Annotated in this window: 109 protein-coding genes, 1 tRNA gene and 3 pseudogenes (2 of these 113 only partly in view); 87 read left to right on the top strand and 26 right to left on the bottom strand. The window is 65.0% G+C overall.

The features are described from left to right. The 3 genes and pseudogenes from QX039_RS15770 to QX039_RS15760 all read right to left on the bottom strand — a co-directional run. Positions 1–10: the 5' portion of an Imm8 family immunity protein gene (locus QX039_RS15770; RefSeq protein ID WP_315737578.1), read on the bottom strand. It extends 380 nt beyond the left edge of the window; 10 of the gene's 390 nt are visible here — the first part of the coding sequence; its start codon is at positions 8–10; the stop codon falls past the left edge of the window. Positions 11–41: 31 nt separating this feature from the next. Then, positions 42–302: pseudogene (locus QX039_RS15765) on the bottom strand (M20/M25/M40 family metallo-hydrolase); the annotation flags it as partial. Positions 303–1,178: 876 nt separating this feature from the next. Continuing rightward, the gene (locus tag QX039_RS15760; protein WP_315771147.1) at positions 1,179–1,964 is read right to left on the bottom strand and encodes an SDR family oxidoreductase; all 786 of its coding nucleotides are present in this window, start codon (positions 1,962–1,964) and stop codon (positions 1,179–1,181) included. A gap of 146 nt (positions 1,965–2,110) precedes the next feature. Between QX039_RS15760 and QX039_RS15755 the strand changes: the two genes are divergently transcribed. Both QX039_RS15755 and QX039_RS15750 read left to right on the top strand, forming a co-directional pair. Beyond that, positions 2,111–2,818 (top strand): histidine phosphatase family protein, encoded by a 708-nt coding sequence (locus tag QX039_RS15755; RefSeq protein ID WP_315771148.1) that lies wholly within the window; start codon positions 2,111–2,113, stop codon positions 2,816–2,818. Between the two features lie 150 nt (positions 2,819–2,968). Then, complete coding sequence (locus QX039_RS15750) at positions 2,969–3,736, top strand: SDR family oxidoreductase (protein WP_315737581.1); 768 nt, start codon at positions 2,969–2,971, stop codon at positions 3,734–3,736. Between the two features lie 317 nt (positions 3,737–4,053). On the opposite strand, the gene QX039_RS15745 is transcribed toward QX039_RS15750, so the two are convergent. After that, complete coding sequence (locus QX039_RS15745; RefSeq protein ID WP_315771150.1) at positions 4,054–5,289, bottom strand: serine hydrolase domain-containing protein; 1,236 nt, start codon at positions 5,287–5,289, stop codon at positions 4,054–4,056. A 150-nt stretch (positions 5,290–5,439) separates the two neighbouring features. Here QX039_RS15745 and QX039_RS15740 point away from each other — a divergent pair. Then, a tRNA-Trp gene (locus QX039_RS15740) sits at positions 5,440–5,515 on the top strand. A gap of 89 nt (positions 5,516–5,604) precedes the next feature. On the opposite strand, the gene QX039_RS15735 is transcribed toward QX039_RS15740, so the two are convergent. Then, entirely contained in the window at positions 5,605–6,846 is a 1,242-nt protein-coding gene (locus QX039_RS15735) for an ABC transporter substrate-binding protein (protein WP_315771152.1), read from the bottom strand. Positions 6,847–7,271: 425 nt separating this feature from the next. Here QX039_RS15735 and secE point away from each other — a divergent pair, with 425 nt between their 5' ends. The 14 genes from secE to QX039_RS15665 all read left to right on the top strand — a co-directional run bounded on the left by secE (position 7,272) and on the right by QX039_RS15665 (position 29,470). Continuing rightward, positions 7,272–7,463: a preprotein translocase subunit SecE gene (secE, locus tag QX039_RS15730; protein ID WP_006611822.1), complete on the top strand. Its 192-nt coding sequence runs from the start codon at positions 7,272–7,274 to the stop codon at positions 7,461–7,463. Next, entirely contained in the window at positions 7,463–8,020 is a 558-nt protein-coding gene (gene nusG, locus QX039_RS15725; RefSeq protein WP_284423110.1) for a transcription termination/antitermination protein NusG, read from the top strand. The genes secE and nusG overlap by 1 nt, the downstream gene beginning before the upstream one ends. 311 nt (positions 8,021–8,331) lie before the next feature. After that, positions 8,332–8,760 carry a 50S ribosomal protein L11 gene (gene rplK / locus QX039_RS15720; RefSeq protein WP_012045056.1) on the top strand — a complete coding sequence of 143 codons (429 nt, stop codon included), beginning with the start codon at positions 8,332–8,334 and terminating at the stop codon, positions 8,758–8,760. Between the two features lie 6 nt (positions 8,761–8,766). Further along, positions 8,767–9,459: a 50S ribosomal protein L1 gene (rplA, locus tag QX039_RS15715; protein ID WP_315754183.1), complete on the top strand. Its 693-nt coding sequence runs from the start codon at positions 8,767–8,769 to the stop codon at positions 9,457–9,459. A gap of 79 nt (positions 9,460–9,538) precedes the next feature. Further along, the gene (locus QX039_RS15710; protein ID WP_315737586.1) at positions 9,539–10,489 is read left to right on the top strand and encodes a 2-hydroxyacid dehydrogenase; all 951 of its coding nucleotides are present in this window, start codon (positions 9,539–9,541) and stop codon (positions 10,487–10,489) included. Positions 10,490–10,705: 216 nt separating this feature from the next. Further along, positions 10,706–11,170, top strand: coding sequence for a (2Fe-2S)-binding protein (locus tag QX039_RS15705; protein ID WP_315737587.1), 465 nt, complete (start codon positions 10,706–10,708; stop codon positions 11,168–11,170). Between the two features lie 2 nt (positions 11,171–11,172). Next, positions 11,173–13,356: a xanthine dehydrogenase family protein molybdopterin-binding subunit gene (locus QX039_RS15700; protein ID WP_315771153.1), complete on the top strand. Its 2,184-nt coding sequence runs from the start codon at positions 11,173–11,175 to the stop codon at positions 13,354–13,356. After that, positions 13,353–14,000 carry an Isoquinoline 1-oxidoreductase subunit gene (locus QX039_RS15695; protein ID WP_315771154.1) on the top strand — a complete coding sequence of 216 codons (648 nt, stop codon included), beginning with the start codon at positions 13,353–13,355 and terminating at the stop codon, positions 13,998–14,000. The genes QX039_RS15700 and QX039_RS15695 overlap by 4 nt, the downstream gene beginning before the upstream one ends. Before the next feature lie 700 nt (positions 14,001–14,700). Beyond that, entirely contained in the window at positions 14,701–15,219 is a 519-nt protein-coding gene (gene rplJ / locus QX039_RS15690; protein WP_315737590.1) for a 50S ribosomal protein L10, read from the top strand. A gap of 60 nt (positions 15,220–15,279) precedes the next feature. Next, entirely contained in the window at positions 15,280–15,651 is a 372-nt protein-coding gene (gene rplL, locus QX039_RS15685; protein ID WP_315737591.1) for a 50S ribosomal protein L7/L12, read from the top strand. A gap of 543 nt (positions 15,652–16,194) precedes the next feature. Continuing rightward, positions 16,195–20,313 carry a DNA-directed RNA polymerase subunit beta gene (rpoB, locus tag QX039_RS15680; RefSeq protein ID WP_315737592.1) on the top strand — a complete coding sequence of 1,373 codons (4,119 nt, stop codon included), beginning with the start codon at positions 16,195–16,197 and terminating at the stop codon, positions 20,311–20,313. Positions 20,314–20,444: 131 nt separating this feature from the next. Next, positions 20,445–24,644: a DNA-directed RNA polymerase subunit beta' gene (rpoC, locus tag QX039_RS15675; RefSeq protein WP_315737593.1), complete on the top strand. Its 4,200-nt coding sequence runs from the start codon at positions 20,445–20,447 to the stop codon at positions 24,642–24,644. A 338-nt stretch (positions 24,645–24,982) separates the two neighbouring features. Then, entirely contained in the window at positions 24,983–27,046 is a 2,064-nt protein-coding gene (locus tag QX039_RS15670; RefSeq protein ID WP_315771155.1) for an FAD-dependent oxidoreductase, read from the top strand. An 87-nt stretch (positions 27,047–27,133) separates the two neighbouring features. After that, positions 27,134–29,470, top strand: coding sequence for an ABC transporter transmembrane domain-containing protein (locus QX039_RS15665; protein WP_315771156.1), 2,337 nt, complete (start codon positions 27,134–27,136; stop codon positions 29,468–29,470). On the opposite strand, the gene QX039_RS15660 is transcribed toward QX039_RS15665, so the two are convergent. Further along, positions 29,401–30,630, bottom strand: coding sequence for an NAD(P)/FAD-dependent oxidoreductase (locus QX039_RS15660; RefSeq protein WP_315771158.1), 1,230 nt, complete (start codon positions 30,628–30,630; stop codon positions 29,401–29,403). The two genes, QX039_RS15665 and QX039_RS15660, sit on opposite strands and share 70 nt — an antisense overlap. 647 nt (positions 30,631–31,277) lie before the next feature. Here QX039_RS15660 and rpsL point away from each other — a divergent pair. The 34 genes and pseudogenes from rpsL to QX039_RS15490 form a co-directional block, all read left to right on the top strand. After that, a complete protein-coding gene (gene rpsL, locus QX039_RS15655; RefSeq protein ID WP_006611834.1) occupies positions 31,278–31,649 on the top strand; it encodes a 30S ribosomal protein S12 in 372 nt (123 codons plus the stop codon). 30 nt (positions 31,650–31,679) lie between these two features. Beyond that, positions 31,680–32,150 carry a 30S ribosomal protein S7 gene (gene rpsG / locus QX039_RS15650; protein WP_006611835.1) on the top strand — a complete coding sequence of 157 codons (471 nt, stop codon included), beginning with the start codon at positions 31,680–31,682 and terminating at the stop codon, positions 32,148–32,150. A gap of 33 nt (positions 32,151–32,183) precedes the next feature. After that, entirely contained in the window at positions 32,184–34,256 is a 2,073-nt protein-coding gene (gene fusA, locus QX039_RS15645) for an elongation factor G (RefSeq protein WP_315737597.1), read from the top strand. A gap of 39 nt (positions 34,257–34,295) precedes the next feature. After that, complete coding sequence (gene tuf, locus QX039_RS15640; protein WP_006611837.1) at positions 34,296–35,486, top strand: elongation factor Tu; 1,191 nt, start codon at positions 34,296–34,298, stop codon at positions 35,484–35,486. Between the two features lie 91 nt (positions 35,487–35,577). Further along, positions 35,578–35,886 (top strand): 30S ribosomal protein S10, encoded by a 309-nt coding sequence (rpsJ, locus tag QX039_RS15635; RefSeq protein ID WP_002712302.1) that lies wholly within the window; start codon positions 35,578–35,580, stop codon positions 35,884–35,886. Between the two features lie 58 nt (positions 35,887–35,944). Beyond that, positions 35,945–36,664, top strand: a complete 720-nt coding sequence (gene rplC / locus QX039_RS15630; RefSeq protein ID WP_006611838.1) for a 50S ribosomal protein L3 — start codon at positions 35,945–35,947, stop codon at positions 36,662–36,664. Further along, a complete protein-coding gene (rplD, locus tag QX039_RS15625) occupies positions 36,665–37,285 on the top strand; it encodes a 50S ribosomal protein L4 (RefSeq protein ID WP_315737598.1) in 621 nt (206 codons plus the stop codon). Continuing rightward, positions 37,282–37,581: a 50S ribosomal protein L23 gene (locus tag QX039_RS15620; protein WP_315737599.1), complete on the top strand. Its 300-nt coding sequence runs from the start codon at positions 37,282–37,284 to the stop codon at positions 37,579–37,581. Before rplD ends, QX039_RS15620 begins: the two co-directional genes overlap by 4 nt. A 12-nt stretch (positions 37,582–37,593) precedes the next feature. Then, a complete protein-coding gene (rplB, locus tag QX039_RS15615) occupies positions 37,594–38,427 on the top strand; it encodes a 50S ribosomal protein L2 (RefSeq protein WP_006611841.1) in 834 nt (277 codons plus the stop codon). A gap of 12 nt (positions 38,428–38,439) precedes the next feature. Beyond that, positions 38,440–38,718, top strand: coding sequence for a 30S ribosomal protein S19 (gene rpsS, locus QX039_RS15610; protein WP_006611842.1), 279 nt, complete (start codon positions 38,440–38,442; stop codon positions 38,716–38,718). A gap of 10 nt (positions 38,719–38,728) precedes the next feature. Then, a complete protein-coding gene (rplV, locus tag QX039_RS15605) occupies positions 38,729–39,109 on the top strand; it encodes a 50S ribosomal protein L22 (RefSeq protein WP_315714562.1) in 381 nt (126 codons plus the stop codon). 21 nt (positions 39,110–39,130) lie between these two features. After that, positions 39,131–39,841: a 30S ribosomal protein S3 gene (gene rpsC / locus QX039_RS15600; protein WP_012045041.1), complete on the top strand. Its 711-nt coding sequence runs from the start codon at positions 39,131–39,133 to the stop codon at positions 39,839–39,841. A gap of 40 nt (positions 39,842–39,881) precedes the next feature. Beyond that, positions 39,882–40,295 carry a 50S ribosomal protein L16 gene (rplP, locus tag QX039_RS15595; RefSeq protein WP_315737600.1) on the top strand — a complete coding sequence of 138 codons (414 nt, stop codon included), beginning with the start codon at positions 39,882–39,884 and terminating at the stop codon, positions 40,293–40,295. Between the two features lie 5 nt (positions 40,296–40,300). After that, positions 40,301–40,507, top strand: coding sequence for a 50S ribosomal protein L29 (rpmC, locus tag QX039_RS15590; RefSeq protein WP_006611846.1), 207 nt, complete (start codon positions 40,301–40,303; stop codon positions 40,505–40,507). A 10-nt stretch (positions 40,508–40,517) separates the two neighbouring features. Beyond that, positions 40,518–40,766, top strand: a complete 249-nt coding sequence (rpsQ, locus tag QX039_RS15585) for a 30S ribosomal protein S17 (RefSeq protein ID WP_008963469.1) — start codon at positions 40,518–40,520, stop codon at positions 40,764–40,766. Positions 40,767–40,865: 99 nt separating this feature from the next. Then, entirely contained in the window at positions 40,866–41,234 is a 369-nt protein-coding gene (gene rplN, locus QX039_RS15580) for a 50S ribosomal protein L14 (RefSeq protein WP_006611848.1), read from the top strand. Then, the gene (gene rplX, locus QX039_RS15575; RefSeq protein ID WP_315737601.1) at positions 41,234–41,548 is read left to right on the top strand and encodes a 50S ribosomal protein L24; all 315 of its coding nucleotides are present in this window, start codon (positions 41,234–41,236) and stop codon (positions 41,546–41,548) included. The genes rplN and rplX overlap by 1 nt, the downstream gene beginning before the upstream one ends. Beyond that, positions 41,541–42,098 (top strand): 50S ribosomal protein L5, encoded by a 558-nt coding sequence (rplE, locus tag QX039_RS15570; RefSeq protein ID WP_315737602.1) that lies wholly within the window; start codon positions 41,541–41,543, stop codon positions 42,096–42,098. Before rplX ends, rplE begins: the two co-directional genes overlap by 8 nt. 43 nt (positions 42,099–42,141) lie before the next feature. Then, positions 42,142–42,447, top strand: a complete 306-nt coding sequence (rpsN, locus tag QX039_RS15565; protein ID WP_315737603.1) for a 30S ribosomal protein S14 — start codon at positions 42,142–42,144, stop codon at positions 42,445–42,447. A 13-nt stretch (positions 42,448–42,460) separates the two neighbouring features. Further along, on the top strand, positions 42,461–42,859 hold the full coding sequence (gene rpsH / locus QX039_RS15560; RefSeq protein ID WP_315714559.1) for a 30S ribosomal protein S8: 399 nt from the start codon (positions 42,461–42,463) through the stop codon (positions 42,857–42,859). A 13-nt stretch (positions 42,860–42,872) separates the two neighbouring features. Continuing rightward, positions 42,873–43,406 carry a 50S ribosomal protein L6 gene (gene rplF, locus QX039_RS15555; protein ID WP_172108074.1) on the top strand — a complete coding sequence of 178 codons (534 nt, stop codon included), beginning with the start codon at positions 42,873–42,875 and terminating at the stop codon, positions 43,404–43,406. An 11-nt stretch (positions 43,407–43,417) separates the two neighbouring features. Further along, entirely contained in the window at positions 43,418–43,780 is a 363-nt protein-coding gene (gene rplR, locus QX039_RS15550) for a 50S ribosomal protein L18 (protein WP_006611854.1), read from the top strand. A 48-nt stretch (positions 43,781–43,828) separates the two neighbouring features. Beyond that, a complete protein-coding gene (gene rpsE / locus QX039_RS15545) occupies positions 43,829–44,401 on the top strand; it encodes a 30S ribosomal protein S5 (protein ID WP_006611855.1) in 573 nt (190 codons plus the stop codon). 45 nt (positions 44,402–44,446) lie between these two features. Then, entirely contained in the window at positions 44,447–44,638 is a 192-nt protein-coding gene (rpmD, locus tag QX039_RS15540; RefSeq protein WP_006611856.1) for a 50S ribosomal protein L30, read from the top strand. Positions 44,639–44,649: 11 nt separating this feature from the next. Next, positions 44,650–45,135: a 50S ribosomal protein L15 gene (gene rplO / locus QX039_RS15535; RefSeq protein WP_315737604.1), complete on the top strand. Its 486-nt coding sequence runs from the start codon at positions 44,650–44,652 to the stop codon at positions 45,133–45,135. Between the two features lie 155 nt (positions 45,136–45,290). After that, on the top strand, positions 45,291–46,625 hold the full coding sequence (secY, locus tag QX039_RS15530) for a preprotein translocase subunit SecY (RefSeq protein ID WP_315714557.1): 1,335 nt from the start codon (positions 45,291–45,293) through the stop codon (positions 46,623–46,625). An 84-nt stretch (positions 46,626–46,709) separates the two neighbouring features. Further along, positions 46,710–47,591: an adenylate kinase gene (locus QX039_RS15525; protein ID WP_315737605.1), complete on the top strand. Its 882-nt coding sequence runs from the start codon at positions 46,710–46,712 to the stop codon at positions 47,589–47,591. Between the two features lie 196 nt (positions 47,592–47,787). Next, positions 47,788–48,156, top strand: coding sequence for a 30S ribosomal protein S13 (rpsM, locus tag QX039_RS15520; RefSeq protein ID WP_006611860.1), 369 nt, complete (start codon positions 47,788–47,790; stop codon positions 48,154–48,156). A gap of 128 nt (positions 48,157–48,284) precedes the next feature. Continuing rightward, positions 48,285–48,674: a 30S ribosomal protein S11 gene (gene rpsK, locus QX039_RS15515; RefSeq protein ID WP_012045029.1), complete on the top strand. Its 390-nt coding sequence runs from the start codon at positions 48,285–48,287 to the stop codon at positions 48,672–48,674. 112 nt (positions 48,675–48,786) lie between these two features. Continuing rightward, positions 48,787–49,818, top strand: coding sequence for a DNA-directed RNA polymerase subunit alpha (locus QX039_RS15510; RefSeq protein WP_315737606.1), 1,032 nt, complete (start codon positions 48,787–48,789; stop codon positions 49,816–49,818). A 160-nt stretch (positions 49,819–49,978) separates the two neighbouring features. Then, positions 49,979–50,392 (top strand): 50S ribosomal protein L17, encoded by a 414-nt coding sequence (gene rplQ / locus QX039_RS15505; RefSeq protein ID WP_006611863.1) that lies wholly within the window; start codon positions 49,979–49,981, stop codon positions 50,390–50,392. A gap of 239 nt (positions 50,393–50,631) precedes the next feature. After that, complete coding sequence (locus tag QX039_RS15500) at positions 50,632–51,426, top strand: SDR family oxidoreductase (protein WP_315737607.1); 795 nt, start codon at positions 50,632–50,634, stop codon at positions 51,424–51,426. Positions 51,427–51,433: 7 nt separating this feature from the next. Next, positions 51,434–51,730, top strand: a complete 297-nt coding sequence (locus QX039_RS15495) for a DUF1330 domain-containing protein (RefSeq protein ID WP_315737608.1) — start codon at positions 51,434–51,436, stop codon at positions 51,728–51,730. A 21-nt stretch (positions 51,731–51,751) separates the two neighbouring features. Further along, positions 51,752–52,438 (top strand): annotated as a pseudogene (locus QX039_RS15490) (chloride channel protein); the annotation flags it as partial. A 261-nt stretch (positions 52,439–52,699) separates the two neighbouring features. On the opposite strand, the gene QX039_RS15485 reads toward QX039_RS15490, so the two are convergent. Further along, a complete protein-coding gene (locus tag QX039_RS15485) occupies positions 52,700–54,163 on the bottom strand; it encodes a hypothetical protein (protein ID WP_315737609.1) in 1,464 nt (487 codons plus the stop codon). A gap of 362 nt (positions 54,164–54,525) precedes the next feature. Between QX039_RS15485 and QX039_RS15480 the strand changes: the two genes are divergently transcribed. Continuing rightward, the gene (locus QX039_RS15480) at positions 54,526–54,822 is read left to right on the top strand and encodes a hypothetical protein (RefSeq protein ID WP_315737610.1); all 297 of its coding nucleotides are present in this window, start codon (positions 54,526–54,528) and stop codon (positions 54,820–54,822) included. Positions 54,823–54,900: 78 nt separating this feature from the next. Here the strand turns inward: QX039_RS15480 and chrA are convergent, their stop codons facing one another. Further along, positions 54,901–56,130: a chromate efflux transporter gene (gene chrA / locus QX039_RS15475; protein ID WP_315737611.1), complete on the bottom strand. Its 1,230-nt coding sequence runs from the start codon at positions 56,128–56,130 to the stop codon at positions 54,901–54,903. 217 nt (positions 56,131–56,347) lie between these two features. Then, entirely contained in the window at positions 56,348–57,364 is a 1,017-nt protein-coding gene (locus tag QX039_RS15470) for a zinc-binding alcohol dehydrogenase family protein (protein ID WP_315737612.1), read from the bottom strand. Positions 57,365–57,481: 117 nt separating this feature from the next. Here QX039_RS15470 and QX039_RS15465 point away from each other — a divergent pair, with 117 nt between their 5' ends. The 4 genes from QX039_RS15465 (at position 57,482) to QX039_RS15450 (ending at position 62,206) form a co-directional block, all read left to right on the top strand. Next, entirely contained in the window at positions 57,482–57,859 is a 378-nt protein-coding gene (locus tag QX039_RS15465; protein ID WP_315737613.1) for a helix-turn-helix domain-containing protein, read from the top strand. Between the two features lie 59 nt (positions 57,860–57,918). After that, on the top strand, positions 57,919–59,313 hold the full coding sequence (locus QX039_RS15460; RefSeq protein ID WP_315737614.1) for a DegQ family serine endoprotease: 1,395 nt from the start codon (positions 57,919–57,921) through the stop codon (positions 59,311–59,313). Beyond that, positions 59,310–60,644, top strand: a complete 1,335-nt coding sequence (locus QX039_RS15455; protein WP_315737615.1) for a replication-associated recombination protein A — start codon at positions 59,310–59,312, stop codon at positions 60,642–60,644. The genes QX039_RS15460 and QX039_RS15455 overlap by 4 nt, the downstream gene beginning before the upstream one ends. 467 nt (positions 60,645–61,111) lie before the next feature. Beyond that, a complete protein-coding gene (locus tag QX039_RS15450; RefSeq protein ID WP_315737616.1) occupies positions 61,112–62,206 on the top strand; it encodes a hypothetical protein in 1,095 nt (364 codons plus the stop codon). A gap of 133 nt (positions 62,207–62,339) precedes the next feature. Here QX039_RS15450 and QX039_RS15445 read toward each other — a convergent pair whose 3' ends face one another. Next, complete coding sequence (locus tag QX039_RS15445) at positions 62,340–63,287, bottom strand: alpha/beta hydrolase (RefSeq protein WP_315771160.1); 948 nt, start codon at positions 63,285–63,287, stop codon at positions 62,340–62,342. Positions 63,288–63,393: 106 nt separating this feature from the next. On the opposite strand from QX039_RS15445, the gene QX039_RS15440 reads away from it, so the two are divergent. After that, positions 63,394–64,782 carry an RluA family pseudouridine synthase gene (locus QX039_RS15440; RefSeq protein ID WP_315737618.1) on the top strand — a complete coding sequence of 463 codons (1,389 nt, stop codon included), beginning with the start codon at positions 63,394–63,396 and terminating at the stop codon, positions 64,780–64,782. Between the two features lie 19 nt (positions 64,783–64,801). Here QX039_RS15440 and QX039_RS15435 read toward each other — a convergent pair whose 3' ends face one another. Beyond that, entirely contained in the window at positions 64,802–65,242 is a 441-nt protein-coding gene (locus tag QX039_RS15435; protein WP_315737619.1) for a hypothetical protein, read from the bottom strand. A gap of 89 nt (positions 65,243–65,331) precedes the next feature. Here QX039_RS15435 and QX039_RS15430 point away from each other — a divergent pair, with 89 nt between their 5' ends. The 4 genes from QX039_RS15430 to blaOXA all read left to right on the top strand — a co-directional run bounded on the left by QX039_RS15430 (position 65,332) and on the right by blaOXA (position 69,004). Further along, the gene (locus QX039_RS15430) at positions 65,332–66,117 is read left to right on the top strand and encodes an ATP12 family chaperone protein (RefSeq protein ID WP_315771162.1); all 786 of its coding nucleotides are present in this window, start codon (positions 65,332–65,334) and stop codon (positions 66,115–66,117) included. A 61-nt stretch (positions 66,118–66,178) separates the two neighbouring features. After that, positions 66,179–67,828: a flagellar hook-length control protein FliK gene (locus tag QX039_RS15425; protein ID WP_315771163.1), complete on the top strand. Its 1,650-nt coding sequence runs from the start codon at positions 66,179–66,181 to the stop codon at positions 67,826–67,828. Continuing rightward, a complete protein-coding gene (locus QX039_RS15420) occupies positions 67,825–68,106 on the top strand; it encodes an EscU/YscU/HrcU family type III secretion system export apparatus switch protein (RefSeq protein WP_315714536.1) in 282 nt (93 codons plus the stop codon). The genes QX039_RS15425 and QX039_RS15420 overlap by 4 nt, the downstream gene beginning before the upstream one ends. A 79-nt stretch (positions 68,107–68,185) precedes the next feature. Then, a complete protein-coding gene (gene blaOXA / locus QX039_RS15415) occupies positions 68,186–69,004 on the top strand; it encodes an OXA-1091 family oxacillin-hydrolyzing class D beta-lactamase (protein ID WP_315771164.1) in 819 nt (272 codons plus the stop codon). A gap of 158 nt (positions 69,005–69,162) precedes the next feature. Here blaOXA and QX039_RS15410 read toward each other — a convergent pair whose 3' ends face one another. From QX039_RS15410 to QX039_RS15390, 5 genes are all read right to left on the bottom strand, one after another. Then, positions 69,163–69,648, bottom strand: coding sequence for a hypothetical protein (locus QX039_RS15410; RefSeq protein ID WP_315771165.1), 486 nt, complete (start codon positions 69,646–69,648; stop codon positions 69,163–69,165). Between the two features lie 100 nt (positions 69,649–69,748). After that, positions 69,749–70,771 carry a dienelactone hydrolase family protein gene (locus tag QX039_RS15405; protein ID WP_316158620.1) on the bottom strand — a complete coding sequence of 341 codons (1,023 nt, stop codon included), beginning with the start codon at positions 70,769–70,771 and terminating at the stop codon, positions 69,749–69,751. Positions 70,772–70,982: 211 nt separating this feature from the next. After that, positions 70,983–71,822, bottom strand: coding sequence for a DUF3883 domain-containing protein (locus QX039_RS15400; protein ID WP_315771166.1), 840 nt, complete (start codon positions 71,820–71,822; stop codon positions 70,983–70,985). 853 nt (positions 71,823–72,675) lie between these two features. Beyond that, entirely contained in the window at positions 72,676–74,277 is a 1,602-nt protein-coding gene (locus tag QX039_RS15395; RefSeq protein WP_315771167.1) for an alkaline phosphatase D family protein, read from the bottom strand. Between the two features lie 42 nt (positions 74,278–74,319). Continuing rightward, on the bottom strand, positions 74,320–74,757 hold the full coding sequence (locus tag QX039_RS15390) for a DUF4260 domain-containing protein (protein ID WP_409998844.1): 438 nt from the start codon (positions 74,755–74,757) through the stop codon (positions 74,320–74,322). Positions 74,758–74,882: 125 nt separating this feature from the next. Here QX039_RS15390 and QX039_RS15385 point away from each other — a divergent pair, with 125 nt between their 5' ends. The 3 genes from QX039_RS15385 to QX039_RS15375 all read left to right on the top strand — a co-directional run bounded on the left by QX039_RS15385 (position 74,883) and on the right by QX039_RS15375 (position 77,921). Continuing rightward, positions 74,883–76,415 carry an acyl-CoA carboxylase subunit beta gene (locus tag QX039_RS15385; protein WP_315737628.1) on the top strand — a complete coding sequence of 511 codons (1,533 nt, stop codon included), beginning with the start codon at positions 74,883–74,885 and terminating at the stop codon, positions 76,413–76,415. Between the two features lie 230 nt (positions 76,416–76,645). Further along, the gene (locus QX039_RS15380) at positions 76,646–77,113 is read left to right on the top strand and encodes a hypothetical protein (protein WP_315737629.1); all 468 of its coding nucleotides are present in this window, start codon (positions 76,646–76,648) and stop codon (positions 77,111–77,113) included. 448 nt (positions 77,114–77,561) lie between these two features. Further along, positions 77,562–77,921 (top strand): twin-arginine translocation signal domain-containing protein, encoded by a 360-nt coding sequence (locus QX039_RS15375; RefSeq protein ID WP_315737630.1) that lies wholly within the window; start codon positions 77,562–77,564, stop codon positions 77,919–77,921. A gap of 62 nt (positions 77,922–77,983) precedes the next feature. On the opposite strand, the pseudogene QX039_RS15370 reads toward QX039_RS15375, so the two are convergent. After that, a pseudogene (locus QX039_RS15370) lies at positions 77,984–78,109 on the bottom strand (alpha/beta hydrolase); the annotation flags it as partial. 124 nt (positions 78,110–78,233) lie between these two features. Next, positions 78,234–78,932 (bottom strand): winged helix-turn-helix domain-containing protein, encoded by a 699-nt coding sequence (locus tag QX039_RS15365; protein WP_315737631.1) that lies wholly within the window; start codon positions 78,930–78,932, stop codon positions 78,234–78,236. A gap of 75 nt (positions 78,933–79,007) precedes the next feature. On the opposite strand from QX039_RS15365, the gene QX039_RS15360 reads away from it, so the two are divergent. After that, positions 79,008–79,322 (top strand): NIPSNAP family protein, encoded by a 315-nt coding sequence (locus QX039_RS15360; RefSeq protein ID WP_315737632.1) that lies wholly within the window; start codon positions 79,008–79,010, stop codon positions 79,320–79,322. Between the two features lie 48 nt (positions 79,323–79,370). After that, the gene (locus tag QX039_RS15355) at positions 79,371–80,189 is read left to right on the top strand and encodes an isocitrate lyase/phosphoenolpyruvate mutase family protein (protein WP_315737633.1); all 819 of its coding nucleotides are present in this window, start codon (positions 79,371–79,373) and stop codon (positions 80,187–80,189) included. Positions 80,190–80,292: 103 nt separating this feature from the next. Here QX039_RS15355 and QX039_RS15350 read toward each other — a convergent pair whose 3' ends face one another. Further along, positions 80,293–80,610: a hypothetical protein gene (locus QX039_RS15350; RefSeq protein WP_315714522.1), complete on the bottom strand. Its 318-nt coding sequence runs from the start codon at positions 80,608–80,610 to the stop codon at positions 80,293–80,295. Between the two features lie 172 nt (positions 80,611–80,782). Continuing rightward, positions 80,783–81,187 carry a hypothetical protein gene (locus tag QX039_RS15345; protein ID WP_315737634.1) on the bottom strand — a complete coding sequence of 135 codons (405 nt, stop codon included), beginning with the start codon at positions 81,185–81,187 and terminating at the stop codon, positions 80,783–80,785. Positions 81,188–81,342: 155 nt separating this feature from the next. On the opposite strand from QX039_RS15345, the gene QX039_RS15340 reads away from it, so the two are divergent. The 3 genes from QX039_RS15340 (at position 81,343) to QX039_RS15330 (ending at position 86,810) form a co-directional block, all read left to right on the top strand. Continuing rightward, entirely contained in the window at positions 81,343–81,987 is a 645-nt protein-coding gene (locus tag QX039_RS15340; RefSeq protein ID WP_315737635.1) for a trimeric intracellular cation channel family protein, read from the top strand. 317 nt (positions 81,988–82,304) lie between these two features. Beyond that, a complete protein-coding gene (locus tag QX039_RS15335) occupies positions 82,305–85,796 on the top strand; it encodes an indolepyruvate ferredoxin oxidoreductase family protein (protein ID WP_315771168.1) in 3,492 nt (1,163 codons plus the stop codon). A 534-nt stretch (positions 85,797–86,330) separates the two neighbouring features. Continuing rightward, a complete protein-coding gene (locus QX039_RS15330; protein WP_315771171.1) occupies positions 86,331–86,810 on the top strand; it encodes a hypothetical protein in 480 nt (159 codons plus the stop codon). 38 nt (positions 86,811–86,848) lie between these two features. Here the strand turns inward: QX039_RS15330 and QX039_RS15325 are convergent, their stop codons facing one another. Both QX039_RS15325 and QX039_RS15320 read right to left on the bottom strand, forming a co-directional pair. Continuing rightward, positions 86,849–87,826 carry a sensor histidine kinase gene (locus QX039_RS15325; RefSeq protein ID WP_315771200.1) on the bottom strand — a complete coding sequence of 326 codons (978 nt, stop codon included), beginning with the start codon at positions 87,824–87,826 and terminating at the stop codon, positions 86,849–86,851. 112 nt (positions 87,827–87,938) lie between these two features. After that, positions 87,939–88,991: an alpha/beta hydrolase gene (locus QX039_RS15320; protein WP_315771172.1), complete on the bottom strand. Its 1,053-nt coding sequence runs from the start codon at positions 88,989–88,991 to the stop codon at positions 87,939–87,941. A gap of 998 nt (positions 88,992–89,989) precedes the next feature. Here QX039_RS15320 and QX039_RS15315 point away from each other — a divergent pair. From QX039_RS15315 to QX039_RS15280, 8 genes are all read left to right on the top strand, one after another. Next, complete coding sequence (locus tag QX039_RS15315) at positions 89,990–91,138, top strand: thiolase domain-containing protein (protein ID WP_315771173.1); 1,149 nt, start codon at positions 89,990–89,992, stop codon at positions 91,136–91,138. Next, complete coding sequence (locus QX039_RS15310) at positions 91,138–91,527, top strand: Zn-ribbon domain-containing OB-fold protein (RefSeq protein WP_315771174.1); 390 nt, start codon at positions 91,138–91,140, stop codon at positions 91,525–91,527. Before QX039_RS15315 ends, QX039_RS15310 begins: the two co-directional genes overlap by 1 nt. Before the next feature lie 331 nt (positions 91,528–91,858). Further along, a complete protein-coding gene (locus QX039_RS15305) occupies positions 91,859–92,719 on the top strand; it encodes a MaoC family dehydratase (RefSeq protein WP_315771176.1) in 861 nt (286 codons plus the stop codon). Between the two features lie 140 nt (positions 92,720–92,859). Then, positions 92,860–93,738 carry an SDR family oxidoreductase gene (locus QX039_RS15300; protein ID WP_315771178.1) on the top strand — a complete coding sequence of 293 codons (879 nt, stop codon included), beginning with the start codon at positions 92,860–92,862 and terminating at the stop codon, positions 93,736–93,738. 76 nt (positions 93,739–93,814) lie between these two features. Continuing rightward, positions 93,815–94,768 carry a dihydrodipicolinate synthase family protein gene (locus tag QX039_RS15295; RefSeq protein ID WP_315771179.1) on the top strand — a complete coding sequence of 318 codons (954 nt, stop codon included), beginning with the start codon at positions 93,815–93,817 and terminating at the stop codon, positions 94,766–94,768. 2 nt (positions 94,769–94,770) lie between these two features. Continuing rightward, a complete protein-coding gene (locus QX039_RS15290) occupies positions 94,771–95,574 on the top strand; it encodes an NUDIX hydrolase (protein ID WP_315737645.1) in 804 nt (267 codons plus the stop codon). A 113-nt stretch (positions 95,575–95,687) separates the two neighbouring features. Then, positions 95,688–98,369 carry a PAS domain-containing protein gene (locus tag QX039_RS15285; protein WP_315737646.1) on the top strand — a complete coding sequence of 894 codons (2,682 nt, stop codon included), beginning with the start codon at positions 95,688–95,690 and terminating at the stop codon, positions 98,367–98,369. 145 nt (positions 98,370–98,514) lie between these two features. Then, on the top strand, positions 98,515–98,976 hold the full coding sequence (locus QX039_RS15280; protein WP_409998103.1) for a hypothetical protein: 462 nt from the start codon (positions 98,515–98,517) through the stop codon (positions 98,974–98,976). 16 nt (positions 98,977–98,992) lie between these two features. Here QX039_RS15280 and QX039_RS15275 read toward each other — a convergent pair whose 3' ends face one another. Continuing rightward, positions 98,993–99,376, bottom strand: coding sequence for a VOC family protein (locus QX039_RS15275; protein ID WP_315737647.1), 384 nt, complete (start codon positions 99,374–99,376; stop codon positions 98,993–98,995). Between the two features lie 222 nt (positions 99,377–99,598). On the opposite strand from QX039_RS15275, the gene QX039_RS15270 reads away from it, so the two are divergent. From QX039_RS15270 to QX039_RS15255, 4 genes are all read left to right on the top strand, one after another. Next, positions 99,599–100,303: a hypothetical protein gene (locus tag QX039_RS15270; protein ID WP_315771181.1), complete on the top strand. Its 705-nt coding sequence runs from the start codon at positions 99,599–99,601 to the stop codon at positions 100,301–100,303. 114 nt (positions 100,304–100,417) lie between these two features. Next, complete coding sequence (locus QX039_RS15265; protein ID WP_315771183.1) at positions 100,418–100,882, top strand: hypothetical protein; 465 nt, start codon at positions 100,418–100,420, stop codon at positions 100,880–100,882. Between the two features lie 204 nt (positions 100,883–101,086). Then, the gene (locus QX039_RS15260; protein ID WP_315771185.1) at positions 101,087–101,500 is read left to right on the top strand and encodes a DUF3775 domain-containing protein; all 414 of its coding nucleotides are present in this window, start codon (positions 101,087–101,089) and stop codon (positions 101,498–101,500) included. Positions 101,501–101,567: 67 nt separating this feature from the next. Continuing rightward, the gene (locus tag QX039_RS15255) at positions 101,568–102,014 is read left to right on the top strand and encodes a host attachment protein (RefSeq protein WP_315737651.1); all 447 of its coding nucleotides are present in this window, start codon (positions 101,568–101,570) and stop codon (positions 102,012–102,014) included. A 63-nt stretch (positions 102,015–102,077) separates the two neighbouring features. Here the strand turns inward: QX039_RS15255 and QX039_RS15250 are convergent, their stop codons facing one another. Together QX039_RS15250 and QX039_RS15245 are read right to left on the bottom strand one after the other, a co-directional pair. Continuing rightward, positions 102,078–102,272, bottom strand: coding sequence for a hypothetical protein (locus QX039_RS15250; RefSeq protein WP_315737652.1), 195 nt, complete (start codon positions 102,270–102,272; stop codon positions 102,078–102,080). Between the two features lie 163 nt (positions 102,273–102,435). Continuing rightward, positions 102,436–102,618, bottom strand: coding sequence for a hypothetical protein (locus QX039_RS15245; protein WP_315771202.1), 183 nt, complete (start codon positions 102,616–102,618; stop codon positions 102,436–102,438). Between the two features lie 472 nt (positions 102,619–103,090). Between QX039_RS15245 and QX039_RS33070 the strand changes: the two genes are divergently transcribed. Continuing rightward, positions 103,091–103,330 (top strand): hypothetical protein, encoded by a 240-nt coding sequence (locus QX039_RS33070; RefSeq protein WP_409997750.1) that lies wholly within the window; start codon positions 103,091–103,093, stop codon positions 103,328–103,330. Between the two features lie 205 nt (positions 103,331–103,535). Here the strand turns inward: QX039_RS33070 and QX039_RS15240 are convergent, their stop codons facing one another. Next, positions 103,536–104,723 carry an acyltransferase gene (locus QX039_RS15240; protein ID WP_315771186.1) on the bottom strand — a complete coding sequence of 396 codons (1,188 nt, stop codon included), beginning with the start codon at positions 104,721–104,723 and terminating at the stop codon, positions 103,536–103,538. A 582-nt stretch (positions 104,724–105,305) separates the two neighbouring features. On the opposite strand from QX039_RS15240, the gene QX039_RS15235 reads away from it, so the two are divergent. The 5 genes from QX039_RS15235 to QX039_RS15215 all read left to right on the top strand — a co-directional run. After that, complete coding sequence (locus tag QX039_RS15235; protein ID WP_315737654.1) at positions 105,306–105,701, top strand: hypothetical protein; 396 nt, start codon at positions 105,306–105,308, stop codon at positions 105,699–105,701. A gap of 224 nt (positions 105,702–105,925) precedes the next feature. Then, entirely contained in the window at positions 105,926–106,678 is a 753-nt protein-coding gene (locus tag QX039_RS15230) for a hypothetical protein (protein ID WP_315737655.1), read from the top strand. A gap of 7 nt (positions 106,679–106,685) precedes the next feature. Then, positions 106,686–110,309 (top strand): hypothetical protein, encoded by a 3,624-nt coding sequence (locus QX039_RS15225; RefSeq protein ID WP_315771188.1) that lies wholly within the window; start codon positions 106,686–106,688, stop codon positions 110,307–110,309. Then, complete coding sequence (locus tag QX039_RS15220) at positions 110,306–111,721, top strand: hypothetical protein (protein WP_315737657.1); 1,416 nt, start codon at positions 110,306–110,308, stop codon at positions 111,719–111,721. The genes QX039_RS15225 and QX039_RS15220 overlap by 4 nt, the downstream gene beginning before the upstream one ends. Before the next feature lie 14 nt (positions 111,722–111,735). Continuing rightward, a protein-coding gene (locus QX039_RS15215; RefSeq protein ID WP_315737658.1) for a LysM domain-containing protein crosses the window boundary here: on the top strand, positions 111,736–113,932 show its 5' end (the start). Its footprint extends 8,348 nt past the window's final position; 2,197 of the gene's 10,545 nt are visible here — the first part of the coding sequence; the start codon lies at positions 111,736–111,738; its stop codon lies beyond the right edge, outside the window.

The raw sequence follows: 113,932 nt of genomic DNA, 5'->3' as shown, positions 1-113,932 counted from the left end.
CAGCTCTCATCGTATTTGCTCGGTCGCGGCTGGCATCAGGGTCAGTGCCTTGCCAGTTTATCCAACCCATTCGGCTCGCTGCACCTTGCGATCAGCTTCTCGATCATGTCGGCACATTGCTCCAGCTCGGCCACCTCCATGAACTCGTCCGGCTTGTGCGCCTGGGCGATGGCGCCGGGGCCGATCACCACGGAGGGAATATCGGCCATCGCGACGAACAGCCCGGCCTCGATGCCGTAGGACACCTTGATGTGGCTGTTGCGGCCCGCCAGGGTCTTGGCGATCGTCACCAGCGGATGGTCTTGGCGCCGACAAAAAGAGTTTGCGAGCGCGATCAAGGCGATCGTCCCGTCCAGCGGCGAAGGCGAAAGATTCTTCTTTCGCGTTTTCGGAATTCGTGATTTGCTTATCCCATTCCGCCTCACCGGATGGGCGTTGCGCGCGATCGTCACGACAGGCGAGGCGGGGAGGCGATGGCCGCGGATTGCCGCAGCATGCTTATCTGATGTGCGGACCAACGGCAGTGTGCGGACGTGAAGTCGCGTGGTCCTGATACCCCGGTGCCGAGGTCAAGTTGACGCCAGCGCTCGCGAGTTGCGTCGATCACGGGGGCAATCAAGCCGGTCCCCGGGGAGAGCACGAAGTAAGCGTTAAGACCGTCGCGCAGGGAAGGCCGGGCGTTCTCGGCTGCACCTGTGGTACCTGCCGCCTGCATTTTTTTCGCAGGTGGGCCGCAGGCGTCAGCCGACGCCTGGCCTTCCCTGCGCCCTCGATGCGAGAGGGCGGTGAAATTCGGGATCACTCGGGCGCGAAGGCGTCGCGGGAAGAATTTTGCATGATTGCACGCGGTCATCATGATTGAACTCCGTCGCTGCGCTCGCAATGACGGCTGCAGAAAGGAACGTCGCCTGACGGACAGCCGGCAGCCACGTTGCTCGCGCGATTCCGCGGTATGGGTTCCCGCGTTCGCGGGAACGACAGCGGAGTGTGTTGCGCGCAGCTGTGCTGAACGGGCCGCAGTGGCGCGGCAACAACAGCTGTCGTCCCGGCGGACGCCGGGACCCATACCGCGTGATCTGGCGAGGGACGTCGCTGTCAGTTGCTGGCTTCATTCCGGCCAGGGGATATGGGTCCCGGCGTTCTCCGGGAGGACACCGGTGTTTGGCGCGGCAACCCGGCTAAATCGGTTTTCCCGCATATGGCATCGACGCCGTCAGGCCGCCATCGACCGGGAAGGCTTGGCCGTTGACGTAGGACGCCTCGTCGCTGGCGAGAAACAGGGCCATCGCCGCGATCTCGTGCGGCTGGCCGGCGCGCTTCAGCGGATTGAGCTGGCCGATCTTGCCTTCGGTGCCGCGCTCCTTGGCGCCGTCGAAGATCGGCTTGGTCATGCCGGTCTCGATCAGGCCGGGACAGACCGCGTTGATCCGCACGCCGGTGCCGGACAGCGAATAGGCGGTGGTCTGCACCAGGCTGATGACGCCGGCCTTGCTTGCGGCATAGGGATGGCCCGAGGCGCCCGACTTCAGGCCCGCAACGGAAGCCGTGCAGACGATGGCGCCGCGCTGCTGCCGCACCATGTGCGGCATCGCGTGTTTGACCGCGAGGAACGGGCCGATCAGGTTGATGCGCAGGATCTCCTGCCAGTGCTCGACGGTCTGCTCGGCGATCGGGATCAAGCCGCCGGAGATGCCGGCATTGGCCCAGATGACGTCGAGCTTGCCATAGGTCGCAACGGCGCGATCGATGAAGCCGCTGACGTCGGCCTCGGAGCCGGCGTCGGCGATCACGGCTTCTGCGATGCCGCCCTGCTGCTTGACGAGCTCGACGGTCTCCTTGACGCCTTCGCTGCGATCGACTGCGATCAGCCGCGCGCCTTCCCTGGTGAACATCAGCGATGCGGCGCGGCCGATGCCGCTGCCGGCGCCGGTGATGATGACGGATTTGCCTTCGAGGCGGCCCATGTTTCCTCCTGCTTCAATTGTAATCAGTTGCGTGCCGCGCAACGGAATTCAAACGCCGTTTCAAACGTGCTGAGATCGCCAAGCGGCTTGAGACGATCTAGGCCTTCACGTACAGCGAGAGACGAGCGGAGGGAAGGGTTTGAGCGATGTCGGCTGATGGAACGAAACCTTCTGTCGTCACCACGCGCTGGTGGTGGGTGCGTCACGCGCCGGTGCGCAGCGACGGCGGCAACATCTATGGCCAGTCCGACATCGCCTGCGATACCTCCGATCGCGAGGTGTTCGAGGCGGTCGCGAAAATCCTGCCGCGCAGCGCGGTGTGGTATGCGAGCAATCTGATGCGTACGCATCAGACTGCGGAGGCGATCTGGGCCGCCGGATTCCCGCGTCCCGCAGCGATGATCAGGGAGACCGCTTTTGCCGAGCAGCATCTCGGGCAATGGCAGGGCATGAACCGCGCCGCGTTCCTGGCGAGCCGGCCGGCGGGCAGCCACTGGTTCGCCGACATCGATGAGCCGGCGCCGGGCGGCGAGAGCTACATGGATCTGTACACCCGCGTGACAGCGGCGATTGCGCGCATCACGGTTTCGGAAGCCGGCCGCGACGTCATCGCCGTCGGCCATGGCGGCACCATCAAGGCGGCTGTTGGCCTGGCGCTCGGCGGCCTGGTCGAGAAGGGGCTGGCCTTCGACATCGACAATTGCTCGGTGACCCGGCTCGACCACATCGTGGCCGGCGAGACCAGCACATGGCGCCTGCCAATGGTCAATCAGCAGCCGTGGATCGCGGATGCAAGGCACAAGGCGATGCATCAGCCGGCTGGGCCGGAGCTGACGACGAGCAAGCTGGCGTGAGGCATCCCGTAGCCCGGATGAGCGCAGCGACATGCGGGTTCACCGGGACAGCACGTGAGACCCCGGATGTCGCTGCGCTCATCCGGGCTACGGGACTTACAATGAGCCGTCGGAGCCGACGACATTCCAACAAGCCAAGGAGGACTCCCAATGACCCTGTTCGACATGACCGGCAAGGTCGCCGTCATCACCGGATCCACGCGCGGCATCGGGCTCGCCATTGCCGAACGCATGGCCGAGCACGGCGCCAAGGTGGTGATCTCTTCGCGCAAGGCGGATGTCTGCGATGCTGTCGCCAAGGAGCTCAATGAGCGATTTGGAGCGGGTACCGCGGCCGCGGTCGCCGCCAACATCTCCAGCAAGGAGAACCTGCAGAACCTCGTCGACGAGGCCAACCGCATCTACGGCAGGATCGACGTGCTGGTCTGCAACGCGGCGTCGAACCCGTATTACGGGCCGCTCGCGGGCATCTCCGACGATCAATTCCGCAAGATCCTCGACAACAACATCGTCGCCAACAACTGGCTGATCAGCATGGTCGTGCCGCAGATGATCGCGCGCAAGGACGGCTCGATCATCATCGTCTCCTCGATCGGCGGCCTGAAGGGCTCGACCATCCTCGGTGCCTACGCGATCTCCAAGGCCGCCGACATGCAGCTCGCGCGCAACCTCGCCTGCGAATACGGCCCGCACAATGTGCGCGTGAACTGCATCGCGCCCGGCCTGATCAAGACCGATTTCGCCAAGGCGCTGTGGGACAATCCGGAGAACCTCAAGGCCTCGACCGCCCGCTCGCCGCTGCTCCGCATCGGCATCCCCGACGAGATCGCCGGCGCTGCGGTGTTCCTGGGCTCGGCCGCCGGCAACTTCATGACGGGACAGACCATGGTGATCGACGGCGGCGCGACGATCAGTTGAGGAGAGCTGTCAGTGGGGCCGGTGCCATGGCCTCATCCAACGGTGTCGTCCCCGCGAACGCGGGGACCCATAACCACCGGCCGGCATGAGGCCGGCAACTGGCAGTGACGTCCCTCGACAAATCACGCGGTATGGGTCCCGGCGTTCGCCGGGACGACAGCAGTGGTTGTCGCGCCATCCGGGCAAACGGGGCAGGCCCGCATTCGCCGCGAACACAGCGTTGTTGCCCGCATGAGCGAAGCGATATGCGGGGTCACATGACGAGAGCGGATATCCCGGATGTCGCTGCGCTCATCCGTGCTACGAAGCAGGCGCCCTCACTCCACGGCCGCATACACCACGTCGCGCACCAGCGTGCGCAGGTAGTCGCGTTGTCCGGGGGCCTGCGCCATGAACACGCAGAACAGCTCCTCCTTCGGATCGATCCAGAAGAACGTGCCGGCGATGCCGCTCCAGAAGAAGGTGCCGGGCGAGCCGGGGAATGGCGCGATGCCGGCCTCGCGGCGCACCGCGAAGCCGAGGCCGAAGCCGTGACCGGGCGACAGCAGGGTGCCGACCGTCTTCACGTGCGGCCCGAGATGGTCGGAGGCCATCAGCTCGAGCGTCTTGCGGCCGACCAGCCGGGTGCCGTCGAGGCTGCCCTTGCTGAGCAGCATCGCGCAGAAGCGGGCGTAGTCCATCGTGGTCGCCACCAGCCCGCCGCCGCCGGATTCCATCAGCGGCTGCTCGGTCATCTTGAACAGGTTGACCGCCTCGCCGGTCCACGGGTCCTTCGCGAACGGCTCGGCGAGCCGGTGCGCATTGGCCTCGCTCGTGAAGAAGTCGGTCTCATTCATGCCGAGCGGCTTGAGGATGCGCTCGGAGAGAAAGGCGCCGAGCGATGTGCCTGCGACGACCTCGATGATCCGTCCGAGGATGTCGGTCGAGCGGCTGTAGTTGAACTCGGCGCTGGGCTGGCAGATCAGCGGCAGGCCGGCGACGATGGCCGCGTGCTCGGCATTGGTGATCTTGCGGCTGCGCACCCGCGATTGCTGGTAGAGCTGGTGCACCGGCCCGGTGCCGGTGTGCTCATACGCCAGGCCCGAGGTGTGGCGCAGCAGGTCCTGGACCGTCATCGGCTGGGCGATCGGCACCAGCTCCAGCTTGCCGCAGGTCTCGACGCCCACTTTCTGCTCGCCGAATTCCGGGATGAACTTGGCGACCGGGTCGGACAGCAACAGCTCGCCGTCCTCGACCAGCATCATGATCCCGAGCGAGACGATCGGCTTGGTCATCGAGAAGATGCGGAAGATCGAATCCGGCCGCATCGGCGTGTCGGCGTCGGGCGCTTGCCGGCCGATGGCGTCGAACCAGCCGATCCGGCCGCGGCGGCCGACCAGCAGGGTGGCGCCGGGGATGGTTCCCTTGTCGGCCTCGCGCTTGAACGCATCCGAAGCTCGCTGCAGCCGCGCCTGGGACAGGCCCAGCGCCTCGGGGCGGTCATCCGGCAGCGGCGGCGTCAGCGAGCGGAGCGCGGAAAGGTGCGCGCTGGATGCGGCAGTCGGCGGGGTCATGGGCTCTCCCTGAAGTCCTGTTGTCGGTTTGCATCAAGTCTGGCGCGGAAGTTGTGGTCTGACCAGTCGATTTGCCCCATTGCACCCTTGCATTCGGGGGGAGGTCTATGCTTCAAAGCGCGCGAACCGGCGACACTGTCCCGGCTCGCTAGGAGTGTAGCTCAATTGGTAGAGCACCGGTCTCCAAAACCGGGGGTTGGGAGTTCGAGCCTCTCCACTCCTGCCAGCGAGATCAAGCACTTAAGGCAAAAGTCGACGAGACAGGTTAGGCCGGGGCCCGCAACGCGCGAGCCCCGAATGCATTTCAGCAACCCCTTATTGCTTCACATAAGGACAGTTGCCGTCCTTCATCGGCCGGAACACCTGGTCGCCGGGCACCTCGGCCAGCACCTTGTAATAGTCCCACGGGCCCTTCGACTCCTCGGGCTTCTTCACCTCGAACAGGAACATCGAGTGCACCATGCGGCCGTCCTCGCGGACGACGCCGTTGTCGGTGAAGGCGTCGCGCACCGGGGTCTCGCGCATCTTGGCGAGCACCGGCTTGGTGTCGCGACTGCCTGCTGCCTTGACCGCGTTGAGATAGTGCAGGGTCGCGCTGTAGGTCGCCGCCTGGTTCATGGTCGGCATCCGCTTCATGCGCTCGAAGAACTTCTTGCCGAACGCCCGGGTGCGGTCGTTGAGATCCCAGTAATACGCCTCGGTGATGATCAGGCCCTGGGCGAGCTTCAGGCCGAGGCTGTGGATGTCGGAGATGAACATCACGATGCCGGCGAGGTTCTGGCCGCCGGCGACGATGCCGAACTCGGCGGCCTGCTTGATGGTGTTGATGGTGTCGCCACCGCCATTGGCCATGCCGATGATCTTGGCCTTGGAGGCCTGCGCCTGAAGCAGGAAGGACGAGAAATCCTGGTTGTTGAGGGGATGGCGGGCGCTGCCGACCACCGTGCCGCCGGCCGCGCGCACGACGTCGCCGGTGTCGCGCTCGATCGAATGGCCGAACAGATAGTCGGCGGTGATGAAGAACCAGGTGTTGCCGCCGTTCTTGACGATGGCGCTGCCGACCGTGTGCGCGTTGCCGTAGGTGTCGTAGGTCCAGTGCACGGTGTAGGGCGAGCAGGACTTGCCGGTGATGTCGGAGCTCGCGGCATCCGTCACGATCATCAGCTTCTCGAACTGCTTCGACATCTCCATGCCGGCGAGCGCGGTCGCCGAGGTCGGCATGTCGATGACCATGTCGACGGCCTCGTTCTCGTACCATTTGCGCACGATCGCGGCGGCGATGTCGGCCTTGTTCTGCGGATCGGCGCTGATCACCTCGATCGGCTTGCCGAACATGCTGCCGCCGAACTCCTCGACCGCGAGCTTGGTGGCCTCGAGATTGCCCTGGCCGCCGATGTCCGAATAGACCGACGAGAAGTCGCTGAGCACGCCGATCTTGAGCGGGGCTTGGGCCTGGGCACAGGCAGGGACGGCGGTGAGGGCGAGAGCGGCAAGACCGAGAGCAGCAAGGCTGACGGCGGCAAGGCGCGTCCGTCCCTTGCGCGGGGCAAAGGTCATGGGTTTCCTCCGGATTGTTCTTGTGCGGACGAGAATGAGCGGGTGGCGCAGGCCCGGCAAGAGCAGGAGCCGCTCCACCGCGGGCATTTCGTCGCGGCAACTGCTCAACCTGCCGTGGTGCGGAAATGGCCTGCCGCGGCACGAAAAACCGCGTTGTTGCGAGCCTGGCGGGGGCCTGCCACGGGAATGACCGCCGAGGCCCGGCATGCCCATATCTTGACCTTTGACCGGCCGGACAGTAGATATCTTGGCAACCTGCAGCCGGCCCGCGATAAAAGCGGATATCCGGCGCGGCTTTTCACTCCCCGAACAAGCGAGCCCGTGGATTCGGCTCATCTCTCCGACAAGAGGGTGGGCCAAGGACGGCTGTTCGGTTTTCCCAGTCAACTCTTCAATCGTCCGATGACGGACGCGGACCCCTGACGATGGCTACCAGCCCGTTCAAATTCCTGCAGGAAGTGCGCTCGGAGACCGCCAAGGTCTCGTGGCCGAGCCGTCGCGAGGTCACCATCACCACGATCATGGTGTTCGTGATGGTGGCGCTGGCCTCGGTGTTCTTCTTCGCCGCCGATCAGATCATCCGTTATCTCATCACCCTCGTGCTGGGCATTCACTGATGGCAACCGCAACGCAAAGCTCCGACAAGCGCTGGTACATCGTCCACGCCTATTCGAACTTCGAGAAGAAGGTCGCGGAGTCGATCCGCGAGCAGGCCAAGCAGCGCAATCTCGAGGACCTGTTCGAGCAGGTGCTGGTGCCGATCGAGAAGGTCACCGAGGTGCGCCGCGGCCGCAAGATCGACGCTGAGCGCAAGTTCTTCCCCGGCTACGTGCTGGTGAAGATGAAGCTGACCGACGAGGCGTTCCACCTGATCAAGAACACGCCCAAGGTGACCGGCTTCCTCGGCGCCGAGAACAAGCCGATGCCGATCTCCGAAGGCGAGGCGATGCGCATCCTGAACCAGATGCAGGAAGGCGTGGAGCGGCCGAAATCCTCGGTGTCGTTCGAGATCGGCGAGAACGTCCGCGTCGCCGACGGCCCGTTCGCCTCGTTCTCTGGCGTGGTCGAGGAAATCGACGAGGCGCGCTCGCGGGTCAAGGTCGCGGTGTCGATCTTCGGCCGCGCCACCCCGGTCGAACTGGAATTCAACCAGGTCGAGAAGATCGTCGGTTAAGCCTCGTGGGGCGGTAGCCCGGATGAGCGCAGCGACATCCGGGTTCACACTGATGCCGGCGATGCCCCCCGGGGTCGCTGCGCTCGCCCGGGCTACGAAAGGGCTCAGCCCTTTCCTTTTCGTCTGATCTCGTGTATCGGGCGCCCTTCGCTCCCCAACCGGGGGGCGATTTCGTTCGTGGGAGGCGTGACCGGCTTTGCCAGCCGGATGAAGCGCGCCGGACCACGGTCCCAAACCTCGCCTGAGGGTTTTGTCGCCCGAAGGCGTTGCGTTCGCATCAGGCAGAATCGCGAACGCATTGGAGAGTCATAATGGCAAAGAAAGTAACCGGTTACCTGAAGCTTCAGGTCCCGGCCGGTGCGGCCAACCCGTCGCCGCCGATCGGCCCCGCGCTGGGTCAGCGCGGTCTCAACATCATGGAGTTCTGCAAGGCGTTCAACGCGCAGACCCAGAAGGAAGAGAAGAACACCCCGATCCCGGTGGTCATCACTATTTATGCGGACCGGTCCTTCACCTTCGAGATGAAGACCCCGCCGATGTCCTACTTCCTCAAGCAGGCTGCCAAGATCCAGTCCGGCTCGAAGGCGCCGGGCCGCGACAAGGCCGGCAAGGTGACCAAGGCGCAGGTGCGCGAGATCGCCGAGAAGAAGATGAAGGACCTGAATTGCGACTCGATCGAGTCGGCCATGAAGATGGTCGAGGGCTCTGCCCGCTCGATGGGTCTGGAAGTTGCGGGGTAAGGCGCCATGGCACTCGGAAAGCGTTTGAAGAAGGCCCGCGAGGGCATCGATCGCACCAAGCTCTACCCGCTTGCTGACGCGATCAAGATGATCAAGGAGCGGGCCGTCTCGAAGTTCGACGAGACCATCGAGGTCTCGATCAACCTCGGCGTCGATCCGCGCCACGCCGACCAGATGGTCCGCGGCGTCGTCATGCTGCCGAACGGCACCGGCCGCACGCTGCGCGTCGGCGTGTTCGCCCGCGGCGCCAAGGCCGAGGAAGCCAAGGCCGCCGGTGCCGACGTTGTCGGCGCGGAGGACCTGGTCGAGAAGGTGCAGAACGGCAACATCGACTTCGACCGCTGTATCGCCACCCCCGACATGATGCCGCTGGTCGGCCGTCTCGGTAAGGTGCTCGGTCCGCGCGGCATGATGCCGAACCCGAAGATCGGCACCGTGACCATGGACGTCGCCGGTGCCGTCAAGGGCGCCAAGGGCGGTTCGGTCGAGTTCCGCGTCGAGAAGGCCGGCATCATCCAGGCCGGCGTCGGCAAGGCCTCGTTCGCCGAGGACAAGCTGGTCGAGAACATCAAGGCGCTGGCGGATGCGGTCGTGAAGGCCAAGCCGGCGGGCGCCAAGGGCACCTACGTCCAGCGCGTCGCCGTCTCCTCGACGATGGGCCCGGGCGTCAAGGTCGAGCCGGGCACCGTGCTCGCCTGAGCGGCCAAGCATAGGTTAGATTGGGGAGGGCGGGATCGTTCATCGATCCCGCCCTTCGCATTTTGGAGTACCGGCCGACATGCCCGACAAGGTCCTGATCTATTCCCGCCTCCCGAAATCCTTGACCCAGCGCTTTGCCGATCGGTTCGATCTGCTCGACAGCGGCGGCAAGCCGGCGCACGAGGTGTTTCCGGCGGACGAGGTCGCGCGGATCCGGGCGCTGATCACGGCCGGCGGCACGCCGCTGGGGGCTGCCGACATGGACAGGCTGCCGGCGCTCGGGGCCATCGTCTGCTATGGCACCGGTTACGACGGCGTCGACCTGAAGGCGGCCGCGGCCCGTAACATCGCCGTCGGCCACAGCCCGGGCGCCAATGCCGCGGCGGTCGCAGACGTCGCTGTGATGTTGATGCTGGCGACCACGCGGCGGCTGACGGTGGCAGACGCCTATGTCCGCGACGGGGGCTGGGCGTCCGCAAAACCATCGCCGCTGATGAAGCCGCCGCCCGGTCTCGCCGGCTGCAAGGTCGGCGTCTACGGCATGGGCGAGATCGGCCGCAAGATCGCGAGCCGCGTAGCCGCCTTCGAGACTGAGGTCGGCTATTTCAACCGCACCCGCTATGACGATCTGCCGTATCAATATTTCCCGAGCCTCGATGCGCTCGCCGAATGGTGCACCGTGCTGATGATCGCCGTCCGTGCCAGCGCCGAGACCACCCACGTCGTCAACGCCGACCTCCTCAAGAAGCTCGGCACCGACGGCCACATCGTCAACATCTCGCGCGGCTCGGTCATCGACGAGCGGGCGCTGGTGGCGGCGCTCAAGGAGGGTACCGTTGCCGGTGCCGGCCTCGACGTGTTCGAGACGGAGCCGCATGCGCCGGATGAGCTGACCTCCCTGCCCAACGTGGTGGTGACGCCGCATATCGGCGGCAACACCAGGGAGTCGCACGTCGCGATGCAGGCCTGCGTGGTGGCGAATCTCACAGCGTTCTTCGCCGGCGAGATGATGCCTTATCAAGTCAAGTAGCTCGTAGCCCGGGCGAGCGGAACGACCCGGGACGGACCATCCCCCATGTCGCTTTCGCCTTTGCGGGCTGTGGCTGACGCTGATGCGGGCTGCTACGTCCAAAACGTTCCGCCCCGCGCAGAAATATTTTGACGCACTGCACATCTCTGTGAATTGCGAACCATTCTCGAATGCTTCTAACTCTTGCTGTTAGGACGACAGATAGAGCGAGGGGCCATGGCGGCGTTCACTTTGAAGATCAATGGGCGGGAGCATCAGGTTGATGTCGACCCCGGCACTCCGTTGCTCTGGGCCATTCGCGACAATGTTGGGCTGACCGGCACCAAATATGGCTGCGGCGTTGCGCAATGCGGGGCCTGCACAGTCTATCTCGACGGTCAGACGGTGCGCTCCTGCTCGTTGCCGGTGTCGGCAGTCGGGAAGAGCGAGGTGACGACGATCGAGGGGCTCTCCAGCAAAGAAGCGGTTGCCGTCCAGAGGGCATGGGCCGCGCACGATGTGCCACAATGTGGCTACTGCCAGTCGGGCCAGGTGATGAGCGCGGCCGCGCTGCTCAGCCTGACCCCGAAGCCCAGCGACCAGGACATCGATCTCGCAATGAACGGCAACATCTGCCGCTGCGCCAGCTATGTCCGCATCCGCGCCGCAATTCATTCGGCCGCCAAGACTCTGGAGGGCTGATCATGAACCTTCATGTGAAATCTGAAGCCGCTGCGACCTTGTCGCGCCGCTCGCTGTTGAAAGCCGGCGCTGGGTTCGTGCTCGCCACCTATGTCGCGCGCAACGGCGTCGCCTACGCGCAGGACGCTGCTGCGGCAAAATCCGTCAACATCGCGCCGAACACGTTTCTGGTGATCGGCCAGGACGACACCGTCACCGTTCTCTGCAAGCACATCGAGTTCGGACAGGGCCCGTTCACCGGCATGGCCACCCTGGTGGCTGAGGAGCTCGATGCCGATTGGTCGCAGATGCGCGCCGATCATGCGCCCTCGAATCCGGTGCTCTACAAGAATCTCTTGTTCGGGGTGCAGGGCACTGGCGGCTCGAGCGCGATCGCCAATTCCTACGAGCAGATGCGCAAGGTCGGCGCCGCCGCGCGCGCGATGCTGGTGGCTGCGGCTGCCGACGAATGGAAGGTGCCGGCCGAGGAGATCACGGTCGATAAAGGTATCGTTAGACATCCCTCCGGCAAGCAGAGCGGTTTCGGCGCGCTGGCCGCGAAGGCGATGCAACAGCCGGTGCCGGCGAACCCGCAGCTCAAGGATCCCTCCGCCTTCAAGCTGATCGGCAAGGAAGGCGCCGTGACCCGGCTCGACAGCGTGGCGAAGTCGAACGGCTCGGCCGAGTACACGCTCGACATCAAGGATCCGGGGACCTTGACCGTGCTGGTGGCGCGCTCGCCGCGGTTCGGCGGCAAGGTGGCCTCCTTCGACGCATCAGCAGCGAAGGCCGTGCCTGGCGTCGTCGACGTCAAGGAGGTGCCGAATGGCGTCGCCGTCTATGCGGAGGGCTTTTGGCCGGCCAAGACGGCACGCGACCTGCTCAAGATCACCTGGGACGACAGCAAGGCGGAGACGCGCGGCACGGCGCAATTGCTGGAGGAGTTTCGCGCACGTGCGAAGAAGCAGGGCGCGCTGGTCAAGCAGGAGGGCGATGTCGACGCCGAGATCGCCAAGGGCGGCAAGCTGATCGAGACCGAGTTCGTCTTCCCCTATCTGGCGCATGCGCCGATGGAGCCGATCAACGCCTTCCTGCATTGGAAGGGCGACACCGCGTCGGCGCGCTACGGCAGCCAGTTTCCGACGCCTGATCACGCCGTGATCGCGCAGGTGCTGGGGCTCGACATCGCCAAGGTCGATCTCAAGACGATTCTCGCCGGCGGCAGCTTCGGCCGGCGCGCGCAGCAGTCGACCCATGTCGCCATGGAGCTGGCGCAGGTCGCCAAGGCGATCGGGCCGGGACGTCCGGTCAAGCTGGTGTGGACCCGCGAGGACGACATGCGCGGCGGCTACTACCGGCCGTTCAGCCTGCATCGCATGCGCGGCGTCGTTCGCGACGGCAAGATCGTGGCGTGGTCGGATACGATCGTCGGGCAGTCGATCATGAAGGGCTCGCCGTTCGAGGCGATGACCATGAAGAACGGTCTCGATGCGACCGCCTATGAGGGCTCGAACGAGATCCCGTACCAGGTGCCGAACTTCCGCTGCGACCTGCACCAGGTCGATGTCGGCGTGCCCGTGCTGTGGTGGCGCTCCGTCGGCCACACCCATACCGGCTACGCTGTCGAGGCGTTCGTCGATCAGCTGCTCGAAGCCGTCGGCCAGGATCCGGTGGAGGGGCGACTGGCGATGATGGCCGACAAGCCGCGTCACGCCGGTGTGCTCCAGGCGGTCGCCGAGCTCGCGGACTGGAAGGGCGCCAAGCTCGAGGCGGGCCGCGCCCGCGGCGTTGCCGTGGTCGAGAGCTTCAACACCTACGTCGCCCAGGTGGTCGAGCTGTCGATGGGCGCCGACGGACCGGTCGTGCACAAGGTCTGGTGCGCTGTCGACTGCGGCGTCGCGGTCAATCCCGACATCATCCGCGCCCAGATGGAGGGCGGCATCGGCTTTGCGCTGGGCCACATCCTCTATGCGCAGCAGCCGCTCGACGAGGGACGTCCGGTGTCGGGCAATTTCGATACCTACCGCTCGCTGCGCATCCACGAGATGCCCGAGATCGAGGTCGCGATCGTGCCGTCGACAGAGAAGCCATCGGGGGTAGGCGAGCCCGGCGTCCCGCCGCTCGGACCGGCCGTCGCCAACGCCATGGCGAAGCTCGGCCTGCCGCGCCCCACGCAATTGCCGATCCGGCCGGGAGACACTGCATGAGACTGGTTAGAACGGGGGCGATGGCGTTGCTCGCCGGCTGCCTGGCTGCGGTTGCCGTCGCGGCCTATCCGGGGCTTCAGCGCGCCTATGCCGCGCCCGAGGCGACCCGCGTGGCCAATGGCCTGAAGCCGGCAGCGGACTTCGCGAAGATCAAGAACAAGGAGGAGCGCGCGGTGGCGCTGTTCGAGGAGGCCGGCAAGGTGCTGCAGTCGCCGCGCTGCATGAACTGCCATCCGGCCGGCGATCGTCCGACCCAGACCGACAAGATGATTCCGCACCAGCCGCTGGTGGTCCGCGGCGAGGCCGGCATGGGCGCGCCCGGCGGGCTCGCCTGCACGACCTGTCACCACGAAGCCAATTTCGACCCGGCGCGCGTGCCCGGCAATCCGAAGTGGCAGCTGGCGCCGATCGAGATGGCCTGGCAGGGCCGATCACTCGGCCAGATCTGCACCCAGATCAAGGACCCGAAGCTCAACGGCGGCAAGACCATGGCCCAGCTGATTCATCATATGGCTGAGGACGAACTGGTCGGCTGGGGCTGGAATCCGGGAGCAGGGCGGACGCCGGCGCCGGGGACTCAGAAGCAGTTCGGCGAGCTGATCAAGGCCTGGGCCGAGGCCGGGGCGTCCTGCCCGAAGGGGTAGACGGGTAGCCCGGAAGAGCGCCGCCGGAGCCACTCGGGCGAAGGCGGAAGCGATCTCCGGGGCCGGTTTCTCCGCGCGACGGTCTGGCGAGAGTCCCGCATCTCGCTTCCGCCTGCGCCCGTTGGGCGCTGGCTGACGCTCATGCGGGCTACGGGACTGGCCGACGTAACTGGTGCGATTTTTGCTCTTGGGGTCTTGGCAAGTCGCCATTCACCCGTTAAAGAACCGGCTTCCGGGCGGGTCGGCTTTTGCTGGCGCGCCCGTGTGCGCATTCCGAAAGCCTAGAGGATCAGCATTCCTTTTGAGGATATCCGTTTGGATGACCCGGAAGGAAGAAGGATCTTTCTGCTCTCGAATGCCGCAGGGGAGGTCGGTCCGCCGATCACCCCGATCCTGTCCGAGACTGCAGGCGCCGGCGCGGAATTCAATTTCCTCAATGGCTTAATCGTCCAGCCTGCATAGACGGGTGAAGACCGGATTTCGGCATGTCCACTGCCTCTGTCGTGGTGGCATGCAGGTTTGGTTCGAACCTCGACACTCCGTGGGCCGATAAAGCCTTGCGGAAGGGCAGGCTATTCATCGCCGTTTTGCCTTGCGTGTCCTCGGGTTCTTCCGTCCGGAGGTCAGGTTTGGTGGGGCGGCGGGTGCAACCCGGCGGTCCCGCTTTCGGGCGAAGGCCGCCAACCGGAGAGAGCTTGCTGTGGAACGAGCGGCAAAGAAAGAGGCGGTCGAGGAACTGCACGAGGTCTTCAAGACCACGGGCGTCGCGGTCGTCGCTCACTATTCCGGCCTCACCGTGGCCCAGATGCAGAAGCTGCGCATGCAGATGAAGCAGGCGGGCGCGTCGGTGAAGGTCTCGAAGAACCGTCTCGCCAAAATTGCTCTTGAAGGCACGGACGTCGTCGGCATCGGTCCCCTGTTGAAGGGGCCGACCGTGATCGCAACTTCGAACGATCCTGTCGCGGCGCCCAAGGTTGCCATGGAATTCGCCAAGGCGAACGAAAAGTTCGTCATCCTCGGCGGCTCCATGGGTAAAACCGTCCTGAATGTCGACAGCGTCAAGGCTCTCGCCTCGCTGCCGTCGCTGGACGAACTGCGCGGCAAGCTCGTCGGCCTGATCCAGGCACCGGCGACCAAGCTCGCCCAGCTCGCCAACGCACCCGCGGCCAAGGTCGCGCGCGTCATTCAGGCTCATGCCTCAAAGGGCGAAGCGGCCTGACGCCCTTCGCAAACACTCAAAACCTGGTTTCGAACCGAACCATCTTAAGGAAGTAGATCAATGGCTGACTTGCAGAAAATCGTCGACGACCTGTCCTCGCTCACCGTTCTCGAGGCCGCCGAGCTCGCCAAGCTCCTGGAAGAGAAGTGGGGCGTGTCCGCCGCTGCCGCCGTCGCGGTTGCTGGCCCGGCCGCTGCCGCTGCCGCTCCGGCGGAAGAGAAGACCGAGTTCACGGTTGTCCTGGCTTCGGCCGGCGACAAGAAGATCGAGGTCATCAAGGAAGTTCGCGCCATCACCGGCCTGGGCCTGAAGGAAGCCAAGGACCTGGTCGAGGGTGCCCCGAAGCCGGTCAAGGAAGGCGTCAACAAGGAAGAGGCCGAGAAGATCAAGGCTCAGCTCGAGAAGGCTGGCGCCAAGATCGACCTCAAGTAATCGCAAGATTGCAAGCGGAGCCTTCCGGCGGCCTAAGGCAGGTCCGAAGGTTTCGAGAGATTATGATGACCGGGCGGTAACATCGCCCGGTCATCATCGGGACAAAAGAGTTTTGCAGAGGTGTCGGGTCGGGCCGGGATACTGCAAAAGGCGTGCAACAGGATCGCCCGTTGCGGGCCGAACACGGAAAAGTGTGGAGATTTGGGGGCTTCCCCCTCGAATCTCGGCTATCGTCGGCCCATATTGGGTCGGCAGCACGAAAAGCCGGTTATCGGTGGAGTGGCGTCTCCGCCCTTAGACCGTTGGGAGATAGGCAATTTCGGGCTTTTGCAGTCCGTGACGAGATGGTTGTGACGAGCGGGTGCGCCCTCGCGCCTCGCGCGTCGTTTTGCGTTTTGCTGGTCTGAAGAACAGAGCTGGGACGTTTCCGTTCCGGCTTTGGGCCTCAGATCCTCGAAATGGATCGAAATTCAACCCGAAGGGGCGGTGGCAGCCGCTGTTTCGGAAGGTTCGCCCCTCCGGGCGACGAAATGAGAGGCCACGATGGCGCAGCAGACATTCACCGGTCGCAAACGCGTTCGCAAGTTCTTTGGACACATCAAGGAAGTCGCGGAGATGCCGAACCTCATCGAGGTTCAGAAGGCGTCCTACGACCAGTTCCTGATGGTGGACGAGCCCACGGGTGGGCGAGCGGATGAGGGCCTGCAGGCGGTGTTCCGCTCGGTGTTCCCGATCTCCGACTTTTCGGGCACCTCGATGCTGGAATTCGTCCGCTACGAGTTCGAGCCGCCGAAATACGACGTCGACGAGTGCCGCCAGCGCGGCATGACCTTCGCTGCGCCGCTCAAGGTGACCTTGCGCCTCATCGTGTTCGATATCGACGAGGAGACCGGTGCGAAGTCGGTGAAGGACATCAAGGAGCAGGACGTGTACATGGGCGACATTCCGCTCATGACCATGAACGGCACCTTCATCGTGAACGGCACCGAGCGCGTCATCGTCTCGCAGATGCACCGTTCGCCGGGCGTGTTCTTCGACCACGACAAGGGCAAGACCCATTCGTCGGGCAAGCTGCTGTTCGCTGCCCGCGTCATTCCGTATCGCGGCTCCTGGCTCGATATCGAGTTCGACGCCAAGGACATCGTGTTCGCGCGCATCGACCGTCGCCGCAAGCTGCCGGTGACGTCGCTGATGTTCGCGCTCGGCCTCGACGGCGAGCAGATCCTGTCGACCTTCTACAAGAAGCTGATCTACAAGCGCATCAAGGAAGGCTGGCGCGTTCCGTTCGACGCCAACCGGTTCCGCGGCTATTCGACCGTGAACGACCTGATCGACGCCGACACCGGCAAGGTCGTGCTCGAGGCCGGCAAGAAGCTCACCGTGCGCGCCGCCCGCCAGCTCCAGGAGAAGGGGCTGAAGGCGCTGCGCATGTCGGACGAGGAGCTGCTCGGCAACTACATCGCCGAGGATCTCGTCAATCCGAAGACGGGTGAGATCTACGCCGAGGCCGGCGAGGAGATCACCGACAAGCTGTTCAAGGTGCTGAACGAGCAGGGCTACAAGGACCTGCCGCTGCTCGACATCGACCACGTCAATGTCGGCCCCTACATCCGCAACACGCTGTCGGCCGACAAGAACATGACGCGTGAGGATGCGCTGTTCGACATCTACCGCGTGATGCGTCCGGGCGAGCCGCCGACGCTCGATTCGGCGCAGGCGATGTTCCAGTCGCTGTTCTTCGATGCCGAGCGTTACGACCTCTCCGCGGTCGGTCGCGTCAAGATGAACATGCGCCTCGAGCTCGATGCGCCCGACACCCAGCGCACGCTGCGTAAGGAAGACATCCTGTCGGTCATCAAGACCCTGGTCGACCTGCGTGACGGCAAGGGCGAGATCGACGACATCGACCATCTCGGCAACCGCCGCGTCCGCTCGGTCGGCGAGCTGATGGAGAATCAGTACCGCATCGGCCTGTTGCGCATGGAGCGCGCCATCAAGGAGCGCATGTCGAGCGTCGACATCGACACCGTGATGCCGCAGGACCTGATCAACGCGAAGCCCGCCGCCGCTGCCGTGCGCGAATTCTTCGGCTCGTCGCAGCTGTCGCAGTTCATGGACCAGACCAACCCGCTGTCGGAGATCACCCACAAGCGCCGCCTGTCGGCGCTTGGACCGGGCGGTCTGACGCGCGAGCGCGCCGGCTTCGAGGTGCGCGACGTGCATCCGACGCATTACGGCCGCATCTGCCCGATCGAGACGCCGGAAGGTCCGAACATCGGCCTGATCAACTCGCTGGCGACCTTCGCCCGCGTCAACAAGTATGGCTTCGTCGAGACGCCGTACCGCAAGGTCAAGGACGGCCGGGTCACCGACGAGGTGGTGTATCTGTCGGCCATGGAGGAGGGGCGCTACCGCGTCGCGCAGGCCAACGTGCCGCTCGATGCCAAGGGCCGCTTCACCGAGGACCTCGTGGTCTGCCGTCACGCCGGCGAAGTCGTGCCGATGACGCCCGACAAGGTCGACTACATGGACGTGTCGCCGAAGCAGCTCGTTTCGGTGGCCGCGGCGCTGATCCCGTTCCTCGAGAACGACGACGCCAACCGCGCGCTGATGGGCTCGAACATGCAGCGCCAGGCGGTGCCGCTGGTTCGCGCCGAGGCGCCGTTCGTCGGTACCGGAATGGAAGGCGTCGTTGCCCGTGACTCGGGCGCCGCGATCGCGGCGCGCCGCTCCGGCGTGATCGACCAGATCGACGCCACCCGCGTCGTCATCCGCGCCACGGAGGATCTCGATCCGACCAAGTCGGGCGTCGATATCTACCGGCTGATGAAGTATCAGCGCTCGAACCAGTCGACCTGCATCAACCAGCGTCCGCTGGTGAAGGTCGGCGACATCGTCAAGAAGGGCGACATCATCGCTGACGGTCCGTCGACCGATCTCGGTGAGCTCGCGCTCGGCCGCAACGTGCTCGTCGCGTTCATGCCGTGGAACGGCTACAACTTCGAGGACTCCATCCTGCTCTCCGAGCGGATCGTGAAGGAGGACGTCTTCACCTCGATCCACATCGAGGAATTCGAGGTGATGGCCCGCGACACCAAGCTGGGTCCGGAGGAAATCACGCGCGACATTCCGAACGTGTCGGAAGAGGCGCTGAAGAACCTCGACGAAGCCGGCATCGTCTATATCGGCGCGGAGGTGCGCGCCGGCGACATCCTGGTCGGCAAGATCACGCCGAAGGGCGAAAGCCCGATGACGCCGGAAGAGAAGCTGCTGCGCGCCATCTTCGGCGAGAAGGCCTCTGACGTGCGCGACACCTCGCTGCGGGTGCCGCCGGGCGTGCAGGGCACGATCGTCGAAGTCCGCGTGTTCAACCGGCACGGCGTCGACAAGGACGAGCGTGCGCTGGCGATCGAGCGGGAAGAGATCGAGCGTCTGGCCAAGGACCGCGACGACGAGCAGGCGATCCTGGACCGCAACGTCTACAGCCGTCTCGCCGACATGCTGGATGGCCGTCAGGGCATCTCCGGTCCGAAGGGCTTCAAGAAGGACACCAAGATCACGCGCGCGGTGCTCGACGAGTATCCGAAGTCGCAGTGGTGGCTGTTTGCCTCGCCGAACGACAAGCTGATGGCCGAGATCGAGGCCATGCGGAAGCAGTACGACGAGTCGAAGAAGGGGCTGGAACAGCGCTTCCTCGACAAGGTCGAGAAGCTGCAGCGTGGCGACGAGCTGCCGCCAGGCGTGATGAAGATGGTCAAGGTCTTCGTTGCGGTGAAGCGCAAGATCCAGCCGGGCGACAAGATGGCCGGCCGTCACGGCAACAAGGGCGTCGTCTCCAAGATCGTGCCGATCGAGGACATGCCGTTCCTCGAGGACGGCACGCATGCGGACATCGTGCTGAACCCGCTGGGCGTGCCCTCGCGCATGAACGTCGGACAGATCCTCGAGACGCATCTTGGCTGGGCCTGCGCCGGCCTCGGCAAGCGCATCGCCCAGACGGTCGATGCCTACCTGTCGAAGCAGGACGTGAAGCCGCTGAAGGAGACCTTGAAGCGGATCTACGGCGATGACGAGACCATCAAGTCGCTCAACGACAACGAGTTGATCGAGCTTGGTCACAATCTGAGCCGTGGCGTGCCGATCGCCACACCGGTGTTCGACGGCGCCAAGGAGGCCGACATCGAGGAGATGTTGAAGCTCGCCGGCCTCGACGCATCCGGTCAGTCGACGGTCTATGATGGCCGCACCGGCGATGCGTTCGATCGCAAGGTGACGGTCGGCTACATCTATATGCTGAAGCTGCACCATCTGGTCGACGACAAGATCCATGCGCGTTCGATCGGCCCGTACTCGCTGGTCACCCAGCAGCCGCTGGGCGGCAAGGCCCAGTTCGGCGGCCAGCGTTTCGGCGAAATGGAGGTGTGGGCGCTCGAAGCCTACGGCGCGGCCTACACGCTGCAGGAGATGCTGACGGTGAAGTCGGACGACGTCGCCGGCCGCACCAAGGTCTACGAGGCGATCGTGCGCGGCGACGACACGTTCGAGGCCGGTATTCCGGAATCGTTCAACGTGTTGGTCAAGGAAATGCGCTCGCTCGGCCTCAACGTCGACCTGCACAACTCCAAGCTCGGACCGGCGCCGACGTCGGAAGCCGCCGAGTAGTTCAAGAGGTCAGGCCCGGCCGTCTCGGACGGCCGGGTGCCGGCGCCTTCCCCCGCGGGTCAGGACAAGGCGCCCGTTGAGAGATTTTCGAATTTGCGGCCGACCCCCGATCGGCCCGCGAGGAGAATACGATGAACCAAGAAATTATGAATCTCTTCAATCCGACGACGCCGGCTCAGGTCTTCGACCAGATCCGGATCTCGATTGCGTCTCCGGAGAAGATTCTGTCCTGGTCCTACGGCGAGATCAAGAAGCCGGAAACGATCAACTACCGCACCTTCAAGCCCGAGCGCGACGGCCTGTTCTGCGCCCGCATCTTCGGGCCGATCAAGGACTACGAGTGCCTGTGCGGCAAGTACAAGCGGATGAAGTACAAGGGCATCATCTGCGAGAAGTGCTCGGTCGAGGTGACCTTGTCGCGCGTCCGGCGCGAGCGCATGGGCCATATCGAGCTCGCCGCTCCCGTCGCGCACATCTGGTTCCTGAAGTCGCTGCCGTCGCGCATCGGCCTCCTGCTCGACATGACGCTGAAGGATCTCGAGCGGATCCTGTACTTCGAATACTACGTCGTTCTCGAGCCGGGTCTGACCGCGCTCAAGGACCGTCAGCTCTTGTCCGAGGACGAGTATCTCAAGGCGCAGGACGAATACGGCCAGGACAGCTTCACCGCCATGATCGGCGCGGAGGCCATCCGTGAGCTCTTGCGCGGCCTCGAGCTCGAGAAGCTCGAGCAGACGCTGCGTGCGGAGATGCAGGAGACCGACTCCGACATCAAGCACAAGAAGCTCGCCAAGCGCCTGAAGATCGTCGAGGCCTTCCGCCACTCCGGCAACAAGCCGGAATGGATGATCATGACCGTGGTGCCGGTGATCCCGCCGGACCTGCGGCCGCTGGTGCCGCTCGACGGCGGCCGCTTCGCGACCTCCGACCTCAACGACCTCTACCGCCGCGTCATCAACCGCAACAACCGTTTGAAGCGGCTGATGGAGCTGCGCGCGCCGGACATCATCATCCGCAACGAGAAGCGCATGCTTCAGGAGGCGGTGGATGCGCTGTTCGACAACGGCCGCCGCGGCCGCGTCATCACCGGCGCCAACAAGCGTCCGTTGAAGTCGCTCGCCGACATGCTCAAGGGCAAGCAGGGCCGCTTCCGTCAGAACCTGCTCGGCAAGCGCGTCGACTATTCCGGTCGCTCGGTCATCGTGGTCGGTCCGGAGCTGCGCCTGCACCAGTGCGGCCTGCCGAAGAAGATGGCGCTCGAGCTGTTCAAGCCGTTCATCTATTCGCGGCTCGATGCCAAGGGCCTGTCGACGACGGTCAAGCAGGCCAAGAAGCTGGTCGAGAAGGAGCGCCCCGAGGTCTGGGACATCCTGGACGAGGTCATCCGCGAGCATCCGGTGCTGTTGAACCGCGCGCCGACGCTGCATCGCCTCGGCATCCAGGCGTTCGAGCCGGTGCTGATCGAAGGCAAGGCGATCCAGCTGCATCCGCTGGTCTGCTCCGCGTTCAACGCCGACTTCGACGGCGACCAGATGGCCGTCCACGTTCCGCTGTCGCTCGAAGCGCAGCTGGAAGCGCGCGTCCTGATGATGTCGACCAACAACATCCTGCATCCGGCCAATGGTCAGCCGATCATCGTGCCGTCGCAGGACATCGTGCTCGGTCTCTACTACGTCTCGATCATGCGCGAAGGCATGCCCGGCCAGGGCATGGCGTTCGGCAACATGGCCGAGCTCGAGCATGCGCTGCACGCCAAGGCCATCCATCTCCACAGCAAGATCAAGTATCGCTGGGAGGGCATGGACGAGACCGGCAAGGTCGCCAAGCGCTGGATCGAAACCACCGCGGGCCGCGTCATGCTCGGCAATCTCCTGCCGAAGCATCCGCGCGTCACGTTCGAGGTCATCAACAAGCTGATGACCAAGCGCGAAATCTCGGGCGTGATCGATCAGGTCTATCGTCACTGCGGCCAGAAGGAGACGGTGATCTTCTGCGATCGCATCATGGCGCTCGGCTTCTACAACGCCTTCAAGGCGGGCATCTCGTTCGGCAAGGACGACATGGTCGTGCCGGCGGGCAAGTGGAAGATCGTCGACACCACCCGTACGCTGGCGAAGGATTTCGAGCAGCAGTACAATGACGGTCTGATCACCCATGGCGAGAAGTACAACAAGGTCGTCGACGCCTGGTCGAAGGCCAGCGAAGAGATCGCCAAGGAGATGATGAAGGAAATCTCCGTCACCAAGAAGACGGCGACGGGGGCGGATGCCGACATCAACTCGATCTACATGATGTCTCATTCCGGTGCCCGCGGTTCGCCGGCCCAGATGCGTCAGCTCGCCGGCATGCGCGGCCTGATGGCCAAGCCGTCGGGTGAGATCATCGAGACGCCGATCATCTCGAACTTCAAGGAAGGTCTGTCGGTTCTCGAGTACTTCAACTCGACCCACGGCGCCCGCAAGGGCCTCGCGGACACCGCGTTGAAGACCGCGAACTCGGGCTACCTGACCCGTCGTCTGGTCGACGTCGCGCAGGACTGCATCATCACGCAGGACGATTGCGGCACCCATCTCGGCATCAAGATGCGCGCCATCGTCGATGCCGGCACGGTCGTGGCTTCGCTCGGCTCGCGCATCCTGGGCCGCGTGCCCTGCGATGACGTGCGTGATCCCGCGACCAACGCCGTGCTGGTCAAGGCCGGCACGCTGATGGAGGAGAGCCACATCGACGCCATCCAGCAGGCTGGCGTGCAGGAGGTGAAGATCCGCTCGGCGCTGACCTGCGAGCTCGTCAACGGCATCTGCAAGATGTGCTACGGCCGCGATCTGGCGCGCGGCACGCCGGTCAATCATGGCGAGGCTGTCGGCGTCATCGCCGCGCAGTCGATCGGTGAGCCCGGCACCCAGCTGACGATGCGCACCTTCCACATCGGTGGCGCGGCGCAGCTGAACGAGCAGTCCTTCGTGGAATCGAACTTCGAAGGCAAGGTGGTCATCAGGAACAAGTCGATCGCTCGCAACAGCGAGGGTCACCTGATCGCGATGGTCCGCAACATGGTCGTGACGATCGTCGACCCCGACGGCACCGAGCGTGCGACGCACCGTATCCAGTACGGCTCGCGCATGCACGTCGACGACGGCGACATGATCAAGCGCGGCCAGCGCATCGCCGAGTGGGATCCTTATACCCGCCCGATCCTCACGGAAGCGGAGGGCACGATCGGGTTCGAGGATCTGACCGAAGGTCTGTCGATCTCGGAAACGCTCGACGAATCCACCGGTATTGCCAAGCGCGTGGTCATCGACTGGCGTGGAACGCGCGGTGGCGCGGATCTGCGTCCGGCGATCGTGATCAAGGGCAAGGACGGCAAGGTGCTCAAGCTCGCCCGCGGCGGCGATGCCCGCTACATGCTGTCGGTCGACGCGATTCTTTCTGTCGACGTCGGTGCGACGGTGAAGCCAGGCGACATCCTGGCGCGTATCTCGACCGAAAGCGCCAAGACGCGCGACATCACCGGCGGTCTGCCGCGGGTGGCGGAGCTGTTCGAAGCGCGCAAGCCGAAGGATGCCGCGATCATCGCTGAGATCGCCGGCACCATCCGGTTCGGTCGCGACTACAAGAACAAGCGTCGCATCTCGATCGAGCCGGTCGACAAGACCGAGGAGCCGCGCGAGTACCTGATCCCGAAGGGCAAGCACATCCATCTGCAGGATGGCGACATCGTCGAGAAGGGCGACTTCATCGTCGAAGGCAACCCCGCGCCGCACGACATCCTGGCGATCAAGGGCATCGAGGAGCTCGCGGCCTATCTGGTCAACGAGATCCAGGAGGTCTACCGGCTGCAGGGCGTGCTCATCAACGACAAGCACATCGAGGTGATTGTCCGTCAGATGCTGCAGAAGGTGGAGATCGCCGACCAGGGCGACACCGACATGATCTCGGGCGAACAGGTCGACAAGATCGAGTTCGACCTGCTCAACGCGAAAGCCGTGGAGGAGGCGAAGAAGCCGGCCACAGGCACTCCGGTTCTGCTCGGCATCACCAAGGCGAGCCTGCAGACCCGGTCGTTCTTCTCGGCGGCCTCGTTCCAGGAGACCACCCGCGTCCTCACCGAGGCGGCGGTCAACGGCAAGATCGATCCGCTCGAGGGTCTCAAGGAGAACGTCATCGTCGGCCGTCTGATCCCGGCTGGCACCGGCGCCTCGATGGCCCGCATCCGCGAAGTCGCCTTGAAGCGCGACAAGCTGATTCTCGACGAGCGCGAGAAGCAGGCGGCGATCGTGCCGGCGCAGCCCGAGCCTCAGCCGCTCGCTCTGCCGCCGGCAGAGTAAACGGACGATTGCGGCAGACCCTGACGGTGTTGGGGTCTGCCGTGCGTTCATCACGCGTAGAAAAGGCCGGCGGTTGCCGGCCTTTTTTTGACATTTTCTTCTCCTGTTGCCGCGCTGCTGCCCCGTTGTTCATCTTCCCTTCAGGGACAGAGGTGCTCTTGGAAGCATCAGATCCGCTGAGCTGATTTCCGTCGACTCCCGTGGCGATGCGCCGATTTGCTCCGGCGCAAATCTTTTGCGGGCCGGGTACGCTATGGCCGATCGAGCCCCGAGGGTGGCAGGACCCCTGATATGGACGACCGGCAACGTCGCTGACAGCCGGAGATGGCGGAACTTAGATGCTTGACCTTGCGATTGTTGGTGGCGGTCCGGGTGGACTGATGAGCGCCTGGTACCTGAGGCGCAAACTCGGCGATCTCTGCAAGGTGACGATCTTCGAGGCATCCGACCGGCTCGGCGGCAAGATCGTGACGCGCAAGTTCGATACCGCACCGGCGATGTATGAGGCTGGTGTCGCAGAAATCTACGACTACTCGATGACCGGCCCTGATCCGCTGCGCGAGCTGATCCAGCATTTCGGTCTGCAGACGATTCCGATGGATGCGCTGCAGGTCCAGCTCGACGGCGAGCTGCTCGACGACGTGCCCGGGCTGCGCCGCAAGTACGGCCCGAAGACGGCCGCTGCCGTCGAGGCGTTCCGCAAGCGTTGTACGGAGGTAATGTCGCCGGTCGAATATTACGAAGGCGTCGGCGCCCACGATAACGAGCACCCCTGGGCCTACAAGACCTGCGAAGAGCTGCTCGACGAGGAGGTCGAGGATCCCACGGCCAAGCGCTTCTTCAAGGTGATGTCGCGCTCCGACCTCGCGACCGAGGCCCACAACACCAACGGCCTCAATGCGCTCAAGAACTTCGTGATGGATATCGACGACTATATCGGCCTGTACTCGATCCAGAACGGCAATGAGCAGCTGATCGAGTGCCTTCGCTCGGAGGTGGATGCCGATATCAAACTCAATCATCGCGTGCTCCGCATCGGCAAGACCGAGCAGGGCCGCTACCGGCTCAACATGATGAACGGCAAGGGGCCGGAGACGCGCGAGTTCGATCTCGTGTTGGTGTGTCTGCCGCATTCCTGGCTGTCGACGGTCGGCTGGGACGGCGAGAAGCTGCGCCAGTCCATGGTCAAGCACATCGCCTATTTCGATCGTCCCGCGCATTATCTGCGCGTCTCGATCCTGTTCGACGAGCCGTTCTGGGGCGAGAAGATCCCTGGCTCCTGGTTCATGTCGGAGGCGTTCGGCGGCTGCTGCATCTACAACGAGGGCTCGCGCCACGACGTCGGCAAGCACGGCGTGCTGAACTGGCTGATCGCGGGCTCGGATGCGCTCGCCTTCGCCAATCTGTCGGACCAGGAGCTGATCGATGCCGCGCTGAAGTCGCTCCCGGCGGCGCTCGGCGACGCGCGCGCGCACTTCATGGAAGGCAAGATCCATCGCTGGCTGTCATCGGTCAACGCGCTGCCCGGCGGTCTGCCGGTGCGCGACGTCATGACCAATCACCGGCCTGAGCCGAAGGAGCACCCCGGTATCGTCGTGGTCGGAGACTACCTGTTCGACTCGACCTTGAACGGGCTGCTCGATTCCTCAGATGCGGCCACCGACATCATCCTGACCGAGATGATGCGGCTGCGCCGCGCCCGCTCGCAGGCCGAGATGCCGCTGTCGGACAAGATCGACCGCGACTATTTCGACAATTATCGCGGGCAGGGGCCGTACAGCGAAGCGTGGTCGCAGTTCACCGATCCGGACTATCTGACCAGCCTGATCAAGATCGTCTGGAACCGGGCCGGCAAGGGCAAGGGCTACAAGCTCCTGGTCGCCGGCTCCGCGAGCGGCGAGCTGGTGGGAGCGCTCCGCGAGCGCGGCATCGATGCCTGGGGCATGGAGAACAACCGCTACATCCATGGCAAGACGCCGAAGGCGCTGAAGAAGTACAACAAGCTCGGCTCGATCACCGACATGCCGTTCAAGACCGGTGAGTTCGATTTCGTGTTCGAGACCAGCCTCTGCCACCTCGGTGACAAGCAGGTTGCGCGCGCGATCCGCGAGCTCAACCGCGTCGTCAAGACCGGCCTCGTGTTCGGCTCGATCACCTCGGACATGGCCCCGGCGCTGGTCGACCGCTACGACCTGCTGCGTGGGGTCAAGAAGCTCGGCACCTGGTGGGAGTGGTCGGAGCTGTTCTTCGGCAACGGGTTTGATCTGGCCATGCACCGCCGCGATTGCACCGACGAGGTGTGGGCTGCGACGCTCGCGGCCAACAAGGGGCCCGGTCAGTGGTACGCCGACGCCGACAGCCTGCGCTATTCGTTCTTCGACAAGGTCGAGGACGAAGATTGAGGACGCTGGCCGCGGCGCTGTGCAGATGTTAAAGGCCTGACGCGCAAGGCTGGCGCTCTCGTCGGCCGCGCTGCTTCGGTTGGTTGCATGGCGCCCAAGAAACCAGAGTCAGAGTCGAGACCGGCTTCCAAATCAGGCTCGAAACGAGGTTCGAAATCCAATTCGACCTCGGCGCCGCCCGGTCAGGCCGCGGACGATCGGATTGCCGGCGAGCGAATTGCGGCTGCCGCGGGCGCCGCAGCCGAGATCGCGAAGCGGCTTTCTGGAACCGCCGCGCCCCAAGCGCCGCAGGCACCCCAAGCGCCGGAAACACCGCTCGCCGCCAACGCGCCACTGGCAGCCGAAGCGCAGCACACATCTGAAGCGCCGCAGCCCTCCGAGCCGTCGCAGCCCTCCGAGCCGTCGCAGCCCTCCGAGCCGTCGCAGGCCGCCAAACCGCCGCAGGCATCCAAGCCGCCGCAGGCCACCAAGCCACCACAGGCAAGCAAGCCTGCGCCGCCGCCCTCCGACGAGGACGACGATGAGGACGGCGAGGACGAGGGCGACGATCTCGACGACGATGATGACGACGACGAGGATCTCGTCGTCTACACGGCCCGCGAGGCCGCCGGTGCGCTTGCGACCATCTACGGCTTCGTCTCGCCGCTGCTCGCCAGATACAAGAAGATGCTGGCTTTCGTGTCGATCGGCGTCCTGATCGAGACGCTGTTCAACGTCATCATGCCGCTCAGCCTCAAGTTCCTGATCGACGATGCGCTCGGCGAGGAGGATTTCGAGGCGCTCTATCGCATCCTCGGCGTGCTGGCCGTTGCGGGCATCTTCACCTCGATCGTTGCCGTGCTCTACGAGCGCTGGGATGCGCGTCTGGCGGCTTGCGTCATCTCGGATGTCCGCACCCGTCTGTTCGATCACGTGCAGAACCTGCCGGCCGCCTATTTCCAGCGCACCAAGCGCGGCGAGATCCTGTCGCGCTTCTCGGTCGACATGTCGGCGTTCGAGAACGTCGTGAAGAGTTTCGCCAACAGCGCTGTGCTGCCGTTCCTCGAGCTGATTGCGGGCATCATTCTGATGCTGTTCCTGAACTGGCAGCTCGCTGCGATCGCGCTGCTGGTGTTTCCGATCACCCTGATCGGCCCGCGCATCCTGACGCCGAAGGCGGTCCAGGCCAATTACGAGCAGAAGCTGAACGAGGCGTCGCTGCTCGGCGTGATCCAGGAGAACATCGCGGCGCAAGCCGTCATCAAGGCCTTCAGCCTGCACCGCAAGGTATTCGGCTGGTTCAGCTTCCGCAACGACGCGGCGCGGCGCAAGATGGCCGATGCGATGTTCCTGTCGACCATGGTCGAGCGCACGGTCACGATCTCCGTGCTGCTGCTGCATCTCGTCGTGCTCGCCCTCGGCGCCTATCTCGCGACCAAGGGCCAGATCACGATCGGCACCTTCGTCACCTTCGAGAGCGCGTTCTGGGAGGTGTCCTACAACATCGCCCATGTCATGCACTTCGTGCCGGTGTCGATTTCCTCGGCGGCCGCAATCCGGCACATGCAGGAGCTGCTGGACGAGCCGACCCGCGGCGCCGACCGGCCGGGCGCGCCGGATCTGCCCCGCATCAGCCACGACATCACCTTCGAGCGCGTGACCTTCCAGTACGAGGGCAGCCAGACGCCGGTGCTCGACAATCTCAGCCTCAAGCTCGACGTCGGCAAGCGGATCGCGATCGTCGGTCCGTCGGGCTCGGGCAAGAGCACGCTGCTCAACCTGATCCTGCGACTCTACGTGCCCAACGAAGGCCGCGTCACCATCGACGGCGTCGACATCCGCAGGGTCACGCGCGATTCGCTGCGCGGCAGCATGGCCGTGGTGTTCCAGGAGAACATGCTGTTCAACATGTCGCTGCGGGAGAACATCCGGCTCGGCAAGGAGGGCGCCACCGACGCCGAGGTGGAGGAGGCGGCCAAGAAGGCCGAGATCCACCGCTACATCATGAGCCTGCCGCAGAAATACGACACGCTCGTCGGCGAGCGCGGCGACACGCTGTCCGGCGGCCAGCGCCAGCGCATCGCAATCGCCCGCGCCATCATCCGCAATCCCTCCGTGCTGCTGCTCGACGAGGCGACCTCGGCGCTCGACCAGACCACGGAAGCCGCAATCAACCGCACCCTGCTCAAGGTCGCCAAGGGCCGCACCATGATCTGGTCGACCCACCGCCTGACCTCGGTGGTCGAGATGGACGAGATCATCGTCATCTCCGGCGGCCGGGCGATCGAGCGCGGTAGCCACGCCGAGCTCTTGGCCAAGAACGGTGTCTATCGCAAGTTGTGGGACGACCAGGGCCACCAGCCGAGTCGGGCCGATCAGGCCGACGACGACAGCGATGAAGACGATGATGATGATGATGACGATGACGATGATGACGACGAATAAGCGTTGAGCGGCGCAATGGTCTTCGTCAGCCGCTGCCGCGTGCCGCGGCCGAGCGAGACTGCAAAGCGTGCCCAGCGCTGCGCTTGCCAATAGGGTCTGGTCCCGATCGAGACGGATCTGAAATTCCAGGCCTTCTCGAGCGACCACGCATCGCAGGCCATCTTGACCGGGTCCGCATAGAAGGCCGCGATCTTGGCCTCGCCCATGCCGTCAGTCGCCAGCCAGCGCGGAATGTGGACGTTGCAGAGGCGCTCGACATCGGTGAACACCTTGTCGGAGCCGGTGCCGGTGACGGGGCAGGTGGTGCAGAAGGCGTCGCCGACGAGCACCACGCCGGGCATGCGATATCCGCTGTTGGTGATCAGATCGGCCGGCCGGACCTTCACCTCGCCGCTCACGGCGTACTCGCCAGTGATCCGCCGCAGGCCGGGCAGGGCGGTCGTCAGCGTTTCGACCGGGGCGCGCCGGATCGCCCGCAGCCAGGGATCATCCACCTCGCGATAGGCGAACAGGTTCGCCCGCATGCGCTCGCCGATCGGGAACAGGGTGATGTAGGGCACCCGCGCACTGGCCCGCTCCTGGAAGTAGGTCATGGCCGGGAACGGGAAGGCGGCGCGGCCGACCGGTGTCAGGTCGAAGCCGATCGAGACGGAATGGGCGGGGCTGGCGATCTTGCGGGTGATTCCCAGCATGTGCCGCAGCCCAACGTTCAGCCCGTTGGCGAGCACGACGAGGCGGGCCGAGATCGTGTGCCCGTTGGACAGCACGACCGACTGGCGATCCTCGCCTAGTGTGATCGCCACGGCCTTGGCGACGATTCGCGTCACAGGGCCACAGATCTCGTCACGCACGGCCGTCACCAGCGTATCGTACGGGATGCCATATTGCTGGACTGGCGCCCGTTCGAGCACGTAGCCGAATCGGGCGATCCAGTTCTCCGGGGCCAGGGTGGCTTGGGTTAACACCTTGTCGGCGATTCCGGTGCGACGGAACCGGTCGATCTGCCCGGCACCGGAGATCTTCTCGATTCGAAAGTCGGCCGGGTAGATCGCATGGGGATCGACCAGAATCGCCGGGATGCCCGCACGCCCGAGCATGGCGGCCGTGATCGCGCCGGCCAAGCCGCCGCCAATGATCGCAATATCGGTATATTCTGTCACCGGACGCCTCGTCGTGGCGCCATCCTTGTCGGCCAAAGCCGAAAAAAGCCTTATCTTCAATGTCTCTGAATATGTCCCGGGTTGGAGAGGTGACTGCGCAGGCGCGGGCAGGGCTCTGCGGTCTACAGATACCTTAGGACGCGGGGGCACCGTCGGAGCGGAAACTGCAGCGGCCAGAAGCGCTTCTTTGAGCGTCCTGCGGCGTCGTTTTGCTTGACTTGGATATTTACCGCTTATAAAAGGCCGGCACTCAACGACAGGCGGTGAGCTTCGCCAGCGTCGGTACGGATCACCCAGACCACCCAGAACAGGGTGGGACGGGCACCACCCTCGACGAATGCCGCTCAAACGCTGTCGATCATAGCTAGGCAATGCCAAAACGATATTAGATCTCTCGAGCTCGTTCTCCTGAGACCAATTTCGGATGCATGACCTCGGTAGGCCGCCCGCCAGCGCAAGCTGACTGGTGGTGATCGCGGTCCTCTGTGGCGTCAAGCGCTTTCCGTTCAGCGATGAACGGTTGGCGCGATTTCGTTTTGCGTGGGTTTTGATCGCGCGAACGGCCCGGTGAGGCGGGGAACCTCGAACAGAATTTGCGGAAGCCGGTCGCGGTCTCCGTGCGAACGTTGAGAAGGGTGAAGGCCAAGATGCCGACGATCAACCAGCTGATCGCAAATCCGCGCGAAGTGCAGAAGTCGCGCAAGAAGGTGCCGGCGCTGCAGCAGTCGCCGCAGAAGCGTGGCGTTTGCACGCGCGTCTACACCACGACCCCGAAGAAGCCGAACTCGGCGCTTCGTAAGGTCGCCAAGGTGCGCCTGACCAACGGCTTCGAGGTGATCGGCTACATCCCGGGTGAAGGCCATAACCTGCAGGAGCACTCGGTGGTCATGATCCGCGGCGGCCGCGTCAAGGACTTGCCGGGCGTGCGCTACCACATCCTCCGCGGCGTGCTGGATACCCAGGGCGTCAAGAACCGTAAGCAGCGCCGTTCGAAGTATGGCGCGAAGCGTCCGAAGTAAGACGTTCGAGAGAAGCGGGAACAAGATCACATGTCGCGTCGCCATTCAGCCGAAAAGCGTGAAGTGCTTCCGGATCCGAAGTTCGGGAACATCATTGTCACCAAGTTCATGAACTCGGTGATGTACGCCGGCAAGAAGTCGGTCGCCGAAGGTATCGTCTACGGCGCGTTCGGCATCATCGAGGCCAAGACCAAGCAGAGCCCGCTGACGGTGTTCGAGCAGGCCCTCGAAAACGTCATGCCGACCATCGAGGTCCGCTCCCGCCGCGTCGGCGGCGCGACCTACCAGGTGCCGGTCGAAGTTCGTTCGACCCGCCGGCAGGCGCTCGGCATCCGCTGGCTGATCTCGGCCGCGCGCGACCGCAACGAGAAGACGATGACCGAGCGGCTTTCGGCGGAGCTGCTCGATGCCTCCAATAACCGGGGCAACGCCGTGAAGAAGCGTGAAGACGTGCACCGGATGGCTGAAGCCAACCGCGCCTTCTCGCACTATCGCTGGTAACGGCGAAACCGACGGAAATCAGGGAACACACCCATGCCCCGCCAACACGCCATCGAAGACTATCGCAACTTCGGCATCATGGCGCATATCGACGCCGGTAAGACGACCACGACCGAGCGCATCCTCTATTACACCGGCAAGAGCCACAAGATCGGCGAAGTGCACGAAGGTGCTGCGACGATGGACTGGATGGAGCAGGAGCAGGAGCGTGGCATCACGATCACCTCCGCTGCGACCACCGCGTTCTGGAACGGCAAGCGCCTGAACATCATCGACACCCCCGGTCACGTCGACTTCACCATCGAGGTCGAGCGCAGCTTGCGCGTGCTCGACGGCGCCGTCTGCGTGCTCGACTCCAACCAGGGCGTCGAGCCGCAGACCGAGACCGTCTGGCGTCAGGGCGACAAGTACAAGGTGCCGCGCATCGTCTTCGCGAACAAGATGGACAAGACCGGCGCCGACTTCTTCAAGTGCCTGTCCGACATCGTCGATCGCCTGGGTGCGAAGCCGGTGGCTATTCAGCTGCCGATCGGCGCGGAGAACAACTTCAAGGGCTGCATCGATCTCGTGACGATGAAGGCGATCGTCTGGAACGACGAGGCGCTCGGCGCGAAGTTCGACTACGCCGAGATTCCGGCTGATCTCGCCGATCAGGCCAAGGAATATCGCGAGAAGCTGGTGGAAGCCGCCGTCGAGCTCGACGACGACGCCCTGGCTGCGTTCCTGGACGGCAACGAGCCGGACGAGGCGACCCTGAAGCGCCTGATCCGCAAGGCGGTGCTGACCGGCGCCTTCTATCCGGTGCTGTGCGGCTCGGCCTTCAAGAACAAGGGCGTGCAGCCCTTGCTCGACGCCGTCGTCGACTATCTGCCGTCGCCGCTCGACGTGCCCGCGATCAAGGGCACCGACGACAAGGGCAACGAGGTCGTGCGCAAGGCGGACGACAAGGAGCCGCTGGCGCTGCTGGCGTTCAAGATCATGGACGACCCGTTCGTCGGCACCATCACTTTCTGCCGCATCTATTCGGGCGTCCTGACCTCGGGCACCGGCGTCGTGAACTCGACCCGCGAGAAGAAGGAACGCATCGGCCGCATGCTGCTGATGCATGCGAACAACCGCGAGGACATCAAGGAAGCCTATGCCGGCGACATCGTCGCTCTTGCAGGCCTCAAGGAAGCCCGCACTGGTGACACGCTGTGCGATCCGTCCAACCAGGTGATCCTGGAAAAGATGGAGTTCCCGGAGCCGGTCATCGAGATCGCGATCGAGCCGAAGTCGAAGGCCGACCAGGAGAAGCTGGGCGTCGCGCTGGCGAAGCTGGCCGCGGAGGATCCGTCCTTCCGCGTGTCGACCGATCACGAGTCGGGCCAGACCATCCTGAAGGGGATGGGCGAGCTCCATCTCGACATCAAGGTCGACATCCTCAAGCGCACCTACAAGGTCGATGCGAACATCGGCGCGCCGCAGGTGGCGTTCCGTGAGCGCATCACCAAGCCGGCCAACGTGGACTACACCCACAAGAAGCAGACCGGCGGTACCGGCCAGTTCGCGGCCGTGAGCCTCGTGGTCGAGCCGAACGAGCCGGGCGGCGGCTATGTGTTCGAGTCCAAGATCGTCGGCGGTGCGGTTCCGAAGGAATACATCCCGGGCGTCGAGAAGGGCATCGAGAGCGTGCTCGGCGCGGGCGTCGTCGCCGGCTTCCCGGTGGTCGACGTCAAGGTGGCGCTGGTCGACGGCAAGTATCACGATGTCGACTCGTCGGCGCTGGCCTTCGAAATCGCCTCTCGTGCGGCTTTCCGCGAGGCGCTGCAGAAGGGCAAGTCGGTTCTGCTCGAGCCGATCATGAAGGTCGAGGTGGTGACCCCGGAAGACTACACCGGCTCGGTCATCGGCGACCTGAACTCGCGTCGTGGCCAGATCCAGGGCCAGGACATGCGCGGCAACGCCAACGTCATCAACGCGATGGTGCCGCTCATGAACATGTTCGGTTACGTGAACAACCTGCGCTCCATGAGCCAGGGTCGCGCGACCTTCACGATGCAGTTCTCGCACTACGCTGAAGCGCCGGCCAACGTGTCGGCCGAAGTCCAGAAGAAGTTTGCCTGATTGTCGCGAGCTCAAGTGAGCGACTGAACGGAGAGTCAAATGGCCAAAGCTAAGTTTGAACGTAACAAGCCCCACTGCAACATCGGCACCATCGGTCACGTCGACCACGGCAAGACCTCGCTGACGGCTGCAATCACCAAGATCCTGGCCGAGACGGGCGGTGCGACGTTCACTGCCTACGACCAGATCGACAAGGCCCCGGAAGAGAAGGCGCGCGGCATCACCATCTCGACCGCGCACGTCGAGTACGAGACCAAGAACCGCCACTACGCGCACGTCGATTGCCCCGGCCACGCCGACTACGTGAAGAACATGATCACCGGCGCCGCGCAGATGGACGGCGCGATCCTGGTCGTGTCGGCCGCTGACGGCCCGATGCCGCAGACCCGTGAGCACATCCTGCTCGCTCGCCAGGTGGGCGTGCCGGCGCTGGTCGTGTTCCTCAACAAGTGCGACATGGTCGACGATCCGGAGCTGCTGGAGCTCGTCGAGCTCGAGGTTCGCGAGCTCCTGTCGAAGTACGAATTCCCGGGCGACAAGATCCCGATCATCAAGGGCTCGGCGCTCGCCGCTCTCGAAGATTCGGACAAGAAGCTCGGCCACGACGCCATCCTCGAGCTGATGCGCAATGTCGACGAGTACATTCCGCAGCCGGAGCGTCCGATCGACCAGCCCTTCCTGATGCCGGTCGAAGACGTGTTCTCGATCTCGGGCCGCGGCACCGTGGTGACCGGCCGTGTCGAGCGCGGCATCATCAAGGTCGGTGAGGAAATCGAGATCGTCGGCATCCGCCCGACCCAGAAGACCACCGTCACCGGCGTCGAAATGTTCCGCAAGCTGCTCGATCAGGGCCAGGCCGGCGACAACATCGGCGCGCTGCTCCGCGGCACCAAGCGCGAGGACGTCGAGCGCGGCCAGGTGCTGTGCAAGCCGGGCTCGGTCAAGCCGCACACCAAGTTCAAGGCTGAGGCCTACATCCTCACCAAGGAAGAGGGCGGCCGTCACACGCCGTTCTTCACCAACTATCGTCCGCAGTTCTACTTCCGCACGACCGACGTGACCGGCGTCGTCCATCTGCCGGAAGGCACCGAGATGGTGATGCCGGGCGACAACATCGCGATGGAAGTGCACCTGATCGTGCCGATCGCGATGGAGGAGAAGCTGCGCTTCGCCATCCGCGAGGGCGGCCGTACCGTCGGCGCCGGCGTCGTCGCCTCGATCATCGAGTAACAACAGCGAATAGGGAATGGCGGGTGGCGAATGGAGATTATCCATTCGCCGTTCGCTACTCGCCACTCACTACTCACAGAAAGATACGGCAATGAACGGCCAAAATATCCGCATCCGTCTCAAGGCGTTTGACCATCGTATCCTCGATACGTCGACGCGCGAGATCGTCAACACGGCGAAACGGACCGGCGCGCAGGTTCGCGGACCCATTCCGCTGCCGACCCGCATCGAGAAGTTCACCGTGAACCGTTCGCCGCACGTCGACAAGAAGAGCCGCGAGCAGTTCGAGATGCGCACCCACAAGCGCCTGCTCGACATCGTCGATCCGACCCCGCAGACCGTCGATGCTTTGATGAAGCTCGATCTGGCCGCCGGTGTCGACGTCGAGATCAAGCTCTAAGTTTTTGGATTCACGTTCGCACCTCACGCGGACATAGAGAAGAACAGGAAGCACGCCGATGCGCTCCGGAGTGATCGCACAAAAGGTCGGGATGACGCGGGTCTTCACGGAGACCGGCGAACATATCCCCGTGACCGTGCTGAAGCTCGGCAATTGCCAGGTGGTCGGTCACCGCACCACCGAGAAGAACGGCTACGTCGCTCTGCAGCTCGGCAGCGGCAGCCGCAAGACGGTCTACATGCCGAAGGCCGAGCGCGGTCAGTTCGCGGTCGCCAAGGTCGAGCCGAAGCGCAAGCTCGCCGAATTCCGTGTCAGCGAGGACTCGCTGATTCCGGTCGGCGCCGAGATCCAGGCCGATCACTTCGTCGTCGGCCAGTTCGTCGACGTCACCGGCACCTCGGTCGGTAAGGGCTTCGCCGGCGGTATGAAGCGCTGGAACTTCGGCGGTCTGCGCGCCACGCACGGTGTCTCGATCTCGCACCGTTCGATCGGTTCGACCGGTGGCCGTCAGGACCCCGGCAAGACCTGGAAGAACAAGAAGATGCCCGGTCACATGGGTGTCGATCGCATCACCACGCTGAACCTGCGTGTGGTGCAGACGGATGTCGAGCGTGGCCTGATCCTGGTGGAAGGCGCGGTGCCCGGCTCCAAGGGTGGCTGGATCTCGGTGCGCGACGCCGTGAAGAAGCCGCTGCCGAAGGAAGCGCCGAAGCCCGGCAAGTTCAAGGTCGCGGGTGAGCAGGCTGCCGAAGCGCCGGCCGTGCAGGAGGGCGCATAAATGGAACTGAAAGTCACCACCCTCGAGGGCAAGGAAGCCGGCTCCGTCCAGCTCTCCGACGCCATCTTCGGTCTGGAGCCGCGCGTCGACATCATTCAGCGCTGCGTTCAGTGGCAGCTGAACAAGCGCCAGGCCGGCACCCACAAGGCCAAAGGCCGCGCCGAGATCTGGCGCACCGGCAAGAAGATGTACAAGCAGAAGGGCACCGGCGGTGCTCGTCACGGCTCGGCCCGCGTGCCGCAGTTCCGTGGCGGCGGCCGCGCCTTCGGTCCGGTCGTGCGCTCGCATGCGACCGACCTGCCGAAGAAGGTCCGTGCGCTGGCGCTGAAGCATGCGCTGTCGGCCAAGGCCAAGGACGGTGATCTTGTCGTGCTGGAGAACGCCACCCTCGAGGCGGCGAAGACCAAGGCGCTGATCGGTCACTTCTCCGGTCTCGGCCTGACCAACGCGCTGATCATCGACGGTGCTGAGCTGCACAACGGCTTTGCCGCTGCAGCCCGTAACATCCCGAACCTGGACGTGCTGCCGATCCAGGGCATCAACGTCTACGACATCCTGCGCCGTCAGAAGCTCGTGCTGACCAAGGCGGCGATCGATGCGCTGGAGGCGCGCTTCAAATGAAGACCATTGATCCGCGCCACTACGACATCATCATCGCGCCGGTCGTGACCGAGAAGGCGACGTTCGCCTCCGAGCACAACAAGGTTCTGTTCAAGGTGGCCGCCAAGGCGACCAAGCCTCAGATCAAGGAGGCGATCGAGAAGCTGTTCGACGTCAAGGTCAGGAGCGTCAACACGCTCGTCCGCAAGGGCAAGACCAAGGTGTTCCGCGGCAATTTCGGTTCGCAATCGGACAGCAAGCGCGCGATCGTGACCCTCGAAGAGGGCCACCGTATCGACGTGACCACCGGACTGTAAGGCTGAGCTGCCATGGCACTGAAGACATTCAATCCCACGACGCCGGGCCAGCGCCAGCTGGTGATGGTCGATCGTTCGGCCCTGTACAAGGGCAAGCCGGTCAAGGCGCTGACCGAAGGCAAGCAGTCGAGCGGCGGTCGCAACAACACCGGCCGCATCACGGTTCGCTTCCTCGGTGGCGGCCACAAGCAGTCGTATCGTACGGTCGACTTCAAGCGCGACAAGGTCGACGTTCCGGCCACCGTCGAGCGGCTGGAGTATGATCCGAACCGCACCGCCTTCATCGCCCTGGTCAAGTATCAGGACGGCGAGCTCGCCTACATCCTGGCGCCGCAACGCCTGGCGGTCGGCGACACCATCGTCGCCGGCAACTATGTCGACGTGAAGCCGGGCAACGTCATGCCGCTCGGCAACATGCCGGTCGGCACGATCGTGCACAACATCGAGGTCAAGATCGGGAAGGGCGGCCAGCTCGCGCGTTCGGCCGGCACGTATGCTCAGATCGTCGGCCGCGACCAGGACTACGTGATCGTCCGCCTGAACTCGGGCGAGCAACGCCTGGTGCACGGCCGTTGCCGCGGCACCATCGGTGCGGTGTCGAACCCGGACCACATGAACACCTCGATCGGCAAGGCCGGCCGCAAGCGTTGGATGGGTCGTCGCCCGCACAACCGCGGTGTCGCGATGAACCCGATCGACCATCCGCACGGCGGCGGCGAAGGCCGTACCTCGGGCGGTCGTCACCCGGTCACTCCGTGGGGCAAGCCTACCAAGGGCAAGAAGACCCGCACCAACAAGTCGACCGACAAATTCATTCTCTTGAGCCGCCACAAGCGGAAGAAGTAAGGAACGACGGACATGGTTCGTTCAGTCTGGAAAGGCCCGTTCGTCGAGGCGTCGCTGCTCAAGAAGGCAGATGCGGCGCGCGCGTCCGGCCGTCACGACGTCATCAAGATCTGGAGCCGCCGCTCGACCATCCTGCCGCAGTTTGTCGGCCTGACGTTCGGCGTCTACAACGGCCAGAAGCACGTGCCGGTGGCGATCAACGAAGAGATGGTCGGCCACAAGTTCGGCGAGTTCTCGCCGACCCGCACCTTCCACGGCCATTCGGGCGATAAGAAAGCCAAGAAGGCTTGAGGATTAAGCGATGAGCAAACCAAAGCGCGAACGGAGCCTCCCCGAAAACGAGGCCAAGGCTGTGGCCCGGATGCTTCGGGTGAGCCCGCAGAAGCTGAACCTGGTGGCGCAGATGATCCGCGGCCGCAAGGCGTCGGCAGCCCTCGCCGACCTGCAGTTCTCGCGCAAGCGGATTGCGGTCGACGTCAAGAAGTGCCTGGAATCGGCGATCGCCAATGCCGAGAACAATCACGAGCTCGAGGTCGACGATCTCGTCGTTTCGCAGGCTTTCGTCGGCAAGGGAATCGTGATGAAGCGTTTCTCGCCGCGCGGCCGTGGCCGTTCGGGCCGAGTTTTCAAACCGTTTTCGCAGCTGACGATCATTGTCCGTCAGGTCGAGGCGAGCGCTTAAAGCAGGCGCTGGGAGAATACGATGGGTCAAAAGATCAATCCGATCGGTCTGCGTCTCGGCATCAACCGGACCTGGGATTCGCGCTGGTTCGCTGGCAAGGCCGAGTACGGCAAGCTGCTGCATGAAGACGTCAAGATCCGCGAGATCCTGCACAAGGAGCTCAAGCAGGCGGCCGTCGCCCGCATCGTGATCGAGCGTCCGCACAAGAAGTGCCGCGTCACGATCCACTCGGCACGTCCGGGCGTCGTGATCGGCAAGAAGGGCGCCGACATCGACAAGCTGCGCAAGCGTGTCGCCGACATCACCTCGTCGGACGTCGTCATCAACATCGTCGAGATCCGCAAGCCCGAGCTCGATGCGACCCTGGTCGCCGAGTCGATCGCGCAGCAGCTCGAGCGCCGCGTGGCGTTCCGGCGCGCCATGAAGCGCGCCGTGCAGTCGGCGATGCGTCTCGGCGCCGAGGGCATCCGCATCAACTGCTCGGGTCGTCTGGGCGGTGCGGAAATCGCCCGCATGGAATGGTACCGCGAGGGCCGGGTGCCGCTGCACACGCTGCGCGCCGACATCGACTACGGTGTGGCCACCGCGTTCACCACTTTCGGCACCTGCGGCGTGAAGGTCTGGATCTTCAAGGGCGAGATCCTCGAGCACGATCCGATGGCACAGGACAAGCGGATGAACGAAGGCGGCGGCGAGAGCTCGCAGCCGCGGTCGCGCCGCGACGCGGCCTGATCGATCAGCCGCGACAAGACAGGTTTGAGGGCTCAAAGCCATGATGCAACCAAAGAAGACCAAGTTCCGAAAGGCGCATAAGGGCCGTATCCACGGCGTTGCGTCCTCGGGCGCGACGCTGGCCTTCGGCCAGTTCGGGCTGAAGGCGATGGAGCCGGACCGCGTCACCGCGCGCCAGATCGAGGCCGCCCGTCGTGCCTTGACCCGTCACATGAAGCGCGCCGGCCGCGTCTGGATCCGGGTGTTCCCGGATCTTCCGGTGTCGAAGAAGCCGGCCGAGGTCCGCATGGGCTCCGGCAAGGGCTCGCCGGAATTGTGGGTGGCCCGCGTCAAGCCGGGCCGGGTGATGTTCGAGATCGACGGCGTGAGCACCCAGATCGCGCGCGAGGCGCTGCTGCTGGCGGCCGCCAAGCTGCCGATCAAGACGCGCTTCGTCGAACGCATTGCGGAGTAATGGTCATGGCCGAGATGAAGATTGCCGACATTCGCGCGATGAGCCCCGATCAGATGGACGATGCGATCGTCAACCTGAAGAAGGAGCGTTTCAACCTGCGCTTCCAGCGTGCCACCGGCCAGCTCGAGAACACCGCTCGGCTGCGCGAGGCGCGTCGCGACATCGCCCGTATCAAGACCATCGCCGCGCAGCAGCGCGCCAAGACGAAGTAAGAGGCTCGACATGCCGAAACGGACCCTCCAGGGCGTTGTCGTCAGCGACAAGCAGGCCAAGACGGTGGTCGTGCGCGTCGACCGGCGCTTCACCCACCCGATCTACAAGAAGACCATCCGCCGCTCGAAGAACTACCACGCCCACGACGAGAACAACGAGTTCAAGCCGGGCGACATGGTGTGGATCGAGGAGAGCAAGCCGATCTCGAAGCTGAAGCGCTGGACCGTGGTCCGGGGCGAGCACAAGAAAACCGCCTGAGGCGCGAAGCGGCCCTCGTCGAAGAGGGCCCATTTCGCTTTCGGGATCAAACAAGGCGCAGCTTTCCTGCGCAGCAGATGAAGAGGACGAGGTGCATCAATGATTCAGATGCAGACCAACCTCGACGTGGCCGATAATTCCGGCGCACGCCGTGTCATGTGTATCAAGGTGCTGGGCGGCTCGAAGCGCCGCTATGCCACCGTCGGCGACATCATCGTGGTGTCGATCAAGGAAGCCATTCCGCGTGGCAAGGTGAAGAAGGGCGACGTCATGAAGGCCGTCGTGGTGCGCGTCCGCAAGGACATCCGCCGCGCCGACGGCTCGGTGATCCGCTTCGACCGCAACGCGGCCGTTCTGATCAACAACCAGTCGGAGCCGGTCGGCACCCGCATCTTCGGGCCGGTGCCGCGCGAGCTGCGCGCCAAGAACCACATGAAGATCATTTCGCTTGCGCCGGAGGTGCTGTGATGGCTGCCAAGATCCGCAAGGGCGACAAGGTGATCGTCCTGACCGGCCGCGACAAGGGTCGCACCGGCGAGGTGTTCGAGGTGCGTCCCGACGAGGGCACCGCGCTGGTGCGCGGTATCAACCTGGTGAAGCGTCACCAGAAGCAGACGCAGAACCAGGAGGGCGGCATCATCTCCAAGGAGGCGCCGATCAACCTGTCGAACGTCGCGTATGTCGGTAAGGACGGCAAGCCGACGCGCGTTGGATTCAAGATTCAGGCGGACGGCAAGAAGGTCCGCGTTGCCAAGAGCTCGGGAGTTGAGATCGATGGCTGAGACTGCTTACACCCCGCGCCTCCGCACGGAATATGATCGCCAGATCAAGAGCCAGCTGACCGAGAAGTTCGGCTACGCCAACGTCATGCAGGTGCCGCGGCTCGACAAGGTCGTGCTCAACATGGGCATCGGCGAGGCGGTCAACGACCGCAAGAAGGCGGAGACGGCGGCGGCCGACCTGTCGCTGATCGCCGGCCAGAAGGCGGTCGTGACCTATTCGCGCGTCGCCATCGCGACCTTCAAGCTGCGTGAGAACCAGCCGATCGGCTGCAAGGTCACGTTGCGCAAGACCAAGATGTACGAGTTCATCGACCGCCTGATCAACGTCGCGCTGCCGCGCGTCCGCGACTTCCGCGGTCTGAACCCGAAGAGCTTCGACGGCCGCGGCAACTACTCGCTCGGCATCAAGGAGCACATCATTTTCCCCGAGATCGACTTCGACAAGGCCGGGGAGAGCTGGGGCATGGACATCACGGTGTGCACCACCGCGACGACCGATGATGAGGCCCGTGCCCTTCTGACCGCATTCAATTTCCCGTTCCGGCAGTGAGACGCTGAACAGCTTCTCAAACGCGGATACCCAGGAGCCAAGCATGGCAAAGAAGAGTTCAATCGAGAAGAACAACCGGCGCAAGCGGATGACGAAGAACGCCGCCCCGAAGCGCGCCCGGTTGAAGGCGATCATCGCCGACAAGTCCAAGCCGATGGAGGAGCGCTTTGCCGCGACCCTGAAGCTGGCCGAGATGCCGCGCAATTCGTCGGCGACCCGCATCCGCAACCGGTGCGAGCTGACCGGCCGTCCGCGGTCGAACTATCGCAAGAACAAGCTGAGCCGCATCGCGCTGCGCGAGCTCGGGTCCAAGGGCCTGGTCCCGGGCCTCGTGAAGTCGAGCTGGTAAGGAGGGTCGCACCATGTCAACGCACGATCCCATCAGCGATCTGATCACCCGCATCCGCAACGCGCAGATGCGCTCGAAGTCGAAGGTCTCGACTCCCGGCTCCAAGATGCGCGCCAGCGTGCTCGAGGTGCTGAAGTCCGAAGGCTACATCCGTGGCTATGCCACGCTGGAGCATCCGTCGGGCCGCAGCGAGATCGAGATCGAGCTGAAATATTTCGACGGCGAGCCCGTGATCCGCGAGATCGAGCGCGTCTCCAAGCCCGGCCGCCGCGTTTACACCTCGGTGAAGAACCTGCCGCGCGTGAACAACGGGCTCGGAATTTCTGTTTTGTCGACACCGAAGGGAATCATGGCCGACCATAGCGCGCGTGACGCGAATGTCGGCGGTGAAGTTCTCTTCACGGTGTTCTAAGAAGGATTGAGCCATGTCACGTATTGGCAAGAAGCCTGTGGCGGTGCCGTCCGGTGTGACGGCCTCCGTCGATGGACAGACCGTCAAGATGAAGGGGCCGAAGGGCCAGCTTCAGTTCATCGTCCATGACGACGTGGACGTGAAGTTCGAGAACGGCCAGGTCAAGGTTGCCCCGCGCGCCGAGACCAAGCGCGCCCGTTCGCTGTACGGCACCGCTCGCGCCCAGATCGCGAATCTGGTCGAAGGCGTCACCAAGGGCTTCGAGAAGAAGCTCGAGATCACCGGTGTCGGCTACCGCGCCGCGATGCAGGGCAAGAACCTGCAGCTCGCGCTCGGCTACAGCCACGACGTCGTCTACCAGATCCCGGAAGGCATCACGATCGCGGTGCCGAAGCCCACCGAGATCACGGTCACGGGCATCGACCCGCAGCGCGTCGGCCAGGTGGCCGCCGAAATCCGCGCCTATCGGCCGCCGGAGCCCTACAAGGGCAAGGGCGTGAAGTACGCGGGTGAATTCATCTTCCGCAAGGAAGGCAAGAAGAAGTAACGGAGCCGGACATGTCGAGAGCCAAGGTTACGAATGCCCGGCGCAAGCAGCGTGTGAGGCTGTCGCTGCGCCGCTCCGCGGGCGGCCGTCCGCGTCTGTCGGTGTTCCGCTCGTCGAAGCACATCTACGCTCAGGTCATCGACGACCAGAAGGGCGAGACGCTCGCCTCTGCGTCGTCGATGGAGAAGGAGATGCGCTCGGCCGGCAACACCGGTGCCGACATCGACGCGGCGAAGGCGGTGGGCAAGCTGCTCGCCGAGCGCGCGGTGAAGGCGGGGATCAAGGAAGTCGTGTTCGATCGCGGCGGCTATCTCTATCACGGGCGCGTCAAGGCGCTGGCCGACGCGGCGCGCGAGAGCGGGCTGAGCTTCTAACATCAATGGATATGGGCGTCAGAGCCCCTCAGAAGATTGGATAGCACCATGGCAGGTGAACGGGAACGAGGCGGTCGCGATCGCAAGGAGCGCGAGGAGCGCGACAGCGAGTTCGTCGACAAGCTCGTCCACATCAACCGAGTCGCGAAGGTCGTGAAGGGCGGTAAGCGCTTCGGCTTTGCGGCGCTCGTCGTGATCGGCGATCAGAAGGGCCGGGTCGGGTTCGGCCACGGCAAGGCACGTGAGGTTCCGGAGGCGATCCGCAAGGCGACCGACTCCGCCAAGCGCAACCTGACCCGCGTCGCGCTGCGCGAGGGCCGCACCCTGCACCACGACATCTTCGGTCGTCACGGTGCGGGCCGCGTCTATCTGCGTGCGGCTCCGGCCGGTACCGGCATCATCGCCGGCGGCCCGATGCGCGCCGTGTTCGAGACGTTGGGCATCCAGGACGTGGTGGCGAAGTCGATCGGCTCGTCCAACCCGTACAACATGGTGCGCGCGACTTTCAACGCGCTGAAGCACCAGGATAGCCCGCGCTCGGTCGCCGCGCGCCGCAACATCAAGGTGTCGACTCTGCAGGCCCGCCGCGTCGGTGGCGATGCCGAGGCAGCAGCCGACTAACGCACGCGCGTCGTCCTGCGGATGGCGCAACTCGGAGTGAACACCATGGCTAGCGCCAAGACGATCAAGATCGAGCAGATCGGCAGCCCGATCCGCCGGCATCACTCGCAGCGCGAGACGCTGATCGGGTTGAAGCTCAACAAGATCGGCCGCGTGACCGAGCTGCCGGATACGCCGGCGGTCCGCGGCATGATCACCAAGGTTCATCATCTCGTCCGCATCGTCGACGAGAAGTAAGGAGAAGGGCGATGAAGCTCAGCGATATCGCCGACAACGCCGGCGCGCGCAAGAAGCGCATGCGCGTCGGCCGCGGCATCGGCTCCGGCAAGGGCAAGACCTCCGGCCGTGGCGGCAAGGGCCAGACCGCGCGCTCCGGCGTGCGCATCAAGGGCTTCGAAGGCGGTCAGATGCCGATGCATCGCCGTCTGCCGAAGCGCGGCTTCAACAACATCTTCGCGCTCGATTTCGTCGAGATCAATCTCGACCGGATCCAGCAGGCGATCGACGCCAAGAAGCTCGACGCCGGCAGCGTGATCAACGCCGAGGCGCTGGTGAAGTCGGGCGCGCTGCGGCGGCCGAAGGACGGCGTGCGTCTGCTCGGCCGTGGCGAGCTCACTGCGAAGATCAACATCGAGGTGCATGGCGCCTCGAAGTCGGCGATCGCGGCGGTCGAGAAGGCCGGCGGCACCGTCAAGCTCCTGGCGCCAGCCAAGGACGAAGGCGAGGCTGCGTAACATCTGCGTCATTGCCCTGCCTCCGGCGCATGCCGGATAGGGCAGGGCAATGGACAGAACGCGCCGCGCACCAGATAATATCCGGCGTCTGCCCGGCCCTGCGAGCCCTCGCGGGGCCCAATGCGGTGAAGAAGGGCGGCGGGAGAAAGCTAGACATGGCCTCAGCAGCGGAACAACTGGCGGCAAACCTCAATTTCGGCGCGCTCGCGAAGGCCGATGAGCTGAAGAAGCGCATCTGGTTCACCCTCGGTGCGCTGCTGGTCTACCGCCTCGGCACCTACATTCCGCTGCCAGGCATCGATCCGAACATCTGGGACTCGGTGTTCCGGACCCAGGCCGGCGGCATTCTCGGCATGTTCAACATGTTCGCCGGCGGCGGCATTCACCGCATGGCGATCTTTGCGCTGAACATCATGCCGTACATCTCGGCATCGATCATCATTCAGTTGCTCACCACCGTCTCGCCCCAGCTCGAAGCCCTCAAGAAAGAGGGTGAGGCTGGCCGCAAGATGCTGAATCAGTACACCCGCTATCTGACGGTGATTCTCGCCGCGGTGCAGTCGTACGGCATCGCCGTCGGCCTCGAAGGCGCGGGCAACGTCGTTGCCGATCCCGGCCTGTTCTTCCGCCTCTCCACCGCGATCACGCTGACCGGCGGCACCATGTTCCTGATGTGGCTGGGCGAGCAGATCACCTCGCGCGGCATCGGCAACGGCATCTCGCTGATCATCCTGTCCGGCATCGTGGCCGAGCTGCCCTCGGCGCTCGCCAACATGCTCGAGCTCGGACGTCAGGGCGCGCTGTCGACCGGCCTGATCCTGATTGTCATCGTGATGGCAGTTGCCGTGATCGCCTTCATCGTGTTCGTGGAGCGCGCCCAGCGCCGGCTCCTGATCCAGTATCCGAAGCGCCAGGTCGGCAACAAGATGTTCGAGGGCCAGTCCTCGCATCTGCCGCTCAAGCTGAACACCTCGGGCGTGATCCCGCCGATCTTCGCCTCGTCGCTGCTGCTGCTGCCGACCACGGTCGCCAATTTCAACGCCGGCAAGGGACCCGAGTGGTTCCAGTGGATCACGACGCAGCTCGGTCATGGCCGGCCGCTGTTCCTGGTGCTGTATCTGGCGCTGATCCTGTTCTTTGCCTTCTTCTACACCGCGATCGTGTTCAACCCGACCGAGACCGCGGACAACCTCAAGAAGCACGGCGGATTCATCCCCGGCATCAGGCCGGGCGAGCGCACCGCGGAATATATCGATTACGTGCTGTCGCGGATCACCGTGCTCGGCGCCATCTATCTGGCGATCGTGTGTCTGATCCCGGAAATTCTGATTTCCTACGCTTCCGTCCCGTTCTACTTTGGTGGCACTTCGCTTCTGATCGTGGTCAGCGTTACGATGGATACCGTGGCGCAGGTTCAGGGTTATCTGCTCGCCCATCAATATGAGGGGCTGATCAGGAAGTCGAAGCTGCGGGGGCGCCGCCGCGGATAGCGGCGGATCGCGGCCCGGGAACCACAAAGCCAAGAACAAGGTGTGCGGGAGGGTCGCTCACCGTGTGCCGGGGGGCGAAATTCGATGAGACTCATTCTTCTGGGACCGCCCGGCTCGGGCAAGGGAACGCAGGCGCAGCGCCTCGTGCAGCAGTATGGCATCGTCCAGCTGTCGACCGGTGACATGCTGCGCGCCGCGGTGGCGGCGCAGACGCCGATCGGGCTGAAGGCCAAGGACATCATGGCGGCGGGCGGTCTGGTCCCGGACGAGGTCGTGGTCGGCATCATCGCGGACCGGATCGAGCAGCCCGACGCGGCCAATGGTTTCATCCTCGATGGCTTCCCGCGCACGGTGCCGCAGGCCGAGGCGCTGGATGCGCTGTTGAAGCAGAAGCAGATGAAGCTCGATGCGGTGATCGAACTCCGCGTCAATGAAGGTGTGCTGCTTGAGCGCGTCGAGCGCCGGGCCGCCGAGACCCGCGCGCGCGGCGAAGCTGTTCGGGCCGATGACACGCCGGAGGTCCTCACCAAGCGCCTGGCCAGCTACCGCGACCAGACCGCACCCCTGATCCACTATTATTCCGACCATCGGATGCTGGCGACCGTCGACGGCATGATGCCGATCGAGCAGGTGACCGAGGAGATCGGTCGGATCCTGGCCGCCGTTGGCAAGACCGGCGGTAACCGGGCGGCCAAGAAGGCGAGCCCGGCCAAGCGCAGCGCCAAGGCACCGGGCAAGACGGGGCCGGCAAAATCGGCCAAGAAGGCTGCCAAAAAGGCTCCTAAGGCAGCCGCACCGACGAAAAAGGCAGTCAAGAAGTCCGCCAAGACCGCAAGAAAGGCAGTCAAGACGACGCCGAAGAAGGCCTCCAAGGCTTCGAAGAAGGCTGCCAGGCCCGCCGCCAAGGCCACCAGGGGAACCCGCAAAACCTCTGCAAAGGCTGCAAAAAAGCGTGCGGCGAGGTGATCGAATCTTGTAGGGGCGGTTGACGACCGCCGTGTGAATCCATTAATAAGCCCGCATCAAAGTCGGATGGTTTTCCCAGAGATGCCGGGCCCCACGAATCGAGGGGTGGGCGTCTTGTTCGCGTTTGCGGACACCTGCCCGAGATAGCGAGAATGAAGGCCGGTCCGTCCTGGGATCGGCGACAGGAGAGAAGTCCGTGGCCCGTATTGCCGGTGTCAACATCCCGACCAACAAGCGCGTCCTGATCGCGCTCCAGTACATCCATGGCATCGGCCCGAAGATCGCGGGTGAGATCGTGGAGAAGGTGAAGATCGCGGAAGATCGCCGCGTCAACCAGCTGAGCGACCAGGAAGTCCTGCAGATCCGCGAGATCATCGACCGTGACTACGTCGTCGAGGGTGACCTCCGTCGCGAGACCGGCATCAACATCAAGCGGCTGATGGACCTTGGCTGCTATCGCGGTCTGCGTCATCGCCGCGGCCTGCCGGTGCGTGGTCAGCGCACCCACACCAATGCGCGCACGCGCAAGGGGCCGGCCAAGGCGATCGCCGGCAAGAAGAAGTAATTGGCGAATTGCGAATGCGCGGATAGCGGGTAGGGGGAGCCCTTCTCGCTATTCGCTATTTACCATTCGCTCGTTTGGTGTAGCCGCTGGCATTACGGCGGCGTTGAGATCTCAAGAAAGGTACTTATATGGCCAAGGAAGCCACACGTGTCCGCCGTCGCGAGCGCAAGAACATCGCCTCCGGCGTCGCTCATGTGAATTCGTCGTTCAACAACACCACCATCACCATCACCGACGCACAGGGCAACACCATTGCTTGGTCGTCCGCCGGTACGATGGGTTTCAAGGGATCGCGCAAGTCGACCCCGTATGCCGCGCAGGTCGCGGCGGAGGACGTGTCCAAGAAGGCCCAGGAACATGGCATGCGCACCCTCGAGGTCGAGGTGGCCGGCCCTGGCTCTGGCCGCGAATCGGCGCTGCGCGCGCTGCAGGCTGCGGGCTTCACCGTCACCTCGATCCGCGACGTGACGACGATCCCGCACAATGGTTGCCGTCCGCGCAAGCGTCGGCGCGTCTAATCTGAAAGAGGCGGACAGCATGTCCGCCTCTTCGTGCTTTTGAGACATTTCGACTGCCGCGATCTGAAGCGCGGTTCTCCAACGCCAGTCAGTCAGATCCCATGACTGGCCCATGGGTGAAACAGTGACGATCCAGAAGAATTGGCAAGAATTGATTCGGCCGAACAAGCTCCAGGTCACGCCGGGCTCCGACGCGACCCGTTTCGCCACCGTGGTTGCCGAGCCGCTGGAGCGCGGTTTCGGTCAGACGCTCGGCAATGCGCTTCGCCGCATCCTGCTGTCGTCGCTGCAGGGCGCCGCTGTGCAGTCGGTGCACATCGACGGCGTGCTGCACGAGTTCTCCTCGATCGCCGGTGTCCGCGAGGACGTGACCGACATCGTGCTGAACATCAAGGACATCTCGATCAAGATGCAGGGCGAAGGCCCGAAGCGGATGGTCGTGAAGAAGCAGGGCCCGGGCGCGGTCACCGCCGGTGACATCCAGACCGTCGGCGACATCGTCGTTCTGAACCCCGACCTGCAGCTCTGCACCCTGGACGAGGGTGCCGAGATCCGCATGGAGTTCACGGTCGCGACCGGCAAGGGCTATGTCGCCGCCGATCGCAACCGCCCCGAGGACGCGCCGATCGGCCTGATCCCGGTCGACAGCCTGTTCTCTCCGGTCCGCAAGGTCTCCTACAAGGTCGAGAACACCCGCGAGGGCCAGATCCTCGACTACGACAAGCTGACCATGACGATCGAGACCAACGGCGCGATCACGCCGGAGGACGCGGTGGCTTATGCCGCCCGCATCCTGCAGGACCAGCTCAACGTCTTCGTCAACTTCGAAGAGCCGCGCAAGGAAGTCGCCCAGGAGATCATCCCGGACCTCGCCTTCAACCCGGCCTTCCTCAAGAAGGTGGACGAGCTCGAGCTGTCGGTGCGTTCGGCGAACTGCCTGAAGAACGACAACATCGTCTACATCGGCGACCTCGTGCAGAAGTCGGAAGCAGAGATGCTGCGCACCCCGAACTTCGGCCGCAAGTCGCTGAACGAGATCAAGGAAGTGCTGGCCCAGATGGGTCTGCATCTCGGCATGGAAGTGCCGGGCTGGCCGCCGGAGAACATCGACGAGCTGGCCAAGCGCTTCGAAGATCATTACTGAGCGAATAGGGAGTGGCGAATAGCGAGTAGGAAGTGGCGAATAGGAAGAACTATTCGCTACTCGCCATTCGCTACTCGCACTTCTGGGCGAACGCAGGCAGCCCACCTGAGCAACATGTCCGACGAACCGTCGCGGCAGATTGAAATGAAGGACTAAGACAATGCGTCACGGCAAGGTTCATCGGAAGCTCAACCGCACCGCCGAGCATCGCAAGGCGATGTTCGCCAACATGTGCGCCGCGCTGATCAAGCACGAGCAGATCGTCACCACGCTGCCGAAGGCCAAGGAGCTCAGGCCGATCGTCGAGAAGCTCGTCACGCTCGGCAAGAAGGGCGGCTTGGCGTTGCGCCGCCAGGCGATCGCGGAGATGCGCGATGTCGACCAGGTCAAGAAGCTGTTCGACGTCCTGGCGCCGCGCTACAAGGACCGCAACGGCGGCTACACCCGCATCATCAAGGCCGGCTTCCGCTACGGCGACAATGCCGCGATGGCCGTGATCGAGTTCGTCGACCGCGACGTCGATGCCAAGGGTCAAGATTCCGGCCCGGTGCAGGAGACCTCGGAAGCCGCGTAAGCGTCGTTCCGATCCGAGTTTCAAAACGGCGCCTTCGGGCGCCGTTTTTATTTTGAGGATCCGTAGCCCGGCTGAGCAAAGCGACATCCGGGGTTCGTCTGCACAGCTCGTGTGGCGCCGGATATCGCTGCGCTCATCCGGGCTACGATCGATCAGAAGGAATCAGCGCTGCATGTAGCGCGTTGCGTTGGCGCGACGACGCCCCACATCCGTTCCTTCGGCACAACGGAGAGCTGCTTATGCACATCGACCTTTCGGGAAAGACCGCCCTCGTCACCGGCTCCACTGCCGGGATCGGCTTTGCCATCGCCAAGGGGCTTGCCGCGTCCGGCGCGGAGGTCGTCATCAATGGTCGCAGCCAAGCCCGTGTCGATGAGGCGGTCGCCAAGCTCAAGCAGCTGGTCCCAGCAGCCAAGCTGCGCGGCGTCGCCGGCGATGTCGCTCAGATCCAAGGCTGCAACGCCATCGTCACGGCGCTTCCCGAGGTCGACATCCTCGTCAACAATGCCGGCATCTTCGAGCCCAAGGACTTCTTCGACATTCCCGACGAGGACTGGAGCCGCTTCTTCGAGGTCAACGTCATGTCCGGCGTGCGCTTGGCGCGCGCCTACATGCAGGGCATGCTGAAGCGCAACTGGGGTCGCATCATCTTCATCTCCTCGGAGTCGGCGGTGAACATCCCGACCGAGATGATCCATTACGGCATGACCAAGACCGCGCAGCTCGCGGTCTCCCGCGGCCTCGCCAAACTGACCCGCGGCACCGGCGTGACCGTCAATGCGGTGCTGCCGGGACCGACGATGTCGGAAGGCGTCGAGACCTTCGTCAAGGATCTCGCCCGCCAGAACGGGCAGTCGGAGGAGGAGGCGGCCTCGTCTTTCGTCAAGCAGCACCGGCCGGCCTCGCTGCTGCAGCGCTTCGCCGGCGTCGATGAGATCGCCAACATGGTCGTCTACGCCGCCTCGCCGCAGGCCTCCGCCACCAACGGCGCCGCGCTGCGCGCCGAAGGCGGTATCCTCGACACCATCGCCTGAGGCAGCCATGGCGGCTTACGTCATCTCCGAGGTCGAGGTGCGCGACATCGAGGCGATGGAGCGCAATCGCACCCGCGCGGCGGGCTCGATCGCGCAATACGGCGGGCGCTATCTGGTCCGGGGCGGGGCCGCCGAGACGGTCGAAGGCGGCCCGCCCGCCAAGACCCTCATCATCGTGGAGTTTCCGTCGATGGCGCGGCTGCGCGAATGGTATGCGTCGGCCGAATACGCCGAAGCCCTGGGCGAGCGCTGGAAGGCGCTGGACCGTCGGCTGATTTTCGTCGAGGGTGCTGCACCTGCGTAGAGAACGGACTCCGTTGCGCTCATGCTGACCATCACCCCCCGCCGCAAGCGTTGGCTCAAGCTGACCTCGGCGCGGTGGCAGCGGCGGGTGCTGTTCGTGGCCGGCGGCCTGGTGGTGGGCGCCGCGGCGGTGGCGCTGGCGGAGCTCGCCGACCTGGCCCAGCTCGCCTTCAATTGGCTGCTGTCGAAATCGCGCTACGCGTCCCTGGTGATGACGCCCGCCGGCTTCGCGCTGTCGGTCTATCTGACCCAGCGCTACTTCCCCAATGCGCAAGGCAGCGGCATTCCGCAGGCGATCGCCGCACGGCACCTGACGGATACAAGCGCGCAGCCCGCTGGTGTCGATCCGCATCGCCATCGGCAAGGTGCTTTTGACCTTGCTCGGACTGCTCTGTGGCGGCTCGGTCGGCCGCGAGGGTCCGACGGTGCAGGTCGGCGCCTCCATCATGTTCGCGCTGGGCCGGCTGTCGCCGCGCCGCCAGCCCGGCCTGATCCTGGCTGGCGCGCCGCCGCTGGGGTCGCGGCCGCCTTCAACATGCCGCTCGCCGGCATCGTGTTCGGCATCGAGGAGATGAGCCGCGCCTGCGAGACGCGGACCTCGAGTCTCGTCATCGCCACCGTGATCGCCGCGGGCCTGACCTCGCTGGCCTTGATGGGCAACTACGCCTATTTCGGCACGACGCCGCTCGCGCTCGGCAAGGGTATCGACCTCGCGTCTCATCTGCGAGGAGGGGCTCTACCACGCCCTCGCCAAGGGCTTCGTCGCCAGAGCTGAGACAAAGGCTGAGGCAGCGCAAGGACCGAAGCGGTTTGCCGCGCCGTCCTGACCTCGCGCTCATCCACAGTGTTCGGAGCGCGCCGATAACCGGCGTCGGTTCAATCGCTTGATGGCAGATCCTGGGATCTGCCATCAGTTCGAAATGACCGTCGGCGGCCCCGTTGCCGGCGCCGCCGCGCAAGGTTCGTCGCTCTACTTCCTGAACGGATCTGGCCGCATCAGGAGCCGGCCGGAGATCGAGTTCGGCACCTCGTAGGGTGAGCCGATCGACAGCACGTGGCTCAGCGCGATCAGCCGGTTCGGCAGCTTGGCCGGCGGCGGCGTCTGGAACGAATACGACGTCGGGTTGTGGCACAGGAAGCAATTCAGCACGTTCTTGATCGGCGTGTTGTCGGCGTTCTGCACGAAGGTCTCGGCGGTGGCGTTGGCGAGATTGACCGAGCCGACCGCGCTGGTCTGGTTGCTGTTCAGATTATACGAGTTGGGGAGCATCCAGACCGTGCCGTCGAGGGCGTAGTTCGCGAACGTCGATTGCGGGCCTTTCAGGCCGGAGAGAAAGCCCTGGGCTTGCGCCGTGATCGCGAAGATGTTGCCGACGCCATTGGGCTGGTTCTCGCCGCCGGTCTGATTCTCGAGCACGACGTTGCTCACCGGTGTGAGCTTCTGGGTCGCCGGATCGAGCCGCAGTTGCGGCCGGTTGGCGCCGGGCAGAGCCGGGATGTTGACCTGTGAGAACGGCGTGCGGCCCTTGTAGAGCGTGTAGCTCTTCGGATCCGAGCGGCTTGCCGATGGCGCAAAGGTGTTGTCCGGCGTCTGCGGCGAGTTGTTCTTCAGCTCGAACGTGCCCCACAGGAATTCGGGGTGGTTCTCGGTGTAGCCGACCACGTGGAGGCCGATCAGCGCCACGGTCACGGTGACGAATTTGCCGGGCACCGGGCGGATCGTGATCAGGCCGGGGGTAATGTTGTTCTCCAGCACCGGTACCTGCGCCTGGGTCGTATAGGCGCCCGCAGGCGGTGCCTGCCCGGGGTCGAGCCGCAGCCACGTCGCCTTGAACACCGCATCGCCAACGGCGAAGGAGGAATCCGCCGGCTGGCTCTGGTAGCCGCCGGTCGCGATCAGGTTCTTGCGCGCCGTGCTGAAATAGCTCTGGTTCATGTGAACCGAGGCGTAGACGGGATAGCCGTTCTGCGCGACCAGCATGTTGCCGTCGGCTTCGACGATGGCGCCGGCGCCTTCGGTGAAGCCGGCCGTGCCGTGGAAGACCTGGGCACGGGCCGCCAGCGTCAGCGGGCGCGGCCGTGGTGCGCCGGCATTCTCGGCGTTGCCGAGCAACTCGTCGGGCGTCGCCAAGGTCATGAACCGCGGGACGGCGGCGCCGGAGCCCGAATCCTTCACCAGCGCCGTCGCCCAGACGAACGCCTCCCACGACCATTGATGGAAATTGCAGTCCGGCGTCGGGATGGTCTTGGTGTCGGAGGTGGGGAAGGCGGCGTCCGGCTTGAGATAATTGCCCAGTCCCTCCGACCAGCCGAAGGCCGGGCAGTTCTTCGCCGGCGGTGGAGGGGCGGCGCTGGCCGGGCTGAAGGCGCCGGCAAGGCCGCTTGCGGTAATGGTCGTCGCGAAAGTGAGCATGAGCCACTGAATCGTCTTCATGGCCGGTCTCCATTGATGTGCGCGCTGGGATGGGCCGATGGTCTCGCCGCCATGCGTCGCAAATGATTGCTGAAAATGATTCATTCAAAAGTAGTGCGCGGCGAACATGCACCCAAAGGTGAGATTTGCAAGACCGGTAGCTCACGCAACCCGCGTTTTTTTTCGGAGGCGCCTCGCGGCGTGAAATGCGGCTCTGCCGGACCGTCGATGCGACGGCGTTCGTCTTCATCGGCCGAACGGGCTGCAGTGTGAGCGCGGGCACGGCCGACACCGCTGATCGTGCGCATCCTGGCGGCCGTTCGCTGGAGAATTGCGGACAATGAGGTCTTCACGCCAGTGGACGACAACCACAGGAGAGTGAAATGAAGGCCATCATGGCCGCTGCGCTGCTGCTCGTGCTGACATCGGGCGCAAGCCTTGCGGGCACGCCGCTGATCGATGCGCGTCAGCACAACCAGTCACATCGCGTCTACAGCGGCATCGCGAGCGGACGGCTGACCTATCCGGAGGCGCAGCAGCTCGTCCGCGGTCAGATCCACGTCCAGAAGCTGGAAAACAAGGCCAAGGTGGACGGCGTGGTGACGCCGTTCGAGCGTGCCCGCATCAACGTCGCGCAATCCGTGCAGGGCGCGCGCATATTCTGGAAGAAGCACAATTAGCCGCGCACGGCGGTTCGCTGGTGGCAAGGCGCCGCCGTGGCGGCGCTTTGCCACCATGTGATGCGACGGCGGCGCCGCTCACACCAGCGCGACCGTGACGCCGGCAGCGGCGCTGAACGCGACCACGACGAGCGGCGGCGCGCGCCATGCGACCAGCAGGACGAAGCCGATCAGGGCGATGCCAAAATCCGCGGCGTTGTGGATGGTGGTTGTCCAGACCGGGTCGTACAGGGCCGCTCCCAGCACACCGACCACCGCAGCGTTGACCCCCCGCATCATGGCCTGGGCGCCGGCGCGTTTGCGGAACGAGTCCCAGAACGGCAGCGCGGCGAGCAGGACAAGCATGCCCGGCAGGAAGATGCCCAGGAGACCAAGCGCAGCCCCGATGATCCCGTGCGGCTCGGGAGCCACCACGGTGCCGAGATAGGCCGCGAAGGTGAAGAGCGGGCCCGGGACGGCCTGCGCGGCGCCGTAGCCGGCGAGAAAGGCGTCGTCGCTCAGCCAGCCAGGTCCGACGAAGGCCTCGCGCAGCAGCGGCAGCACGACGTGCCCACCGCCGAACACGAGTGCGCCCGAGCGATAGAAGGCATCGAACAAGGCGACGCCGGTCGATCCCGTCACGCCGCGCAGCAGCGGAAGTCCCGCCAATAGGACGACGAACATGGCGAGCGCAACCAGCCCCACGGTCCGCGACACCGGGATCGCGACGTGTCCGGACGGCGCCGCCTCGCCGCGGCAGAGCCACAGACCGGCGAGTCCGCCGAGAACGATCGCTCCGATCTGGGCGAGCGAGGCGGTGCTGAATAGGATGATGAGGGTTGCGGCGACCGCGATCGAGGCGCGCGTCCGGTCGGGACAGAGCGTGCGCGCCATGCCCCAGACCGCCTGCGCGACGATGGCGACCGCGGTCAGCTTCAGTCCATGCAGCAGGCCGTCGCCGACCGGACCGCTCAATTGGCCGGCACCATAGGCGAACAGCACGAGAATCGCGGCCGATGGCAGGGTGAAGCCGGTCCAGGCGGCGAGCGCGCCGAGATAGCCGGCGCGCATCAGCCCGATGGAGAAGCCGACCTGGCTGCTGGCGGGGCCGGGCAGGAACTGGCACAGCCCGACCAGATCGGCATAGGCATGCTCGTCGATCCACTTCCGCCTGACGACGAACTCGTCGCGGAAATAGCCGATATGGGCGATCGGACCGCCGAAGCAGGTCAGGCCGAGCGTGAGGAAGATCCGCAGAACCTCGAGCGGAGATCCGGAGCGCCCGCCGTGATCGGCGGGCGGGTTGGTCGCGGACTTCAGGCTGCTCACGGCCGCTTATTCCAGTTGCAAGGAGGCTCTTCTCGGCTTTCGTTAAGGGGAAACGGGACGGTCGGCCAGTCTCAATCGCTCACGGCCGCTGATCGGACCGCGCGTCGGTTGCCGTCCATCTTATGCTTTCGATCGGCGGGATGGTGGGCACGGCGCCACCGCGATCTCGCGCGTGGAGAGACCGCGTGTGCGCCTTTGCCTACTGTTGGCCTGTTAGTTAGCTCCACCCCTCCAGCACGATCTTGCCGCGTGATTTGTTGCTCTCGATCAACGCATGCGCGCGCTTGAGGTTGGCGGCGTTGATGGTGCCGTAATTGTCGCCGAGGGTGGTGCGGATCACGCCCTTGTCGATCAGATCCGACACGTCGTTGAGCAGATTGTGCTGGGCGATCATGTCCGGGGTCGTGAACGAGGAGCGCGTGAACATCGATTCCCAGTGGATCGAGATCGCCTTGCCCTTGAAGGCGGCGAGCGAGAACTCGGCGGGATCGTCGATCAGGCCGAACTTGCCCTGCGGCGTCATGAAGTCGGCGATTGCCTTGTAGTGCTGGTCGCTGTGGGTGAGGCTCGCGATGAGCGCGACCGGCGGCAGCTTCAGCGCGTCGATCTGCTCTTTCATCGGCTTGCCATGATCGATCACGGCATGGGCGCCGAGCTTCAGGCACCAGTCGCGCGACTCCGGTCGCGTCGCCGTGGCGAGCACGGTCAGCCCGGTGAGCCGGCGCGCGAGCTGGATCAGGATCGAGCCGACGCCGCCGGCGGCGCCCGTGATCAGCAAAGTGCGGTCGTCGAGGCTCTTGCCGGGGATTGCGCCGAGCCGGTCGAACAAGAGCTCCCAGGCCGTGATCGAGGTCAGGGGCAGGGCGGCGGCTTCGGCGAACGACAGGCTCTTCGGCTTGCGGCCGACGATGCGCTCGTCGACCAGATGGAATTCGGCATTGGTGCCCTGGCGCAGGATCGAGCCGGCGTAGAACACCTCGTCACCGGGCTTGAACAGGCTCACGTCCGGGCCGATAGCCTCGACCACGCCAGCGGCGTCATAGCCCAGGATCTTGGTTTCGCCGGCGGGCGGTGCGGCGCGCTTGCGCACCTTGGTGTCGACCGGATTGACCGAGACCGCTTTCACGGCGACGCGGATGTCGCGTCCCTTCGGCTCGGGTTTGGCGGTCTCGAAATCGAACAGCGCGCGGTCCTCGGTGATGGGCAGCGACTGCTGGTATCCGACGGCCTTCATGAACAGCCTCCTGGTTGGCTTGGCAATAGGATCTGTTTGTCCTGCTGGCATCACTTCAGCAAGTACTGTAAAAATGGGGAACTAGTCCCCATTTGGATACTATTGGGCCAAAACGCGATGAAACGGAAGAATTTCACCCGCCGTCCCGGCTGCGCGGTCGAAGCCACGCTCGACCTGATCGACGGCAAGTGGAAGGGCGTGATCCTCTACCACCTGCAGGGTGGCAGCCAGCGCTTCGGCGAGCTGCGCCGGCTGATGCCCGGCATCACTCAGCGCATGTTGACCAAGCAGCTGCGGGCGCTCGAGGACGACGGGCTGGTCGTCCGCAAGGTCTATGCCGAGGTGCCGCCGCGCGTCGAATACAGCCTGTCCGAGGTCGGCGAGAGCCTGCGGCCGGTGATCGAGGTTCTCAGAAGCTGGGGCGAGCGGCACCAGGAACGGCTGTCCTGCGCACCCGTTGCGGAGACCATCAAAGCGCCGCATCAGACCGCCTGAGCTTGGCCGCACCCGCCGTTCCGCCTATATCGAAGTCCTCATTGTCCGGGATTCTTTGCATGACGTTGATTCGCACTTCCGTGGTCCTGCTGCTGTCCCTGCTGGCCGCGTCTTCCGTCGCGGCGCAGGACCGGCGCGTGCCGCAGTCCCAGGCCGAGCTGCGGCTGTCCTATGCGCCGATCGTGCAGCGCGTGCAGCCGGCGGTCGTCAACGTCTACGCCGCCAAGGTGGTGCAGAACCGCAATCCCTTCCTCGACGATCCGGTGTTCCGCCGCTTCTTCGGCCTGCAGGGCGGACCGCAGGAGCAGATGCAGCGCTCGCTCGGCTCGGGCGTGATGATCGATCAGTCGGGTCTCGTCGTCACCAACGTGCACGTCATCGAGGGCGCCGACGAGGTGAAGGTGTCGCTGGCCGACAAGCGCGAGTTCGAGGCCGAGATCGTGCTGAAGGACAGCCGCACCGATCTCGCCGTGCTGAAATTGAAGGGAACGCGCGAGTCGTTCGTCACGCTCGACCTCGCCAACTCCGACGATCTCCTGGTCGGTGACATCGTGCTGGCGATCGGCAATCCGTTCGGCGTCGGTCAGACCGTGACCCACGGCATCGTCTCGGCGCTGGCGCGCACCCAGGTCGGCATCACCGACTATCAGTTCTTCATCCAGACTGACGCCGCGATCAATCCCGGCAATTCCGGCGGTGCGCTGGTCGACATCAACGGCCGTCTGGTCGGCATCAACACCGCGATCTATTCCAAGTCCGGCGGCTCGCAGGGCATCGGCTTCGCGATCCCCGCCAACATGGTGCGCGTCGTCGTGGCCTCCGCCAAGAGCGGCGGCAAGGCGGTGAAGCGGCCGTGGCTCGGCGCGCGGCTGCAGGCGGTGACGCCGGAGATCGCGGAAAGCCTCGGCCTGCGCTCGCCGACCGGCGCGCTGGTGGCGTCGGTGGTGGCCAACAGCCCGGCGGCGAAGGCCGGCATCAAGTCGTCCGACCTGATCGTGTCGATCGACGGCCAGACCGTCGACGATCCCAACGCGTTCGACTATCGCTTCGCCACGCGTCCGCTCGGCGGCACCGCGCAGATCGAGGTGCAGCGCGGCGGCAAGCCGGTGAAGGTGGCGGTCGCGCTGGAAACGGCGCCCGATACCGGGCGCAACGAGATGGTCATCAACGGCCGCTCGCCGTTCCAGGGGGCCAAGGTCGCCAACATCTCGCCGGCGGTCGCCGACGAGCTGCATCTCGATGCCGACACCGAGGGCGTCGTCATTCTCGAGCCGGGTGACGGCACCACCGCGGCCAATGTCGGCTTCCAGAAGGGCGACGTCATCATGGCGGTCAACAATCAGAAGATCGCCAAGACTGCGGATCTCGACAAGGCGTCGCGCGAGGCCGCGCGCATCTGGCGCATCACCGTGCTGCGCGGCGGCCAGCAGATCAACGTCACGCTCGGCGGATGAGTCCGAAGCGCCCCCAGCAGGGAGGCCCGAGCCTCTTCGCCGCGGCGGGGATGGAGCACGATGCGCCGCGGCCGTTGCCGGAGCGCCTCAGGCCCCACAAGCTGTCTGATGTCGTCGGACAGGATCACATCCTGGGACCGGACGGCGCGCTGACGCGCATGCTGGAGACGCGCACGCTCGGCTCGCTGATCTTCTGGGGCCCGCCCGGCACCGGCAAGACCACGGTGGCGCGGCTCCTGGCTGACGCCACCGAGCTGCATTTCGAGCAGATCTCGGCGGTGTTCTCCGGTGTCGCCGACCTGAAGAAGGTGTTCGACGCGGCGCGCGCCCGCCGCGAGACCGGGCAGGGCACGCTTCTCTTCGTCGACGAGGTGCACAGGTTCAATCGCGCCCAGCAGGATTCCTTCCTGCCGGTGATGGAGGACGGCACCGTCGTGCTGGTCGGCGCCACCACGGAGAACCCGTCCTTCGAGCTCAATGCCGCTCTGTTGTCGCGTTCGCGCGTGCTGGTGTTCCACTCGCTCGACGCCGCTGCGATCGAGCGGCTCTACAGCAACGCCGAAGCGGTCGAGGGCCGCAAGCTGCCGCTCGACGACGAGGCGCGCGCCGTGCTGATCCGCATGGCCGACGGCGACGGCCGCGCCGCGCTGACGCTCGCCGAGGAAGTCTGGCGCTCGGCGCGCAAGGACGAGATCTTCAACGCGGTGCAACTGCAGGAGATCCTGCAGCGCCGCGCGCCGATCTACGACAAGTCGGCCGACGGCCACTACAACCTGATCTCGGCGCTGCATAAGGCGGTGCGCGGCTCCGATCCCGACGCGGCGCTGTACTATTTCGCACGCATGCTCGACGCCGGCGAGGACCCGCTGTTCCTGGCGCGCCGCATCGTGCGCATGGCGGTGGAGGACATCGGTCTGGCCGATCCGCAGGCGCTGGTCATCGCCAACGCCGCCAAGGACGCCTATGATTTCCTGGGCTCGCCCGAGGGCGAGCTCGCGATCGCGCAGGCCGTGATCTATGTCGCGACCGCGCCGAAATCCAACGCCGCCTACAAGGCCTTCGGCGCCGCCAAGCGGGTGGCGAAGGAGGGCGGCTCGCTGCTGCCGCCGAAGCACATCCTCAACGCGCCGACCAAGCTGATGCAGGGCGAAGGCTACGGCGCCGGCTACCAGTACGACCACGACGCGCCCGACGCGTTTTCGGGGCAGGACTACTTCCCCGACGCCCTCGGTCGCCAGCAGTTCTACGATCCCCCGGAGCGCGGCTTCGAGCGCGAGATCAGGAAGCGGCTCGATTACTGGGCGAAGCTGCGGAAGGAGCGGGGCGGTTGAATAGCGCCTCGTTCCAGAGGCGTTGATCGTTGCTCCGCCGGACTACGTTGATTTTACCGTCCAGCAAGAAAATCAGACTGGTACCGCGGCCCATCTTCTAGCTTCCGCCAACTTGCGCAGTGCAGCAAGCCTGCCGTTGGGTGCAGCGGTCGCGATGCGGCCTTCGGTTAAGCAGTCGGGATCGATCTCGGACTTCGCTTGACACCTTCATCGACTCTGGCGACTACTTTTGAAATCCCGAGACCGATTTTTGCGTCGCGCGTCCAGCTCATCTTTCTCGTTGGCCCAACAAGTGCGTTGTCGGTAAGTGTTGTGAAGGCGGGGCTGCAGTTCGACAGCAGCCCTAGTTGTTGTGAGACCCTGTCCGGTCGCAACTCATTTTCGGAGCTGGACAAAGCGATTCTTTAAGGGCAGCTTCCTCTCATTAGGAAAGCTTTTTTTACAATTCATACCCGCAGGAGCGAGCCATGATATTCAAGCTGGGAGCGGTCGCATCCACTGTAAGCCTTGTGATTTTCGGTGCTGGAAGTGCAGCGGCTGCGTCCTTGTCGGAGTGCAACGCAGCACTGATCGTCTCTACCTACAACAAAATAGATGCTTCCAAGTCCGATTGGCGAATGGCGACGTTCGTAGACAAGGAGGCTTATAACAAGATCAAGGAATCGGCCGGTGCATCTGCTGTCATATACGGAGTGCCGGTGGGCGCAAATTACGACCAGTTCCGTGAGAGTATCGACCGCTACAAGACAAGCACGACGGAGAGTTTTTCGCAGGAGCAATTCCACAACATCTCTTGGACAGGCCTCGGGGCCGAGGCGGCGGATGCTTACAAGGAATGTATCAGGCAGAAGAGTCGAGGCTTGTACATTGTTCCCGACAAGGCAACCGATTCCGACCTGTCGTTCCGTGTAGTTTACGGCGTGGTTGGCGGCAGTCCCAACCCGCTTCCTGTGAAATGGATGGGTGCCGCGGCGAAGGACGCCTCCCTGCCGGGAACGGTGAGTGCCGGTGAAAAAATTATCGTCATCGACAGACCGGCCAAGTCCTCCATGCTGGCGCTCAACGACGATGCAAACGCCGGTTTTTCCGATTCGCTGATTCTGACGCCTTTGCCGCCTCCGATTCCTCCGGAGCAAAAATTCGCCAACCGGTGTGTTATTACACAGACCGATGACCCCGGACCCGTGACTAGAGGCAATTCGTTCTCATGGACTTGCGACAGGTTGAGGGCTGGCACCTACGCAGTTTCGTTGAGCGTTGTGCCCAGTGCGGCACGACCGGTCCGCTTAAACTGGCATTCGCAGATCAAATTCATTGGAGACAAGGAGACCGAGGTCTTCGATCTTGCCAAGTCTTCTGGCGGCACCATCGATACTGTGAATGCCGGCATCGGAACAAGCTTCCAGAGCAACGGTAACAACATCACCGTTAAACAGTCGGGGGCGCTTCCTGTAATCAGCGTCTTCATAGATAATACCTGGTGGCACATGGACTTTGCCAACCAGTCCAACGACCCAATCAACATTCCAAAGAATGTCAGCATATCGGTGATCGGAAAATAGACGCAAGCGCTGCAGCGGAAATGCAGTCTCTCCAATTGCACGCGCAGCGCTAGGGCCGGAGGACGCGCCCGACGACCCGGCGCGTCCTAGGTTGAGAGAGCTGCCGTCGTTGCGGTGACAGCAGAACGTTAGTTTACTTCCCGCTCTGCACGAACTCCACGATCTCCCGCGTCAGCCGGTCGTCCTCGGTGTTGATGGAGTAGACCTCCGACATGTGACTATGCTGCGGCAGCATCACCGCGCGCGCACAGCCCGCAGGCCGTTTGCAGGCGGCCTGCTTCAAGAGGTCGAACTGCTCGACGAAGCGCGGCGGGTCGAGCTCGACGGAGGCGATCATAAGCGGCAGGCTCGAGGCCTGCAGGCCTGATAGCGACGAGCGCTCCTTGAAGCGCGAGGGATCGGTGCCGAAATAGGCCATCTCCTGGTCGCCGAGCGGCGTCGCGGTGAGGTCGTAGACGCCCGAGGCCATGATCGCGCCCGCAAGGCCGCCACCGGCGACCTTGTGGAATTCGGGATGCGCCACATAGGTCGCGACGTGCACCGCGCCGGCCGAATGGCCCATCAGATAGATGCGCGCGGGATCGCCGCCGTTCTCGGCGGCGTGGGCGGCCACCCATTGCACCGCGCTGGCGACGTCCTCGACGCCGGCGGGCCAGGGGAATTTCGGCGCCAGGCGGTAGGTGATGTTGATGCCGACGAAGCCGTGCTTGGTGGCCCATAGCATGATGTTGTCGTAGAACGGGCCGTCCGGCGTGGTGCGCTTGTTGCCGCCGATGAAGGCGCCGCCATGCACGAAGATCAGGATCGGGCGGGGCGCGGCGGCGCTGTCCGGCGTGAAGACGTCGAGCAGATTGCGCTCGGCCGTGCCGTATCTCACATCGCGCTGAACCTTGACGCCGATGTAGGGTTCCCTGGCCTGCAGCGGCGCGTAGATCGCGGCGGTCTTCGGCGGGTCGATGGCCCGGCCGATCTCGATCAGCTTCCAGGCAATGTCGTCGGGCATCGGGCTTTGTTGAGCTTGCGCGGCACCCAGCGTCAGCGCGGTCGCTACGATGGTCAGGGCCACTCTCGTCAGCGTCATTCAATTCGCTCCGATCACGTCCGATTTCGCGGGGCAACGCCTCGCCGGGCCGATTTATCCCGATTTCGCCGTGACTGGCAGTGGCTTTTGAGATACGCAACCTGCCATGAGCCGCCGCATCAAGCGAACCCAGAGCAAATCCGACCGTCCCGCCGACCGCCGCAAGGGCGAGCGGCCGAAGGCCGAGGCTGCGCGCAGCGCAGGCGCACCAGCCAAGCGCGAGCCATCCAAGCGTCCGGATGGCGAGCGGCCGCGGCGCGACCGTTTTGCCGGCGAGCGCGAGGCGGCACCGCGTAGCGAGTTTGGTCGGGGCAAGGGCGATCGCGTCCGCGCCCCGCGCGCCGAGCGCGAGGATCGTCGCGACGCGTTCGAGTCGCGCGAGCGGCCGCCGGCCAAGCGCGCCAGTGCCGGCAAGCCCGTGCGCTTTGGCGCCGAGCGGGCCGAGCGCAAGCCGGTCGCCGCACCGCCGCCGAAGAAGCCCGAGCCCGAGACGCCGGTGCTGCCGACCAAGGTGCAGACCGTCGTCGTCACCGCCGACGAGAACGGCATGCGCGTCGACCGCTTCCTCGAAGCGCGCTTCCCCGGCCTGTCGTTCTCCCACATCCAGCGCATCGTCCGCAAAGGCGAGCTGCGGGTGAACGGCAAGCGCGCTGATAGCAAGGATCGTCTGGAGGAAGGCCAGAGCGTGCGCATTCCGCCGCTCAAGCTCGATGCGCCCAGGGAGCGCGCCGGCCTCACCGAGGGCGAGCGCAAGACGCTCGAAAGCCTGAAGGCGATGACCTTGTATGAGGATGACGACGTGCTCGTCCTCAACAAGCCCGCGGGGCTTGCGGTGCAGGGCGGCTCCGGCATGACCCGCCACATCGACCAGATGCTGGAGGTGATGCGCGACGCCAAGGGTCAGAAGCCGCGGCTCGTGCACCGCATCGATCGCGAGACCTCCGGCTGCCTCCTGATCGCCAAGACCCGCTTCGCCGCCACGCATCTGACCGGCGCCTTCCGCAGCCGCTCAGCGCGCAAGATCTACTGGGCCCTAGTGGCCGGCGTGCCGAAGCCGAAGCAGGGCCGCATCTCGACCTATCTCGCCAAGGAGGAGAGCGAGGAGGATACCATCATGCGCGTCGCAGCGCATGGCGACGAGGGCGCCAGCCACGCGGTGACCTACTACGCCGTGGTCGAGGCCTCGGCCAACAAGCTCGCCTGGGTGTCCTTGAAGCCGGTCACGGGGCGCACCCATCAGTTGCGCGCGCACATGGCCCATATCGGCCACCCCATCGTCGGCGATCCCAAATATTTCAACATCGAGAACTGGGCGCTGCCCGGCGGCCTGCAGAACCGGCTGCATCTGCTGGCGCGCCGCATCGTCATCCCGCATCCGCGCGGCGGCGTCATCGACGCCACCGCGCCGCTGCCGCCGCACATGCTGCAGTCGTGGAATCTGCTCGGGCTCGAGCACGACCGCTTCGACCCGATCGAGAACGCGCCGGAGGAGTGAGCGGCATCTACGCAGCCGCTCAGTTCCGGAACTGCTCCAGGAACAGCCGCAGTGAATCGTGCGGCGTCTCGACGTCCAGGATGACCCAGCCGTCCGGTCCCTTGACGACGATGAAGTTGAGGGTGATGCGGCGACCCTGGTTGTCGAAGCTGGCGGCGACATAGGTCTTGTCGAACTGCTTGCGCAGGATCGAGATCGCGACCGGGCCGAGCTTCCAGCGCGGGCTCTGCACCAGGAAGTCGTAGGGCTCGCGCCGCGGGGCGGTCCAGGCTTTCGCCAGGCTCGGATCGAAGAACTGCCGGGCGACCTCGGCCGTCCGCGGCAGCCCGGCGGAGAGTTCCGGCACGCCTTGGCCGTAATGGGCATAGACATTGCGGACCAGCGATTCCGGGGTGCGGAAGCCGGCCGCGGCCGGGGCGGCGCTGCCGATCAGGACGAGGGCGGACAGCAGGGCACGCATCGGCAGCTCGCATTTCGGGCGGACAGGGCTTATCTAGCGCGAAAATGACGGATCCCTTGTGATCATCCCGCGAGAGGGCTGGAATTCTGATGCGTGAACTGTTTGACGACGTCGTCGGCCGGTCGCCGCTCGATCCGCAGGAATCGGCGCGCCAGGCGATGCGGACGCCGCTGCGCAAGCGCTTCTACAAGGAGGCCGGGACCGCCGCCGCCGCCGAGGGCGGCTTCAACGTGACCCTTGACGGTCGGCCGATCCGCACGCCGTCGGGGCGCGTTGTCATCGTTCCCGCCGGGGAGCTGGCGGAGGCAGTGGCCGCCGAGTGGCAGGCCCAGGGCGACAGCATCGATCCCGCCACGATGCCGCTGACGCGATTCGCCAACAGCGTCGTGCAGTCAGTGGTCGATCGCACCGACGACGTGCGCGAGGACATCGCCAAATATCTCCAGTCCGACCTGTTGTTCTACCGCGCCGGCCATCCCGAGGGGCTGGTCGCGCGCGAGGCCGAGCATTGGGACCCGGTGCTGGACTGGGCGCGCGACAGCCTCGGCGCGCATTTCATCCTGTCCGAGGGCATCGTGCACGTGACCCAGCCGGAGGCCGCAGTGCAGGCGGCGCGGGGCGCGCTGCCGACCGGCCCGTGGACGGTGGCGGCGACGCATGTCGTCACCACGCTGACCGGCTCGGCGCTGCTGGCGCTGGCGCTGGCGCATGGGGTGCGCGACCCCGGCCAGGTCTGGGCGGCGGCCCATGTCGACGAGGACTGGAACGTCGCGCAATGGGGGGCCGACGAGGAGGCGATGAGCCGCCGGGCCGCCAAGCAGATCGACTACGAGGCCGCCGTCCGCATCCTCCGGGCGGTCGACGCCGCGCTCTGAGGCCGGTTAACGCCGGGTTTAGGGGCACCCGCTAGGCTCTGCGCGTAACCCGAGTACGCGCATGGTCCAGAGTGTCACCCCGTCGCCTTCCGTGAGCGCCGTCCGCGGCGTCGGCAGCTCGCCGGCCGGAACCGCGCCGCAGGCCGCGACCACGCTACAGGCCGGTGCGCTGCTCAGCGCCAGGGTGCAGCAGGTGCTCGCCGAGAACCTGGTCCAGGTCGCGATCGGAAACCTGTCGATGGAGCTCGCCAGCGAGCTGCCGCTGCAGGCCGGCCAGACCGTGCAGGTCGCAGTGTCGCAGACCGCGCAGGGGCTGCAGCTCGCCATCGTCGGCCAGGGCGGCAGCGCTGCCACTGGCACCACCGGCACCCCGACGCCGGCCGCCACCGTCGTCGACGTCACCGGCCAGCTGGCACCGGCGCTGCCTCCGCCGCCGGATCCGCTGACCGGGCTGGAGCGGCTCGCATTGTCGATCGCCAGCGAGGAGGCGGCGACCCGCCAGGGCAGCCAGGGCCAATTGTTCGCCGATCTCCAGGCCGTCGCCGACGCGCCCAATCTTCCGCCGGCGTTGCGCGCGGCCGTGGCCCAGGTGCTGGCGCAGCAGACCCAGCTATCGCCGGCGCTGACCGCGGAGGATGTGCAGAGCGCCGTGCGGCTTTCCGGCCTGTTTCTGGAATCCTCGCTCGCCAATGGCACCGCCGGCGCCGGCACGCCCGACCTGAAGGCGGCGCTGATCGTGCTGCGCCAGACGCTGGCGACGGTGCTGCAGACTGTCGATCCCGGCATGGCGGCCTCGACGTCGGCGTCGCCGGGAGGCTCCTATGCCTCGGTGCTGTCCGAGGCCGGCCGCGCCGCCGCCGCGCAACAACAGAGCGCTGCACCCTCGCTGGTGCCCGACATCGAGATCGAGCTGCCGCCCCAGCCCTGGGCAACGGCAATGGGGCGGCCCGACACCGTGTCTGCCGGCTTCACCGGCTCGGCGCTGATCGAGACCCTGACGGGCGCCAAGGCGCAGTCGCTCACGCCCGGCACGGTGCTGGCCGTGCTGCAGGAAGCGCAGCAGCAGATTCCGCGTGCCGCCGGCCTCGTTCCCGGACGCAACGCCAATGGCCGCGCCGAAATGGTCGTGCGCACCAACACGCCGCCGCCGCCGTTCCGCGGGGCTGCGCCGATGCCGCAGGCCGTGGCGACGGCGACGCTCGGCCCGGACACGCCGCTGCCGGCGATCGCGCACCGCCTGCTCGACGAGACCGACCAGGCGCTGTCGCGCCAGACCCTGCTGCAGGTCGCCTCGCTGCCGGATCGCCCGGACGCCTCGACCGCGCGCACCGATCCGGCGCTGCCGCGCTGGAATTTCGAGATTCCCTTCGCCACCCCGCAAGGGACCGCGATGGCACAGTTCGAGATCTCGCGTGACGGCGGCACGCAGTCGCCGGACGCGGCCAAGCGCGTCTGGCGGGCGCGCTTCTCGCTCGACGTCGAGCCGGCCGGCCCGGTGCATGCCATGATCAGCTTCAGCGCCGAGCGCACCTCCGTGCGGATGTGGGCCGAGCGTCCGGTCACCGCCGCGCGGTTGCGCGCCGGTCTCTCCGAACTCAGCCAGGCCCTCAGCCGCGCGGAGCTGTCGCCGGGCGATCTCGTGGTGCAGGACGGCGCGCCGCCGGCCGTGATGCCGCCCAAGGCCGGCCATTTCCTGGATCGCGCGCTATGAGCATCGAGGTGAAGGCCGCCAACAAGACCCAGCTCGCCGTCGCCTTGCACTATGACAAGGGCCAGGGCGCGCCGCGCGTCGTCGCCAAGGGCAAGGGCACGATAGGCGCCAAGATCATCGAGGTCGCCAAGGCGCACGACATCCCGATCGAGGAGAACGAGGTGCTCGCCGGCGCGCTCTCCAATGTCGAGCTCGGCGACGAGATCCCGGAGGAGCTCTACAAGGCCGTCGCCGAGGTGCTGGTGTTCGTGCTCAATCTGTCGCGTCCGATGCGCTAGCGCCGCATTTGTGATCTCCGTCATGCGTCGGTCGTCACCGCCGTGTGGTAGGGAGGGCGAACGACGACGGAGACTTGCGATGTCCATGATGAGCCGCCGCCATGCGCTTGCCCTGATGGCCGGCGCCAGCCTGTTGCCCGCGCGCTCGCTCGCGCATGTCGCCCCGCCGCGCAACGAGGTCCGTGGCGATCTCGTCAAGCGCTTCACCGACGAGGGCACCAAGGGCACGTTCCTGGCCTACAAGGTCGAGGAGTATCTCATCATCGCCAGCGACACCGATCGCTCCGGCGAGGCGAAGCTGCCGGCCTCGACCTTCAAGATCGCCAATTCGTTGATCGCGCTGGAGACCGGCGTCGTCGAGGATCCCGACAAGGACGTGTTCAAATGGGATGGCGTCACGAGATCGATCGAGGCCTGGAACAAGGATCACACCTTGCGCAGCGCGATCGCGGTCTCCGCGGTCCCAGTCTATCAGGAGATCGCGCGCCGGATCGGTCCTGAGCGCATGCAGAAATATCTCGAGGAGCTCGACTACGGCAATCACGATATCGGCGGCGGCATCGACCAGTTCTGGCTGACAGGCGCGCTTCGCATCGATCCGGTGGAGCAGGTCGATTTCATCGATCGCCTCAGGCGCGGCGCGCTGCCGGTGTCGAAGCGCAGCCAGGATCTGACCCGCGACATCATCCCGACCACCAAGGTCGGCGAGGCCGTGATCCATTTCAAGTCGGGGCTGCTGGGGAAGGAGCAGGGCGCGCTCGGCTGGATGGTTGGCTGGGTCGACAAGGGTGACCAGCCCACCGTGTTCGCGCTCAACATGGATTGCCCCGAGGAGCGCCATGTTGCGGACCGCATGACGCTCGCGCAGGCCTGCCTGAAGGACATCGGCGCGCTGTAGGTGATTGACAGTAGGGTGGGCAAAGGCGCGAGGCACATTCTTAGTCGTAGATGACGCCGTCGCGCGCCGTGCCCACCGTCTTGCCCGGCGCGGTGGGCACGGTGCTCGGAGCGACGCAAGCGTCGCTCCTGCGCGCCTTTGCCCACCCTACATTCTCGTCACCGCCGCGACAGCTCCAAATTGACGCCGGTGATCTCCGTGCCCGCCGGCCGGATCGACACCGTCTGCCGGCGTCCCTGCGTCGTCAGCGACAGCCCGGCCGAAAACGTCTGGCCGCGCGCCTGCGCCTCGATGCGGTTGCCGACCGCGCGGCCCTCGATGGTGCCGGAGGCATTGTGGCTTGCCTCGCTCCATTGCCCCGAGATCTCGCCGCCGCGATAGGCGACGTCGCTGGAGAGATCGATGTTGTAGCTGTCGCTGGCGCAGCGGATGTTGAGCCGCAGTTGCTCGCCGGCGCCGCCGACGTCATAGGCCGCGCGGCAGCGCAGCCGCTCCTGGTTGCCGTCGGACATGCTGAGTACGCCGCCGCCGCTCCAGGAGCCTTCCAGCCCGCGGAACGGAGAGGCCGGCGCGGCATGGGCGGCGCCAGCCAGAGCAAGGGCAGTCAGCAAAGTGGGGATCGCAAGGCGAGAGGCGCGCATCATCGGGCTCCGTTTCATCGTCGAAAAGTGAGCGACAACGCAGGAACACCCGATGCGTTCGATCTGTCACCTCAAGAATTGATCCAAATCGTTCTATTTTTGCTCACGACAGTTTGAACAGCGTGCGCAGGAAGTCCGTTACCGCCTGGCGCGCGGCCTCGGCGGTGGCGGGATTGCCGCCGACATGCGGATCGAGCTCGACGCAGGCGTCCTGATAGGTGAAGGGCTGCTGCGTCTCGGCATTGATCAGCATCCCGCCGTCGCTCTCCTTGATGCGGCAGTTGCGCACGGTCTGCGCCTTCGGCGCGACGGCGAGCATGTTGGCGCCGAGCAGGCCGAGGTCGAAGCCGTGTGGCGAGTCTGGATATTCGGTCAGCGCAACGTCGCGGCCCGCTGCCTTCAGCCGCTCGACATAGGCCTTGCAGGTCCGCACCGGATTGTAGTCGTCCGGTCCGCCGTGAAAGATCCGGATCGGCCGCGCCACCACATCGGTCTCACCGACATAGGTCGTCGAGCAGTCCGGATAGAACGGGATGTAGGCGGCAAATTGCAGCCCGGAATTGTTCCAGCGCTTGTGGAAACGCTCCAGGCTCGCATACAGCGCCGCCTGACCGCCGCGCGAAAATCCCATCAGCACGATGCGCTCGGGATCGACGCGCGGATGCTTCGCCAGCACGTCGAGCGAGCGATAGATGTCCATGATCAAATTGAGCCGGCCGAGCTGCGCCTGGTTGGTGCTGGTGGCGGTGATGCCGCGTCCGGTGAAGCCGTCGATCGCGAAGGTCGAGATCCCCATCGCATTGAAGGTGCGGCTCCACGCCGCGATGTTGCCGCCGACGCCGCCCGATCCATGCATCAGCACCACGACCGGCAGCCGGCCGCTGCCTTGCGCGACGCGCAGCTCGCCCACGACCGTGACCGGCTTGCCATTGTCGTCGCCGGACAGGAACTGCCGGTCGGACAATGTGAGCGAGGGGATCGGATACATCTCGATCCGGGCAGGCGTGTCCTTGGGGATGCCTTGGGCATGGGCGCGGCTGCAGAGGCTGAGACCGGCCGCGGTCAGCAGGATCGTGACGACGGTCGCTGCCGTCAGCCGCAGCGACCGTCGAGCGGCTCGAGGCAATGCGTCGGTAAGTCTGAAACGAGCGGGCGCATCAAGCGCCGACGGCGCGGCACTATTATGTCGCTCCATGACCGTCCTCCTGGCTCGCCGCTTGTTGCGGCTTGGCAACCAAGTAGAACGAGGGATCACGGAGCTGTCAAACGGCGTCATGACCTGCGAAGAGCGAGACTGGTGGACAACGCAGCGTGTGGTGCGCTGCGGGATTTGATCGCTACAGAAAGCTAGCCTGATAGCTCGTCGCCATCAACGAGACATGCGCTTCGAGGGGAGGTCGCAACTCGAAGGCTCGCGGATCTCGGGCGAAATTCCATAGTCGCACCAGGAGCCAGTCGTCGCGATACGCTTCGGCAATCGCGAGCTCATTTCGAGTGATGTGAAATGGCGTGCGTTCCCAGCCGTTCGTCGTCTTAACCTCGATGAGCCGTTCTCGACCGTCGGGTTCGAAGCTCCTGATGTCATAGCCCGCGCCGTCGCCATCGACGTCGGAAACCCATCGAATTTGGCGCGCGAGATCGGTCCGGCCTGCGGCCAGCAGAGTTGAGCGCTCATGGGCCAGAACGCGTTCTTCACCGGCGCGGCCGAGCGCGCGATTGCGCGCGTCCCGTGCCCCCACATCGTATTTTCTGGCAATCACCACCATCTGTTCGAGCTCTTCAGGGGGAGGCGCGTTGCTGTGTGTTGGAGGCGGTCCGATCCACAGTGGCGGAGGCTCCCCATAGCCTGATCCTAATGAGATCGCTGCCGCCCGCGTCGTTCGTGCGAGCCATTCCGGGTTGCGGTCCAGCCAGCGAGCTACGGCAACTTCGAGTGAGGACTGAAAATTGAAGGCGGGCCTGTAGCCAGCGATCCATTCTTCGCCGAGCCCCTTGAGTACGGCACTGATATTTCGATTCTTGTACTCGATCGAACCGTGTGTTCGGCCGGTCGATGCCTGCACGGCACGGTTACGTTCGGCTTTGTTGTACGGTCTCCCCGCGACATCATCCGCGAGCATCGCGAAATAATCGGCGACAATGGCGTCGTTCTGCTCATCGGTCCAGGCGCCAGCCATAGATGCCCTTCGGCAGGATGTGAGGAGCCGCCTGCCTCACACGCAACCATAGCTTAAGGTGCCCGAGCTGGCCAGCAGGCTCAGCTTTGCTGGCGAATTCGATTATGGCGTGGAGAGGCGTCGTCATAGTTGTCCAGAAAGCGATGGACAGAAAGGAGGCCTCTGCCCGACGGGCAATCCTCGCATATCATCCATGCCCGAACTGCCCGTCGTGCCAGTTTGTCGCGGACTGATCACTTGCACCGTCGGGCAAATCACCTCCACATTTCCGCGCATCCCGGCCCGCCAAGAGGGACGTTTCGCGATCGTCACGAACGTCGGGCCGGGGATGCGGTGGGCGTGTCGGTCTGCAGCCTGGTCTCACGATCGGGCCGACGAACGGAGCGATGCGACGGCGAAATCGTGTGGTCCTGGCCTCCCGGTGCTGAGGCCAAGTCGGTGGGGATGATCCGCTGGCGACGGGGGCAATCAAGCCGGTCCCCGGGGAGATCACGTATAACCCGTTCAAACCATCGCGCAGGGAGGGCCGGGAAGTCCCAGCCGAACCTGTGGTTCCTGCCCCGTGCATTTTCTCTGCACGGGGGCCATGGGGGCGGCAGGCTCCCGGCCTTCCTTGCGCCTCTTCTTCCACGGAAGGGGACGAACTCAAGCAAAGCCCGGGCGCACTCCGCCGCGGGGATCGCGACGTCATGCCTCGAAGCGGCGACTTCAAGCGAAATCTCTCCGGGTGCGATCACGCCAAGCACGGTGCGTCCCAGTCATGACCTCGACCCTACGCGGCAGGACGACCGGCTGTTGTCAGCGAGCAGATCGCCACACGACGTGGCGGCGGCCTTGCCGCGCGCGCGTCGCCTCAGGCGTCGGCCAGTCCCGGCCTGCCGGCCAGGGTGACGAAGGATTTCGCGGTCGACACGGTGCCGTCAGCTACGCTGATGCGGTCGACGACGCGGTAGTCGGCCTGCCAGCGGGCCGGCGTCACGACATGCCTGATGTAGCCGCGCTGGTTGCTGAAGAACTTCAGATGCGGATTGTTGGCGAACAATGTCGGCTCGTTGTCGTAGCGCGCAAAGCCGTCGCCGTCCGACGAGATCGACGTCGCCAGGAATTCGACGCCGACGCATTGCGAGGCCGGATCGCGCCAATCCTGCTTCAGCTCGAGCGCGACGCCCTTGTGCAGGTCGCCGGTCAGCACGACGGTGTTGGTGATGCCGGCCTCGCGCAGCATCTGCATGACGCGGTCGCGCGCGGCGCTGGCGCCGTCCCATTTGTCGAGGCTGCGCAGCGGCACGTCCGACGACGGCAGCCACGGAAACGAGCGCCAGTCGAGCGGGGCGAACATCACCTGCTGTGCCAGCACCTGCCAGGTTGCGCGGCTGCCGCGCAGACCCTCGGCGAACCACCGCTCCTGCTGCGCGCCCATCATGGTGCGGCTCGGCTCGTCGGCCTCGGGGCAGGCCTTGATGCCGTCGCCGCAGGGCTGCTTCGAGCGGTATTGCCTGGTGTCGAGCACGGCGATGTCGGCGAGCCTGCCAAAGGCGAGGTGGCGAAAAGCGAGGATGTCGGGTCCGCGCGGCAACTGCGCGCGGCGCACCGGCATGTGCTCGTACCAGGCCTGGAAGGCGGCGGCACGCCGGAACAGGAACGCCTCCGGCGGCGTGTCGCGCTTGTCGCGATCGCCGGCCCAATTGTCCATCACCTCGTGATCGTCGAAGCTCGGCAGGAACGGGCAGGCGGCGTGCGCGGCCTGCAGGTCGGGATCGGTCTTGTAGAGCGCATAGCGCTGCCGGTACTCCGGCAGCGTGTAGCAGGTGGCGAAATGCTTCGGCATGGTGCGCGGCAGCGCCACGCCCTTGGACTCGGCGGCGTACGCATTCTCGTAGATGTAGTCGCCATAGTGGAAGACGAAGTCGAGATGGTCCTGCGCGATCGCACGCCACGCCGTGTAGAAGCCGCGGTCCCATTCCTGGCAGCCGGCGGAAGCGAACCGCATCTGCGCGACGTCGGCGCCGGCGGCGGGAAAGGTCCTCGCACGCCCGATCGGGCTCTCCGCCTCCGGCAGGCGGAAGCGATAGAAATAGTCGCGGGCCGGAGCGAGGCCCTCGATCTCGACATGGACGGAGTGCGCCAGCTCGATGCGGGCGACCGCAATGCCGGATTGCACGATGGTCGTCATCGCCGGATCGGTCGCGACCTCCCAGCTCACCTCGCGCGGCAGCGCGATCATGCCGCCACGCGGCTGCAGCGGCTCGGGCGCGAGCCGGGTCCAGATCACGAAGCCGTCGGGGCTGGGATCGCCGGAGGCGACGCCGAGCGTGAACGGGTTGGATTTCAGCGGCGGAGCCTGGGCGAGCGCCGTGCGCGCCAGCGGCGTGCCGAGCGTCACCAGCCCGGCCTGCAGTGCGCCGCGCAGCAGGCTGCGCCGGTCCAGGCCGGCCATGTCTCGGAATCGGATCATGCCGGCATCCTACCCGTCGCGGCAGGTCCCTGCATCCGGCGTTCAGCCTCGCGGCGCGGCAGGCCCGATCCGGCCGAGATGGGTGAAGCCGAAGCCGTCGGTGTATTTCAGGCCGTAGCCGACCAGCCGGTCGACGCCGATATGGGCGAGCCAGATGGTGGCGAGCTGGGTCGCCAGCGGCACGCCGAGCGCCAGTCCGACCGCGAGCAGGGCGGCCGGCAGCAGCGTGGCATGCGCGGCGTTGTACACGGCCGCTCCGATCCGGGGGCCGCCGAGATAGCCGGCAAAGCTGAGGTCGGGCCCCAGGAAGAGGGCCGCAAACAGCCACCACGAGTCCCCTCGATGGGCGTAGAAGGCGATTGCCGCGGCCGCCAGCACCAGCCCTTCGAGCCGCAACAGCAGGCGGACGCCGCCCCGCACGGCGCCCCGGGCTGCGTCATCGGCCGGATCGGCAAGGCTTGGTCGAGCGGCCATATCCATGATTCTGCTTCCAATTCCGAACTGTGGGAGGAGGGGCGACCCGTCCGAAAGCCGCTTTTCGCCTCCGAAATAGCCGTGTTAGAAGGCCGCCAACACTCACGAGATCGGGAACGGGCGGGACGCGCATGAAGGACATCCTGGACACCTTGGAGACGCGGCGCGCCGGCGCGCGGCTCGGCGGCGGCGAGAAGCGCATCGAGGCGCAGCATGCCCGCGGCAAGCTGACGGCCCGCGAGCGGATCGAGCTGCTGCTCGACAAGGGCAGCTTCGAGGAGTTCGACATGTTCGTCGAGCACCGCTCGACCGAGTTCGGGATGGAGAAGACCAAGGTCCCGGGCGACGGCGTCGTCACCGGCTGGGGCACTGTCAACGGCCGCAAGACCTTCGTGTTCGCCAAGGACTTCACCGTGTTCGGCGGCTCGCTGTCCGAGACCCACGCGCTGAAGATCACCAAGCTGCAGGACATGGCGATGAAGGCGCGTGCGCCCATCATCGGCCTCTATGACGCCGGCGGCGCCCGCATCCAGGAGGGCGTCGCGGCGCTCGCGGGCTATTCCTATGTGTTCCGCCGCAACGTGCTGGCCTCCGGCGTGATCCCGCAGATCTCCGTCATCATGGGCCCGTGCGCCGGCGGCGACGTCTATTCGCCGGCCATGACCGACTTCATCTTCATGGTGAAGAACACGAGCTACATGTTCGTGACCGGCCCAGATGTCGTGAAGACCGTCACCAACGAGGTCGTGACCGCGGAAGAGCTCGGCGGCGCCTCGGTGCACGCGACGCGCTCCTCAATCGCCGACGGCGCGTTCGATAACGACGTCGAGACCCTGTTGCAGATGCGCCGGCTGATCGACTTCCTGCCGTCGAACAACAGCGACGGCGTGCCGGAATGGCCGAGCTTCGACGACATCGAGCGCGTCGACATGTCGCTCGACACGCTGATCCCGGACAATCCGAACAAGCCCTACGACATGAAGGAGCTGATCCTGAAGGTCGTCGACGAGGGAGACTTCTTCGAGATCGCGGAAGGCTTCGCCAAGAACATCGTCACCGGCTTCGGCCGCATCGCCGGCCGCACCGTCGGCTTCGTTGCCAACCAGCCGATGGTGCTGGCGGGCGTGCTCGACAGCGATGCCTCGCGCAAGGCCGCGCGCTTCGTCCGCTTCTGCGACGCCTTCAACATCCCGATCGTCACCTTCGTCGACGTGCCGGGCTTCCTGCCGGGCACCGCGCAGGAATATGGCGGGCTGATCAAGCACGGCGCCAAGCTGTTGTTCGCGTATTCGCAGTGCACGGTGCCGCTGGTCACGATCATCACCCGCAAGGCCTATGGCGGCGCCTTCGACGTCATGGCCTCCAAGGAGATCGGCGCCGATATGAACTACGCCTGGCCGACGGCGCAGATCGCGGTCATGGGCGCCAAGGGCGCGGTCGAGATCATCTTCCGCGCCGACATGGCGGATCCGGAGAAGATCGCCGCGCGCACCAAGGAATACGAGGACCGCTTCCTGTCGCCGTTCATCGCCGCCGAGCGCGGCTACATCGACGACGTCATCATGCCGCACTCCACCCGCCGCCGCATCGCGCGTGCACTCGCCATGCTCCGCGACAAGAAGATGGAAATGCCGGCGAAGAAGCACGACAATCTGCCGCTCTGAGGGGGAGTGAAGAAGTGGGAGGGCAGCGCACCGGCGTGTCGCCTTCGTATTTGACGAAGTCCGGCGACCGCAGCGCGCTGCCGCCGGAGCGGCGCGGCAATCTGCGCCGTTTCCGCCCCTGGCGTTAAGCCTGTGTCTTAACTAACCTTTAACGATGGGTTTGCGGGAACTGGGCCGCTGGCCTAGCATTTATCGATCGCTGGTGGGTCAGAAGAGTAGGGTCGCGTATCATGGCTGTCGGAACATCGGCATATCGGAATTCCAGAGTTCTGGTCGTCTGCGCGGCAGCCGCCGCGCTGATGTTCTCCTCCGAGGCCGCGTCGGCCCAGTCCGGCGCCGCGGTGGCTGCGCCCGTCGCCGCCGGTCAGGCGGGGCCGAGCCAGGTCGTCCCGCCGGCGCTTGGCGCGCGGCCCTTTGTCCGTCAGCACCACCGCGGCTATCGTTCCTATCTGCCGGCCGCCGGCGCTTTCGCCTATGGCGGCCCTGGCGAGCCCGTGCCGCAGCAGATCCCCGAGCACACATCGGCGGACGTGCGCTACACTTATACGTATGACGTCCCGTGGGACTGGGTTCACCGCTATCCGCCGAATGTCGTGCCGTCCGATCGCCCCTATGTGTCGAGCTGTCCGATGCAGACCGTGACGGTACCGGGCCGCCGCGGCGGCGATCACTCCGTCACGATCACGCGCTGCTACTGACGTTTTGAGCCAGCTCAATGCGATCCGTGTGAACGGGCGCTAGATTTCGTTGAATACCGACCGGCTTCGCTCGCGCGAGGTCGCGAGGTGACGAGGCCCGGACTCCTAGGCACTCCGGGCCTCGTTGATTTTGATAGTCTCCCGTCATCGCGCGGCGATGATCGAGACGACGGCGAGGTCGCGTTTTTGATCCTGCTCCGTGACGACACCAACACGGACCGGAGGAAACTCGATGCCGTCAGCCATCTTCGTCGTACGTGACGCGGACGCGTGAGAGCTTCGTGCTGGCGCAGGCGGTCGAGGAGTGATCGGCCGGCGGCGCGTACCAGGATCGGCGAAGGTGGCAGAGCCATGGTGGTGTCGCGGGCATGCGCCAGTTCAGCTCACGTTCAGGTGATCGGCCGTATACTCACTACATGCTCTGGCTCGTGGATCATGGAGGCGTGCGATGGAACGACGGAATTTCCTCAAGCTGGCATTCGGGTTCGGCTGCGCGGCGGCGGCCGGCGCCGTGCTCCGCACCACCGATGCGGTCGCTGCGCCGCTCTCGCCGTTGCCGCTGAACGAAGCGGCGCCTTCAGCAAGGGATCAGCACGTCGAGCGCGCGGTCGGTTCGCAGGATGAGGCCGATCGGCTCGCGCCGGAGCAGGTTCGCTGGGGGCATCACGGTCATCATCACGGACACCATGGTCACGGCCATCATTGGGGCTGGCGCCGGCGGCATTGGGGTTGGCGGCGCCGTCATTGGGGCTGGCATCACCATCATCGGCACTGGCGCCGCCGTTGGCACCGTCGTCACCACTGGTGATGTCGGCACAGCTGCCTCACGACAAGCGCTGCTTCCGTCGCGAGTGGGGCCTCCGGCGCGTTCTGCTCGCCGTCATTGAACAGAGGCAGCAGGCTGACCGGGTACGGGGTAGGGAAGCCTTCGAGATTGATGCCGTAGGGCTCGCGCGGCGTCGTCCTCTGCGATGCGGTGCTCGCTTTCGCGGCGATTGTCGCGCCCGGCGAAACGGGACATGGAGATTCCAGGAAAGACGGGAATGAGATGGTCGTTCCGTGCCCCGTGTTGGTTTTGGCCGCAAGGCAGGAAGGCGCTGCGATAAAGAGCGCGTGATCGTCAGTCTTCGGCCGGACCGAACAGCGCCGCGAAATGCTTTTCGCCGGCGCGGCTGAAATTCACCACGCGGCTGCCTGGGGTGGCATCGCGCGCCGCCCATTTCAGCTCGGTGAAGCGCTTCATCAACGCTGCGCCAAGCGTGCCCGCGAGATGATGCCGCCGCGCGCTCCAATCGAGACAGGCCTTGCAGACGGGCCGGCGGGGATGCGCCAGCATTTCCGGCGAGATCCGCAGATGCTGCGCCAGGAAGTGTTCGCCGTCCTCGGTCAGCACGATCTCCTGCTTGCGCCGGCGCACCAGCTTCTGCCTCGTCATGCTGTCGAGCATCTGCACGCCGAGATCGCCGGCGAGGTGGTCGTAGCAGATGCGCGCGCGCCGCAGCTCCGGCTCCTTTGGTCCGGTGCGCACCCGCATGTGGCCGGCGCGCGCGGCGAGGCCGGCCAGCTTCTCCAGCACGTCGGCGACGTCGGGATCGGCGAGCCGGTAGTAGCGGTGACGACCCTGCTTCTCCGGCTCGATCAGGCCGCCGCCTTCGAGCTTGGCAAGATGCGAGCTCGCCGTCTGCGGCGTCACGCCGGCCTCCTGGGCGAGCTCGGTCGCGGTCAGCGCACGGCCCGAGAGCAGCGCAGTCAGCATGTTGGCGCGGGCGGGATCGCCGACCAGCGCCGCCACCATCGCAATGTCCGGACCTGATTTCATACTTCGATGCTAGACGAAGCATTCTCGTCGGGCAAGCGGATAGTGTCGATGATACAGAACTCACCGGAGGTTGTCATGACCATCACCGTCTTCATCCGCTATCGCATCGATCCGTTCAAGCGCGACGTGTTCGAGGCCTACGCCAAGCGCTGGCTGTCGATCATTCCTCGCTGTGGCGGCGACCTGATCGGCTATTTCATGCCTCACGAAGGCACCAACGACATCGCCTACGGCCTGATTTCATTCGACAGTCTCGCGGCTTACGAGCGCTATCGCGCGACCTTGCGCGGCGATGCCGAGGGCCGGGCGAACTTCGCGCAGGCCGAGGAGCACAAGCTCATTCTGGGCGAAGAGCGAACATTCTTGCGCAATGTCGTGGCGGCGCAATGATCGCGGCTCTATGCTGCCACACAACGCGACGATGCATGGGAGGATGACATGACGGCGACCAACACGGCGGACAAGCGCGCAGCCTTTCGCAAGTTGCACGAGGCCGGCTGCTTCGTGCTGCCGAACCCGTTCGACGTCGGCACGGCGAAGATGCTGCAGCATCTCGGCTTCAACGCGATCGCCTCCACCAGCGCCGGCTTCGCGTGGTCGATTGGCAAGGCGGACACCAAGGTCGAACTGGATGAGGTGCTCGCCCATTTGAAATCGCTCAGCGCCGCCATCGACATTCCCGTGAATGCCGATTTCGAGGGCGGCTTCGCCGATGCGCCGGAGGGTGTGGCGGCCAACGTCACGCGCGCGGTCGCGACCGGCGTGGCCGGTCTGTCGATCGAGGATTCCACGGGCGACAGGGATGATCCGCTCTATGAGCGCGCGCTCGCTATCGCGCGTATCCGCGCGGCCCGGCAGGCCATCGATGCGACCGGCGCCGACGTGCTGTTGACCGGCCGCTGCGAGGCGTTTCTCTGGGGCAAGCCCGACCTCAAGCTCGTGACCGACCGCCTCGCAGCCTATGCCGAAGCGGGCGCGGATTGTCTCTACGCGCCCGGGATCAAGACGATCGAGGAGATCACTGCGGTCGTGAAAGCCGTGGCGCCCAAGCCGGTCAACCTTCTGATCGGCGCTTCTGGCCTGTCGTTGGGGCAAGCCACCGAGCTCGGCGTGCGCCGCATCAGCGTCGGCGGTTCGCTGGCCCGGATGGCCTGGGCCGGCTTCATCCGGGCGGCCAAGGAGATGGCTGAGCAGGGCACCTTCACCGAACTGGCCAACGGCTATCCCGGCGGCGAGCTGAACAGGATCTTCGGTTGAGATCGGGCTGCGCGCCCGGCCTCCCGCAGATCCCGATCTCATCCGCCTGTAGAAAAGCCGCGGACTCTGCCGCGGCTTTTCAGTCTGAGTTCGCGGAAATCGCTTAGTAGCGATCCGTCCCGATGCCGACGCTCACGCCCGGAGCGCGGAAGCCGATGCCGCCGCGGTCTTCATAGCCGCGCCGCTCGATGTAGCGCTCGCGCGGAGCGTACGCGTAGGAATCGCGATCTTCGCCTTGAATGATGACGCGGCGTTCACTGCGCTCGCGCCAACAGCGGCCTTCCTCGTTACAGACCATCCGGACGTTCTGGATGTCGCGTTGCGGGACCGCCGAGGCTGCGGGAGAGATCGGTGCCGCCGAAGCGGCGGTCACGGCCAGCGTGCTTGCCGCGGCTGCGATAGCTATGGAGAGAGCTTTCATTACGTATCTCCTGGGTGAGAGTGTCAATGAGCCAATCGGTTCGCGCTGCTATGGTTCCACGGCGGCCCTCGCACACTTCGCGTAATTTGTTGGAGGACTCGCCAAAAAAGCGGCGGCGGATGATTGCTCACCCGCCGCCCAGGAGTGAGACCGCTGATTGCCGTCCGCGAGACTACTTGACGGCGTTGGGCTTGTCGCTCGGGGCCGCCGGCGGCGGTGTGGTGCGATCTCCCGCGGCGCCGGTCGTCACGCCGGTCGAGGTGTTATCTTTGGTGGTCGAGGCCGATTGCGAAGCCGGTGTGGTGCTCGTCTGGTCGTTGCGCATCGACATGTTGTTCAGGCCGTAGAACACCGCGCCGAGCAGGATCGCGATGCCCAGGGCATAGGCCGCGATGCGGCCCGTCGAGCTGGGGGCGTTCGTCGGCTCGAGATCGGGCTGCAGCCGGTTGTCCACTGGCGGCGTGCGCTCATAATCTGTTCCCGTCATTCCAGCCCCAGTGATGTCGGGACGTGTGGACATGTCGGGACGGTTCATGCCGTCGGGATAACGTTCGTTGGGAAGCCGTTCGTTGGCCATCTCATCCTCCTGGTGATTGTCACCTGACAACCAGGGCGGCTCCGGGCCGTTCCGCGAAACCTGCGCGAATCCCAATTTGTATCGTTGCACGGCGCGCTAAGGTTCCTCGCGAGCATTGCGATTCTCGTTCTATTGGAACTTCTGGAGCTCACCTCATGTGGAACCTGCCGCCCGGTGACAGCGTGTTGCATCTGTTGACCTGGGTGGCGCTGGCGGCGCAGGCGATGACGGCTGCGCTGGCGGCGGGACGCCGCAGCATGGACTGGATGGGCGTCTGCTTGTTGGGGGCGATCACCGCGCTCGGCGGCGGCACCTTGCGCGACGTATTGCTCGGCCATTATCCGCTCGCCTGGGTCGAGCGCCCGTCTTTGCTGCTGCTGACCGTGCTGGCGCCGTTCGTGACGATCGCGATGGCGCGCCTGGTTCACAGGCTGACCATGGCGTTCCTCGTTCTCGATGCGGTCGGCCTCGTCGTGTTCACGATGACGGGCTGCGACATCGCCTGGCAGATGAACGTGCCGATCGGCATCGTCATCGTCGCTGGGATGATCACGGGCTGCGCCGGCGGCGTGCTGCGCGACATCCTGTGCAATGACGTGCCATTGCTGTTTCGCGCCGAGCTCTACGCCAGCGTGTCCCTCGTCACGGGCCTGGTCTATGCGACCGGCTTGTCGCTCGGCATCGCCAGCGGATGGTGGACGGCGCTGACCTTCGCGCTCGGACTGTCGTTCCGGCTGCTCGCGATCCGCTACAAATGGAACATGCCGCGCTTCGTATTTGCGGGCGACGATCGGGGATGAACGGCGGCGGTCTTGTCGCATCGCACAATTCGTCTGGTGCCGGAATCGCGCCGGCCACAACGCTTCAGTAACCGTCCGCCGAGCCGCCAAAGCCATGGCACGCATCATCCCATTTCGCGGCGGCGGGGGTTTTCGACACAAACCGCAAAAGCCGCGGCCGGCTCCCGCCACGAAATTGCGATTTCGGTTGGCTGCCCTGCGCAAACGAGATTTGTGATGCGCATTCTTCAAAAGCAGACATAAATGATTGGCAGAACGCGCGCTTCCGCCGGCCGGCGGCAGCCGCGCACCCCGACAAGGCACGGCAAGAGGGCGGAATGGGACTCAACGAGAGCGAGATCAATCTCGACCAGAAATACACCGCAAGCTCCGGCCACATCTTCCTGACCGGCATCCAGGCGCTGGTGCGGCTGCCGATGGCCCAGATCCGGCGCGACCGCGCCGCCGGCCTCAACACCGCCGGTTTCATCTCCGGCTATCGCGGCTCGCCGCTCGGCGGCTACGACCAGCAGCTGTTCTCCGCCCGCAAGCATCTCGAGCAGTACAACATCAAGTTCCAGCCCGGCGTGAACGAGGACCTCGCGGCGACCGCGATCTGGGGTTCGCAGCAGCTCGCACTGTCGCCCGGCGGCAGGTATGACGGCGTCGTCGGCATCTGGTACGGCAAGGGCCCCGGCGTCGACCGCTGCGGCGACGTGTTTCGCCACGGCAATGCGGCCGGCTCCGCCAAGAACGGCGGCGTGCTCTGTCTCGCCGGCGACGACCACGGCGCCAAATCCTCGACCGTGCCGCATCAGTCCGACCATGCCTTCATCTCGGCGCTGATGCCCTATCTCTACCCGTCCTCGATCCACGAGATGATCGAGATGGGCCTGCTCGGCATTGCGATGTCGCGCTATTCCGGCTGCTGGGTCGGCATGAAGGTGATCACCGAGACGGTGGAGACCACCGCCGAGATCAACCTCAACGACGAGATGACGCCGTTCGTCATCCCCGCCGATTTCGAGATGCCGCCGGGCGGCCTCAATCTGCGCTGGCCGGATGACCGCTTCGAGCAGGACCGGCGGCTGCAGGACTACAAGGGCTTTGCCGCGATCGCCTTTGCCCGCGCCAACAAGGTCAACCGCATCACGATGGACTCACCGAACGCCCGCTACGGCATCATGGCGTCGGGCAAGAGCTACGAGGACATCCGCCAGGCGCTACGCGAGCTCGGGATCACCGAGGAGGTCGCCGCCAGGATCGGGCTTCGCCTCTACAAGATCGGCATGCCCTGGCCACTGGAGCCGGAAGGCGTGCGGCAGTTCGCGGTCGGCCTCGAGGAGATCTTCATCATCGAGGAGCGTCGCGAGATCGTCGAGAACCAGGTCAAGCAGGAGCTGTTCAACTGGCGCGACGACGTCCGCCCGCGCATCGTCGGCAAGATGGACGACCACGACAAGCGCTTCCTGCCGTTTGCCACCGAGCTCTCCGTCGCCTCGCTCGCGACATCGCTCACCGAGCGTCTTCTCCGCCTCGACCTCAACCCCGAGATCAAGGCGATGCTGCGCGCCAAGGCCGACTGGTTCAACGGCCGCGACGCCTCGCAGATGCAGCTGATCTCGCCGGTGGCGCGCACGCCGTATTTCTGCTCGGGCTGCCCGCACAACACCTCGACCAAGGTGCCCGAGGGCAGCCGCGCGCTCGCCGGCATCGGCTGCCACTTCATGTCGTTGTGGATGAACCGCAACACCGAGACCTTCACCCATATGGGCGGCGAGGGCGTGCCATGGGTCGGCATCGCACCGTTCACCGACGAGAAGCACATCTTCGCCAATCTCGGCGACGGTACCTATTTCCACTCCGGCAGCCTCGCGATCCGCCAGTCGATCGCCTCCAAGGCCAACATCACCTACAAGATCCTCTACAACGACGCGGTCGCGATGACCGGCGGCCAGCGCCATGACGGCGATTTGTCGCCGCAGCAGATCACCTTCCAGCTCCATGCCGAGGGCATCCGCGAGATCTATCTGGTCTCGGAAAATCCCGACGCCTATCCGGCCGACAGCATCGCGCCCGGCGTCAAGCTGGCGCATCGCGACGAGCTCGAGAACGTCATGAAGACGCTGCGCGAGACCAAGGGCGCCTCGGCGATCGTGTTCGTGCAGACCTGCGCCGCCGAGAAGCGCCGCCGCCGCAAACGTGGCACGATGGAGGACCCGCAGCGCCGCGTGTTCATCAATCCGGCCGTCTGCGAAGGCTGCGGCGACTGCTCGGTGCAGTCGAACTGCATCTCGGTCGAGCCGCTGGAGACTGAGCTCGGGCGCAAGCGCGTCATCAACCAGTCCTCCTGCAACAAGGACTATTCCTGCGTGAAGGGCTTCTGCCCGTCCTTCGTCACGATCGACGGCGGCAAGCCGCGCAGCCGCGCCCCAGCCGAACTCGGCGACATCGGCGTGATGCCGGAGCCCCTGACCAAGCCGTCGCTGGAGCGGCCCTACAACGTCGCGGTCGGCGGCGTCGGCGGCACCGGCGTGCTGACGATCGGCGCGCTGCTCGGCATGGCCGCCCATATCGAGGGCAAGGCCTCGATGATCCTCGACATGTCCGGCCTCGCGCAGAAGGGCGGCGCGGTGCTCAGCCATGTGCGCCTGTCGGAGAACACCGCCGATGTGACCTGCTCGCGTATCGTCACCGGCACCGCCGATCTCGTCATCGCCGCCGACGAGGTGGTGGCGGGCGCCAAGGAGACGATCACGCTGTGCGACAGCGCGCGCACCCATGGCGTCATCAACAGCCATCTGATTCCGACCGCCGATTTCGTGCTCAACCGCGACTTCAACTTCCAGAACCGCAAGGTGACGGGCCTGCTGGAAACGGCGCTGCACAAGGACTCGAGCTTCCTCGATTTCACCAAGCCGGCCGAGGCGCTGCTTGGCGACAGCATCGCCACCAACATGATGATGATGGGGTATGCCTACCAGAAGGGCCTGCTGCCGCTGTCGGCCGAGGCGATCGAGAAGGCGATCGCGATCAACGGCGTCGCGGTCAAGATGAACACCGAGGCGTTCCGGCTCGGCCGCCTCGCGGTGGTCAACCCGGAGCGGCTCGCCGACATGATGACCGGCAAGGACGAGGCGGTGCCGCCGAAATCGCTCGAGGCGATGACGCTCGACGAGATCATCGCCCATCGCATGACCTATCTCACGGCCTACCAGAACGGCCGGCTCGCCAAGCGCTACCGCAAGCTGGTCGATCAGGTGCGCGAGGCCGCCGACAAGGGCGGCTACGGCGAGGCGCTGCCGCGCGCGGTCGCGATCAACTACGCCAAGCTGCTGGCCTACAAGGACGAGTACGAGGTGGCGCGGCTGTTCTCGGACGGCACCTTCCAGAGGCAGCTCCACGACGCCTTCGAGGGCGACTACAAGATCTCCTTCAACCTCGCGCCGCCGATCCTCAATTCCGGCCTCGATCCCCAGGGGCGGCCGAAGAAGCGCAGCTTCGGCCCGGGCATGATGAAGCTGTTCCGGCTGCTGGCGAAGCTCAAGGGCCTGCGCGGCACGCCGCTCGACATCTTCGGCTATGCGGCCGAGCGCCGGATGGAGCGCGACCTGATCGCGGGCTATGAGAAGGACGTCGCGACGGTGCTGAACTTGTTGTCGCCGGCCAATGCCGAGATCGCCGTCGAGCTGCTGTCGCTGCCCGACAAGATCCGCGGCTACGGCCCCGTCAAGGAGAAGGCGGTGAACGACGCGAAAGTGCGTTATGCGCAACTCGCCGCCGACCTCGCCAGCCCGCCGCCGGCGCCACGGCAGATGGCGGCGGAGTAGGCACTCCAGGCGACGTGCCGTAGGGTGGGCAAAGGCGCGCGAGCGCCGTGCCCACCATCATGCGATCTGTATACCTCTCGTCATTCCGGGGCGCTCGTGCGCGCCTGCGCGAGCCGGGAATCCATAACCACAGACGGGATCATTGCGCGAGATTTTCGCTTTCGTCGTCGCAGCGGCCCGTCGTGGCTCTGGAACCCGCGCTCAGCTCTCACGTCAAATGGCTCCGCTATTTTGTCGAGCGGTCTGCCCCGGAATGACGCCTGGGAGTGTGTCGTGCGCTCACACCACCGTCATTGCGAGCGTAGCGAAGCAATCTAGCGTCCTTGCCCAACTCTGGATGACTCCCGTTCACCCACTCGTGCGGATGTCGCATAAATCTGCCGTATTCACTACATGTTGCTATATGCATGGAGGCGTCGATAGGGGTGATCCATGCGAGTTCTGGTTTTCTTGTTCGCGGCTATCGCGGCGATATCGACCTCGAGCCACGCCGAGGTCATGTCCTGGCGTGGCGTGGGGCCGGTCGACCTGGGCATGACCGTTGCCGAGGCCGAGCGTGCGTTGAACGCAAAGCTTGGTCCGATGGAGCCGCCGTACACGAAGGAGTGCTATGTCGCCAGTCGCGCCGACGGCAAGGACGAAGCGCTGTCCTACGTGATCGTCGATGGCAGGATTGCCGCGATCTACCTCTTTCTCGACGATGGGCGCCGACCAGATCCGAAGATCGTCGACGCGAACGGAGTTGGAGTGGGGTCGACGGAGGCCGACATCGCGGGTGCCTATGGAGCGACGGAGCGGACATTCGCGCCATACGAGAGCGAGGAGACCGAGGAAGACAAGGCCGAGCGGCTGAAGCAGGGTGTCACGGAGCCGCCACCCGCACCCAATCATTGGGTGATCGCCAAGAGCCCGGATGCCAAGAGAGCGATCATTTTCGAGACCCGGGATGATAAGGTGATCTACTGGAGGACGGGAATCTTGCCGGCGGTCATGTCCTGGGAGGATTGCATATAGTGCCCACGTGAACGAAGCGACACGGGCGGCCAGGGGCGTCAGTTCGCCATCCGCTCCCGGCTCATGCGGAGCGTCACGACCAGGCCTTCGTCTGACCAGTCGAACGCGATGTTGCCGCCGAGCTGGGCGTTCACACTGCGGTGGATCAATTTGCTGCCGAAGCCTTCGGTCGTGGCGGCCGACTTCGGCGGTCCGCCGCGTTCGGTCCACGTCATCACGACCTCGTCGTCATGAGCCGTGCAGGAGACGTCCAGTGTGCCGCTCGTGACCGACAGCGAGCCGTATTTCGCCGAGTTGGTTGCGAGCTCGTGGATGACCAGAGCCAATGTCGTGCTCGAGCGTTCTCCGACATTCATCTTCGGCACCGAAATACGAATGCGGACGCTGGCGCCCTTCTCGTCGTAGGGAGCAAGCAACACGGAGACGAGATCGCCGAGCAGGGCCGCTTCGTTCGTCCCCCCGGGCCGTGGACGTATCAGGTCCTGGGCACGTCCGAGCGCAATCAGCCGGCTGGCCAGCTCGTGGGCCATGTCCTCCTTCGTCGCCGCCGTGCGCGACGTCATCTGCGTCAGCGCGGTCGCGATCGTCAGCAGGTTCTTGACCCGATGGCTCATCTCGCCCGCCAGCAGCTCGTTGGCTTCTTCGGCCTGCTTGCGCTGGGTCACGTCGAGAAAGATGCCGAACATCAGCCGATCGGCGATGTCGGCGTCGTCGCCTTGGCCGCGGGCGGAAATCCAGCGGATCTCGCCGTCAGCGAGAATGCGAAAATCGATCTCATACGGGCCGACGATCGCCCGCGTCGCTGAAAACGCCGATCTCACCCGTTCCAGGTCGGCCGGGTGAATGTTCCGGGACAGCACCTCGAATGTGATCCTGGTGTGGGTCTTGGAAACCTCCCACAGCTCATAGGCGCGCTCGTCCATCGTGATGGCGTCGGTGTCGACGTTCCATGACCACAAGGCGACGCCGGCCGCCTTGGTTGCGGCGCGCAGATGCTTTTCCTGCCAGATCGGCATGCGGGCTTCCTCGGCAGGCATCGTATCGGCAGGCATCGTATCCCCTCATCGCTGCTCCGCCCGGTTTGACCTCGCGTGTCCCGCATCGGCAGCCATGTCTGCGTTCCGCCGTTCAGGCAGCCGCGGCGACTTCGTCGATCGAGGACATGACCGCGTCGGTCGCCGTCTGATGCACCATGTGCCCAGCGCCGCGCACGCGGCGGAAGGTGCTCTGGCGGACGTCGTGATGAAGCCGTCTGGACTGCGCGTCGATGTCGATCAGGCGATCCTGATCGCCGGCAACGATCACGACCGGCATCTTCAGCTCACCGTACGCTCTCCTGAAGCGGAAAGCATCGGGAATCATCAGCGCGGCCTCCGCGGCGGAGGCGCGGATCTGCGACGGGCGAACCGCCATTTCCTTGGGGAAGCCGGCAAACTTCGCCGGAACCGATCGTGGGCCGAACAGCTTGGCCATCAGCAGCGGCCACATCATCCGGCTGATCAGAGGGGAGATGGTGTAGCGCAGGATATCGCCCAGCAAGGGAATGGCCGGAGCCGATCCGGCCACCACGTCGGACCGGAAGGTCGGATAGTAATAGCCGGAGGCGAGCACCATGCCCTTGACCATGGCCGGATGTTCGAGGGCGAGCGCGACGGCAACGGATGCGCCCCAGGAATGACCCAGGACGAAGGCCTCCGATACGCCCAGGCGATCGAGCGCGCTCTTGATCAGCCCGGCCTGCGCCATCGGCGTCCACACGACGTTGCGCGGCCGGTCGCTGTGGCCGAAGCCCGGCCGGTCAAACGCAATGACACGGTAGTTCTGCGCCGCCAGATCGATCAGGCCGCTGGAGGCGAAGTCCTGGATCATGCTGCCGTTGCCGTGCAGCAGCACCAGCGGCACGCCGGTGCCGCGCTCGACATAGTGCAGCCGGACGCCGTCGACGTCCATGAACTGGCCGGCAGGAGGATTGGCCCGCTCGGCAGACTTGGCGAGGCGGCGATTGATCAGTGCTGTGACGGCCAGAACGGCCGTGGCCGCCGCTGCCGCTAGAAGAAATGGATGAGTCTTCGCCAGCGACCGGCTGCGACGCGCCAGCGGCTGGAGGGAGGGTGTCGAGTTGGTCAGGCGGCTGGGCGTCGACGCCGCGAGCGCGCGCGCTGTGGTCCGGGCTGCGGTCATCATCTGCCCTCATGGAAAGGCGTGCACGACACCCGGAGGATCCGAGAAATGATGCAGCGCAGGAGCAACGGCCGGTCACGCGGTTCGTTCCGTTGTGCCGTCCTGGCGCGCATGGCCGGGGTGTAGGTCGACCTCCGAGCGGTCCGGCCGAGCTCGACCAGCGCACTCGGTCCGGCTTCTGCACCCGCCGGCTCGAGGCAGGACCCCCCCAGATGTGCCTTGCGCAAACGGCCCGTCGGGCAGAATCTGCTTTACGAAATTCAGAAATCGTGTTTTGATGCGCGCATCCCGCCTCACTCGGATGGGGCGTTGCGCGCGATCGTCACGACACGCGAGGCGGGGAGCGATGGCCGCGCTTGTGCCGCAGCGTGTCTTCGGACGCGCCGACGAACGGCATGGCGCGGACGTGAAGTCGCAGCGTGCTGACACCCCGATGCTGGTGTCCCGCGCAATGCGCAAGCATTGTCGCGAATGGTGGCCAACAAGCCCGGCGCACCAGGCAGACTGCGTATAAGCGTTAAGACCGTCGCGCAGGGAAGGCCGGGCGTTTTCCGGCTGCACCTGTGGTACCTGCCGCCTGCATTTTTTTCGCAGGCGGGCCGCAGGCGTCAGCCGACGCCTGGCCTTCCCTGCGCCCTCCGACGTGATGAGGGTGAGCGAGACCAGCATCACCCGGGCAGTGTCTGCCGCGGGAATGCGATGTCGTGCGTAGTTCGATATGGGCACGATCGCGCGTCATCACCGCTGTCGTCCCGGGCTTGACCCGGGACCCATATCCACAGGGAGAAGTTGTCGCGCACGCTGGTCGACCATCGTCCTTACCAACATTGGCCGGTGGGTATGTGTCCCGAGTCAAGCCCGGGACGACAGCGGAGTGAAGGGCAAGACCACGGCTCATCTCCACCTCGCGGAATATTTTCCGCGCTTGCCAAGCCTCATCCAACGGTCCAAAAAATCTTCAACCATTCGGGACGAAACGACAGGAAGCGGAGACGGAATTGACCATCAAGGGCAAGGCCTACATTGCCGGGATCTATGAGCATCCCACCCGGCATGCACCCGACAAGTCCACGGCGCAGCTGCATGCCGAGGTCGCCAAGGGCGCGCTCGAGGATGCCGGGCTCAGCGTGCGGGACGTCGACGGCTATTTCTGCGGCGGCGATGCGCCCGGCGGCGCCTGGCCGATGGTCGACTATCTCGGGCTGAAGGTGCGCCACATCGATTCCACCGAGACCGGCGGCTGTTCCTATCTGATCCACGTCGGCCACGCTGCGGAAGCGATCGCGGCCGGCAAATGCTCGATCGCGCTGATCACCTTGGCCGGCAAGCCGCGCACCGGCCCGATGCCGCCGCGCGCCGCCGGCGCAGAGGCCGACTTCGAGATGGCCTATGGCGCCACCACGCACAACGCCTATGGCATGTGCGCAATGCGCCACATGCACGACTACGGCACCACGTCGGAGCAGCTTGCCTGGATCAAGGTCGCAGCCTCGCATCACGCGCAGTACAATCCGCACGCGATGCTGAAGGAGGTGGTGACCGTCGAGGACGTCATCAACTCGCCGATGATCTCCGATCCCTTGCATCGCATGGATTGCTGCGTGGTCACCGACGGGGGCGGCGCGCTGATCGTGACCACGCCGGAGATCGCCAGGAGCCTGAAGAAGCCGCTGGTGCGGCTGATCGGCCATGGCGAGGCGATGAAGGGGCCGCGCGGCGGCAAGGATCTCGACCTCACTTATTCCGCCGGCGTGTGGTCCGGCCCGCGTGCCTTCGCGGAAGCGGGGATCACGCCCAAGGACATCAAATACGCCTCGATCTATGACAGCTTCACCATCACCGTGCTGATGCAGCTCGAGGATCTCGGCTTCTGCAAGAAGGGCGAGGGCGGCAAGTTCGTCGCCGACGGCAACCTCATCTTCGGCGTCGGCAAGCTGCCATTCAACACCGATGGCGGCGGCCTGTGCAGCAACCATCCCGTCAACCGCGGCGGCATGACCAAGGTGATCGAGGCCGTGCGCCAATTGCGCGGCGAGGCCCATCCCAAGGTCCAGGTGCAAAACTGCGATCTCGCCATCGCCCATGGCACCGGCGGCCTGCTCGGCTTGCGCCACGCCGCCTCGACCTGCATTCTGGAGCGCGTGTGATGTCTGATCAGAAGAAGCTGCCGGCCCCCGTCACCAATCCCGAGACCAAGGCGTTCTGGGATGCCGCCGCCGAGGGCAGGTTCATGTTCAAGCGCTGCACCGCCTGCGGCGAGGCGCATTACTTTCCGCGCTCGATCTGCCCGTTCTGCTTCTCCGACCAGACGGTGTGGGAGCAGAGCGCGGGCGAGGGGGAGATCTACACGTTCTCGATCATGCGGAAGTCGCCGACTGGTCCCTACGCGATCGGCTACGTCACCTTGAAGGAGGGCCCGTCGCTGCAGACCAATTTCGTCGATTGCGATTTCGACGCCTTGAAGATCGGCCAGAAGGTGAAGGTGGTGTTCAAGCCGACCGACGGCGCGCCATTGCCGTTCTTCACGCCGGTGTAGTTGAGGAGCAACAATGCCGGTGGACGTCATTGCGAGCGAAGCGAAGCAATCCAGGGCTATTTCCAAGACTCTGGATTGCTTCGTCGCTGCGCTCCTCGCAATGACGACCGAGTGAGTGTGGGGCTGACGTCGGCGGAGCCCTCTCCCGCCCTTGCGAAGCTCCGCTTCGCTTGGGGGAGAGGGCGCAGCAATGGGCGCCGCGCAACGACAAGCGCGTAGGGTGGGCAAAGGCGCGGAGCGCCGTGCCCACCGTTGCCAGACGAAAAGGCGGTGGGCACGCTTCGCTTTGCCCACCCTACAAGGAACGCGTTTCGGGGAGGACACCAACAACATGCCGATCAACTACGATGAGCTGATGGCGATGAAGGCGATCGGGCAGCCCTATGCCTATAGCGATCGCGAGGTGATGCTGTACGCCTATGGCATCGGCATGGGCGCCGATCCGATGGACGAGAGGGAGCTCGCCTTCGTCAACGAGGCCACCGCCGAGCCGCGGCCGTTGAAGGTGGTGCCGACCTTTGCCTCCGTCGCCGCCTGGGGTTCGGGCCCTGGCGACATGAAGCTCAACCGGGTGCTGGTTGTGGACGGCGAGCGCGACATCACCTTTCACCAGCCGCTGGCGACGGCCGCGAAGATCACGGCGGACTCCTCCGTGCTCGCGGTGTCCGACAAGGGCAAGGACAAGGGCGCCGTCATTCGCCATCAGACGATCCTGCGCGACGAGAGCGGCGCGCCGTTGGCGACCCTGGTCGCCTCCCGTTTCGCCCGGGGCGACGGCGGCTTCGGCGGCCCGTCCGGCGGGATCCCCGAGCCGCATCCGGTGCCGTCGCGCGCGCCCGATCGCAGCGTCGACATTTCCACGCGGCCGGACCAGGCGCTGATCTACCGCCTGTGCGGCGACCGCAATCCGCTGCATTCGGACCCCGAATTCGCGCGTCGCGCCGGTTTCCCGCGCCCGATCCTGCACGGCATGTGCACCTACGGTCTCACCTGCCGCGCCGTACTGCAGACCTATGCCGACTACGACGCCTCGGCGTTCCAGCAGCACGCCGCGCGGTTCTCCTCGCCGGTGTTTCCCGGCGAGACCGTGACGGTCGATCTCTGGAAGGACGGCGACGTGATCTCGTTCGAGGCGCGGGTCACCGCGCGCAACGTCACCGTGATCAAGAACGGCAAGACGGTGCTGGGTTGATACTTGCCATGTGAGACACGTCTGTTCGTTGTCGTCATGCCCGGGCTTGACCCGGGCATCCATCCGCTTCCGAAGATGGATGGCCGGGTCAAGCCCGGCCATGACGAACAAGAGCAAAGAAGACAGCGGAGGAGGCACACATGGGACTGCTCGACGGCAAGGTGGCGCTGATCACCGGCGCAGGTGGCGGTCTCGGCGAGGCCTACGCAAGACTGTTCGCGCGCGAGGGCGCGGCGGTCGTCGTCAACGACCTTGGTGGGCCGCGCGACGGCTCCGGTTCGGACCTGTCGATGGCCGAGCAGGTGGTCGCGGCGATCGAGGCCGAGGGCGGGCGCGCGGTCGCCAACGGCGCCGACATCTCGACCATGGCCGGTGGGCAGTCGGTGTTCGACGACGCCATCCGCCATTTCGGCCGCGCCGACATCCTCATCAACAATGCCGGCATCCTGCGCGACCAGACCTTCGCCAAGTCGAGCGAGGCCGACTGGGACAAGGTGATCCAGGTGCACCTCAAGGGCACCTTCTGCTGCAGCTTGCCGGTGTTCCGCTGGATGCGCGACAACGGCGGCGGCGTCATCGTCAACACCTCCTCGACCTCGGGCCTGATCGGCAATTTCGGCCAGTCCAACTACGGCGCCGCCAAGGGCGGTATCTGGGGCCTGTCCAACGTGCTCGCGATCGAGGGCCGCAAGTACAACATCCGGGTGTGGACACTCGCGCCGGGCGCGCTGACCCGCATGACCGCGGACCTGCCGCGCTACAAGGAGAACCCGGACGCGGCGTTGACACCCGAGGGCATCGCGCCGGCGGTGCTCTACATGGTCAGCGGTCTGTCCGGCGACCAGACCGGCAAGGTGCTCGGCGTCTCCGCCGCGCGCGGCGTCCGTGAGATGCGGATGATGGAGATGGAGGGCTGGAAGCCACCGTCCTCGGCCTGGAACGCCCAGGACATCGCCGCGCACGCAGAGGAGATATTCTTTTCGGAGGCCGATATAGCCAAGTCCGCACGGCGGTTTTGATGTATTCAGGTCGTCATTTCGGACATGCCGCCTCGGCGCATCCCGAAATGACGCCAGAGAGATTGGAGACCAGACGATGAAGCTCACCGCCGCCGCCAAAGGCACCTTCGCGATTGCGCCGACGCCTTTCCATGATGACGGCCGCATCGACGAGGCCTCGATCGACCGTCTGGTCGATTTCTATGCCGCGGCCGGCTGTGACGGCATCACCGTGCTGGGCATCATGGGCGAGGCGCCGAAACTGGATGCGGCTGAATCCGCCGAGGTCGCGATCCGCTTCATCAAGCGCGCGAGAAACATGCAGATCATCGTCGGAGTCTCGTCGCCGGGCTTTGCCACCATGCGCGCGCTGGCCCGCGCCACCATGGATGCTGGCGCCGCTGGCGTGATGATCGCGCCGCCGCCGTCGCTCCGCACCGACGATCAGATCACGGGCTATTTCAAGCAGGCGCAGGAAGCCATCGGCGAGGACATTCCCTGGGTGCTGCAGGATTACCCGCTGACGCTGAGCGTCCAGTTCACGCCGGCTGTGATCCGCAAGATCGTCATGGACAGCCCCTCCTGCGTGATGCTCAAGCATGAGGACTGGCCGGGCCTGGAGAAGATCTCGACGCTGCGCGCGTTCCAGAAGGATGGCTCGCTGCGGCCGCTGTCGATCCTGTGCGGCAATGGCGGCCTGTTCCTCGACTTCGAGATGGAGCGCGGCGCCGACGGCGCCATGACCGGCTATGCCTTCCCGGAAATGCTGGTCGATGTCGTCAAGCTGTCGCAGGCCGGAAAACGCGATGCCGCGCATGACCTGTTCGACGCGCATCTGCCGCTCGTGCGCTACGAGCAGCAGCCGGGGGCGGGGCTTGCCGTGCGCAAATACGTGCTGCAGAAGCGCGGCGCGATCGCCTCCAGCGCGCAGCGCAAGCCGGCCTCCGGCATCACGGCCGCGGCCAAGGCCGAGGTCGACTATCTCTTGTCGCGCGTGGCGCGCTATGATGCCCGCGCCAACCTGCAACCTCGTGCCACCGCCGCGGAGTGACTATGGCTGACGCCGCCGCCGTCCGTCCCGCCTCGACCGTGCTGCTGCTGCGCGACAGCGCAGCCGCACGCGAGATCGAGGTGTTCATGATGGTGCGTCACCATCAGATTGAGTTCAACTCGGGCGCCCTGGTGTTTCCTGGCGGCAGCGTCGACAGAGGCGATCAGGAGATCGCCGGCAGGCCGGAGCTCTATGCCGGCGATGAGGGCCTGGAGGCCGAGGCGCTCGGCTTCCGCATCGCCGGGGTGCGCGAAACGTTCGAGGAGAGCGGCATCCTGCTGGCGCGGCCGGGCCGATCGGACGCGCTGATCGATGCCGCTGCCGCCCGCGAGATCGAGGCTGCGCATCGTCTGGCGCTGTGCGAGGGCAAGATCAGCTTTTTCCAGGTCCTCGAAGCTCACGGCCTCGTGCTCGCGCTCGATGCGCTCGTTCCCTACGCCCATTGGATCACGCCCGAAGGCATGCCCAAGCGCTTCGACACCTGGTTCTTTCTGGCGGCGGCGCCGCCGGACCAGCTCGGCGCCCATGACGGCCGGGAATCGACCGACTCCGTCTGGGTCTCGCCGCGCGAGGCGCTGGCCGGCGGCGAGGATGGCCGCTTCAAGCTGCCGTTCCCGACCACGCGCAACCTGATCCGGCTCGGCAAGCAGCCCGCGGTGGCCGACGCCCTGGCGGCGGCGCGGAACATGGACGTCGTCACCGTGATGCCGGTCATGACCAAGACCGCCGAGGGCGGTCGCCAGCTGCGCATTCCGCGCGAGGCGGGCTATGATGGCGAGGTGTTCGAGTTCGGTGCGGCCGGTTAACCGCACGGGCTATTTTTCGTCCGGCGGATGATGCGCGGACGAGAATTGTTCTCTATATGTTCATTTGGCCGCCCGGCGGCTCGTATATAGTGCGGTTCCGACCATCGGATCCCATGAGTAGATTACCGGACCTCGACACGGCCTGCAGCAGCCTCCGATCGATGACGATCGGGCGGATGATCTTTGGCAGCTTTTTGCTGCTGCTTGCCGTGATCACCGCGACCAGCATGGCGAGCGTGATCGCCATCCGCCACATCGATTCGACCTTTGCCGAGTTGCAGCGGCTGCAGGGCGTCGGCGATCTCGCCGAGGAGATCGACCAGCGCATGAACGAGCTGCGGCTCGCGGCGCGCGATTTCGTCACCGACCCCGGCTCCCGCTCCGACCGTGCCATGGAGGCGGCGACCGAGCTCAGCGCGCTCCTGAAGAAGACGCGCCTGCAGCTGGCACCGGAGCAGCAGGCGACCATCGATGGCGTTGCCCAGCGGCTCGCCAATTACCGCGAAGGCATCGACCGCATCAGCGCGCTGATCGCCCGGCGTGCCGAGCTGCTGTCGGGTTTGCCGGCGGCGCGCGAGAGCTTCGAAGACGCCATCGCCGGCCTGACGGATCGCGCCACGGCGCGAGCCTTGTTCCAAGTGCAGAACCAGGTCGGCGCGGCGCTGCTGGCGCGGGACCCGGCTGGCGCCGAGCAGGCCGCCCGCAGCATGCGCGCAATGCCGATCGAGGACAGCGCCCTGCGCGCGGCAGCGGACCGCTACGCCGAGGCGATCATCGCCATTGCCGGCACCGAGGACGAGATCGCACGCCTCGACAAGGAGGTGCTGGGCATCGAGGGGCGGCTGATCGGCCGGGTCACGGAGCTGCTGCGCGCCTTGAGTGCCAGCCAGGGCAAGGTGCTGTCGCGCGACTTCGCCCGCACGCTGGCGGAGACGAAATGGCAGAGCATCATCTTCGGCACGGCGGGCGTTCTGATCGGCATCTTTGCTGCCTCGTTCGTGGTGCGCCGCACGGTGAAGCCGCTGGCCTCGATCGCACGCTCGATCCGGGCGCTGGCGGCGGGCGAAAAAGCGGCGTCGATCCCGCAGACCGACGTTCAGAACGAGATCGGCGACATCGCGCGGGCGGCAGAAGTCTTTCGGCAGACTTTGCAGGATGCCGACGCGGCGCGCGAGGCGGCCGTCCGCGCGCTGGCCGAGCAGCGGCTGGCCGAGGAGAGCTATCGCAAGCTGTTCGAAGCTTCGATCGACGGCATCTATGTCACCACACCGAGTGGTCTCGTGCTCAATGCCAATCCGGCGCTCGCGCGCATCATGGGCTACGAATCCGCGAGCGAGCTGATCCAGAGCGTCAACGACATCGCGGATACGATCTATGTCCATCCCCTGGCGCGCGAACGCTATCAGCGGCTGATGCGGCGCGACGGCATGGTGCGCGAGTTCGAATACCAGGTGCGCCGGCGCACCGGTGAGATCCGCTGGCTTTCGGACAGCGCCACGGTGGTGCGGGATGAGAACGGCGAGGTAATTCGCTACGAAGGCGTGGTTCGCGATATCACGGATCAGAAGCGTGCCGAGGACGCGATCGCGGAAGGCCGGCGATTGCTGCAGCAGGTCATCGACACCGTGCCGGCGGTGATCAACGTCAAGGATAGCGAGCTACGCTATGTCCTGATGAACCGCTACATGGCCGGCATCTTCAACGTCGAGCCCGAGGATGCGCTCGGCCGCACCACCGGCGAGCTGATGTCGCGCTACGGTGCGAACAAGACCGACTCGAACGACAAGCGCGTGCTGGCGACGAAGGCCGGCCTCGGGTTCTACGAGGAGGAATACCTCGATTCTTGCAACGTCATGCGGCAATGGCTGGTCAACAAGCTGCCGCTTCTCGACGCCGACGGCGAGGTCGACAAGATCGTCACGGTGGCGCTCGACATTGGAGAGCGCAAGAAGAGCGAATTGGAGATGCGCAAGGCCAAGGAGGCCGCCGAGACGGCGCTCCGGAACCTGCGCGAGACCCAGGCCTCGCTGATCGAAGCCGAGAAGCTCGCGGCGCTCGGGCGCATGGTCGCCGGCGTTGCCCATGAGGTCAACAACCCCGTCGGCATCAGCCTCACGGTCGCCTCCGCGCTCGAGCGCAAGACCGAGCGCTTCAGCGAGGCGGTCACGCGGGGCGAACTGCGGCGGTCGAGCCTCAACGAGTTCATCGAGATGAGCCGCAGTGCGGCTGGGCAGCTCGTCGCAAATCTCAATCGCGCGGCCGAGCTGATCCAGTCGTTCAAGCAGGTCGCAGCGGACCGCAACTACTCCGACAAGCGCACCTTCGATCTCGCCGACCTCACCGAGCAGGTGGTGATGAGTCTGCGCCCGGGCGTGCGCAGACAGAACCTGACGGTGAATGTGGATTGCCAGCCCGATCTGGTGATGAACAGCTACCCCGGGCCTTATGGGCAGGTTCTGACCAATCTCTTCCTCAATGCGGTCGCGCACGCGTTTCCGGATGGCAGGAGCGGTGTGATCGAAATCAGGGCGCGGGAGTCCGGGCGCGACAATGTCGAGATCATCTTTTCCGACAATGGCTGCGGCATGTCGCTCGACGTCCGCCGCCGCGCCTTCGATCCTTTTTTCACGACGCGCCGCGACCAGGGCGGCACCGGCCTCGGCCTGCACATCGTCTACAGCATCGTGACCAACCGGCTCGGCGGCCGGCTTGATCTCGACTCCGAGCCGGGCGCCGGCACGCGCGTCCAGATCATTCTGCCGCGGGTCGCGCCTCTCGAGCAGGCGGCGGAGTAGGGAGATCCGCAATGCGCGGGGATGCCGCGCCGCTGCGTAAAACTCCGGATTGACTCTCACGAAGCCGAGATCGAATCGAAATCTGGCCCAGTTGATGCATCATTATCCGTGCACCCTGGGGTGGTGCAGGAGCCAGATGGACCAGATGGAAATGAGCAAATGGATCGTGTCCCGCGGCCATGAGCCGCATCGAGCTGATCGTGCCGACATCAGCAACACGGGTTCGAGGCGACCGGCGGTCGCTCCATGGAAGCCGCCTATCCAGGTCGGCGGTGCGGCGCTGCTGATCGCACTCGCCGCGCCACCGTCACTGGCGCGCGATCGCGGCCAGTATGCGAACTCGTCGCCGGAGATCAAGGCATGGTTCGACGGCCTGCGCAGCGGCAAGGGCCCGTGCTGCTCGGATGCCGACGGCAGCGCCGTCAGCGATGTCGACTGGGAGAGCAGGGGCGGTCACTACCGCGTCCGCATCGAGGGGGAATGGCTCGACGTTCCCGACGAGGCGGTCATCACCGAGCCCAACCGCGTCGGGCGCACCATGGTGTGGCCGATGCGCGGCTATCAGGGCCTCTCGATCCGCTGCTTCATGCCGGGCAGCATGACGTAGCCGAGCGGGGCGGCGCTCAGACGTATTTCTTGTCGCGCTCCAGGAGCTCGATGGAAATGCCCTGGGGCCCGCGGATGAAGCAGATGCGAACACCGGGGCGGATCGTGGTCGGCTCGGTCGTGAAGGTGACGCCCTTGGCCTTGAGCTCGGCGGCCGCGGCGTCAATGTCCTTCACGGTGAGGCCGAAATGATCGAGGCCCTGGTGCGGGGGCACCGGCGGCTCGTTCACTCCGTCGCCCGGCTCGACCTTGGCGATGAACACGCTGGCGCCGCCGAGCTTGACGTCGATGCGGCCGGGATTGCGGACGATCTCGCCGCCGAGAATGTCGTGAAGCCAGTTGGCGGTGGCTTCCGGGTCAGGGCTGCGCAGATGGATATGGTCCCACGTGACATTCAACATCGTCGAGATCTTTCGAAAGAGTGAACCGCTTGCGGCGCGGCGGCGTTCCTTGAGGCGTCGGCAGCGGAGCGGATGTTTACCGGCCCGTCGCCGGCCGCGCCAGCCCGGCTGCCCGACCGGTATCCGGGCCTGCCCTCCAATTGTCGGCTTTGCATGCAACCCTATCGATGTTTGCCGATTGAAGCTTCCAGATGCCCCCGCCGGGCAGCCGATGGTGCAGACATGAGCGCGGGTCTCTCTCGTTTGCTGGGACGCAAGCCCGATGCCGCGGCGTCGCTGGCCATGCGCCGAAGCGGCGGAGCGTCCATCCCTTTGGGAGCCGCCGTGTCGGGGTTGGCGATCCTCGCGCTGATCATGTTCGGCGCAGTCGGGTGGCTGATCATGTCGGTCGAAGAGGAGGAGATGGCCGACCTCCGCCTTGCGCAAGTCACATCGGCCTCCCCGAGCGGCCGGTATGAAGGAGATGAAGACGGGACGGAGCCATCGCATGGGCTCTCGTCCGTGGCGCCCAGTCTGGGGTCCAATGCGCACCCCGATTCGTCCCCGGTGGTCGGCTCCGGCCGGAACGTCATGGACGCGCATGCCAGTCTGTCGCCGACGATGCTGCCTGTGTCATCCGCTGCGCTCGACCCGGCCGCTCTGTCCGGCCTGCGGATCAGTTCCCAGTCCTGGCGGCGCGGCGGGCTTGGATCGAAGGCGCTGGTGACCTTCACGCTACGGAATGCCAACAGTTTCGCAGTCAAGGACGTCGAAATCAGCTGCGCCTTCAGCCGGCGCGACGGCAGTCACGTCACCGACCGCCGACGGATCGTGCCCGGCCAAGTCGGGTCGCGCAGCCGCAAGACCTTCGCGGCGGTCCACGTCGGATTCGTCAACGTTAACGTCAGCGCGGCCAAATGCGCGCTGGTTGCAGCGACCAAAATCTAATTATGTCGCGCTAGTCTCCCACGGTCTTTGAACCCGAGCGTTCGACGCGGGAACATACTGTCATGATCCTCCGTTAGGTGGATGTCGGCGCAGGTGCCGACGGAGCGGTAAATTATGCCCATTCTCCGTTACTTTCTTTTCGTCGGTGGAACTCTGCTGGCGCTGCTCGTCCTGGCGGATGCCGTGCTTCCCAGCGTGCCATTGCCTGCAAGCCTGTCGTCTGCGTCGGATCTTCCCCCGGTGCGCATTCAGTCGACGCGAAAGTGGCCGGAGCGGATCGTGATGGACACCTCGATCGCCACGCCAGCTCCGGTGAAGCTCGCGAAGGCAGAGCAGCCTCCGGCAGAACCTCCGGCAGAAGTGGCCAAGAACGGTCTCCGCGACGCCTTCGCGCAGATGAGCGCCGTCGAAGCCAACCCGCAGGTTGCGGCCGTGAAGGCCGCCGAGAAGCCTCGCGCGACGCGGATTGCCGACACGAGCAAGGCGAAGAAGCGAAAGGTCGCAAGAGCTCATCTGGGCAGACCGATGATCCTGGTCGCGCAGCAGCCGCATGTCGGCCCTTTCGCTTGGACCTGGTAGTATCGATTGCCCGCAGTCCCTGGTCGATCCAAGCAGTCCCGGTGCAATCGCGCGCCGGGGGCGGTCGAACTGACGTGGGCTGCTGCGCCGTTTTTCACGCCGCCGCGCTGCCTTGATCTTGCGCAAAGTGCGCTCCTTCCGGAACGCCTAGCGTCCCTTGCATGGGACCTGGGAGCGTTTGCCCGGGGACCCAGGAGACGCTGAATGACGACTACCACGCCCACCCTCTCGATCTCGCCGGAGAAGGTCGCCTTCGTCGTGACCAAGATCCACAAGCATGAAATGGAAGCGGCCGAACCCGAATTGCTGGCAGATTTGGCGGATGACGACGCGGCGCCCGGTACCGGTGGGCGAGGTTTGAACACGGACAGGTCGGAGCTCGTCAGCTTCATCAGGGGCCTCAATGTCGACGAACAGATCGATCTGGTCGCGCTGATGTGGTTGGGCCGGGGTGACGGCTCGCTGGACAATTGGGATGAGCTTCGTGCGCAGGCCGCTCAGGCGCACAACAATCGCACCGCGACGTACCTGATCGAAACTCCGATGCTTGGCGACTATCTGGAGGAGGCTCTCTCGGAGTTCGGCCTTTCCTTGGAAGACTTCGAAGAAGGCATATAGCTGGGCGGCGTCTCCCGATGGATTCCCAGCACGTTCTTCGTTGCAATTCGGATGATGGAGTAATCTCATGGACAAGCTGAAGGTCGGAACCGGTGATTGGATCGTCGTGTGCGACGGCCGCAAGGCACTGATCCTCGAGAACGTCGGTGACAGCATGTTTCCGAACCTGCACACCAAAGAGGTCCGTGAGCAGGAGAACGACCGCACGAGCGCTCAGGGCACTGATGCGCCCGGCTCGGTGCAGCAGTCATTTGGCAATGCTCGGAGTTCGGTGGATCAGACGGATTGGCATGATCAGGCTGAGCGCGCCTTTCTCAAGCAGCTTGCTGATCGCCTGCATCAGGCTGTCCTGTCGGGCGAAACCAAAGCCGTCACGATGGTGGCGTCGCCGCGCGCGCTCGGGATCATCCGCGCCGACTATTCCGACGCGGTACGAAAGGTGCTGCATGGCGAGGTCCACAAGGATCTGGTCAAGCTTCCGGTCTACGAAATCGAGAAGCAGCTGCTCGCCTGAGGCCGGCTTTCTCATACCAATGAGCGCCCGGAGGCCCCGTTCGCGGTTTCGACCGCGACGGGATCAATGTGTGCTTTCATGCGACGGTGTCGATTCCGGCGCAGCAGGCACCAGACTTGTGTCCAGGTGCGCGGCTCCTTTTTCGACGATCTCGTAGCCGCAATCATCCAGCCAGGCGATCAGGCGATCGGCCATGGCGTAATCCCAGGTCGGGTAGGAGCGTGCGATCACCTGGCGTGGCGTGAGCTTGCGAGACATTGGTGATCCTTCCCTGATCTCATGGTGCTCGATGAGACGTCGAGCGTCTGGTCTTGTCATCTTGAACCCCAGAACGCGATGCGCGGTTCCTGCGGCGCCCGAGCGCTGCCGCTTGAGGAGCGCTGATCATTCACAGCGCCTCGGCGAAACGGGGCAGAATTCATCAAACGCTGATCACGTGTGGCTGCGCGTCGTCGGTCACGGGAGCCGCGGTGCGCTCCGGCTTCTTCTCCACGATCTCGTACCCACAATGATCGAGCCATGCGATCAACCGGTCGGCCATGGCATAGTCCCAGCTGGGATAGGATCTGGCAATGACTTCGCGGACTGAAAGCTTTCGTGCCATCATGTCGATCTATCGCTCCCTGCATTCGCCACGGGCTCGTCCGGCGCGCATCCGGACGATCCAAGGCTGACCGGCAGTTCGTGCCGCCGGCTCCTGATGTTGTTCGGCTCGTCACGTTTCTGAGCGCGCGCGCCCCAACGCCTTGCTGGCTCACCACGATCAAATTGGCGTGGAGAGGTGATTTTTCCGCTTACCGCTCGCCCAGGCTGCGCAATCATCGCCCAACATGGTGAAAACCTTCTCGCTACGATGGTTTCCCATTTCCGTGCACGGATATGGCGCGGTCGTGCGCGTAGTAGGGCTAGAGTGTGGTGGCGGCGCGATGTTTCGTCACAGGCTGGCGGCGACCATCTCCGACGAGATCTCAGCGCGAGCAGGCTGCGATCAACGGGGGAACGGTTTGATACGTTCATGGTTTCCGCTGGGGCGCGGTCGCAGGGGCTCGTCGCCTCGGAGTCAATGGAGCAAAGCGATGAGGCTGATGTTTTGGGTTGTGCTGCTGACTGGCCTTGCGGCAGGAGGCGGCCGGTCGGTCGCCAATGAGTCCTGCGGCCCAGGGTGCCACGTCGCGCCCAATGGCGGCTGCGTCGTGAATGGCTGGGAGGTGGGAGCGCCGGTGTGGAACGAATGCCCTGCGGGCGCTCGGCCAAGGCCGCCATGCGGAACCGCGTTCAAATGGAGCAGACAGGCGAGGGCCTGTGTCAGCAGGTGAACATGCGATGGCTGATCATCGCCGCGGGAGCGTGTACCGGGCTGCCGGCTGCCGCGGGGGATCAGCGATTGTTCACGTTGGACGTCGCGCCCTGTCGTTAGCGGCGGCAGCTTCGTCTGGCTCCTGATTCAAGGCACGGCAAGGCTCCGGATAAGCCGCTGGTAGAGGCGCACCGCGAAGCACGGACGGGCCGGTGACACGGCGCTCAGACCGGCGTCGCATGGATCACGTCGCGCGGTGCGCTGGTGCGGAAGGCTCTCCGTAACCATGTTCGCGAGGGCGCCTCGATGAGCATGTAGGTGACCCAGGCCACCGCCGCCGCAATCGCAACGAACAGACCGAGCCGCAGTGCGAGCTCGAGAGCGCCGGGAGCATCTGACTTTCCGATCATCGCAAGCCGAATGAGAAAGGGATGCAGCAGATAGATCGAATAGCTGCATTCGCCACCAATGATCAGGGCTCTGGACGACAGCCAAGCGGCATGGCCGTACCGACTGGCGGCGACGAAGACGATCGAAAATCCCGAGATCTCGATGAGACGTACGGCAAGTTCGATCACGAACGACCAGCCGGGCAGACGAGGCTGCAGAAACAGCAGGACAGGCGCACAGATGAGGCTCACCAGCGCAAGCCAGAACAGGAGCCTCACGCAGCGTCGCTCCCCGTCACCGATGCTGGCATCGGCGCGGTTCTTGTAGATCATGGCGGCAAGGCAGCCGGCCAGGAACTGAGCGATGTGAAGATAGGGAGAGTAGTAGGTGAGCCACTGCATCCCGTTTTGCGTGAGGCTTGGCGCGGCGGCCCGCAACAACGCATCGCCAAAGGTGAAAGCGGCGGCGATCGTCAGCGCGAAAGTCACGATGTTCGCAAGCGCGATCCAGATGATCGTGGGCAGCCTGGCGACGCCTGCAAACAGCAGGCAGACGAACGGAAACAGCAGGTAGAAGAACAGCTCGACGCTGATGGACCAGAGGTGCTGCAGCGACGGCACGACCGCGACCAGCATGGTGCCGTTCTGCACGGGAAACCAGGCTTGCGTCATCGTGAGGATGAAGCCGAGCGAGGGCGCGGAGAGGTCTCGCGCGATCACGACGTATGCGACGACCGCGAGCACAATCACGGCGTACATCGGGTAGAGCCGGGCGAATCGCGCGATGGCAAATTCACGAAGAGCGTTTCCGAACGGTTGCGACTGGAAGCGCGCGGCATAGTTGAGCCACAGGACGAATCCGCTCAGCACGAAGAACATCGTCATTCCGATGCTGCTGACCTGAGCGATGAGCTCCGGCAGCAGGCCTTGCGCCAACGACGGGGCGCCGTGGCCGATGGCGACCGTTGCGGCCGCGACGAAGCGTAAGCCGGTCAGCGAGCCGATGAAGCGTTGCTCGTTCACTTTGAGGGATGGTCCTGATACTTGGGAGGCGCTCCGGCTGTTGTAGAAACAGCAGGGTCCGGAGGCAACCCGACGCAGGCCGCCGGAGACGGGATTGCCGCCCGCTCGAGCGACGCTCTGGCGTTCAGGCCGGAGATGACTCTGCGCCCGATCGGTCCGGCGTCTGCCGTTTGCGGCGTCCGATGCGGCGGCGTCCCACGTTGCTGTCAACACCAACGAGCTGAAAAATAAAGAGAAATCAGCCTTGGCATCGGCGGCGTCCCATCCAAGGGGCGAGGCGTTTCCCGGTGCGGCATGCGATCGGCGGGAGGGGCGGGCAACAGGCTGGTAGGTTTGAAGAAAACCGGGAAGAGCAGCTTTTGCAGCGGATCGTGCCTGTTGCGAAACCCCGCCGGGAATCTTGGCCAGGGGAGGTTACGGCCGGGGCCTTGGTCGCACCTGCGTGGGATGCGGAGCCTCGGCCGGATTGCTGCAGGGGCCGGATTGCAAATGGACTCGCAAACCGACGGCGGCTAGTTATTTGTCACCTCCGGCTGGTCATCTTGCATGACGCTGAGCGTTTGAACGAGGACGGAAGCCGCCTTGCCCGCTGCGCCATCTCAGCTCACCGATCAAACCGTCGACACCCAGCTGACGACGAATTGCAATGCGCAGGTGGCCGCAACGTTCGACACCAACGACAGCACCTGGGTGACCTTCTTCGTCAACGGTACGATCCCGTGCTGGAGGACGCTCGTGTCGATTGGCGAGGTGAAGGTCACGCTGGCCGAGGATGTCGCTGTTGCCGGCATTGTCCTGTGCAAGGGGCTGACCGTGACCATGAACCCCATGGGTCCCTACTACACGGTCACGATGACAGGAGCGATCGTCGATTCCGGAAAGGAGAGCAGCTTTACCGGAATCGTGCTCGGCTCGTTCACCCGGTCCGCAGCGATGAAGCGTGCGATGCAAATGCTTCGGAGACAAGGCAGCCGCTGAGGGCCGGCCCGGCTTCGCGTGAGATGTAAACACCAGAATGTTATCGGGCGTGGGGGGCAGGACTGTGATCTGGCCCGATTGACCGCCCCTGCGAACTCTGTTACACGATGCAACCTCTGATAGATTTCGATCATTGGTAGTTTATTGATTTTCGACTCGCCTCAGCTGCGCTCAGCAGCTGCGCGCTGCAGGTTTCGACCTGTGTTTTACAAAAGGAGATAGTCATGTCTGATCGTGAAGGTATTCGTTTCACCGCTCCCGCCGTAGTAAAAACCCCCACGAGTCCCAACACCGATGTCGTCGCGACGCCGACGGGCGATCCCAACAACACGACGCAGCTCGTCTTCGAGTATCAGGGCCGCATTCCGGTCTGGACGCCGGTGGTTTCGCAGGCTCAACCTCAAGTCGTCTTGGGGGCCGACATCACGATCGGCGCAACGACTTGGCGCAAGGGCATCACGGTCCAGTATGCGGCGCTGGGATCGACCCAGTACACCGTGACCATCATCTCGGGCGAGATCGTGGACGATCGTGGGCTCTACTCGCTCCAGGGCGTGACGCTCGGCATCTTCCCGATCAGTTCGTCCGTCAAGTCAGCGGCGCCCGCGGCGACGCGGACCGAAGAGTATCCGCGCGCGGCCTTCACGGCGCTGCCGACGGTGAACACCCCGACCAGTCCGAACAGCAACGTGGTGACGACGCCGAGCGGCGACACCAACAACACGACCTACGTCTCGTTCCAGTATCAGGGCCGAATCCCGGTCTGGACGCCGATCGTCTCGCAGTCGCAGATCACTGCGGTCCTCGGTGCTGATATCACGATCGGGGCGACGACGTGGAAGGCGGGCATCACGGTGCAATATGCGGCGCTGGGCTCGACGCAATATACGGTGACCATCATCAAGGGCGACATCATCGACGATCGCGCCCTCTATTCACTGGCGGGCACCTTGCTCGGCATCTTCCCGATCGGGTGATACGAGCATGGACGCGTCCGCGTCAGCGCAGTTCGAGCAGGTCGACTCCTCCGCGATCTACGAGACCAGGGTTGCCGGCTCGGTTGGCTGGGCCGGCTACCTTCTCGGCGCGGGCTCGTCGCTGCCACCGTTCATCAACTACGATGACTCGCTGAAGAAGTACGGTGGCAGTTATCTGTTCGCGACACAGCGGCCCGCCGATCTCGATCGGGATCCCGGCGGGTTCGCCGAGCGTGCACGGACCTATATCAGCAAGGCGACGCGCAATCGCGCCGTCGTCTGGCTTGCCTCGGCCAATCCGGTCGTGTTTGGCGACTTCGAGCGCTATGGCGTCTCCTTCATCAATCTGCCGCCGGTCTACCAGGTCTCGGGCAACATGAACCTCTGGTTCGCCAGCAACGCCAAATTCTACATCCTCGATCAGAGCCGGATCGATATTGACGGTGGGGCGCTGCGCCTGTCGGGCTCGGCGCTGAGTTCACCTCCGTTCATCGGCTTCGCGGGCAAGGGCGACAACCCGCTCGGCATTCGGCTTGCGCCGGCCTCCAATAATCGCATCTACGCCTACGTGCCCTTCGGCGGCGCCAACACCGGCTGCGTGACCTTTGATGGGCTGCTCGATTCGAAACAGGCGTTCGTCAGCCAGGGCTTGGGGCAGGGCGTCCGCTACGTCATCAACAACAATGCGACGGCGTCGCTGCAAGCTGCGCAGTATGCAGCCATGACGGTGGCGGCGTTGCCATCGCAGCTTTCGATCGCGGGCGCTTTCGACCTCGGCGATCCGGCCAACCGCGTGATCAGCCGAGAGCAGCTCGAACAGGGCTATCTGCGTTCCGGTTTTGCCATAAAGGGGGCGCCTGCGCTGACCAGCGAATTCCGCACGACCGGCGGGCGTGTCGTGCAACTGACACCGCTCGGGGCTGGCAGCGGAGATACGGCGCCGGCGCTCGGCGCCGGGGGCTTCGCCTTTGCCACCAGTGTCGCGAGATCGGCCAAGACCGACACCGGCACCGCCTATCTGAGCCTGGCCGGCCACTATGCGCTCAGTGCCGACGGCAGCGCGGCCGGCCAGGTCGCGAAGCTGATGGGCGGACTGTTCGGATCGGAAGCGCTCAGCTTCAAGGCGTACGACGTCAGCCTGCCTGCAACACAAAACGATCGCCTCAACGCGATCCCCTCGAAACCAGGCTACGCGCCGGTGTTCCCGTTCGAGACGGCGGATCTCAACCGTCCCGCGAGCGGCGCCGTTGCGCCGCGCCTGACCGACGACCACCAGACCTCCTGGGTGACCATCGTCGCCGGGGGCGGGGCCGTCGACTATCTGGCCGAGCCCGAAGGCAGCGCGATCTACGGTGCGGCCGCGGCCGGCGCCGCGAATGCGGAGATACTCCAATCCGCGCCGCCGTTCATGCCGCTCGCCCAGGGCAGCGACAAGACGTTCCCGCTGGCGCCTTATGGAGCTGCTGCGAGCAGCGGCCTCGATGGCGCGACGCTCGTCCAGTTCGAGAGCCAGATCGTGGCCGCAACCCGCAAGTCGCTGATCTCGGGCTATGGCAGCAAGACGTGGTCGGCGCGGGTGCAGGCGGCGCGGGCTCACGCGTTGCACGGCACGCTGGCGGACGGCCCCAGCACCGATGGGACGACGCCTCAGGGCTTCATCATCGAGCGCGATCCGGCGACGGGGGCCTATCTGAAGGTCAGCATGGCGCAATCGCTCGACCGCGACGGCAATACCCTGCCATTCGCGCTATCTGCTCCAACCCAGGCGATGCAGGACGCCTTGCAGACCAACCAGCTCTTTCTGGTCGCTGTCAATCCGGAGCCGTTCGGCACCGGCGCCCAGTTCGCCAATACCGTCAACATTGCGGGCTGGACCATGACCGCGGCGGTCGGCGCCGGCGCGTCGGCCACCGCCTACCGCAACGTGATGATCATGAAGTTCTGCTCCGGCTCGTTGCTGGAGCGGGTCACGAATGCCAATCGTTGGACGTCCGCGGAGCAGTTCTCGCTGTTGCCCGGCACACCGACGGTCACCGCCGCGCTGTCCTACACCGGCCTCTCGCAATGGCTGCAGGACTACATTGCGGACGCCATCGCACGCTCGAAGGGAGCGTCCGGCCCATTCTATGAGAATTTCGCGCGCATTGCCCAGGATCCGAACTGGACCGGCGTCATCGTGCTCGCGGCCGATCTCGGCCAGCGCGACATGCCGCCGGAGATTGCGGGTCTTGCCGCCGGCATCGACTTCACGCGCTTTAATGCCCATCATTTCGGCTTCACTGTCAGTCGCGTCACGGTCGACGGCCGGAGCGGCCGGATCACGATGCCCTCGGGCAGCTCGAGCCTGTTCGGCCTGATCGACTACGAAGATCCGCGCTATGCGGCGAACGTCTCGAGCGGCGTTGCGCCCGACGTGCCCGTGGCGGTGCAGATGAGCGGCGAGTTCGACTTCACCGTGCTGCAGCTGCAGTCGCTGTTCGAGAACGCCAGGCTGACGCGGTTCGACAGCCACGTCCAGCTCTCGGTCGCCGCGCTGTTCGGCGCGCCGGTGTCGCGGCTGTACTCGCGCGGCAAGCCACAGCCCTTCACGGGAATCGTGCTCAAGGGCAGCTATGTCGATCAGGGCGGCCGCGGCGCCTATGTCTTCGAGCAGAACACGACCAACGTGCTGACCAGCCCGTCGAACGTGCTGCCTGCCGTCGCCTTCGACCGCGTGCAGTTCAACACGATCGGCACCCAGGACCAGGGCGCCACGGTGGCGAGCAACTTCCTCGTCTGGGGGCGGCTCGATTTCACGGCGCTTCAGAGCACCGCCGAAGAGACGCTCGACCTGTTGTCGTTCGGCAGTCCGCCGGACACGCCAGAGGCGGCGCTCGGCGTCGGCCTCGCCTTCTCCGGTCTCGCCGTCGGAATGACCTATCCGCAGGCGACGCCTGGCGCCAAGCGGTTCGAGGTCGCGACCGGCAACCTGGCCTGGAATCTCAACGGCTCGACGATGCGCGACACCAGCCTGTTCCGCGGCTTCGCGCTGCAGCTGAAGAGCTTCGTCAACGCGACCGGCGATCAGAAGCCGTCCGATCTCGGCTTCCTGCCGGTGACGTCGCAGCTCAACCTGACCGAACTCGAGGGGCCCTGGTTCGGCGTCGTCTATGACATCACGCTGGGCGGTCCGGGGGCGCTCGCCTCGGGCGTCGGCTTCCAGTCGCAGCTGCTCGCGGCATGGTCACCGATCACCACCGGCTCGGATGCGCAGCATGCGGTCTTCATCGGCATGAGCCTGCCGGGCGCGGCGCCCGGCGCCAGCCTGTTCAGCATCCAGGGCGTCATCAAGGTTGCGGTCGGTGCGATCTCGATCCTGCGCCAGCCGGTCCCGACCGCATCGGGACGCAAGCTGTCTGATGACGGTCCGAAGTGGTTCTACTGCCTGCGGATCGACGATATCGCCATCAAGATCTTCGGCATCGCCAAGCTGCCGCCGTCCGCCAACATCCAGTTCTTCCTGTTCGGCGATCCCGACAACACCGGCAGCCTCGGCTGGTACGCGGCCTATGTCGCCGACGACAATCCGGGCTGCGAGCAGTCGCTCGCATTCGCCACACGCAAGCCCGAGCTGGAGGAGCCGTCATCATGACGCGGATCCTGTTCTGGAATATCGAGAGCTTCTCGGTCAACAAGATCTTTTCCGCGTCGATCAAGCGGCAGCGCGGCCATGGCGGCCTCAACGACATGCAGAGCGCGATCCAGCGCCGCGCGGTGATCAATGCCGTGCTGACGGCCACGCAGCCGGACATCATCGTCATCATCGAGGTGAGCTCCGGCGACAATGCGCCCAACGCGCTGGCGAGCCAGACCGGCGGCATCAATGCACTCGCCATGGTGCAGTTCGGGCTCAACAACCCCGCCACGATGGTGGCAGGCGGCTGGAACGCCGTGCCGCCGCTCTACACCGGGACCGGCGGGCGCGCCGAAACGGTCGGCATTCTCTATCGCCGCACCGACACTGCAGGCAACCTCCGTCGCTATTTCACCGGGCCCAACATCTGGACCGGCGGTCATGGCGGCCTGTCGGTGCCGCCGGGCGGCGGCGCCGCCGCGCCGTACAATGGCATGGTGGTGCCTATCGGTGCCGTGAACGTCAACGGAATGCTGGTGCCGCCGGGGCTTGGCGGCGTGCGCCAGATTCCTGCGGGCGCCCAGCACAATGGCGGCCTCAATGAGGACGTCGTCGCCGCGCGCATCGCCTTCACGACCACGCTCGGTGCGCCCGTTGCCTTTGGCGGATTGCGCGAGCCGTTCATGGCAACGTTCACCGAGACCGATAATCTCGGCGTAGTGCAGCGAGACCTCACCATCTTCGGCATCCATTCCCCGCCGAACAATCCCGCGGCGGCGAACTACATCACCACGCTGTCGACGATCAACGATATCGTCGGCGCCCTGGGAGTGAATGAGACGCGGGTGATCGGCGGCGATTTCAACGTCAATCTGTTCGCCGTCAACGGCACGGCCTCGGGCCTCTATAATCCGCTCACCGGGGGGCCCGGTGCCTACACGCTGCTCGTCAGTCCGACGGCGGTGGGAGTTCCTGTCAATCTCGACCAGTATAAGGGCTATTTCTCCACCCATATCCGCGGCAAGGACAAGACGGCGGCCTCCAAATTCCTCTGGTCCAACGGCGGCGGCCCGGGGCAGAGCTTTTATCCCGGCTACGGCTATGTCGGCTCCAACTTCGTCGCTGCGCCGTTCTACTCGATCGACAACATCCTGGTCTGGCCGCACAACGGCATGCACAACTATCAGACCACGATCATGAACACGGTGACCGGCACGCCGATGAACGCGGTCATGGCGCCGCCGGACAATCCTCCCCCGGGCGCGGTTGCGCTGGCCCACCAGTTCACCGCGGCGCCGATGGGGTGGCCGGGCGCGCCGACGGCGGCGAACTATCCCGGGATCGGCGGCGCCGGAAATCTGACCGGCTGGAGCAATTACGGGCGCGTTCGCAACACCAGCGATCACTTCGGCATCTCTGCCGACATCTGAGGGAGCGCCGGCTCATGAGCGCTATCGACAATCTTCGCGCCGCTGTCGAGGCCGCCGCCGGCGACACCGCCTTCGCGCTCGATGCAGCGTTCCTGACGGCAGGCCTCGCCGATCCCGCCGTGAAGGTTCCCGCCGACTACGACACTTGGCTGAGCCAGGCCTTTTTCCTCAAGGCCGCGGCCGACTTCAAGGTGACGGTGGCAAAATCCGACGTCGGCCCGGTCGAGGGGACGGCGTTCACGGTGCAGTCGGCGACGATCCCCTTCATCGGCGCCGCGACCCCGCTGGCCGCGAAGGCCACGCTCGTGTTCACCGTGGACGGCGACCAACTGATCGTGCAGGCCGAGGCGACGCCGTCGAACTGGACCTGGACCAGCAGCTTCGCCTTCATGGGGGGCTTCCCGTTCAATCAGTTCGGCACGCTGAAGAACGTCAGCTTCGTGTTCTCGACGGCGACCGGCACCTACCCGTATGGTGACTCCGCAGGGCGTGCCGTGAGCGGCGGCGCGGTGCAGAATTTCGTTGCCAAGGTCGCTCTGCCGGATGTCGCCAAGCCGTTCCTGCTGCTGTTTCCTGGCCTCACCGCGCCGGCCGGCGATCTGCTGCTGAGCGGCGCGCTCAACATGGGCATCTTCAACGGCGAGACCGTGCTGTTCCCGCCGGGGCAGTTGCGGGCCGCGATTCAGGACGGCACATTCAAGCTCGCGTCGCAGTTCACGGTCAAGGATCCGAGCCTGGCTCTGACCATTCCCGCGCCCGATGGCGCGAACGAGGTCGATGGCGTGCTGGTGCTGGCCGATCCCGCCGATCCGGATGCCGGCGATCAGGCGCCGACGCTCGCGATCTCCTCGCAGTTCGACGTCGGTAGCACCGGCTCCTATCAGCTCGACGTCGAGATCACGCCCGGCGCGGACACCAGCTATTCGGTGGCGCTCGCGGTCGTCGAAGGCGGCGCGCCGCTGACGCCGGCCACGGTGATCGAGGTGATGGGCGGCAATGGCGGCTATCTCGCCGCGACTCCGGACGTGCTGCAGCAGTTCCTCGCCTTCGTCGGTCTCAACGGCTTCTCGATCGCCGGCACGCTCGGCCGCTCGCCGACGATCACGGCGGTCTCGATCGAGATCGGCAGCTCGAAGGATACGAGCTGGCAGGTCCTGCCGCCGACCGGCGTCCTCGACTTCAAGATCACGAGCTTCGCGCTGCAATGGTCGATGGCCTATCCGTTCGACGGCACGAAGCGGCAGCAGACCTACGACTTCACGACCGAGTTCGTACTGGCGCCCAGCGTCTTCAAGGGGCCGGACGGCGAGGGCGACGGCGTGTTCACCGTCCAGTTCACCTCCGCGAAGCAGTTCTTCGCGTCCTTCGCCGGGACCGCGAAGCTGAGCGACTTCCTGACGGCCCTGTCCGGCGGTGCCGTCGTGCTCGACGTCGAGAATGTCGGCGATTTCGAACTTGGCGACATCGCGGTCGCGGTCGATTACGGCGCGCAGAGCTTTCAGTTCGATGCTGGCTTCAGCCTGACGCTCAATCTGCTCAAGATCAACAACCAGCCGATCCTTGCCGTGCGGGAGGGAACGGTCTCAATCGCGGCGCAGACTCCGACGCAGACGCCAGACGGGGGCAATGCGACGACGCTGTTGCGCGCGGCGCCGCTGCCGATGCTCCGGACCTCGCGAGTGGTCGCGCTGCAGACCGCCTCGCAGACGCAATGGAAGTCGAGCGTCGGAGGCTTCCTCGATGTCGGGCCGTTGCACACCAAGGTCAGCGTGACCTATGACGGGTTCGAAACGCCGAAGCGGTGGGACCTCGCCGCCTCGCTGGAGGAGCCGCTCGAGGTCTCGGAACTGATCAACCAGTTCTTTTCGCCCGGCAGCGCCTATGGATTCCCCAGCTTCCTGCCCGGAGATCTCATAATCTCCGAATTTGCGATCACCGCGACCATTCCGGCCGAGCAGGGCGAGCTGAAGACGAGCTACGACATCACCGTCGGTTTCAGCTGGACGTTCACCTTCGGCGATCAGACCGTCGGCATCGATCCGGCGCGGCTCGGCGTCAGCTATGACGGCCAGAAGCCGGCCCAGCAACAGTTCTCCGGCTTCGCGCAGGGAACCTGGGTCTATTCGGCGATCAACCTCAAGCTCACGATGGGCTATGAGTTCAAGACGACGGAGGCGGGCTCCAACAACATCCTGTTCGTCGAGTGGGAAG

It is taken from the genome of Bradyrhizobium sp. SZCCHNR1043, from assembly GCF_032489675.1.
Classification (GTDB): Bacteria; Pseudomonadota; Alphaproteobacteria; order Rhizobiales; family Xanthobacteraceae; genus Bradyrhizobium.
This window is presented reverse-complemented; position numbering and strand designations above follow the sequence as displayed.

Coding starts and splice junctions, on each gene's coding strand:
- QX039_RS15760 (WP_315771147.1), bottom strand. CDS start 1,964: ATGGGCCGCCTCGAAGGCAAATCCGTCATCATCACCGGCGCCGGCAGC.
- QX039_RS15755 (WP_315771148.1), top strand. CDS start 2,111: ATGTCGGCTGATGGAACGAAACCTTCTGTCGTCACCACGCGCTGGTGG.
- QX039_RS15750 (WP_315737581.1), top strand. CDS start 2,969: ATGACCCTGTTCGACATGACCGGCAAGGTCGCCGTCATCACCGGATCC.
- QX039_RS15745 (WP_315771150.1), bottom strand. CDS start 5,289: ATGACCCCGCCGACTGCCGCATCCAGCGCGCACCTTTCCGCGCTCCGC.
- QX039_RS15735 (WP_315771152.1), bottom strand. CDS start 6,846: ATGACCTTTGCCCCGCGCAAGGGACGGACGCGCCTTGCCGCCGTCAGC.
- secE (WP_006611822.1), top strand. CDS start 7,272: ATGGCTACCAGCCCGTTCAAATTCCTGCAGGAAGTGCGCTCGGAGACC.
- nusG (WP_284423110.1), top strand. CDS start 7,463: ATGGCAACCGCAACGCAAAGCTCCGACAAGCGCTGGTACATCGTCCAC.
- rplK (WP_012045056.1), top strand. CDS start 8,332: ATGGCAAAGAAAGTAACCGGTTACCTGAAGCTTCAGGTCCCGGCCGGT.
- rplA (WP_315754183.1), top strand. CDS start 8,767: ATGGCACTCGGAAAGCGTTTGAAGAAGGCCCGCGAGGGCATCGATCGC.
- QX039_RS15710 (WP_315737586.1), top strand. CDS start 9,539: ATGCCCGACAAGGTCCTGATCTATTCCCGCCTCCCGAAATCCTTGACC.
- QX039_RS15705 (WP_315737587.1), top strand. CDS start 10,706: ATGGCGGCGTTCACTTTGAAGATCAATGGGCGGGAGCATCAGGTTGAT.
- QX039_RS15700 (WP_315771153.1), top strand. CDS start 11,173: ATGAACCTTCATGTGAAATCTGAAGCCGCTGCGACCTTGTCGCGCCGC.
- QX039_RS15695 (WP_315771154.1), top strand. CDS start 13,353: ATGAGACTGGTTAGAACGGGGGCGATGGCGTTGCTCGCCGGCTGCCTG.
- rplL (WP_315737591.1), top strand. CDS start 15,280: ATGGCTGACTTGCAGAAAATCGTCGACGACCTGTCCTCGCTCACCGTT.
- rpoB (WP_315737592.1), top strand. CDS start 16,195: ATGGCGCAGCAGACATTCACCGGTCGCAAACGCGTTCGCAAGTTCTTT.
- rpoC (WP_315737593.1), top strand. CDS start 20,445: ATGAACCAAGAAATTATGAATCTCTTCAATCCGACGACGCCGGCTCAG.
- QX039_RS15670 (WP_315771155.1), top strand. CDS start 24,983: ATGCTTGACCTTGCGATTGTTGGTGGCGGTCCGGGTGGACTGATGAGC.
- QX039_RS15665 (WP_315771156.1), top strand. CDS start 27,134: ATGGCGCCCAAGAAACCAGAGTCAGAGTCGAGACCGGCTTCCAAATCA.
- rpsL (WP_006611834.1), top strand. CDS start 31,278: ATGCCGACGATCAACCAGCTGATCGCAAATCCGCGCGAAGTGCAGAAG.
- rpsG (WP_006611835.1), top strand. CDS start 31,680: ATGTCGCGTCGCCATTCAGCCGAAAAGCGTGAAGTGCTTCCGGATCCG.
- fusA (WP_315737597.1), top strand. CDS start 32,184: ATGCCCCGCCAACACGCCATCGAAGACTATCGCAACTTCGGCATCATG.
- tuf (WP_006611837.1), top strand. CDS start 34,296: ATGGCCAAAGCTAAGTTTGAACGTAACAAGCCCCACTGCAACATCGGC.
- rpsJ (WP_002712302.1), top strand. CDS start 35,578: ATGAACGGCCAAAATATCCGCATCCGTCTCAAGGCGTTTGACCATCGT.
- rplC (WP_006611838.1), top strand. CDS start 35,945: ATGCGCTCCGGAGTGATCGCACAAAAGGTCGGGATGACGCGGGTCTTC.
- rplD (WP_315737598.1), top strand. CDS start 36,665: ATGGAACTGAAAGTCACCACCCTCGAGGGCAAGGAAGCCGGCTCCGTC.
- QX039_RS15620 (WP_315737599.1), top strand. CDS start 37,282: ATGAAGACCATTGATCCGCGCCACTACGACATCATCATCGCGCCGGTC.
- rplB (WP_006611841.1), top strand. CDS start 37,594: ATGGCACTGAAGACATTCAATCCCACGACGCCGGGCCAGCGCCAGCTG.
- rpsS (WP_006611842.1), top strand. CDS start 38,440: ATGGTTCGTTCAGTCTGGAAAGGCCCGTTCGTCGAGGCGTCGCTGCTC.
- rplV (WP_315714562.1), top strand. CDS start 38,729: ATGAGCAAACCAAAGCGCGAACGGAGCCTCCCCGAAAACGAGGCCAAG.
- rpsC (WP_012045041.1), top strand. CDS start 39,131: ATGGGTCAAAAGATCAATCCGATCGGTCTGCGTCTCGGCATCAACCGG.
- rplP (WP_315737600.1), top strand. CDS start 39,882: ATGATGCAACCAAAGAAGACCAAGTTCCGAAAGGCGCATAAGGGCCGT.
- rpmC (WP_006611846.1), top strand. CDS start 40,301: ATGGCCGAGATGAAGATTGCCGACATTCGCGCGATGAGCCCCGATCAG.
- rpsQ (WP_008963469.1), top strand. CDS start 40,518: ATGCCGAAACGGACCCTCCAGGGCGTTGTCGTCAGCGACAAGCAGGCC.
- rplN (WP_006611848.1), top strand. CDS start 40,866: ATGATTCAGATGCAGACCAACCTCGACGTGGCCGATAATTCCGGCGCA.
- rplX (WP_315737601.1), top strand. CDS start 41,234: ATGGCTGCCAAGATCCGCAAGGGCGACAAGGTGATCGTCCTGACCGGC.
- rplE (WP_315737602.1), top strand. CDS start 41,541: ATGGCTGAGACTGCTTACACCCCGCGCCTCCGCACGGAATATGATCGC.
- rpsN (WP_315737603.1), top strand. CDS start 42,142: ATGGCAAAGAAGAGTTCAATCGAGAAGAACAACCGGCGCAAGCGGATG.
- rpsH (WP_315714559.1), top strand. CDS start 42,461: ATGTCAACGCACGATCCCATCAGCGATCTGATCACCCGCATCCGCAAC.
- rplF (WP_172108074.1), top strand. CDS start 42,873: ATGTCACGTATTGGCAAGAAGCCTGTGGCGGTGCCGTCCGGTGTGACG.
- rplR (WP_006611854.1), top strand. CDS start 43,418: ATGTCGAGAGCCAAGGTTACGAATGCCCGGCGCAAGCAGCGTGTGAGG.
- rpsE (WP_006611855.1), top strand. CDS start 43,829: ATGGCAGGTGAACGGGAACGAGGCGGTCGCGATCGCAAGGAGCGCGAG.
- rpmD (WP_006611856.1), top strand. CDS start 44,447: ATGGCTAGCGCCAAGACGATCAAGATCGAGCAGATCGGCAGCCCGATC.
- rplO (WP_315737604.1), top strand. CDS start 44,650: ATGAAGCTCAGCGATATCGCCGACAACGCCGGCGCGCGCAAGAAGCGC.
- secY (WP_315714557.1), top strand. CDS start 45,291: ATGGCCTCAGCAGCGGAACAACTGGCGGCAAACCTCAATTTCGGCGCG.
- QX039_RS15525 (WP_315737605.1), top strand. CDS start 46,710: ATGAGACTCATTCTTCTGGGACCGCCCGGCTCGGGCAAGGGAACGCAG.
- rpsK (WP_012045029.1), top strand. CDS start 48,285: ATGGCCAAGGAAGCCACACGTGTCCGCCGTCGCGAGCGCAAGAACATC.
- QX039_RS15510 (WP_315737606.1), top strand. CDS start 48,787: ATGGGTGAAACAGTGACGATCCAGAAGAATTGGCAAGAATTGATTCGG.
- rplQ (WP_006611863.1), top strand. CDS start 49,979: ATGCGTCACGGCAAGGTTCATCGGAAGCTCAACCGCACCGCCGAGCAT.
- QX039_RS15500 (WP_315737607.1), top strand. CDS start 50,632: ATGCACATCGACCTTTCGGGAAAGACCGCCCTCGTCACCGGCTCCACT.
- QX039_RS15495 (WP_315737608.1), top strand. CDS start 51,434: ATGGCGGCTTACGTCATCTCCGAGGTCGAGGTGCGCGACATCGAGGCG.
- QX039_RS15485 (WP_315737609.1), bottom strand. CDS start 54,163: ATGAAGACGATTCAGTGGCTCATGCTCACTTTCGCGACGACCATTACC.
- QX039_RS15480 (WP_315737610.1), top strand. CDS start 54,526: ATGAAGGCCATCATGGCCGCTGCGCTGCTGCTCGTGCTGACATCGGGC.
- QX039_RS15470 (WP_315737612.1), bottom strand. CDS start 57,364: ATGAAGGCCGTCGGATACCAGCAGTCGCTGCCCATCACCGAGGACCGC.
- QX039_RS15465 (WP_315737613.1), top strand. CDS start 57,482: ATGAAACGGAAGAATTTCACCCGCCGTCCCGGCTGCGCGGTCGAAGCC.
- QX039_RS15460 (WP_315737614.1), top strand. CDS start 57,919: ATGACGTTGATTCGCACTTCCGTGGTCCTGCTGCTGTCCCTGCTGGCC.
- QX039_RS15455 (WP_315737615.1), top strand. CDS start 59,310: ATGAGTCCGAAGCGCCCCCAGCAGGGAGGCCCGAGCCTCTTCGCCGCG.
- QX039_RS15450 (WP_315737616.1), top strand. CDS start 61,112: ATGATATTCAAGCTGGGAGCGGTCGCATCCACTGTAAGCCTTGTGATT.
- QX039_RS15445 (WP_315771160.1), bottom strand. CDS start 63,287: ATGACGCTGACGAGAGTGGCCCTGACCATCGTAGCGACCGCGCTGACG.
- QX039_RS15440 (WP_315737618.1), top strand. CDS start 63,394: ATGAGCCGCCGCATCAAGCGAACCCAGAGCAAATCCGACCGTCCCGCC.
- QX039_RS15435 (WP_315737619.1), bottom strand. CDS start 65,242: ATGCGTGCCCTGCTGTCCGCCCTCGTCCTGATCGGCAGCGCCGCCCCG.
- QX039_RS15430 (WP_315771162.1), top strand. CDS start 65,332: ATGCGTGAACTGTTTGACGACGTCGTCGGCCGGTCGCCGCTCGATCCG.
- QX039_RS15425 (WP_315771163.1), top strand. CDS start 66,179: ATGGTCCAGAGTGTCACCCCGTCGCCTTCCGTGAGCGCCGTCCGCGGC.
- QX039_RS15420 (WP_315714536.1), top strand. CDS start 67,825: ATGAGCATCGAGGTGAAGGCCGCCAACAAGACCCAGCTCGCCGTCGCC.
- blaOXA (WP_315771164.1), top strand. CDS start 68,186: ATGTCCATGATGAGCCGCCGCCATGCGCTTGCCCTGATGGCCGGCGCC.
- QX039_RS15410 (WP_315771165.1), bottom strand. CDS start 69,648: ATGATGCGCGCCTCTCGCCTTGCGATCCCCACTTTGCTGACTGCCCTT.
- QX039_RS15400 (WP_315771166.1), bottom strand. CDS start 71,822: ATGGCTGGCGCCTGGACCGATGAGCAGAACGACGCCATTGTCGCCGAT.
- QX039_RS15395 (WP_315771167.1), bottom strand. CDS start 74,277: ATGATCCGATTCCGAGACATGGCCGGCCTGGACCGGCGCAGCCTGCTG.
- QX039_RS15390 (WP_409998844.1), bottom strand. CDS start 74,757: ATGGATATGGCCGCTCGACCAAGCCTTGCCGATCCGGCCGATGACGCA.
- QX039_RS15385 (WP_315737628.1), top strand. CDS start 74,883: ATGAAGGACATCCTGGACACCTTGGAGACGCGGCGCGCCGGCGCGCGG.
- QX039_RS15380 (WP_315737629.1), top strand. CDS start 76,646: ATGGCTGTCGGAACATCGGCATATCGGAATTCCAGAGTTCTGGTCGTC.
- QX039_RS15375 (WP_315737630.1), top strand. CDS start 77,562: ATGGAACGACGGAATTTCCTCAAGCTGGCATTCGGGTTCGGCTGCGCG.
- QX039_RS15365 (WP_315737631.1), bottom strand. CDS start 78,932: ATGAAATCAGGTCCGGACATTGCGATGGTGGCGGCGCTGGTCGGCGAT.
- QX039_RS15360 (WP_315737632.1), top strand. CDS start 79,008: ATGACCATCACCGTCTTCATCCGCTATCGCATCGATCCGTTCAAGCGC.
- QX039_RS15355 (WP_315737633.1), top strand. CDS start 79,371: ATGACGGCGACCAACACGGCGGACAAGCGCGCAGCCTTTCGCAAGTTG.
- QX039_RS15350 (WP_315714522.1), bottom strand. CDS start 80,610: ATGAAAGCTCTCTCCATAGCTATCGCAGCCGCGGCAAGCACGCTGGCC.
- QX039_RS15345 (WP_315737634.1), bottom strand. CDS start 81,187: ATGGCCAACGAACGGCTTCCCAACGAACGTTATCCCGACGGCATGAAC.
- QX039_RS15340 (WP_315737635.1), top strand. CDS start 81,343: ATGTGGAACCTGCCGCCCGGTGACAGCGTGTTGCATCTGTTGACCTGG.
- QX039_RS15335 (WP_315771168.1), top strand. CDS start 82,305: ATGGGACTCAACGAGAGCGAGATCAATCTCGACCAGAAATACACCGCA.
- QX039_RS15330 (WP_315771171.1), top strand. CDS start 86,331: ATGACCGTTGCCGAGGCCGAGCGTGCGTTGAACGCAAAGCTTGGTCCG.
- QX039_RS15325 (WP_315771200.1), bottom strand. CDS start 87,826: ATGCCGATCTGGCAGGAAAAGCATCTGCGCGCCGCAACCAAGGCGGCC.
- QX039_RS15320 (WP_315771172.1), bottom strand. CDS start 88,991: ATGACCGCAGCCCGGACCACAGCGCGCGCGCTCGCGGCGTCGACGCCC.
- QX039_RS15310 (WP_315771174.1), top strand. CDS start 91,138: ATGTCTGATCAGAAGAAGCTGCCGGCCCCCGTCACCAATCCCGAGACC.
- QX039_RS15305 (WP_315771176.1), top strand. CDS start 91,859: ATGCCGATCAACTACGATGAGCTGATGGCGATGAAGGCGATCGGGCAG.
- QX039_RS15300 (WP_315771178.1), top strand. CDS start 92,860: ATGGGACTGCTCGACGGCAAGGTGGCGCTGATCACCGGCGCAGGTGGC.
- QX039_RS15295 (WP_315771179.1), top strand. CDS start 93,815: ATGAAGCTCACCGCCGCCGCCAAAGGCACCTTCGCGATTGCGCCGACG.
- QX039_RS15290 (WP_315737645.1), top strand. CDS start 94,771: ATGGCTGACGCCGCCGCCGTCCGTCCCGCCTCGACCGTGCTGCTGCTG.
- QX039_RS15285 (WP_315737646.1), top strand. CDS start 95,688: ATGAGTAGATTACCGGACCTCGACACGGCCTGCAGCAGCCTCCGATCG.
- QX039_RS15280 (WP_409998103.1), top strand. CDS start 98,515: ATGGAAATGAGCAAATGGATCGTGTCCCGCGGCCATGAGCCGCATCGA.
- QX039_RS15275 (WP_315737647.1), bottom strand. CDS start 99,376: ATGTTGAATGTCACGTGGGACCATATCCATCTGCGCAGCCCTGACCCG.
- QX039_RS15270 (WP_315771181.1), top strand. CDS start 99,599: ATGAGCGCGGGTCTCTCTCGTTTGCTGGGACGCAAGCCCGATGCCGCG.
- QX039_RS15265 (WP_315771183.1), top strand. CDS start 100,418: ATGCCCATTCTCCGTTACTTTCTTTTCGTCGGTGGAACTCTGCTGGCG.
- QX039_RS15260 (WP_315771185.1), top strand. CDS start 101,087: ATGACGACTACCACGCCCACCCTCTCGATCTCGCCGGAGAAGGTCGCC.
- QX039_RS15255 (WP_315737651.1), top strand. CDS start 101,568: ATGGACAAGCTGAAGGTCGGAACCGGTGATTGGATCGTCGTGTGCGAC.
- QX039_RS15250 (WP_315737652.1), bottom strand. CDS start 102,272: ATGTCTCGCAAGCTCACGCCACGCCAGGTGATCGCACGCTCCTACCCG.
- QX039_RS15245 (WP_315771202.1), bottom strand. CDS start 102,618: ATGGCACGAAAGCTTTCAGTCCGCGAAGTCATTGCCAGATCCTATCCC.
- QX039_RS33070 (WP_409997750.1), top strand. CDS start 103,091: ATGAGGCTGATGTTTTGGGTTGTGCTGCTGACTGGCCTTGCGGCAGGA.
- QX039_RS15230 (WP_315737655.1), top strand. CDS start 105,926: ATGTCTGATCGTGAAGGTATTCGTTTCACCGCTCCCGCCGTAGTAAAA.
- QX039_RS15225 (WP_315771188.1), top strand. CDS start 106,686: ATGGACGCGTCCGCGTCAGCGCAGTTCGAGCAGGTCGACTCCTCCGCG.
- QX039_RS15220 (WP_315737657.1), top strand. CDS start 110,306: ATGACGCGGATCCTGTTCTGGAATATCGAGAGCTTCTCGGTCAACAAG.